Origin of the sequence: Streptomyces albidicamelliae (genome assembly GCF_025642175.1) — a bacterium.
In the GTDB taxonomy this organism is placed as follows: Bacteria; Actinomycetota; Actinomycetes; order Streptomycetales; family Streptomycetaceae; genus Streptomyces; species Streptomyces albidocamelliae.
Genome location: NZ_CP106795.1, coordinates 4171543 through 4285698, shown reverse-complemented (window position 1 = coordinate 4285698; position 114156 = coordinate 4171543). Strand labels below are relative to the sequence as shown.

Genomic DNA, 114156 nt, shown 5'->3' with positions numbered 1-114156 from the left:
GAGGCTCGCCCGCGGAGTCGTCCACGGTGATGGCGATACGGATGGGGCGGCCGCACTCGCGGCTCAGGGTCTCGCTGACGATCGGTGCGAGACGGCCCTCCAGTACGTTCTTCGCGAATTCGTTCGGTACGGCGAGCAGGGCGGTGTCCGCGACCAGCGCCAGCGGCTGGCAGCGGCGGATCCAGTGCTCGTCCTTCACCTCGACGCCCTGCCCCCGGCCCTCGCCCAGGAGCTGCTCGAGTACTCGTGGCCACACTGCGGCAAGATCGGCAGGTACGTCAGCCACAGGGCACGCTCTCTCACAGGTCCCACGAACGTGTGGTTCGCGGACGGGTCGGGATGGAATCCGGGTGGACGGGCGGGGGCAATACCGCTCGGGCGGGGATAAGGGAACGAATCGGAGTTCAGCCACGGTAGTCAGCGCGGCGGGTAGGGTTCAAGTTGTTGTCCCCAGCCTGTGGACAGTGTCTCCCGGTGACCCCTGGTTTGACCGGATGGCGTAGCCGCGCGTACCGTAACCAGGTCGAGTTGTCGATGGCTGCTGCCGCCTGCCTCCGATGGGCACAGATCGCTACCAGGTGATCGGGAAGCGGTGCACTCGGGCGTGACGCGAGCTACTCGTGGGCGCACGGTGACAGCCAGGACGGCACCCCGCCACTACCGATTCTTTTCTGGAGCCCCCGAGTGAGCAAGCGCACCTTCCAGCCGAACAACCGTCGTCGCGCGAAGACCCACGGCTTCCGGCTGCGTATGCGCACCCGTGCCGGCCGCGCGATTCTCGCGTCCCGCCGTAGCAAGGGTCGCGCCCGCCTGTCCGCCTGATTCCGATCAGGTCATGACGTCGTGCTGCCCACCGAGAACCGGCTGAGGCGGCGCGAGGACTTCGCGACCGCGGTACGACGAGGTCGCCGGGCTGGTCGCCCGACCCTCGTCGTCCACCTTCGTAGCGGTGCCACGGACCCGCACGCGCCTGGGGAGAGCGCTCCCCCGACGCGTGCGGGTTTCGTCGTGAGCAAGGCCGTGGGTGGAGCGGTCGTGCGCAACAAAGTGAAGCGCAGACTGCGCCATCTGATGCGTGACCGAGTCGCCCTGTTTGCCCCCGGTAGCCTGGTAGTCGTACGAGCGCTGCCCGGAGCGGGTGACGCAGACCACGCACAGCTGGCCCGAGACCTGGACGCCGCCGTCGAGCGGCTACTGGGAGGGGGCGCGCGATGAAGTACCCACTACTGGCCCTGATCAAGCTGTACCAGTGGACGATCAGTCCACTGCTCGGGCCGGTGTGCAAGTACTACCCGTCGTGCTCCCACTACGGCTTTACGGCCATCGACCGGCACGGTGCGATCAAGGGAACGGCACTCACCGCCTGGCGCATCCTCCGGTGCAATCCGTGGTCGCTCGGCGGTGTGGACCATGTCCCCCCGCGCAAGCGTCCCCGGTGGCACGAAATGCTGCGCAACGCTTGGCGCGCACGCACGGGCGGGCCCTCCGCCGCCGAGCCGGCCACCGAAGAGAAGCTCTCCCCCGAGCTTCCTCCGGGCCCGGCCGCAGAGACCTCGTCCCATGCCCAAGGAGCATGATTAGTGGACACGATTGCCAGCCTGTTCAGCTTCATCACGACACCTGTCTCATGGGTCATCGTCCAGTTCCACGCGGTGTACGGCGCCATCTTCGGCCCCGACACCGGGTGGGCCTGGGGCCTGTCGATCGTGTCCCTGGTGATCCTGATCCGCATCTGCCTGATCCCGCTCTTCGTGAAGCAGATCAAGGCGACCCGGGCCATGCAGACGCTCCAGCCCGAGATGAAGAAGATCCAGGAGCGCTACAAGAACGACAAGCAGCGTCAGTCCGAAGAGATGATGAAGCTGTACAAGGAGTCGGGTACCAACCCGCTCTCCTCGTGCCTTCCCATCCTGGCGCAGTCGCCGTTCTTCTTCGCCCTGTACCACGTGCTCAACGGCATCGCGTCGGGCCAGACCATCGGCGTCATCAACGAGTCGCTGCTGGAGAGTGCCCGTAAGGCGCACATCTTCGGCGCCCCGCTCGCGGCGAAGTTCAAGGACAGCGCCGATACGATCCACGCCCTCGGCGCCTCGGTCACCGACGTGCGCGTCGTGACCGTGATCATGATCGTCCTGATGTCGGCGTCGCAGTTCTACACGCAGCGCCAGCTGATGACGAAGAACGTCGACACGACGGTGAAGACGCCGTTCATGCAGCAGCAGAAGATGCTGATGTACGTCTTCCCCATCATGTTCGCCGTCTTCGGTATCAACTTCCCGGTCGGTGTCCTCGTCTACTGGCTGACCACCAACGTGTGGACCATGGGCCAGCAGATGTACGTCATCCACAACAACCCCACCCCGGGTTCCAAGGCTCAGGCCGCCTACCTGGAGCGTCTGACCAAGCACGTCACGCACCACGGCAAGGTCAGCCGCCGCAGCGAGAAGACCATCGTCAAGGCGATCGTCGCCAAGGGCCGCGACCGCAACGAGGCCGAGCGCAAGTTCATCAACTCGCTGACCAAGGCCGGGCTCGCCGCCCAGCCCGACGGCAGCGTGGAGAAGAGCTCGGCCCAGGCCGCGATGGAGACCGAGGACGGTACGGCCACCACGACGGCCACCGCCGCACGGCGCCAGCAGCCCAAGCGCCAGTCCAAGTCCCAGCGCCAGGCCGGTACGGCCAAGCAGGCCGACGACGCCCTCTCGCTGGAGAAGTCCGACGCGCCACAGGACGCCAAGCCCGCCGCTGCCCAGCAGTCGCAGAAGCCCGGCTCCGGCACCCGCAGCAAGGCCCAGTCCGGCCAGCGCAAGGGTGGCCCGCAGCGGCCCAAGTCCCCGTCCAAGAAGTAAGAAGGAGCCCATCCCGTGACGGAAGGCACCACCTCCGCCGCTGCCGAGGGTGCAGACACCCTCTCCCGCCTGGAGCAGGAGGGTGAGATCGCGGCGGACTACCTGGAGGGTCTGCTGGACATCGCCGACCTCGACGGCGACATCGACATGGACGTCGAGGCCGATCGCGCCTCCGTGTCGATCATCAGCGACAGTGGCAGCCGCGACCTGCAGAAGCTGGTCGGCCGGGACGGTGAGGTGCTGGAGGCCCTGCAGGAGCTGACACGCCTGGCCGTGCACCGGGAGACCGGCGACCGCAGCCGGCTCATGCTGGACGTCGCGGGCTACCGGGCCAAGAAGCGCACCGAGCTCTCCGAGCTCGGCGCCAAGGCCGCCGCCGATGTGAAGAACACCGGCGAGCCGGTGAAGCTCGAGCCGATGACCCCGTTCGAGCGCAAGGTCGTGCACGACGCGGTCAAGGCGGCGGGTCTGCGCAGCGAGTCGGAGGGCGAGGAGCCGCAGCGCTTCGTCGTCGTGCTTCCCGCCTGATCGGCACCCCACGTTCCACCGGCCCCGTCTGTTGAGCAGACGGGGCCGAACTTTGTCAGCCTGGTAGTTCTGGTGGCCGGTGCGTGAAGCACCGGCGCTGTACGGAAGGACGGTCCCCGTGACGGAGGCAGCGGAGCTTCCCCCCGTGCCCGAAGAGGCGCGGGAAGTGTTCGGTGAGCGCTTCGCCGACGCGGTCCGCTACGCGGAACTGCTCGCCGAGGCGGGCGTGCAGCGTGGCCTGATCGGTCCGCGGGAGGTGCCCCGCCTCTGGGAGCGACACCTGCTCAACTGCGCGGTGCTCTCCGAGGCGGTTCCGGAGGGAGTGACGGTCTGCGACGTCGGATCCGGCGCCGGGCTGCCGGGCATCCCGCTGGCCCTGGTCCGGGACGACCTGAACATCACCCTGCTGGAGCCCCTGCTGCGGCGCACCAACTTCCTCACCGAGGTCGTCGAACTGCTGGGCCTGGACCATGTCACGGTGGTCCGCGGCCGTGCCGAGGAGGTCCTCGGAAAGCTGCCGCCGGTCCATGTGGTGACCGCTCGGGCCGTCGCCCCGCTGGATCGCCTGGCCACCTGGGGCATCCCGCTGCTGCGCCCGTACGGCGAGATGCTCGCGCTGAAGGGCGACACCGCCGAGGAGGAGCTGAAGGCCGCGGCCACGGCGCTCAGCAAGCTCGGCGCGGTGGAGACCTCCATCCTGCACGTGGGCGAGGGAGTGGTGGACCCGCTGTCCACCGTCGTGCGCGTCGAGGTCGGGGAGAGCCCCGGTGGTGTGCGGTTCGCGGCGAAGCGGGCGAAGGCGGCCAGGACGGGCCGGGCGCGCAGGCGCCGCTGAGCAAGGCCGTTTGTGTCCGGTACGTGGCGACCCTCACGTACCGGGCGTACTAATGAGCCGTGTTGATGCGTCCTGGGAACGAGACGTACTCCACACAAGCTGCCGAACCTACGCAGGACGGAGTGTCGCGAGGGTCCGGTCGCGGGGGCTGTGCATCGTGTTTCACGTGAAACGTCGCTCACTGTTGCACGGCATCATCAGCCGCGGTCGGGCTGCGGCCGAACCGCGTGACCGCAAGCCTCTCGGTTCTTTGGGAGAAGACACCCCCGCCGCAGGCGATCCTTCCCCCTCACGGGGGGCGGAGCTGTCCACAGAGGTGGATTTCTCCACAGAAGACCAGGCCTCACTGGTTCACGACCCCGAAGACATGGGAGGCTCTGTTCATTGCGAGCCTGAAGTCGAGGAGAGTGAATCCTTGCGGTCCGACGCCAACATCGCGGGACCGATGACCGATCCGGTCCCCGGTCCCCGTACCGAGTCGATGGGAGCGGATGTTTCACGTGAAACACCGCCCCCGATGGACGACACTCCCATCGGTCGTGCTGCCCAACTGGCGGTAGAGGCTCTTGGCCGCGCGGGCGAAGGCCTGCCGCGACCGGAGCAGACCCGAGTCATCGTGGTCGCCAACCAGAAGGGCGGCGTGGGCAAGACGACGACGACCGTCAACCTTGCCGCTTCGCTGGCTCTGCATGGCGGCCGTGTCCTGGTGATCGACCTCGATCCGCAGGGCAACGCCTCCACGGCCCTCGGGATCGACCACCACGCCGAAGTTCCCTCGATCTACGACGTCTTGGTGGACAGCAGGCCGCTCGCCGAGGTCGTCCAGCCGGTCCCGGACGTGGAAGGCCTCTTCTGCGCCCCCGCCACCATCGATCTCGCGGGTGCGGAGATCGAGTTGGTGTCGCTGGTGGCCCGGGAAAGCCGGCTGGAGCGCGCGATCCAGGCGTACGAGCAGCCGTTGGACTACATCCTGATCGACTGCCCGCCCTCGCTGGGTCTGCTGACGGTCAACGCGTTGGTCGCCGGGCAGGAAGTCCTCATCCCGATCCAGTGCGAGTACTACGCGCTGGAGGGTCTCGGCCAGCTGCTGCGCAATGTCGACCTGGTGCGAGGTCACCTCAACCCCACCTTGCATGTGTCGACCATCCTGCTCACCATGTACGACGGCCGGACGCGACTCGCCTCACAGGTCGCGGACGAGGTGCGTACCCACTTCGGTGACGAGGTGTTGCGGACGAGCATCCCCCGCTCGGTCCGGATCTCCGAGGCGCCGAGCTACGGGCAGACGGTGCTGACCTACGATCCTGGATCGAGTGGTGCGCTGTCCTATCTTGAGGCGGCCCGAGAAATTGCGCTGAAGGGCGTCGGTGTCAGCTATGACGCTGGCCAGGCCCACATCGGCGCTCAGAACGACCCGAGCATGGTGGAGGGGATCCAGTGAGCGATCGACGGAGGGGGCTGGGCCGTGGACTCGGCGCACTGATCCCCGCTGCCCCGACTGAGAAGACGCCGCCCCCGGCCGCCATGGGGGGTGGAGCATCCTCTTCTCCCGCATCCGTGCCGGTACTGACGACCGACCGCGGTGTGGCCGCGGCGAAGGTGGCCACGCTGCCGCCGGTCGTCCAGGAGGCCGAGGAGTTCCCGGCGAGCCCGGTGGCGGAGACACCCGAGCCGCCGGTCGGTGCGCACTTCGCGGAGATCCCGCTCGACGCCATCACGCCGAACCCGCGTCAGCCGCGTGAGGTCTTCGACGAGGACGCTCTGCACGAGCTGGTGACCTCCATCCAGGAGGTCGGTCTCCTGCAGCCCGTCGTCGTACGGCAGCTCGGTCCCGCCCGCTATGAGCTGATCATGGGCGAGCGGCGCTGGAGGGCCTGCCGTGAGGCCGGCCTGGAGGCCATCCCGGCCATCGTCCGGGCCACGGACGACGAGAAGCTCCTCCTGGACGCGCTGCTGGAGAACCTGCACCGCGCGCAGCTGAACCCGATCGAAGAGGCGGCTGCCTACGATCAGCTGCTGAAGGACTTCAACTGCACGCACGACCAGCTGGCCGACCGGATCGGACGGTCCCGTCCTCAGGTCTCCAACACCCTGCGTCTGCTCAAGCTCTCTCCGACCGTCCAGCGGAGGGTGGCCGCGGGCGTCCTCTCGGCCGGCCACGCCCGGGCACTGCTGTCCGTCGAGGACTCGGAGGAGCAGGACCGCCTGGCGAACCGCATCGTGGCCGAGGGGCTGTCCGTGCGGTCCGTGGAAGAGATCGTGACGCTGATGGGCTCGCGGCCCCAGCGAGCCACGCGTGCCAAGGGCCCCCGGGCCGGCTCCGTCCCTTCCCCGGCGCTGAACGAGCTGGCCACCCGCCTCTCCGACCGGTTCGAGACGCGGGTGAAGGTCGAGCTGGGCCAGAAGAAGGGCAAGATCACCGTGGAGTTCGCCTCCCCGGACGACCTTGAGCGGATCCTCAGCACGCTCGCCCCCGGCGAGCGGCTGGCCCTCCAGAAGAGCCTCCGGGAGGACGCGCCCGAGGAGACAGAGGACTGATTCCTCGGGCGATCCGCCTGACAGCGCACAAGGGAGCGGGCCGTGTCCGGTGTGTACCGGAACACGGCCCGCTCTTTGCTTTGAGGCGGTATCGAGCGAATCGCATCGTGGATACGATGCGAACGGGTATGGCGCATCCACCGGACAGCAACTGCACCTCGGAGTGGGGAGTCGGGGGCCATGCGATCGATGTACCGCACCGGACTGGTGAGCGCGGGTCTGAGCCTGGGAGCGGTCGGCGGGTTCGTCGGCAGCCTGCTCAGGGAACGGAGCGCTCTGACAGCCGCTCTCGATGCGGCGGGTGAGGAAAGTGAGGAACAGCCTTCATGGGGCGTCGGCTCGTGCCGCTCACGCTGGACAACCTTCAGGACCTTCCCCAGCGCTGTCGCTCGTGCGTCTTCTGGGAGCTGGACCCTGTCAGCGGCGAGGCGGCGCTGAAGGCGGGAACCTCCGCATCCGAGAAGGAAGCCTGGATCTCCGCGGTCCTGCTGGAGTGGGGCTCATGCGGTCGCGTGGCCTACGTCGATGACGTCCCGGTGGGCTTCGTGCTCTACGCTCCGCCGGCCTATGTCCCGCGCTCGTCGGCCTTCCCCACGAGCCCGGTCTCGCCGGACGCCGTCCAACTGATGACGGCCTTCATCATGCCCGGCTATCAGGGCCAGGGGCTCGGCCGTGTGCTCGTGCAGACGGTCGCCAAAGATCTGCTGCGCCGGGGCTTCAAGGCCATCGAGGCTTTCGGGGACTCGCGCTGGAAGGAGCCGGCCTGCATGCTGCCGGCCGACCATCTTCTGGCCGTGGGCTTCAAGACCGTCCGCCAGCATCCGACGCATCCTCGGCTGAGGCTGGAGCTGCGGTCGACCCTCTCCTGGAAGGAAGACGTGGAGATGGCCCTCGACCGGCTCCTGGGCGCGGTGCAGAAGGAGCCGGCGCTGCGGCCGCTGTAGCCGGGCGGCTGGAGCGGCTGACGGCTGCGCAGGGCTTCCATGCGAATGGGCCAACCCTTCAGGGGTTGGCCCATTCGTGTTTCACGTGAAACATCTGCCGCCGGCCGGCGACGGCAGCGCTCCCGTCATCGACCTACTTGGTGATGAACTCTTCCAGGTCGCGGACGATCGCGGCCTTGGGCTTGGCGCCGACGATGGTCTTGGCGACCTCGCCACCCTGGTAGACGTTCAGAGTCGGGATGGACATGACGCCGTACTTGGCGGCCGTACCCGGGTTCTCGTCGATGTTGAGCTTGACGATCTCGATCTTGTCGCCGTACTCGGCCGCGATCGCCTCGAGGGACGGGGCGATCTGGCGGCACGGACCGCACCAGGCAGCCCAGAAGTCCACCAGGACGGGCTTCTCGTTCTTGAGGACGTCCTGCTCGAAGGAATCGTCGGTCACGTTCTTCAGAGTGCCGGCCACGGCGGGCTCCTTAGCTTGTTCGTGCGGTGAAGCGGGGGAAGAGGAAGGTCAGACTGCGGCGGTCTTCTCGGGCTCCGCCTTGTCCTCGTCCGCGAGGGCGGCGAGGAAGCGCTCGGCGTCCAGAGCGGCGGAGCAGCCGGTGCCGGCCGCGGTGATCGCCTGGCGGTACGTGTGGTCGACCACGTCACCGGCGCCGAAGACGCCGGCCAGGTTGGTGCGGGTGGAGGGGGAGGCGACCTTCAGGTAGCCCTCCTCATCCAGGTCCAGCTGCCCCTTGAAGAGCTCCGTGCGCGGGTCGTGGCCGATCGCGATGAACAGGCCGGTCACCGGCAGGTCGGACAGCTCGCCGGTCTTGACGTTGCGCAGCTTCAGGCCGGAGAGCTTCTGGTCGCCCTGGACCTCGGCGATCTCGCTGTCCCACACAAACTTGATCTTCGGGTCGGCGAAGGCGCGCTCCTGCATCGCCTTGGAGGCGCGCAGCGTGTCCCGGCGGTGGACGATCGTCACGGACTTGGCGAACCGCGAGAGGAAGGTGGCCTCCTCCATCGCGGTGTCGCCACCGCCGATCACGGCGATGTCCTGGTCCTTGAAGAAGAAGCCGTCGCAGGTGGCACACCAGGAGACACCGCGACCGGAGAGGGCGTCCTCGTTGGGGAGGCCGAGCTTGCGGTGCTGCGAGCCGGTGGTGACGATGACGGCCTTCGCCCGGTGGACCGTCCCAGCGGTGTCGGTCACGGTCTTGATCTCGCCCGTCAGGTCGACGGAGACGATGTCGTCCGGAATCAGCTCGGCGCCGAACCGCTCGGCCTGGGCGCGCATGTTGTCCATGAGGTCGGGGCCCATGATCCCCTCGCGGAAGCCCGGGAAGTTCTCGACCTCGGTGGTGTTCATCAGCGCGCCACCGGCGGTGACGGCACCCTCGAACACCAGGGGCTTCAGCGACGCGCGCGCGGTGTAGAGCGCCGCCGTGTAGCCGGCGGGCCCGGAGCCGATGATGATCACGTTACGGACGTCGCTCACGGCTTGATTCCTCGTCTCTGGTCTGCGTCAGTCGACCGGTGGGAGCCCCTTTCGGGACTCTCACACCACCCAACGGATCCTACGGGGCCCGCATTCCCGGTGTGTCCGGGCACACGCACCTCCCAGAGACTGACGAAACGCTCCGCCAGTTCACGACCCGGGGAAGGACTGCTTGAGGAGAACCTTGCCGACGGAGGCGGGCTGTTGACCGGCGCAGGCCGCGTCGACGACATAGGCCATGACACGCGCGCTGTCCTCGGCGTCACGGACCACGACCAGGTACGCGGCCTTCCCGTCGTACGTTCCCGTCTTGGCGCCCAGAACGGTGTCGCTCCGCCGGAGCGCCTGCCGTACGCAGTCGGGGACGGGGGCGTTGCTCTGGATCAGGGTGTTGGCGCTCTCGGTCGACCCCGGCGTGTTCTGCTTGGTGCCGAGGCTGCCGTCCGGGCTCTGGGTGCCGGTCCCCTGCCGCGTCTTCTTCCCGGCGAGGAGATCGGCGACCTGGCTCTGGACGCTGTTGCCGGAGAACGGCTCGGCGGAAGCGGTTGGGTGCCCGTGGGCCGTGTTGTCGGAGGAGTGGTCCTGGAAGGACTGCAGGACCAGTGAGCCGGCCCCCAGCACTGCCGCGGTGAGGACGGCACCCAGGGCTACGCGCCGGCGCCGCCGTCCGCGCTCACGGCCCTTGCGGCCCGGACCGGTCGCCGCCTGGGGGTGCCCTGCCGGGCGACCCGACGGGGCCGTTGTTTCACGTGAAACATGTCCCTCGTCCTCCGTGTGAGCCTCCGGGGCGGCACCGAAGAGCTCGGCGTCGCCCGTATCCGGGGTGGTGGCGCTGAGCAGTGCCTCGGCAGCGAGGGCGGCATCGATGCGCCCGGCGACATCGTCCGGCATGCGCTCGGCCCCGGCCGCGGAGCCCAGGAGCCCCCTGATCTCTTCCAACGACGCGTGGACGTCCGCACAGAGCTCGCACGAATCCAGGTGCCGTCGTATGTCCGAGCTGCGGTCCGGTGGAAGAAGACCTTCGGTGAGGTCGGAGATCTCCGCGACGTCCGGGTGCCCGGCCGTGTCTGTCGAGGAATTCACGCTCGCCCACCTCCGCCCTTCACTACGGCTGAATCGCTCGTGCCCTTATCCCCGGGGCCTCCGTTCGGATCCCCTGCTGCCGGTGGGACGGATGCCCCCGTCGCACGGTTCCGCCCCGGGCCGGATTCTTTTGCGCCCCCGGTGCCCTCGGGCCGTAGGTGGGTGAGCAGGGGGAGCAGCTTGGCCCTGCCTCGGGCGCAGCGGCTCTTCACGGTGCCCGTCGGCACATCGAGGATCCGGGCAGCCTCCGCCACGGGGTAGCCCTGCATGTCCACGAGCACCAGGGCGGCCCGCTGCTCATAGGGCAGGGTGCCGAGCGCTTCCACCAGCTGCCGCTGGACGTCGTTCCGCTCCGCCGGCGCCGAGGCCGACTCGTGCGGCTCCAGCAACTGTTCCAGCCGCTCGGTGTCGTCGACGGGAGCGGTCTTCCGGGTGGCGGCCTTACGGGCCCGGTCCAGGCAGGCGTTCACCGTGATCCGGTGCAGCCACGTCGTGACGGCCGACTGCCCCCGGAAGGTGTGAGCGGCCCGGTAGGCGGACACGAGGGCGTCCTGGACCGCGTCAGCGGCCTCCTCGCGGTCTCCCAGCGTCCTCAGGGCAACGGCCCAGAGCCGATCCCGATGCCGCCGCACGATCTCCCCGAAGGCATCGTGATCGCCCTCGACATGACGAGCGAGCAACTCCTCGTCCCGCACGCCGCCGTACCCGACACCTTCAGCCATGGGCCCCTCCCTGGGGGGAACCTAGCTGGTCACCTTGATATCGGCCACTCTGCCGCGCCAATTCCCGTCGTCCGCCTGCAGGGGCAGCTTGGTCAGCCACACCAGCAGGTAGCGGGACTTGAGGGACTTGCCGGGCTTGAGTTGCACGGTCGATCCCGACCCCTCGGCGACCTTGGAGTATTGGTTGAACGACGTCGGTTCGGATCCGGCGTCCGCACTCGCGCTGCGGAGTTCGACCGAGGTGTCGCCCACGAAGCTGACGGTCACCTTTCCGACCTCCTGGACCTTGCCGAGGTCGAGGATGACGCCCACGCCCGACTTCAGATTGCCGAACGCCGGGCTCAGGTAGAAGTCCGTCTGCCAGTACGTGGCCGTGCTGCCGTCGTAGACCTTCCCTATGTCACCCGGCTTCTCGGACTGGTCCTTGCCGAACGGGTCGAAGTCACGAGCGCTCTCGATGGCGATCGGCTTGCCGGACGTCGGCTTCTTCGCGCCCTTGTCGCCGCCGTCCTCGGTCTGGGTGTTGTTCGTGTCGGTCGGCTTGTCGCCGTGGTCCATCAGGGCGTCCGCCAGCTGCCAGCTGCCCAGGCCGAGGGCGGCGATGAGGAGGGCGGAGACCGCCCACTTCAGTGCCTTGCCGGTGCGGCTCTGCAGGGGAGGCGGCGGGGTCGTGAGGGGCTGGGTGGCCCCGGGGTGCGGCGCGGGGCGGCCGTAGGTGCCCTGCTGGTAGGTCGTGCGCTGGTACTCCGGCGGTGCGCTGAACGTCGGCTCCGGCGGGCGGATGCGGGGCATCTCGCCGATCGCCTTGACCAGCTCCTCCGGCGTGGTGCACGCGGCCTCGTGACGCGAGGCGGTGGCACCGTCGTTCACCAGAGCACGCATGGCCAGCTCGGACAGACCGCGGTGGACGCCGGCGCGCACCTGGTCGGGTGCGATGAGCCCGATGTCCTTGGGGAGGCCGGACATGCCGTAGGCGTCGTTCTCGTACGGCCAGCGCTGGGTGAGCGCCGCGTACAGCAGGGCGCCGATCGCCTCGGTGTCGGCCCGCTGCGGGGTTTCGGAGCTGATGCCGCGCAGCGCGGCGTTCACCGCGAGGCCGCGGATGCGCCACTGGCCGCTGGAGGTGCGCAGCACGGCGTTCGGGTTGAGCCGCAGATGGGCCAGGCCCTCACGGTGGGCGGCAGCCATCGCCGAGGCGATCTGACTGACCATCTGGTAGGCGTCGTGCGGCTCCAGCGGGCCGGCCGCCAGGAGCGGGGTCAGCTCGGTGGCGTCGGGCAGCCACTCGTGCACGACGTAGACGAGGTCGTTCTCCTCGACCGCGTCGAGGACCTGGACGAAGCGGGGATCACCCAGCAGCGCCGAGGAACGGGCCGCGGCGAGGACCGAGCGGGCCCGCACATGATCCGCCGGAAGGATGTGGACGCCGACGGCACGACGGAGCTTCTCGTCGACCGCGCGCCAACTGCTGAATCCGTCCAGTCGGGTGACGCACTCCTCCAGCCGGTACCGTCTGGCGAGTTTGTGACCGCTGTGCAGTTCGGGCGGGGACGTCTTCTGCCCGGGACCCTCGATACCGCCGCTCCCCTGCGCCTCGTCGCCGTCCTTGTCCCGCTCCGGGTTCTTGGCCACCCCGTCGGCCGTGGACTGCTCCGCCTTGGCGGTCAGCGGCTGATCACCGCTGTTGTCTGCCACGTCGACGGCAGCCGTGCTCCGTTCCGCCACCGTCGTCCCTGCCTCCCCATCCGTTGCACGCTGTCCGACGCCGAACCCAATTGTGCCCACAGTCCGCCGCTATGCACGACACACGGCGGCGGACGATGGTTGTGCGCCTACCCCCGCCTCAGCGCCCCAGACGCCCGCGAACCATACCCACGAGCGAGTTGAGCTCCTCGATGCGCATACGCCGGGCGGCGACGAAGAAGACGCCGAGCAGCACGGCGCCGCCCACGACCAGGGCGGCGAAGGAACCCACCACGCCGTGACCCAGTGTGTTCCCGATGCCGTAGCAGGTCGCGCCGCTGAGCAGGGCCGCGGGCACCGAGGCGATGCCCAGCCGCGCGTACGTGCGCAGCACCCGGGCCCCGTCCAGGTCGCCGCCCAGCCGCTTGCGCAGCCGCCGCCAGGCGATGCCCACACCGATCGCGTAGGCCAGGCCGTACGCGGCGGCCATTCCGGCGACCGCCCAGCGGGCCGGCAGCAGGAAGTAGCAGAGCGCGGAGGCGCCCGCGTTGACCGCCGCCACGATCACGGTGTTGTAGAACGGCGTGCGGGTGTCTTCGTAGGCGTAGAAGGCGCGCAGGACGACGTACTGGACCGAATAGGGGATCAGGCCGAGGGCGAAGGCCATCAGCATGTACCCCATGTTGACGGCCGAGCTCGTACCCGCCGAGCCGAAGATCAGCGTGCACATCGGGATGCCGAGCGCGAGGAAGCCGAAGGCGATGGGCACGATGGCGACCGCGGTGGTGCGCAGGCCCTGGGAGATGTCGTCGCGGACCGCACCGGCGTCGTCCTCGGCGGCCGAACGGGAGATCCGCGGCAGGAGGGCGGCCATCAGGGACACCGTGATGATGGCCTGCGGCAGGCCCCAGATCAGCTGGGCGTTGGCGTAGGCGGCGAAGCCGGTGCCCTTGACGCCCGAGTCCTTGCCGGCGGCCGTGGACAGCTGGGTGACGACCATGGCGCCCGCCTGGTTGGCGAGGACGAACAGGATGGTCCACTTGGCGAGCATCGCGGCCTTGCCGAGGCCGTGGCCCTTCCAGTCGAACCGCAGCCGGATCCGGAAGCCGGTCTCGCGCAGGTAGGGGATCATCGCCAGGGCCTGCACGACCAGACCGAGCAGCACGCCGACACCGAGCAGTCGCTGCCCCTCCGGCGGGATGCTGGTGACGTCCATGTGGGAGTTGGCGGCACTGCCGTAGACCCAGATGAACGCGCCCAGCGAGATGATGATGACGATGTTGTTGAGGACCGGAGTCCACATCATCGCGCCGAACTTCCCGCGCGCGTTGAGGATCTGACCCATCACCACATGGATGCCCATGAAGAAGATCGAGGGCAGGAAGTAGCGGGTGAAGGTGACCGCCACGTCGTTGGCGGCCGTGTTGTTCGCGATGGGTTGCGACAGCAGTCGCACGAGGAGCGGTGCGGCAAACATCGCGAGGCCGGTGAGCGCGGCCAGGGCCACCATGACGAGGGTCAGCAGACGGTTGGCGAACGCCTCGCCGCCGTCCTCGTCCTCCTTCATGGACCGCACGAGCTGCGGCACGAAGACGGAGTTCAGACCGCCGCCCACGGTGAGGATGTAGATCATCGTGGGCAGCTGGTAGGCCACCTGGAAGGAGTCGGCGAGGAAGCCGAGTCCCAGGGCCGCGGCGATCAGCGCGGAGCGGATGAAGCCGGTGAGGCGGGAGACCATCGTGCCCGCCGCCATCACGGCACTGGACTTCAGCAGCCCGGCGGCCTTGCCGCCCTTCTTGGCGGGAGCGGCCGGGGCCGCGGGAGCCGCCGGCGCCTCGGCCACGACCGCGCCGGCCGGATCCGGGGCCGCGCTGGGCGCGGGCACCGGCGGCTGCGGCGCATTCCCGGCGAACGGCGCCGCCGGGTACGAGGCCCCGGTGTACGAGCCGCCCGGCTGCTGGCCCTGCCCGTACGGAGAGGGGTACGGTCCCGCGCCCCCCTGGGCGTAGCCCGGCGCCGGGGCAGGCCCCGGGACGCCCGGCTGGTCCATGGGCGGGTGTCCGCCGCCCTGCTGCTGGTCCTTGAAGAGATGCGCGAAGGCGTCCGGCTCGTGGTACTCCTCGCCGGAGTGCGACACCAGGTCGTCCACGCCCACGAACTGCGTCGTGCGCGGGTCGTCACCGAAGGGCATGGTGTTCGCGCCCTCCGGCTCGGGTGCCGGTGTCTGAGCCCACACACGGGGGTCGGGGGCGTACGGCGTCTGGGCGGGCGGGGCGTACAGCGGCTGCTGCTGCTCGTAGCTGCCCGGGGGCGGCGGCGGGTGCGCGGCGCGGTCGTAGAGCGCCTCGGCGACCGGGTCCTGCGCGGTCAGGTCGTGCGCCCGGTAGGGATCCTGGTCGTAGGTGTCCTGGAGATACATGTCCCCCGCGTGCTGCGGCGGCACCTGGCCGGGCTCTGGCGGCGTCTCGGGGTAGCCCGAGCCGGCCGCGCCCTGGCCGCGTTCACCGTCGTACGGCGCGTTCATGCTTACCCCACCTCATCGTCCCGGGCCCACCGGCCACGACATCGCTCAACGGTCCACTCTCTCACCCGTCCCGGACGGGTCGGTGCTTTCCGGTGCGGTGTCCGGCGCAGGGTCACTCGGCTGCTCCGGGTCGCCTGCCCCGGTGGCGGAGTCGGACTCCTCGGGGAGACGGTCGCCGGGTGCTCCGGGGTTCCCGGGCTCGTCGGTGGCCTCGGCCGTCCCGTCGGGGCCGTCCTCCTCGGCCTGGCGGGCGGCCGCGCGCTTGCGCTGGGTGTACATCCGGAAACCGGCGAGGACGAGCAGCAGCACGCCGCCGCCGATGACCAGCATCACCGTGGGGGTGACCTCGGTGACCTTCACGTCGAAGCTGACCGCGTCGCCGTACTCCTGGCCGTCCTCCGTGTACAGCTGGGCGGTCACCGTGACACGGCCGTTGGCGCCCGCCGCCGTGGCGAACTTCACGGACTGGCTGTGCCCGCCGGAGACCTCCACGGGCTCCTCGTAGTAGGCCTTGCCGTGGATCTTCAGACGGGTCGGCATGGTCGAGGTCAGGCGCAGGACCAGATGCCCGACGGGCTGGACCAGGTTGTTCTGGACGGTGACGGGGATGGTGGCGCTGCGGCCGGAGAGCTTGGTCTCCGACTTGTCGATCAGCTTCACCTGGTCGGCGAGCTCGTCGAGCCATGCCTCCACGCCGCCCCGGTAGCTGTCCGCCTCCTCGCTCCGGCCGCGCCACGACGTGGACATCTCACGGTTTATGGCCCGCCCGAAGGGGGTGACCACCCGGGACCGGTCGGTGAGGATCACCTGGAAGTTGTCGAGCTTGTCCTGGGTGAGCGCGATCTGCTGGAAGGCCGTCCGCGGCAGCTCCTGCCGGCGCAGCGAGGACGGGTAGGCGGAGGTCGACGGGATGCGCGTGGTGGCTTGGGCGTCGGGCTTGTCCTTGGCGGCCGCGGTGAGGTCCTGGGACTCGGACCAGGTGCTGTCCTGGAGAGCCTTCAGGGCGGTGGCCATCGCCTGGGCCTGGCTCGCGGTGGGGGTGCGCTGGGGCGCGACGACGATGCTGCGCTGCTCGCCGGTCTGGGCGTTCAGTTCGAGGGTCTGGGCCAGGAACCGCTGTACAGCGAGCGTGGACGAGCCGGCGTCCGTCAGATCGCGCTCGAAGGCGGTGGACAGCCGGCCGTCGGCCACCACGGCCGTGGTGCCTCCGCCGACCGGGCGGGCGGCGGAGGGGGTGTACGACAACCCGGCCGTCTCCTGAAGGCTGTCGCTGCGGGCGATCACCCGGTCGGCTCCGGCGGACGTCGCGACCTTCATGATCGACGGGTCCACGGCCCCGTTCACGGGCCAGGCGAAGTCGGTGCTCGGTGTGACGTGAAGCACGGTCTTGACCGTGGTGGCGGCGACGTCGGTGGCGCCCTTGAGGTAGCTCAGGGAGCCGGTGACGCTGGTGCCGTTGTGCGCGAGGGACGCCAGGTCGGGGTCGCCGAAGGGGAGCGCGACGACCTCCTTGCCCGCCACCGCCTTCTGCAGGTTCGCCAGCCACTGCTTGGCGAGCGCCTGGTGCTCGCGGGAACCGGGCGTGGTGTTGTCGCCGTCGCCCTGGATCCGGTAGTTGCCCAGCGCCATCGCGTCCACCGAGGCCAGCAGGTCCGGGTCGATCACCCAGGTGACGTCCAGGTCCTTGCCCAGCTCCACCATCTGCGCCAGCCGCCCGCCCGGCGCGAGCTCCTCGGCCAGGTCGTCGTCGCGGAACACCGGTGTCTGCTGCTCGCCCGCGCCCGTCTTGGCCGTCATGTGGACCGTGGACAGCAGCGGCCACAGGAAGGTGGTCTTCGTCCTGGTGTCGGCCTCGGAGGGCTGCCACGGCAGGAACGTCCGCTGGATGCCGAGAATCTGGTCCCAGGGCTGGGCGGAGGTCTGGCCGGACAGGGCGACGCCGAACTCGTAGACGCCGTCCTGGCCGAGGTTCAGCTTGTCGACGGGCACGGAGATGCTGAAGTGCTCGGAGACGCCCGGGGCCAGCTTGGCGAACTTCTCCTCGTACTTGCCGTCGACCTCGGTGCCGGTACCGCCCTGCAGGTCGTCGGCGTGCCGGGCGACCCCGTCGACGGCCGAGCGGGTGTTGAGCATCGGGCCCACCCGCAGGCCTACGTGGGCGCCGGTGACGGTCTGCTTGCCCTTGTTGGTCACCGTGCCGGAGACGGTCAGCGTGTCCCCGTCACCGGGGGCATTGGGGCTCAGCGAATCCAGGGAGACGGCGACCGTGTCCGAGGCGGCGGCCTGGGCGGGCGCCGCGGCGGGCAGCTGGAGCAGCCCGGCGAGCAAGGGCGCACCCGCGAGCAGCGCGCCGGTGCGCCTCAGCCACCGGCGGGCAGGTGAGGCACTGGTCCCCTGGAAGTGAGCCGCCTCGGCCACGCGCTCGTCCGTCCCTCGTCGTCGTCAGTGGTCGTCGGAATGTGCGTCCACGCATGGTAACGAGGCCCGCTGAGGGGAAGTGCCGCGGTCTGCCACACAAGATCGCATGGCTGAGGGCACCCCGTCCTCTCTGTCCAGTATTGAGGGGACCACATGCGTACGCGGTAAGAGCTGCGTTTGCGCGGGTATGGCGGGAGCTGCTACCGCCGCCTTATGAGGGAGCCTGCGGAGGCGCGAGGCACGTACCCTCTTCTGTTGTGCCGAACGCCAACGAAGACACTCCCTCCGCCCTGAGCAAGGCGCAGCAGCGCGCGGTCGCCGAGCTGCTGCGGGTGGCCCCTGTCGCTGATGATCTCGCCCGCCGATTCCACGAGGCCGGGTTCTCCCTCGCCCTGGTGGGTGGATCGGTACGCGACGCATTGCTGGGCCGGCTGGGGAACGACCTGGACTTCACCACCGACGCCCGCCCCGAGGACGTACTGAAGATTGTCCGGCCCTGGGCCGACGCCGTCTGGGACGTGGGAATCGCTTTCGGCACCGTCGGCGCGCACAAGGGCGGCTACCAGATCGAGATCACGACCTACCGCTCGGAGGCCTACGACCGCACCTCCCGCAAGCCCGAGGTGTCGTACGGCGACTCCATCGAGGAGGACCTGGTTCGCCGCGACTTCACGGTCAACGCGATGGCCGTGGCGCTGCCGGAGAAGGAGTTCGTCGATCCCCACGGCGGCCTGGAGGACCTCGCGGCGCGCGTGCTGCGTACGCCGGGCACGCCCGAGGCGTCGTTCTCGGACGACCCCCTGCGGATGATGCGGGCTGCCCGCTTTGCCGCCCAGCTGGACTTCGAGGTGGCCCCCGAGGTCGTCACCGCCATGACGGAGATGTCCGGACGAATCGAGATCGTCTCGGCGGAGCGGGTCCGGGACGAGCTCAACAAGCTGATCCTCTCCGACCACCCGCGCAAGGGCCTGTCCCTGCTGGTCGACACCGGGCTAGCCGACCATGTGCTGCCCGAGCTTCCGGCACTGCGCCTGGAAAGTGACGAGCACCACCGGCACAAGGACGTCTACGACCACACACTCATCGTCCTGGAGCAGGCGATGGCGCTGGAGACCGACGGCCCCGACCTCACGCTCCGGCTGGCCGCCCTGCTGCACGACATCGGCAAGCCGCGCACCCGCCGCTTCGAGAAGGACGGCCGGGTCTCGTTCCATCACCACGAGGTGGTCGGCGCCAAGATGACCAAGAAGCGCATGACCGCCTTGAAATACTCCAACGAGCTGGTGAAGGACGTCTCACGGCTGGTGGAACTGCATCTGCGCTTCCACGGCTACGGCACGGGCGAGTGGACGGACTCGGCGGTCCGTCGATACGTCCGCGACGGGGGCCCGCTGCTGGACCGCCTGCACAAGCTGACCCGATCCGACTGCACCACCCGCAACAAGCGGAAGGCCGCGACCCTGTCCCGGGCGTACGACGGCCTGGAAGAGCGGATCGCTCAGTTGCAGGAGCGGGAGGAGCTGGATTCGATCCGTCCGGACCTCGACGGCAACCAGATCATGGAGATTCTGGGCGTGGGTCCCGGGCCGGTCATTGGCAAGGCGTACAAGCACATGCTGGAGCTGCGCCTGGAGAACGGGCCCATGGAGCACGATGCCGCGGTGGCCGCACTCAAGGAGTGGTGGGCCGCGCAGAGCTGAGCCGGGGGCGGTGCGGTGTTTCACGTGAAACATCCACCGGCTCTGGCGAAGACGAGGGGCGATGTTTCACGTGAAACATCGCCCCTGTTTGTCTTCTCACTCTCTGCCCCACCGTCGCTCGAAGCGACCCAGCGTCACGGCGACCGTCCCGTAGACCAGGGCGACGAGTACGACCAGGACGGCCGAGCGGCCGCTCGGTGGCAGCATCAGAGCCGCCACGCCCGCCGCGCCGACGAACGCCACATTGAACAGGACGTCGTACACGGAGAAGACCCGGCCGCGGAAGCCGTCATCGACGGACGACTGGACGATCGTGTCCGTGGCGATCTTGGCGCCCTGGGTGGTCAGACCCAGCAGGAAGGCGGCGACCAGCAGCGGACCGGTGGCGAACGACAGGCCCAGGGCCGGTACGAGCACCGCGGCCGTACCGGAGCACACCACGATCCACCGGCCGGGGCCGAGACGCGCGGCCGTCCACGGGGTCACCGCGGCCGCGGCGAAGAAGCCGGCGCCGGACAGGGCCAACATCAGTCCCAGCAGACGGAGGCCGTCGTCCATGCTGGCGGAGAGGGAATAGCGGCACAGCATGAGGAGCAGGACCAGGAGCGCGCCGTAGCAGAAGCGCATCGATGTCATCGCGGCCAGAGACCAGGCCGCCTCCCTGCGCCGGGGCTGTCCCAGGTGGCGCACGGCCGCCATCAGATCGCGTGCGTCGTCGGCGAGCGCGGTGCCCAGACGTGACCGTGCCGGCTGCCGGTCCGGGCCGAGGAGGGTGGGGGCCATGCTCAGGGACGCGAGGCCCGCGCAGAGGTAGAGGAAGGCGCCGAGGAGCACCACCGCGGCGTCCGAGCCCGATGCCCCCAGCCGCACGGCGAACGCCAGACCGCCGCCGGCGGTCGCCGCAAGGGTCCCGGCCGTCGGGGACAGGGAGTTGGCCAGCACCAGACGCTCGGTGTCGGCCACACGGGGCAGCGCGGCGGACAGCCCGGCGAGGACGAAGCGGTTGACGGCCGTCACGCAGAGCGCGGACACGTAGAAGAGCCAGTCCGGGACGTCGCTGATCATCAGGACGGCGGTGACACCGGCCAGCCCTGCACGCAGCACATTGCCGTACAGGAAGACCTGCCGACGGCGCCAGCGGTCCAGCAGAACGCCCGCGAACGGGCCGACCAGTGAATAGGGGAGCAGCAGGACCGCCATCGCCGAGGCGATCGCGGCGGCCGAGGTCTGCTTCTCCGGGGAGAAGACGACATAGGCGGCGAGCGCGACCTGGTAGACCCCGTCGGCGCCCTGGGACAGCAGACGGACGTACAGCAGGCGCCGGAAGTTCCGTAGACGCAACAGGACGCGCAGGTCACGGACGACGGGCATGGATCACACCCTCACACATGCGGAGGGTCCCCGGGTCGACAACCCGGGGACCCTCCGCAGCCCTGGCAGGAGCGTTCGCGTGCGAGCGGCCGTTCTTAGCGCTCGACCTCGCCGCTGATGAACTTCTCGACGTTGGTGCGGGCCTCGTCGTCGAAGTACTGGACCGGCGGGGACTTCATGAAGTACGAGGACGCGGAGAGGATCGGACCGCCGATGCCGCGGTCCTTGGCGATCTTCGCGGCACGCAGCGCGTCGATGATGACACCCGCGGAATTCGGGGAGTCCCAGACCTCGAGCTTGTACTCCAGGTTCAGCGGGACGTCACCGAAGGCGCGGCCCTCGAGGCGGACGTAGGCCCACTTGCGGTCGTCCAGCCAGGCCACGTAGTCGGACGGGCCGATGTGCACGTTCTTCTCGCCGAGGTCCCGGTCGGGGATCTGCGAGGTCACGGCCTGCGTCTTGGAGATCTTCTTGGACTCCAGGCGCTCGCGCTCGAGCATGTTCTTGAAGTCCATGTTGCCGCCGACGTTCAGCTGCATCGTGCGGTCGAGGATGACACCGCGGTCCTCGAACAGCTTCGCCATGACGCGGTGCGTGATGGTGGCGCCGACCTGCGACTTGATGTCGTCACCGACGATCGGGACACCGGCCTCGGTGAACTTGTCCGCCCACTCCTTGGTGCCGGCGATGAAGACCGGGAGGGCGTTGACGAAGGCGACCTTGGCGTCGATGGCGCACTGGGCGTAGAACTTCGCCGCGTCCTCGGAACCGACGGGGAGGTAGCAGACCAGGACGTCGACCTGCTTGTCCTTCAGGATCTGGACGACGTCGACCGGCTCGGCGTCGGACTCCTCGATGGTGGCCCGGTAGTACTTGCCGAGACCGTCGAGGGTGTGACCGCGCTGGACCGTGACACCGGTGTTGGGCACGTCGCAGATCTTGATGGTGTTGTTCTCCGAGGCACCGATCGCGTCCGCGAGGTCGAGACCGACCTTCTTGGCGTCGACGTCGAAGGCGGCGACGAACTCGACGTCGCGCACGTGGTAGTCGCCGAACTGCACGTGCATCAGGCCGGGGACCTTCGACGCCGGGTCGGCGTCCTTGTAGTACTCGACGCCCTGCACCAGCGACGCGGCGCAGTTGCCCACGCCGACGATGGCTACGCGAACCGAACCCATTCCGGTTGCTCCCTGTGTGTACGAGTGAGGCCCTGAGTGGGTCTCACGTGGCGGTGTCGTCGGGCGTATCCGTCCGGGGGGTTTCCCCGGCACGGGGCAGGCCGCCCGTCGATCCAGTGGTGGTGTCCTGCTGAGCGGGCCCCCCGGACGCGGAACCCTTGAGGTCCCGTCCGGCCCGCTCGCTCTCGATGAGCTCGTTCAGCCAGCGCACTTCGCGCTCCACGGACTCCATTCCGTGGCGCTGGAGCTCAAGTGTGTAGTCGTCGAGGCGCTCCCGCGTGCGCGTCAGGGAGGTGCGCATCTTTTCCAGGCGCTCCTCCAGGCGGCTGCGCCGGCCTTCCAGCACACGCATGCGCACATCGCGCGAGGTCTGTCCGAAGAAGGCGAACCGGGCCGCGAAGTGCTCGTCCTCGTAGGCGTCGGGGCCGGTCTGCGAGAGCAGCTCCTCGAAGTGCTCCTTGCCCTCGGCCGTCAACCGGTAGACGATCTTGGCGCGTCGTCCGGTGAGGGGGGCGGTGAGGGCGTCCTCGTGGGTGCTGCCGGGTTCCTCGATCAACCAGCCGTTGGTGACCAGTGTCTTGAGGCAGGGGTACAGGGTTCCGTAGCTGAAGGCACGGAACACACCCAGTGAAGTATTGAGTCGCTTGCGCAGCTCGTAGCCGTGCATGGGGGACTCGCGGAGCAGGCCGAGCACGGCGAACTCGAGGATGCCGGAGCGCCGGCTCATCGTCGCCTCCTCTCGTCCCGCAGGTGGTCCCGCAGGTCTCGCAGTGCCTCTCAGCATCTTTATCTCGCGCTGATGTATCGACTCGATACATCCAGACGATAGAACGGCCTTGCCTGTGCGACAAGGGGGAGGGCGGTGAACGGGATCACATCACCGATTCGTAGGAGGTGAGTTGCCTGATTTGGGGTGAACTTCCAGCCTCGGCCGGTTTTGGCGGTGCGTAGTCTGTGCGGCATGCATACCGCCGGGAACCAAGTGACGTTTGGGGAGCGTCCTTGTCCCCGGTGCAGTACGGGTGAATGCAGAACCGACCACATCCGTACTTCGGGGGGACCGGAAATCAGCCGCCTTTCCAGGCGCGCAGGGGTGCGCCTGCCCGAGGAGTAATCGTTCGATGAGCGAGCACCGTCGCAAACCGCCGCAGCCGCAGGGAGGCGGACGTGCCGCGGCCCGACGCGGCCAGCCCGATGCGTCCTCCGGCCGCCGTGCGGCACCGCGAGGCGCCACCGGGTCTCCTGCCGACTTCTATGGCTCGGGAGGTGAGGAGCACTCCTACGGCGGACGCGCAGAGGCCCGCCGGGCGGCACAGAAGGGCGGCAGGCGCCGAGCGCCCGAGACCACGGGCCCGGGCGGCCGCCGTGGCGGTCCAGGAGGTCCGGCCGGCCCCGGGCGCGGCAGAGGCCGCGCGACCCCGCCTCCCGGCAAGAAGCGTTTCATCGACTACCCCAGGTCCGACAAGTTCGGCTGGCAGCGCTGGATGCCGTCCTGGAAGCTCGTGACCGGCCTGTTCATCGGCTTCATGGGAAGCCTGGTGGCGGTGGCGGGTATCGGTTACGCGATGGTGGACATTCCCATCGTGGCGAAGACCGCCAAGGCGCAGAACAACGTCTACTACTGGTCCGACGGATCGGTGATGGTCGCCACCGGCGGTGAGATCAACCGCCAGATCATCAACTACGCGGACATCCCCAAGGAGATGCGCTACGCCGTCATCTCGCAGGAGAACAAGACCTTCGAGACCGACAGCGGCATCGACCCCAAGGGCATCGCGCGCGCGGTCTTCAACATGGCCAAGGGCGGTCAGACGCAGGGTGGATCGACGATCACCCAGCAGTACGTGAAGAACGCCATGCTGGACGACCAGTCGCAGACGCTCTCCCGCAAGTTCAAGGAGATCTTCGTCTCGATCAAGGTGGGCGCCGAGGTTCCGAAGACGCAGATCATGGCCGGCTACCTGAACTCGGCCTACTTCGGCCGTGGCGCCTACGGCCTCGAGGCGGCTTCCCGTGCCTACTTCAACAAGGACGCCGATCAACTGAACCCGGGTGAGTGCGCCTTCCTGTCGGCCATGCTCAAGGGCGCCACCTATTACGACCCGGCCGGCGCCACCTCGCTGGACCCGACCGGCGCCACCCCCGAGGCGAACAAGAAGCGTGCCCTCTCGCAGATGCAGGACACCCTCGACAAGATGGTCGAGTACGGCCACCTGAGCCCCACCGAGCGGGCCAAGTACCGGACTCTCCCGAAGTGGCAGAACCCGCGGTCGAACAGCCGGCTCGGCGGTCAGATCGGCTATCTGGTCGACCTCGCCAAGTCCTACCTGATCAACAACAGCGAGAAGACCAAGGTCACCGAGGAAAAGCTGCAGAAGGGCGGGTACCGGATCTACACGACCTTCGACAAGACGAAGGTCAAGGAGCTGGAGTCCGCGGTCAAGAAGGTCCAGAAGGGCAACATCAAGCCGAAGCAGCGGCCGGAGACCGACACCCACGTCCAGTTCGGTGGAGCCTCGGTGGACCCGGCGACGGGTGCCATCAAGGCGATCTACGGCGGTGAGGACGCGACCAAGCACTTCACCAACAACGCCGACTCCACCGGCGCCCAGGTCGGCTCGACGTTCAAGCCGTTCGTGCTGGCGGCGGCGATGAAGTGGGGCGTGAAGAACCCGGACCTCGGGGACGACCAGGCGCAGGACGAACGCACGCAGGTCTCCCCCAAGAGCCTGTACAGCGGCAAGAACAAGCTCAAGATCAAGAACTACGACGGGTCGGTCTGGACGGACAAGGACGGCAAGGAGTGGCTCCAGACCAACGACGGCAACGAGTCCGTCAATCCGCCCACGTACAAGATCGACCTGCGTGAGGCGATGCGGCTCTCGGTGAACTCCGCCTATGTTCAGCTCGGCATGGACGTCGGTCTGGACAAGGTCAAGGAGACGGCACTGGACGCGGGCGTGCTGAAGGGCAGTCTCGCCAGCGCGAACTATCCGTCGTTCTCGATCGGTACGTCCGACCCCAGTGCGATCCGCATGGCGGGCGCCTATGCCACGTTCGCCGCGAGCGGCGAGCAGAACCCCCCGTACTCGGTCTCCAAGGTCGAGGACAAGGACGGACAGGTCTACAAGCACCGGGCGGAGACCCACGAGGCCTTCACCTCGGCGGTGGCGGACAACGTCACCGACGTCCTGAAGACGGTGGTCGACAAGGGCACCGGTACCAGCGCCCAGCTCCCCGGCCGTCCGGTTGCCGGCAAGACCGGTACCACGGACGGCAACAAGTCCGCCTGGTTCGTGGGCTACACCCCCCAGCTGTCCACCGCGATCAGCATGTTCCGCCTGGACGACAACGCGAACAACAAAAAGCGCACGTTCCTGGAGATGTACGGAACCGGTGGCCAGGAGAAGATCCACGGTGCCTCGTTCCCGGCCGAGATCTGGCACGACTACATGGCGCAGGCGCTGAAGAACGCGCCGGTGAAGCCGTTCCCGACGCCCGTGCCCATCGGCAAGGTGATCAACGCCGAGCCGAGCCCCACCCCGACTCCATCGGTCACCGAGACCGAGGAGACGAGTCCGACACCGACTCCGACGCCGACCCAGAGCTCGCCCTCGCCGACCCCCTCGGCCAGCGACACCTGCGGCTTCTTCGGCTGCAACAACAACGGTGGCAACGGCAACGGTGGCAACGGCAACGGTGGTGCGGACGGTGGCACCGACGGTGGCACGACGCCGACACCGACCATCACCGAGTCCACCGGAACCGGCAATACCCGGGGCAACAGCAACGGCGGCTTCTTCGGAGGCCAGAACGGTTAGCGCCGCTTTCTGCCCGGTTGGCGGCCATACCGTCCGCCATGGGTGTTTCACGTGAAACATGGGCCGCCGCACCGAAGAGGTGCGGCGGCCCACGGCGTTTTCATGGACAGGTACGGCAGGATGTGCCCCATGCCCAGTGCAGAGATGACGCCCGCGAGCACGCACGAGCCCGAGCCCGTGCGGCGCACCACGGCAGAACCGGTGCAGCCGACCCGGGAGGACGAGGTCGCCGCGGCCGGCAGTGAGCTGATCGGCGGTCCCCTCGGGCGGCGTGCCCTGCTCGGGACCTCCTGGTGGACCCCGGTGCGGGTCGTCGCGCTCGTGGCGATCGGCATGTTCGCCCTCGGCCTGGTCCAGAAAGCGCCCTGCTACGACGGTGCCTGGTTCTTCGGCGCGAGCAGCCAGTACACCCATGCCTGCTACTCGGACATCCCGCACCTCTACCAGGGCCGCGGGTTCGCCGACCACCTCGTGCCCTACTTCGACAGGCTCTCGGGGGACATGGACTACCTCGAATACCCGGTGCTGACCGGAGTGTTCATGGAGGTGGCCTCCTGGCTGACCCCCCACAGCGGCAGCATCCAGCACCAGGAGCAGTGGTACTGGTTCGTCAACGCCGGCCTGCTCATGGTGTGTGCTGCCGTGATCGCGGTGTGCGTGGCGCGTACCCAGCGTCGCCGCCCCTGGGACGGCCTGCTGGTGGCTCTGGCGCCCGCCTTCGCTCTCACCGCGACCATCAACTGGGACCTGCTGGCCGTGGCGCTGACGGCCGCGGCGATGCTCATGTGGTCCCGGAGCCGGCCCGCCGCCTTCGGCGTCCTCCTGGGGCTCGCCACGGCCGCCAAGCTGTACCCCCTGTTCCTGCTCGCGCCGCTGCTGGTGCTGTGCTGGCGGGCGGGCAAGTGGCGGGAGTTCTTCCAGGCCGTGGGCGGCGCACTGGGCGCCTGGCTCGTGGTGAACCTGCCGGTGATGCTGTTCGCGTTCGACGGCTGGTCGAAGTTCTACCGGTTCAGCCACGACCGAGGCGTCGACTTCGGTTCCTTCTGGCTGATCTGGGCGCAGAACTCCAGCCACCCGCCCACCACCGACTTCGTGAACACCGTGGCCTCGGTGCTGGTGGTGCTCTGCTTCCTCGGGATCGGCGCTCTGACGTTCACCGCCCCGCGGCGGCCGCGCTTCGCCCAGCTGGCCTTCCTGATGATCGCGGCCTTCGTGCTCACCAACAAGGTCTACTCACCGCAGTACGTGCTGTGGCTGGTGCCGCTGGCGGTCCTCGCCCGGCCGAAGTGGCGGGACTTCCTGATCTGGCAGGCGTGCGAGGTGGCCTACTTCCTGGGCATCTGGCTCTACCTCGCCTACACGACCAGCGGAGACGCCCACAAGGGTCTGCCGACGCACGGCTACCACTGGGCGATCGTGCTGCACCTGCTGGGCACGCTCTACCTGTGCGCCGTCGTCGTACGGGACATCCTCATGCCGGAGCGGGACGTGGTTCGCAGGTCGGGCGACGACGACCCCTCGGGCGGGGTGCTCGACGGCGCGGAGGACGTCTTCGTGCTGGGCGCGGCGGCCCACCCGCCTCGTCACGCGGCGCACCCCGACGGTCCCCCCGTGGACTGGGGGCGGCCCGAGCACGTGACCCCCGAGGGGCGTTCGCTCTGAGCGAAATTCCTTCAGCGAAGTCATGAAGAAGGCCGTACACGCGAGACGTGTACGGCCTTCCTGCTGGTCCGGGAGGGGGTCTTTTCCCCGAGCGGACCGGGTCTAGCGGTCCACGATCCGGTCGAACTGCGTGGTGGTGTGCCGCAGATGGGCCACGAGTTCGTCGCCGACCTTCGGCTCCGGGGCGTCCGACGGGACGAAGAGGATGGAGACCTGCATGTGCGGCGGCTCGGCGAACCAGCGCTGCTTGCCGCCCCAGACGAACGGAGAAAGGTTCCGGTTGACCGTGGCGAGGCCGGCCCGGGCGACGCCCTTGGCGCGCGGCATGACGCCGTGCAGGGCCTTCGGGGCCTCCAGGCCCACCCCGTGCGACGTACCGCCCGCCACGACGACCAGGAAGCCGTCCGAGGCCGCCTTCTGCTGCCGGTAGCCGAAACGGTCACCCTTGGCGACACGCGTGACGTCCAGGACGGCACCGTGGTACTCGGTGGCGTCGTGGTCGCCCAGCCACAGGCGGGTGCCGATGCGGGCGCGGAATCGCGTCTGCGGGAACTGCTGCTGGAGCCGGGCGAGTTCGTCGGCCTTGAGGTGGCTGACGAACATCGTGTGCAGCGGCAGCCGGGCCGCGCGCAGCCGGTCCATCCAGCCGATGACCTCCTCGACGGCGTCCGAGCCGTCGGTGCGGTCCAGCGGCAGGTGGATGGCGAAGCCCTCCAGCCGGACGTTCTCAATGGCCTGGTGCAGCTGTGGCAGGTCCTGCTCGCTGATGCCGTGGCGCTTCATCGAGGACATCACCTCGATGACGACGCGCGCGCCCACGAGGCCGTACACGCCGTCGATCGACGACACCGAGCGCACCACCCGGTCCGGCAGCGGCACGGGCTCCTCGCCGCGCCGGTACGGCGTCAGCACCAGCAGGTCCCCGCCGAAGTAGTCCTTGATGCGCGCGGCCTCGTACGTCGTGCCGACGGCGAGCAGGTCCGCGCCGAGACGCGTGGCCTCCTCCGCCAGGCGCTCGTGCCCGAAGCCGTAGCCGTTGCCCTTGCAGACCGGGACGAGCCCCGGGAACTGCTCCTGCACGTGCTTGTGGTGCGCCCGCCAGCGCGCGGTGTCGACGTAGAGCGTGAGCGCCATGGCCGGACCCGGGACCTTTCTAGTGGCTGCGGTGTGTCAGAGGTGTGGAAGCTGTGGTGCCTATGGAACCAAACGACCGCGGCTCAGCGGCGCGACATGTAGATGTCGAGCGCCTTGTGGAGCAGCTTGTTCAGCGGGAAGTCCCACTCGCCGAGGTACTCGGCGGCCTGTCCGCCCGTGCCGACCTTGAACTGGATCAGGCCGAACAGGTGGTCCGTCTCGTCCAGCGAGTCGGAGATGCCGCGCAGGTCGTAGACGGTGCCGCCGAGCGCGTAGGCGTCGCGCAGCATCCGCCACTGCATCGCGTTCGAGGGCCGGACCTCGCGGCCGATGTTGTCGGAGGCGCCGTAGGAGTACCAGACGTGCCCGCCGACGATCAGCATCGTCGCCGCGGAGAGGTTCACCCCGTTGTGGCGGGCGAAGTACAGCCGCATGCGGTTGGGGTCCTCGGAGTTGAGGGCCGTCCACATGCGCTGGAAGTACGACAGCGGGCGCGGCCGGAAGTGGTCGCGCACGGCCGTGATCTCGTACAGCCGCTGCCACTCGGCGAGGTCCTGGTAGCCGCCCTGGACGACCTCGACGCCGGCCTTCTCCGCCTTCTTGATGTTGCGGCGCCACAGCTGGTTGAAGTTCTTGTGGACCTCTTCCAGCGAACGGTTGGCCAGCGGCACCTGGAAGACGTAGCGGGGCTGCACGTCACCGAAGCCGGCGCCGCCGTCCTCACCCTGCTGCCAGCCCATGCGCCGCAGCTTGTCGGCCACCTCGAAGGCGCGCGGCTCGATGAAGTCGGCCTCCAGGTCGCGCAGGCGCTTGACGTCCGGGTCCTGGATGCCCTTCTTGATGGTCTCGGCGTTCCAGCGCCGGATGATCACCGGGGGGCCCATCTTCACGGAGAAGGCGCCCTGCTGCTTCAGGTGCGCCAGCATCGGCTGGATCCAGTCGTCCAGGTTCGGCGCGTACCAGTTGATGACCGGGCCCTCGGGGAGGTAGGCGAGGTAGCGCTTGATCTTGGGCAGCTGGCGGTAGAGGACCATGCCCGCGCCGACCATCTCACCGGTGCGGTCGTCGAACCAGCCGAGGCTCTCCGAGCGCCACTCAGCCTTCACATCGGCCCATGCCGGGACCTGCATGTGGCTTGCCGCCGGCAGGCTCTGGATGTAGGCCAGATGCTGCTCGCGACTGATGGTCCTCAGGGTCAGGCTCATTCGGGGCGCTCCTCGGGCTGGGGTGTCCCCATGGGGTCAGGGGCTCCGGCTCTCGCGCCGAAGCCTACTGCGCCTTTCGAGCACCCCGACTGGGGTGCACGGGCTTCCGGTGCGCGGACATGACTCGTCGGGGCACCTCCACAGGGCTCGGAGGTGCCCCACGGGCGGTCGCCCGATCAGCCGATGAGGCCGCCGAACAGTCCGCCGTTCGCCATGCCGAGCATGAAACCGACGCCGGAGGCGCCGAGGCCAAGGATCAGACCGAAGCGTTCACGGGTGGTCACCGAGATCCACTGCCCGTACGCCCCGACGACGAGACCCACCAGGCCGGCCCAGGAGGCGAGCAGGTGGAGGCCGGCGAAGAAGCCTGTGATGAACGCCAGCACGCCCAGGACCAGAGTCACGGCCATCAGGGTGTCCTGGAGCGGATGGGGCTTGCCGTCCGTGGCGAAGAGGGATCCGGCGGTGTTGGGTTGCAATGCCTGCTGTGCCATGAGGCACCTCCTGCGGATCGCGGCGCACTGTAGCGCCATACACACCCGATGTGTACAGACTGACGGCCCCCGCCGCCTGATTTCAACCGGAAGCAGGTGTGCGGGTAGTCTGTACCGTCTGCACCGGTGTCTGCCCAGAGCTGGCCAGGTCACACTGGGGCCACGCTGCGGGATCCCCTTCGGGACCCCGCATTGTCAGTGGCGGCCGATACCGTTGCGTACGCATCACGACCCTCCTGCCACGGAACGACCGTGGCCGCTGAGTCCAAAGGAGGTGGGTTCCACATGCGTCACTACGAGGTGATGGTCATCCTCGACCCCGATCTCGAGGAGCGTTCGGTCTCCCCGCTGATCGAGAACTTCCTGTCTGTCGTCCGTGACGGCGGCGGCAAGGTTGAGAAGGTCGACACCTGGGGCCGTCGTCGTCTCGCCTACGAGATCAAGAAGAAGCCCGAGGGCATCTACTCGGTCATCGACCTGCAGGCCGAGCCTGCGGTCGTCAAGGAGCTCGACCGCCAGATGAACCTGAACGAGTCGGTCCTCCGGACCAAGGTCCTCCGTCCCGAGACCCACTGAGCTCTCCAGCTCAGCTGATCCCGGGATTCGAGTAGCAACCAAGCAGCCAGAGCAAACCCGCCGAGAGGTTCCCCCATGGCAGGCGAGACCGTCATCACGGTCATCGGCAATCTTGTCGACGACCCCGAGCTGCGCTTCACCCCGTCCGGTGCGGCGGTCGCGAAGTTCCGCGTCGCGTCCACTCCCCGCACCTTCGACCGCCAGACGAACGAGTGGAAGGACGGCGAGAGCCTGTTCCTGACCTGCTCGGTCTGGCGTCAGGCGGCGGAGAACGTCGCCGAGTCGCTGCAGCGAGGCATGCGCGTCATCGTGCAGGGCCGGCTGAAGCAGCGGTCCTACGAGGACCGCGAGGGCGTCAAGCGCACGGTCTACGAGCTGGACGTCGACGAGGTCGGCCCCAGCCTGCGCAACGCCACCGCCAAGGTCACCAAGACCGCCGGTGGCGGTGGCCGCGGTGGCCAGGGTGGTTACGGCGGCGGTGGCGGCGGCGGCCAGCAGGGCGGCGGCTGGGGCGGTGGCTCCGGCGGCGGCCAGCAGGGCGGCGGCGGTGCTCCGGCCGACGACCCCTGGGCGACCGGCGCTCCCGCCGGTGGCAACCAGGGCGGCGGCGGCTGGGGCGGCGGCTCCGGCGGCGGTGGCGGCTACTCGGACGAGCCCCCCTTCTAGGTCTTCGGACCGAGGGCGGGTCGTACCCAAACTTCTTGATCACACAGGAGAAACACCATGGCGAAGCCGCCTGTGCGCAAGCCTAAGAAGAAGGTCTGCGCTTTCTGCAAGGACAAGGTCACGTACGTGGACTACAAGGACACGAACATGCTGCGGAAGTTCATTTCCGACCGCGGCAAGATCCGTGCCCGCCGCGTGACCGGCAACTGCACGCAGCACCAGCGTGACGTCGCCACGGCCGTCAAGAACAGCCGTGAGATGGCGCTGCTGCCCTACACGTCCACCGCGCGCTAAGGGAAGGGTGACCGAAACATGAAGATCATCCTCACCCACGAGGTGTCCGGTCTCGGTGCCGCCGGCGACGTCGTCGACGTCAAGGACGGTTACGCTCGCAACTACCTGATCCCGCGGAACTTCGCTATCCGCTGGACCAAGGGTGGCGAGAAGGACGTGGAGCAGATCCGCCGCGCCCGCAAGATCCACGAGATCCAGACCATCGAGCAGGCCAACCAGATCAAGGGCCAGCTCGAGGGCGTCAAGGTCCGTCTGGCCGTCCGCTCCGGCGACTCCGGCCGTCTCTTCGGTTCCGTCACCCCGGCCGACATCGCTTCCGCGATCAAGGCTTCCGGTGGCCCCGAGGTGGACAAGCGCCGCATCGAGCTGACCGCTCCGATCAAGACCCTGGGCGCCCACGAGACGTCCGTGCGTCTGCACCCCGAGGTTGCCGCCAAGGTCAACATCGAGGTCGTCGCGGGCTGATCGCGAGCTTTCTCGAGCAGTCCTGAAAGGGGCCGCACCCTTCGCGGGTGCGGCCCCTTTTCGGTGGCTCGGTGTCCGACCCACCCGGGAGATACAGAGCCGGCTGCTGCGGGGTGGGGGTGTTTCACGTGAAACACCCCAGCCCTCCGCGCCATGTGGAACGGTCAGCGGGTCGCGCCCGTCACGATCCAGCGGCCGGAACGCATGCGCAGCCAGAGCGTCAGCATGCGGACCGTCATCATCAGCGTCATCGCAGCCCAGAGGGCGGTGAGACCGCCACCGATGGTGGGGACGAGCAGCGCCACGGGAGCGAACACCGCCAGCGTGACGACCATGGCCCAGGCCAGGTACGGGCCGTCGCCCGCACCCATCAGGACGCCGTCCAGGACGAAGACGATCCCGCAGATCGGCTGCGAGAGCGCCACCATCAGAAGTGCGGGCAGCGCCGCGTTCCTGACCAGCGAGTCATCGGTGAAGAGCGGCAAAAAGAGTGGCCGGGCGGCGACCACGAGCAGGCCGAGGACGAGGCCGGTCGCGATGCCCCACTGGACCATCCGGCGGCAGGCCTCGCGTGCGCCCTGGGCGTCGTCCGCGCCGAGGTAGCGGCCGATGATCGCCTGCCCGGCGATCGCGATCGCGTCGAGAGCGAAGGCCAGCAGGCTCCACAGGGACAGGATGATCTGATGGGCGGCTATGTCCGCGTCACCGAGGTGGGCCGCGACCACCGTGGCGATCATCAGGACCGCCCGCAGGGACAGCGTGCGGACCAGGAGAGGGACGCCTGCCTGTGCCGAGGCTCGGATACCGGCCGCGTTGGGGCGAAGGGAGGCTCCGTGACGGCGGGCTCCGCGCACGACGACGGCAAGGTAGACGGCGGCCATGCCGCACTGCGCGATGACCGTGCCCCAGGCCGAACCGGCGATACCGAGTCCGGCGCCGTAGACGAGGGCCGCGTTGAGCGCACCGTTGGCGATGAAGCCGGCGATGGCGACGTAGAGAGGGGTGCGGGTGTTCTGCAGTCCACGCAGAACTCCTGTCGCGGCCAGGACGATGAGCATCGCCGGGATGCCCAGTGCGGAGATGCGCAGATACGTCGTGGCGTAGGGGGCCGCCGTCGAGGAGGCTCCGAAGAGCCCCACGATGCCGGGGGCCAGCGGGAGGACGAGGGCGATGACGGCACTGCCCAACAGCAGAGCCAGCCAGATGCCGTCCATGCCCTGCCGGATGGCGGCCGGCAGGTCTCCGGCGCCAACGCGGCGGGCGACGGCGGCCGTGGTGGCGTAGGCGAGGAAGACGAAGACGCTCACGGCGGTGGTTAGGAGCGCCGAGGCGACCCCCAGGCCGGCGAGTTGTGCGGTCCCGAGATGGCCGACGATCGCGCTGTCCGCCATGACGAAGAGGGGCTCCGCGACCAGAGCGCCGAAGGCCGGGACGGCCAGCGCGACGATCTCTCGGTCGTGCCGCCGACGGGTGACCTCGGGTCTAGCGGGAGCCTGTGTCATGAGCACTAATCTAATCGTCCACAGGTAAGAGATGCAAATGGGTAGTGACCCTTACTCCACTCTGCGGGCCACACCCTTTCGGGCGCCGTTCGAGGCGATCTTGGTCCGACTGGGAAAGTTTTTCTTCTGCACAGGCGGTGGACGGCAAAGCTGCAGGTCAAGCGGATGACCAAGAAAGCAGCGAGGGCTTGTTCACAGGGCTGTCCACCGGGTCGTGCACAGGTTTCGCCGAGTTCTCCACAGCATCGGAGCGGTCGTCCACATGGCCTGTGGATAACCAGATTGGCTGACGGTGCCGACAGGCCTACCGTGGTCCGGCGCCTGCTCCTTTCCCCGGCCCGGGAGGTGCGTCCTTCGCGGCCCTGGAACCGTCATAAATCCGACGCGCCAGAACCGGAGTTGGGTCTCTTAGTTGTCAGTGTCGTGCCGTACAAAAGAGGTCACGGCGAGGTCCGCCGCGCGGACGGGAGGAGGTGGCTCGGTGAGCATTTCCGAGCCCTTGGACGATCCGTGGGCCGACGCCGGACCCAGTGATCGTCTGCCCGCCTCCCGTCGGCGGAGCGACAGCGGCCGGGGCCGCGACGAACAGCACGACCGCGGCAGGGAGAACGGCGGCTGGGACGGCGGAGGTTCGTCCTTCGAGCGGGTCCCCCCGCAGGACCTGGATGCCGAGCAGTCGGTGCTGGGCGGCATGCTGCTGTCCAAGGACGCCATCGCCGACGTCGTCGAGATCCTCAAGGGCCACGACTTCTACAAGCCCGCGCACGAGACGATCTACCAGGCGATCCTCGACGTCTACGCCAAGGGCGAGCCGGCCGACCCGATCACCATCGCGGCCGAACTCACCAAGCGCGGTGAGATCAACAAGGTCGGCGGCGCCGCGTATCTGCACACGCTCGTCCAGACGGTGCCGACGGCCGCCAACGCCGAGTACTACGCGGAGATCGTCCACGAGCGGGCCGTGCTGCGCCGCCTGGTGGAAGCCGGAACGCGCATCACCCAGATGGGATACGCGGCCGACGGCGACGTGGACGAGATCGTCAACAGCGCCCAGGCCGAGATCTACGCCGTCACCGAGCAGCGCACCAGCGAGGACTACCTGCCGCTGGGCGACATCATGGAGGGCGCCCTCGACGAGATCGAGGCGATCGGCTCGCGCAGTGGTGAGATGACCGGTGTGCCGACCGGCTTCACCGACTTCGACTCGCTGACGAACGGTCTGCACCCCGGTCAGATGATCGTCATCGCCGCCCGTCCCGCCATGGGTAAGTCGACCCTCGCGCTGGACTTCGCGCGGGCCGCCTCGATCAAGAACAACCTGCCGAGTGTGATCTTCTCGCTCGAGATGGGCCGCAACGAGATCGCCATGCGTCTGCTGTCCGCCGAGGCCAGGGTCGCTCTGCACCACATGCGCTCCGGCACGATGACCGACGAGGACTGGACGCGGCTCGCCCGCCGCATGCCCGACGTCTCGGCCGCGCCGCTCTACATCGACGACTCCCCGAACCTGTCGATGATGGAGATCCGCGCCAAGTGCCGGCGGCTCAAGCAGCGCAACGACCTGAAGCTGGTCGTCATCGACTACCTCCAGCTGATGCAGTCCGGCGGCTCCAAGCGCGCCGAGAGCCGGCAGCAGGAGGTCTCGGACATGTCCCGTAACCTCAAGCTGCTCGCCAAGGAGCTGGAGGTCCCGGTCATCGCGCTCTCCCAGCTCAACCGTGGTCCGGAGCAGCGCACCGACAAGAAGCCGATGGTCTCCGACCTGCGTGAGTCCGGCTCCATCGAGCAGGACGCCGACATGGTCATCCTGCTGCACCGCGAGGACGCCTACGAGAAGGAGTCCCCGCGCGCGGGTGAGGCCGACCTGATCGTGGCCAAGCACCGAAACGGCCCGACCGCGACGATCACGGTCGCGTTCCAGGGTCACTACTCCCGCTTCGTGGACATGGCCCAGACCTGATCCCGTCCGCACCGCTCAGCCGGCGCGCCCGCTGAGCGGTGAAATGGATTCGACGTCCGGCGCGGCAGCCGGTGGACTGGGCCCATGACGACACCTCACGAAGCACTGCTGCCCGCGACCCGGCGCGCCCTGCTGCACCGGATCGCCGTCGCGCAGACCGAAGGGCGGGCGCCGTCGTTGGTGGCCGCCGTCGTACGGGGCGGACAGGCGGTGTGGCACGGGGCGCGGACCTCGGTGGACGGGCACGGGCCCGACGAGAACGTGCAGTACCGGATCGGGTCCATCACGAAGACCTTCACCGCCGTGCTGGTGATGCGGCTGCGGGACGAAGGACTCCTCGACCTCGGGGACCCACTGGAGAAGCATCTGCCGGGTACCGGCGCGGGGGAGGCGACGATCGCCCAACTGCTCGCGCACACCGCCGGTCTGGCCGCCGAGTCACCCGCGCCCTGGTGGGAGAGGACCCCCGGGTCGCTGCGGCCCGAGCTGGGCGACGTGCTCGGTGAACAGCCCCTCCTGCATCCCGTCGGCCGGCGGCACCACTACTCCAACCCCGGTTACACGGTGCTGGGTGCGCTGGTGGAGGAACTTCGCGGGGCTCCCTGGGAGGAGGTGCTGCGCGCCGAGATCCTGGAGCCGCTCGGTCTGCGGCGCACGAGCGCGCAGCCCGAGCCGCCGAGCGCGGGAGGATGGGCCGTGCACCCCTGGGCCGACGCCCTCCTGCCCGAGCCGCTGGAGGACCTGGGCCGGATGGCGCCGGCCGGGCAGCTGTGGTCGACCACCGGAGACCTCGCCCGGTTCGCCGCTTTCCTGGCCCGCGGTGACGACCGGGTGCTGAGCGCGGAGTCGGTGCTGGAGATCCGGACTCCGGCGGCGCCCGCCGAGGCCGCCGATGTGCTGGAGGGGACCGGTTACGGCCTGGGCATGCAGATCCAGCGCCGCGACGGCAGGCTGCTCGTCGGGCACTCCGGTTCGCTGCCCGGCTTCCTGGCGAACCTCACCATCGGTGTGGAGGACGACGTCGCCGCCGTGGTGCTCGCCAACTGCACCAGTGGACCGCTGCTGGGTGCGGTGGGCGCCGACCTGGTACGGATCGTCGCCGAGGCGGAGCCCCGGATCCCCGAGCCCTGGCGGCCGCTGCGGGAGGTCGAGCCGGCGGCCTTGGAGCTGGCGGGGCAGTGGTACTGGGGGACGCACGCGTTCGGTCTGCGAGTGACCGCAGACGGCCTGATCGCCCTGGGGCCACTGACCGGTGGCGGCCGCCGTGCCCGCTTCCGTTCGCTCGGGGACGGCACCTGGATGGGCCTGGAGGGCTATTACGCCGGAGAGTTGCTGCGGCCCGTGCGGAGGCCGGACGGGTCGCTGAGTCACCTCGACCTCGGCTCGTTCGTCTTCACCCGGCAGCCCTACGACACCGAGGCGCCGGTACCGGGCGGTGTGGACCCCGAAGGCTGGCGGGGCCTTTAGTAGCGGTCAGCGCGAGGGGGGCGTTTCACGTGAAACGCCCCCCTCCGCGCAGCTGTTGCGGTTCGGTCAGAGCCGCATCTTGAAACCCTCGTGCGAGGCCGTGAAGCCCAGCCGCTCGTAGAAGCGGTGAGCGTCGGTACGCGACTTGTCGGAGGTCAGCTGCACCATGACGGAGTCGAGCTGCCGGGACCGGTCCACCGCCCATTCGATGAGGCGGCTGCCCAGTCCGCTGCCCCGCTCGTCCGAGTGGATCCGTACGGCCTCGATGAGCGCGCGGGTCGCCCCTTGGTGGGAGAGCCCGGGAATGATCGTGAGCTGGAGGGTGCCGATCACCCGCCCCGCGCGCTCGGCGACGACGAGATGCTGGTTCGGATCGGCATCCAGGCGCTTCAGCGCGGCCAGGTACGGGCTCAGGTCGTGAGGTGACTCGCGCTGGGCGCCGAGAGGGTCGTCGGCGAGCATGGCGACGATCGCCGGCAGGTCACCGGGCGTCGCGTCCCGTATTTCAAGATCTTCCATGTCCGCACCCTATGCGGGCACGTTCAGGGACTCCACGACCCTTACGAGCGGCGCCAGTTCAGGGTTGCGGGAGGCGTCGTCCAGAGCCTCGCGCAGAGCGGCGTCATTGGTCGGCCGCGCCTCCTCCAGCAGTCGCAACCCCGCCTCGGTGACGTTGGTGTAGATGCCGCGCCGGTCCGTGGGGCACAGGTAGCGCTCCAGCAGGCCGCGGTCCTCCAGCCGGGTCACCAGGCGCGTGGTGGCGCTCTGGCTGAGCACGACCGCGTCGGCGACCTGCTTCATCTGCAGATGTCCGCCGTCGCCGTCGTGCTGTCGGCTGAGTACATCGAGCAGGGAGTACTCGCGCACGCTGAGGTCGTGCTTCGCCTGCAGGGCGCGCTCGATGTGCGCCTCGATCCTCCCGTGCAGCGCAGAGAGGGCGCACCAGCCCTGCGCGAGAGCGGTGAGCGCGGGGTCCGTCGCTGTCATGGGGTTCTCCTCCGTCCCGGAGCGGCTGCGTCAAGGGTAGAACACGTCCGCAATATCCTGCGGTTGCATGTAGCCCGCGTCTGCAACTATTGTGAACGCACGCAACGCGCTCCTGCAATCTTCCCGGAAGGTGTACCCCCACATGCCTCTCGCGCTTCTCGCCCTCGCGATCGGGGCCTTCGGCATCGGAACGACCGAGTTCGTCATCATGGGCTTGCTTCCCGAGGTCGCGGGCGATTTCGGGGTCTCCATCCCCACGGCGGGCCTGCTCGTGACCGGCTACGCCTTGGGCGTGGTCATCGGAGCCCCGCTGATGACCGTGCTCGGCACCAAGGTCCCGCGCAAGCGGATGCTGATGCTGCTGATGGGCCTCTTCATCGCCGGGAACCTGCTCTCCGCGGTGGCCCCCGCATTCGGCGTCATGCTGATCGGACGGGTGGTCGCCTCACTCGCCCACGGAGCCTTCTTCGGCATCGGCTCGGTCGTCGCGGCCGAACTCGTGGCACCCGACAAAAAGGCCGGCGCCATCGCCATGATGTTCACCGGTCTGACCGTCGCCAATGTCGTCGGCGTCCCGCTGGGCACGCTCGTCGGGCAGACCGTCGGCTGGCGGGTCACCTTCGCGGTCGTCGCCGCCCTCGGAGTCCTCGGTCTCGTCGGCATCGCCAAGCTGGTGCCCGAGCTGCCGCGGCCCAAGGGCGTGCAGCTACGACACGAACTGGCCGCCTTCAAGAACGCCCAGGTCCTGCTCGCCATGGCGATGACCGTCCTCGGCTTCGGCGGTGTCTTCGCGGCCATCACCTACATCGCACCGATGATGACCCACATCGCCGGCTTCGCCGACGGCTCGGTCACCTGGCTGCTGGTCCTCTTCGGCCTCGGCATGGTCGGCGGCAACCTGGTCGGCGGCAAGTTCGCCGACCGCGCCCTGATGCCCATGCTCTACGTCTCCCTCGGCGCCCTCGCGGTCGTCCTGGCGCTCTTCACGCTGACCGCCCACAACAAGATCGCGGCCGCCGTGACCATCGCCCTGATCGGCGCGCTGGGCTTCGCGACCGTTCCGCCGCTGCAGAAGCGCGTCCTCGACCAGGCGCACGGCGCGCCGACACTGGCCTCGGCCGTGAACATCGGCGCCTTCAACCTGGGCAACGCCCTCTCCGCCTGGCTCGGCGGCATCGTGATCGCGGCGGGCTTCGGATACACCGCGCCCAACTGGGTCGGCGCTGCCCTCGCCGCGGCCGCCCTGGTCCTCGCCGTCCTCTCCGCGGCCCTGGAGCGCAGGGACGCAGGCCACGGCACCGTGACCGCGTCCGGTGCCCACGCCGAACAGCGGACGCCCATCCACCACTGAGCCGCCTCGGCTTCCCCGTACGCCCGTACCGGGTGCGTCCCGGTTCGGCAGACATCCACCCCCGGCACCACCAAGGAGAAAGCTCCATGAGCACCACCGTCGTCGCCCCGCTCACCATCGAGGACGCCGAGCTGCTCGTCGCCACGGCCCGTCGCGCGGCAGAGGACGCCGGAGTCACCGTCAGCGTCACCGTCCTGGACGCCGGCGGCCACCTGCTGGCCTTCCGCCGGGACGACCGGGCGGTGCTGATCTCCGGCGAGACCAGCACCCGCAAGGCCTACACGGCGCTGCAGCTGAACGCTCCCACCGCAGACCTGGTCGACGCCGTGCAGCCCGGCGGTCTCTTCCATACCCTGCCCACGGCCCTCGACCGCCCCCTGCTCTTCATCGCGGGCGGCCTGCCCGTGCACCGGGACGGCCGGCTGATCGGCGCGATCGGCGTCGGCGGTGGCGCACCGGACCAGGATCACGGCTTCGCCACCGCGGCCGTGCAGGCGCTCGTCTGATCACCGGGTCCGGACGGACGACGCCGGCCCTCCACCGCATCGGGCGGTGGAGGGCCGGCGTTCGCCGTACTCCGCTCAGCCCGCGGCCACCGTCAGCGGGGCGAACCGCCGTGTCCAGTCCCCCGGGAGGTCCGTGATCCCGTAGGTCATCACGGCGTTGAACGCCACCGAGGCCAGCCCACGGGCCTTCGCCCACGCCAGCAGCTCCTCATGGCGTACGTCGATGTCGGTGCGCAGCGGGCGGTCCGTGAGAGCGGCCAGGGACGCGATGAGGGCCTTGGCGGTCTCGGTGTCCCGGGCGATCAGCGGGCCGACCACATGGGTGTCCATGTTGGGCCATGCGCCCGCGTAGCCGATGACCCGGCCGTCCTCCTCCGCGACCCGCAGCTGGTCGGCGAAGGCAGGCAGCCGGGCGATGAGGGGCGTGCGATCGGCACCGAACACCTCCTCGTCGAGACGCAGGATCGCGGGAAGGTCCTCGGCGGTGGCGGCCCGTGTCGACACCCCCGGCTCCGCGCCACCGGGAGTGAAGTGACCCTTCAGCATCTCCGCCCGGCCCGTCGTCTTGAAGCCCAGCTCCTCGTACAGGGGCCGTCCGTAGGGTGTGGCGTGCAGAGTCAGCGGGGTGGTCCCCATGGCCGCCACGACGTGCCGCATCAGGCGGCGCCCGACGCCCTTCCGCGCATGACGGTCGGCCACCAGCACCATGCCGATGGCGCCCAGTTCCGGCCGGTCCCAGGCCCCGTACTCGGTGACGACGCACGCGGCGAGAAGACCGCCTTCGGGATCGTCGATGCCGAAGCCCTTTCCGGCCGTCAGGAGGAAGCCCCACTTGTGTTCTTCACGTGGCCACCCCCGGTCCTCGGACAAGTCCGCGCAGGAAGCCAGATCGCGGAGGGTCAGACGGCGGATGGGCAGAGAAGCGAGGGAAGGAGTCGGCACGCAGGTCAGGCTGTCCGACCGGCACCCCCGGCGTCCACCCGTTTCGACGGACACGCACGTGCTTTTGGCCATGCCGTAGCCCTCTGCATAGCTCCCGGACAGCTGCCGGTGTTTCACGTGAAACAACGGCAGCCCGGTTAGCCTTCTGGGCCATGGCGAGACTTCATCTCTTCGATCTCGACGGCACACTGCTGCACGGCACCACGGCCCCGGTGGAGATCTCCCGCCAGCTCGGGCTGGAGGCGGAGACGGTCGCACTGGACCGCGCGATAGGGGCAGGGCTGATCGGGCCGCCGGAATATGCGGCTCAGGTGTACGACCTCTGGGCGGGCCTGACCGAGGCGCATGTGACCGCCGCATTCGAGGCGGCTCCCTGGCTCACCCGGATCCGCGAGGTGTGGGCGGAGATCCGCAGCGCGGGCGAGTACTGCGCCGTGGTGTCGCTGTCCCCTTCCTTCTTCGTGGAGCGTCTGCTGGAGTGGGGCGCTCACGCGACCCACGGCTCCCGATTCCCGGCCGTGCCGTTCACCGAGCCCGTCGACCCCGCCGGGGCGCTCAGTGCCGCGGCCAAGGTGACCATCGCGGACCGGCTCTGTGCCGAGTTCGGCGTGGCGCGGGCGGACTGCGTGGCGTACGGGGACTCCTCGTCGGACAAGGAGCTGTTTGCGGTTGTACCGGTTTCCGTTGCGGTCAACGCGGACGGTCACCTGGCCGGCCTCGCGACCCATTCCTACACCGGGCGCGACCTGTGGGATGCCTATGAACTCGTAGCCGGACTCAGCTAGTTGAGGTAGGCCGAGGGCGCTCTGCCTCTGCTCGGCAGGCGCCGCGGACCGGGGGACTTGTGTGCGCGCCGATGGCCGGTAGGGTCGACTCCGGTTCACGTCCGGGATCGAGTGCACGTTCTGTGTGGGCCGAGAGCAGGGCAGCAGCGTAACGGGACGGAGAGATCGAAGGCCCGCGTTTACGCGTACACAACCGCGGCATCCGATCCGGGTGGGAGGCTGCGGAGCGAGTGCTACGGGCCGGCCGCCCGCCGGGGGAAGCAGGCACCTTCCGAGGCGGAGGTGCGCAGACCGACCGAGAGATGTTCGAGGCGAGGGCACCATGGACGCTCCGACCACCACGTCGGGGGAGTACGACACGTCGGACGGAGGCGGCTGGTTCGCGTCGCACCCGTCGTCATCCCCTCCGCCGCGCGGTGGTGATCAGGAGACGCATGCCGGCGCCCCGGCCCCGCCACATGTGCCGGAGCGGCGGACGATGCCGGCCCCGGGGGCGGCGTCCGCGGACGCGGCGCGCATCCGCCGGACGATGGCCGAGATCGGACCCGTCGCCGACAAGGTCACCTCGTACTTCTACGCCCTGCTCTTCGTCCGTCACCCCGAGCTGCGGCCGCTGTTCCCCGCCGCGATGGACGTGCAGCGGGACCGCTTGCTGAAGGCCCTCCTCATAGCGGCCGAGCATCTGGACAACACCGCCGTCCTCGTCGACTACCTGAAGAACCTGGGCCGCGGACACCGCAAGTACGGGACGCACGCCGCGCACTATCCGGCGGTCGGCGAGTGCCTGATCGGTGCGCTGAGCCAGTACGCCGCCGACTGGAACCGGGAGACCGAGGCCGCCTGGGTCCGGGCGTACACGACGATCTCCCAGGTCATGATCGACGCGGCGGCGGCCGACGAACTGCGGGCGCCCGCCTGGTGGCAGGCCGAGGTCGTCACCCACGACCTCAGGACCCCTGATGTCGCGGTCGTCACCGTCCGCCCGGACCAGCCCTATCCGTTCCTCGCCGGTCAGTACACGAGTGTCGAGACGCCGTGGTGGCCACGGGTGTGGCGGCACTACTCCTTCGCCTCCGCACCCCGCGCGGACGGCCTGCTGACCTTTCATGTGAAGGCCGTGACGGCAGGATGGGTCTCGCGTGCGCTGGTGCACCGAGCCCGACCCGGAGACGTCATACGCCTCGGCCCGCCGACCGGGTCGATGACCGTCGACCACACCACCGACAGCGGGATGCTGTGCCTCGGCGGCGGGACGGGCATAGCGCCCATCAAGGCACTGGTCGAGGATGTCGCCGAGCGCGGTGCCCGCCGGCAGGTCGAGGTGTTCTACGGCGCGCGTACCGACCATGACCTCTACGACATCGACACCCTGCTCGGTCTCCAGCAGGGCAACCCCTGGCTCTCGGTCCGGGCCGTGACCGACCAGCAGGCCCGCCTGCGGCTTCCCGACGCCATCCGTGTCTACGGCCCCTGGAAGGAGTTCGACGCCTATCTGTCGGGCCCGCCCGGGATGATCCGCAGCGGTGTCCACGCGCTCCGGGACATCGGCATCCCGCCGGGCCGCATACGGCACGACTCGGTGGAGGAGCTTCTCCTCGCGGGGGACTGACCGCGCTAACCGAGGTCGGGAGCGTGCATGGCACGCACCCCTTCGATGTTGCCGTCGAGGTAATGGCGCAGCGACAGCGGGACGAGGTGCACGGAGGCGATGCCGACGCGGGTGAACGGGATCCGGACGATCTCGTACTCCCCGGCCGGCTCGTCCACTTCGGGGCCATGACGCAGGGACGGGTCCATGGACTCGAGCCGGCAGACGAAGAAGTGCTGCACCTTTACGCCGGTGGCGCCGCCGTCCTCGCCGATGTGCTCGACGGTGTCCACGAAACAGGGGACCACATCGGTGATCTTGGCGCCGAGTTCTTCGTACACCTCACGGTGCAGGGCGTCCACAACGGTCGGGTCGCCGGGCTCGACCCCCCCACCGGGGGTCACCCAGTACGGATCGACACCAGGCTTGGTGCGCTTGATCAGGATCAGGTCGCCACCGTCCAGCAGAACGGCACGGGCGGTGCGCTTGACCACGGGTCGGACGGTCATGGGAGAAATGTGGCCCGGCTGGTTCCACGTGAAACATCGCGAAGCGTCGGCGGACGACCGCAGCGCGTGCACTCCCCTGTCCGGGCCCTCACAACCAGGTCGTGGCCGCCCGTCGCAGCCACTCGTGGGCCCGGGCGATATGCGGCAGGGCCAGGGTGCCGGTGCGCACGACCAGGAAGTAGGTGCGCAGCGGCGGCACGGCCGGCTCGTGCAGGGTCACGATCGTGCCCTGATCGAAAGCGGGTGCGCACAGGTAGCGGGGCAGCACGGCCAGCCCCGCGCCCGCGATCGCGCAGGAGAGCACGGCCCGTAGGTCGGGGACGACGACCGCGCCCGAAGCGGCGGGCCGGGAGTCGAAGACGGAGGCCCAGTAGCGCGCGACGAGCGGCAGCGACTCGTGCACCTCGACGACGGGCAGGTTCTCCAGAGCGGGCGCGCCCTTCAGGCGCAGCGTGTCCGGGCCGATCCGTTCCGCCCAGCGGGGCGCGGCGACCAGCACGTGCTCCTCGTCGCAGAGCGGAGTCGCGGTGAGCAGGGCCCCGCGCGGCCGGGCCGTGCTGATGGCCAGATCATGGTGCCCGGCCGCGAGCCCGTCCAGCGCCTCCTCGGCGGTCCCGAAGGAGGCGCGCAGCGTGAATCCCTGGCCGTCGTCGCCGGTCAGCTCCGTGAGGGCGGGCAGAGCGCGCTCGGCGGTGAACTCCGGCGGACCGGCGAGGTGCAGCGTCCGCAGCGACGAGTCGTCGTCCAGACCGCTCTCCGCTATCTCCACCAGGGCGTCGAGATGGGGTGCGGCTTTGTGGGCGAGTTCGTCGCCGGTGGTCGTCGGGGTCACGCCCCTGGCCCGGCGGAGGAAGAGGGGCCTGCCCAGTTGCCGCTCCAGCGTGCGGATCTGCGAGGTGACCGCCGGCTGGGAGAGCCCGAGCAGAGCTGCGGCGCGGGTGAAGGAACCGGCCCGGTGCACGGTGACGAAGGTCCGCAGCAAGGCCAGATCCATGGCGTGCCCTCCCTTGTCCCTGCTTCCGCCGGCCCCCGGGCAGACACCAACTATAAATATGTCGATAGGTCTCTGTCTCTAGCGTGATTGGACACTGACACAGAGTCAACTAGCCTTGAGCGCGCGGTTCTTCGCGCGCGGAACCGGGACGGTCCGAGCCACGAGGGGGGAGGCTCGGACCGTCCGCAGACATCAGCGGACGGAGCCGTTCCCGGTCACTCGGCGGACGCGTCCAGGGCGCGGAGCAGGTCGGCCACCAGGTCCTCGGGGTCCTCGGCGCCGACGGACAGACGGATGAAGCCCTCCGGGACCGCGTCCCCGCCCCAGCGGCGCCGGCGCTCGGCCGTCGAGCGCACCCCGCCGAAGCTCGTCGCGTCCTCCACCAACCGCAGGGCCTCCAGGAAACGCTCCGCACGCGCGCGCGTGGGCAGCGTGAACGAGACGACGCAGCCGTAGCGTCGCATCTGCTGCGAGGCGATCTTGTGCGAGGGGTCGTCGGGCAGTCCGGGGTAGCGCAGGTCGGCCACCTCGGGCCGCTGCCGCAGGGCCTCGGCGACGGTGAGGGCCGTCGCGTTCTGCCGGTCCACGCGCAGCTGGAGCGTGGCGATGGAGCGGTGCGCGAGCCAGGCCTCCATGGGCCCGGAAATCGCGCCGACGATCTTCCGCCAGCGCCGTACGGCGGCCATCGCCTCGGCGTCGCGGCCGGCCACATAGCCCAGCAGGACGTCTCCGTGCCCGGTCAGCTGCTTGGTACCGCTGGCCACGGAGAAGTCGGCGCCCAGCTCCAGCGGGCGCTGACCGAGCGGCGTGGCGAGCGTGTTGTCGACGGCCACCAGGGCGCCGCGCGCGTGTGCCGCCTCCACCAGCCGCCGGATGTCGCAGACGTCGAGCCCGGGGTTCGACGGGGTCTCGATCCACAGCAGCTTGGCGCCGTCGAGGACCTCCAGCTGGGCGTCGCCGCCGGTGGGCGCGGTGCGCACCTCCACGCCGTACGCCTCCAGCTGGGCGCGGACCATCGGCAGCACCTGATAGCCGTCGGAGGGCAGTACGACGGCGTCCCCGGCACGCAGCTGGGAGAAGAGCGCCGCGGAGATCGCCGCCATGCCGGAGGCGAACACCAGCGTCTCGACGTCCTCCCGGCCGGGCGCCTCCAGCTCACCGATGGCGCGCTCCAGCAGCGTCCAGGTCGGGTTGTCGTCACGGCCGTACGAGTACGGTCCCGTCACCTCGCCGGGCAGGTGGAAGTGGGCCGCGAACACCGGGCCCGGCAGGGTCGGCTCGTGCTTGACCGGCTCGGGCAGCCCCGCCCGTACCGCGCGCGTGCCGTCGCCGGTGCGCCCCTCGTTGCTGGTCGCGTCGCTCATGCGGCCCGTCCTTCCAGTCGTTCCCTCACCTCGGCGAGCAGACCGGTGCTCGCAGCTTCAACCATCTCAAGACACTCCTCGAAGCCGTCCGGCCCCCCGTAGTACGGGTCGGGCACGTCGAGGTCGTCGGCGGCGGAAGGGTCGTACGAGCGCAGCAGACGAACCTTGCGGGCGTCCTCCTCGGTGGGCGCGAGCCGGCGCAGGGCCGTGAGGTGGCTGAGGTCGAGGGCGATCACCAGGTCCAGCCGGGCGAACCACGACGGCTGGAACCGGCGGGCGACGTGCTCGGCGTCGTACCCGTGCTCCTCCAGGATCCGGACGGTGCGCGGGTCGGCGGCCTCACCCTCGTGCCAGCCGCCGGTGCCCGCGCTGTCGGCCTCCACCCGGTCCCCGAGGCCGGCCTCCGCCAGGCGCGCGCGGAACACGGATTCGGCCATCGGGGAGCGGCAGATGTTCCCGGTGCACACGAAGCAGACGCGGTAGGTCATGGCGCGCTCAGTCCTCGTCGGGCAGGACGACGTGCAGGGCCCAGGAGACGATGGAGATGATCAGACCGCCGAGTACGGCCGTCCAGAAGCCCTCCACATGGAAGCTCAGGTCGAGCTTGCCGCACACCCAGGACGTCAACAGCAGCATCAGCGCGTTGACGACCAGGGTGATCAACCCCAGGGTCAGGATGAACAGGGGGAACGTGAGCACCTTGAGTATCGGCTTTACCAGCCAGTTCACCAAGCCGAAGATCAGCGCCACGACGATCAGCGTGCCGGCCTTCTTGGCCGTGCTGTCACCGGTCAGGGTGATCTTGTCGAGCAGCCACACAGCGACCGCCAGGGCGCCCGCGTTGGCGATCGTCTTGACTACGAAATTCTTCATGTGTCTGATCGTGGCAGACCTGATCGGCAGTGGGCAGTGAGACGAGGGCGGCAACGGCGATGAAGGCATTCCGGCTGGACGAACTGGAGGCGGAGCGTGCCGCCAACGAGGGTGCCTACCTGCAATTCCTGCGCGAGCGGAACATGTCGGTCGGCCTCTACGCCCTCGACGCGGGCGAGCACGACCCGCAGCAGCCGCACCACCAGGACGAGGTGTACTTCGTCGTCAGCGGTCGCGCGTCGATCACGGTCGGTCTGGAGACGACCGAGGTGGCCCGGGGCAGCGTCGTGTACGTGCCCGCTGGTGTCGCTCACAAGTTCCACCACATCAGCGAGGACCTGAGGGTTCTGGTCGTCTTCTCTCCGCCCGAGGCGTGAGCCCGGACCTCGGGGTTCCCTAGGGGACGGGTCAGGGGACGACAAGGGGTGCGGATGCTCCGTCGGGCCCCTGCCCGGCCCTAGCATCGAGTGCAGAACAACGACAACGCACGAGACGCAAAGGACGAGGGCGATGCGAGAGATCTTCGCGGGACTGCCGTGGTGGGTGAAGTGGGTCGCGGTGCCGGTCATCGCGCTGGTCGTGTTCGGCGGTCTGATAGCGACCGTCGTCGGGTTCGTGATCGGCCTGCTCTTCAAGGCGCTGGTCTTCGTCGCCCTGGTCGGCGGGCTGATCTACATCGTGCGCAAGTTCATGTCGAACTCCTCCTCGCGCAGCGACTGGTGAGGCACCCGGGGACCGGTGACCCATGACGGGAACCGGTTCCCTCGGGCGGGGGAAGTTTCCCGATGAGGCCGACTGCGCGCGGTGGCGGGCCGTTAGAGTCCAAAACTCCCCGCGGGGCCCGGCCCCGTGGGCGGCGCAGACCCCACCCGTGCACCTCCTGCGCACGGGCTGACCCCCCTCGCGCTTCGGGAGAGACCCTTGGCCACGGTTGACACCGCACCGGCGGAAGCCCACGCACCCCCCACCCCACCGCGCTCCTGCGCACCCCCTGCTCCACCCCGTACGTGCCCACCCCCCGTCCACCGCCCGGCCCCCGTGACCGTCCCGGGCCAGCACGTGACCGTTCCCGGGCAGCCGCACGCCACCGACCACCCGGAGCAACTCCCGACGACTGGGCCGGCCGACAGGCGGGTCTCCGCGGGTGTCTCGGAGCCCCAGGGCGCCGTCACCCTCATCGGCTCCGTCCAGCGCGCCATGCGCCTGCTGGAGGCCGTCGCCACCCATGGCTACGGCGCCCCCGCCAAGCAACTCGCCCGCGAGACCGGTCTCGCCCTGCCCACGACGTACCACCTGCTGCGCACGCTGGTGCACGAGGGCTATCTGCACCGGGAGAAGGGGCTGTTCTTCCTCGGCGACGCGGCGGAACGGCTGAGCAGCAGCGGGGCGCAGCAGAAACGTCGCAGCACGGTGGCGGACACGCTGGCGCACTGGCGCGATTCCATCGGTGTCCCGGTGTACTACGCCATGTACCGCAACGGCGAGATCGACGTCATGTGCGTCTCCGACTCCCCCGAAGCGCCCGCGGTCGAGGAGTGGGCCGACTTCCGCGAGACCGGTCACGCGCACGCCATCGGACAGTGCCTGCTCTCCCAGCTCGACGAGGACACCCGGCGCGACCATCTCGCCCGGTACCCCGCGCAGGCCATCACGCCGTACACCGTGCGGGACAACGACGCCCTGCTCCGACGGCTCGGCCGGACACGGCGCATGGAGGCCGTGGTGGAGCGGCAGGAGTACGCGCTCGGCACCGTCTGTGCGGCCGTCCCGATCACGGTGGGCACCACCGCGGCCACCATGGCCATCTCCCTGCCCGCCCGTCATGCCGACCGGCTGCTGCCCGCGGCCGAGCGCCTGCAGGCGGAGATCGGGCGGCATCTGGGGTCTCTCACGCTCTCTATCAGTATCTGAAAACTTACTCCTTGTGATCTGCTGTGTACTTTCAGCAAGATTTGACCACGGTCAGAGGGATCAATCCCGGCCAGTCGATGTCATATGACGGGATAGGCGATGCGCGAGTCCGTACAGGCAGAGGTCATGATGAGCTTTCTCGTGTCCGAGGAGCTCTCCTTCCGCATTCCGGTGGAGTTGCGCTACGAGACCGGTGATCCCTATGCGGTGCGCCTCACCTTTCATCTGCCGGGTGACGCACCGGTGACCTGGGCCTTCGGTCGCGAGCTGCTGATCGACGGCGTGGGCCGGCCGTGCGGGGAAGGGGATGTGCACATCGCCCCGGCGGACGCCGAGGTGCTCGGTGAGGTCCTGATCCGGCTTCAGGTCGGTTGCGACCAGGCTCTGTTCCGGTCGTCGGCCCCGCCGCTCGTGGCCTTCCTCGACCGGACGGACAAGCTCGTGCCGTTGGGGCAGGAGGGTGCGCTGGCCGACTTCGACGCTCATCTCGACGAGGCGCTGGACCGCATCCTCGCCGAGGAGCAGAGCGCCGGCTGAGGTGTAGCGACCGCGGCACCGGACGCCCCGCCCTCCTTCGCGGAACTGTGCAGGAACGCTTCTGCACAGGGCGGGGCGGTCTCACCGGGCCGATCGGCTACCGCTTCCGGCGGCGCCCACGCCCGGCGCGGGCCGGAGCGGGCTGGGCCGCACCGGCCGGAGCGTGCGGGCCGGAGCGGTCGGCCGACACCACCAGCGCGGCGAGCGCGGTCGTGACGGGCACCGAGGCGACCAGGCCGATCGACCCCACCAGGGTGCGCACGATCTCCTCGGCCACCAGTTCGCTGTTGGCCACGGCACCGACGCTGCTCTGCGCGATGGAGAACAGCAGCAGCAGTGGCAGCGCGGCACCGGCGTAGGCGAGGACCAGGGTGTTGACGACGGAGGCGATGTGGTCGCGGCCGATGCGGATGCCGGCCCGGTACAGCCCGCGCCAGCCCATCGCCGGATTGGCCTCGTGCAGCTCCCAGACGGCCGACGTCTGCGTCACGGTGACGTCGTCCAGCACGCCTAGCGAGCCGATGATGACACCGGCCAGCAGCAGACCGCTCATGTCGATCGACGGGTAGAGCCCGTGGATCAGACCGGTGTTGTCGTCCGTGTTGCCGGTCAGGGCGGCCCAGTCGATGAACTCCGAGCCCAGGACGCCGATCAGCAGGAGGGAGACCAGGGTGCCGAGCACCGCGACCGACGTACGGGCCGACAGCCCGTGGCACATGTAGAGCGCGATGAGCATGATCGCGCTCGACCCGACGACGGCCACCAGCAGGGGATTGGAGCCCTGCAGGATCGCGGGCAGGATGAAGAAGGTGAGCACCATGAAGCTCACGGCCAGCGCGACCAGCGCCATGACCCCGCGCAGCCGGCCCACCACGACGACCGCGATGGCGAAGATCCCGGCGAGCAGCGCCATCGGGAACTTCCGGTTGACGTCCGCCACGGAGTACTGCAAATTCTTGGGCGCGGCGGGCTCGTAGGCGACCACGACCTTCTCGCCCTGGTGCAACTGCCGCGACTGGTCGGGCTGCACGATCTCGGTGAACGTACGGCCCTCGTCCTTCCCGGTGTCGACATGGATGGTCGCCTTCTTGCAGGTGCCGCCCGTCGCCGCCCCGGCGCCGCCCTCGCCGGCCGAGGGGTCGCCGGCCGGGGTGCCACCGGAGGCGTTCACCGACTGGCAGCTCACCTCGACGACCCGGGTCACCGTGGCCTGCTGGGTCTGCCGGTCGAAGCCGACGCCGGTGCGCTTGTGCGACGGCGCTCCCCCGGGCCACAGCACCACCAGGCCGACCAGGACCGCCGCGGTGAACGGGATCAGGATCGCCGCGATGACCTTGCGCAGATGCCGGGAGACGGGTGCGGCGGGCCCATGGCTGTGGCTGTGACCGTGACCGTGCGTCTGAGGGCGGGTGTGCGCCTCGCCGTGCCCGGGGTGAGGGTGCCCGTGCCCGTCACCCTCACCCTGCCCGCGGGCGCGCTCGTCCCCCTGTCGGCTGCCCGCTGCCGGGCTGTCCGGGCTGTCCGGGCGGCGCGGTTCGGGCGGCTGGTAGGGGTACTGCTCCATGCTGGTCACCGCCAGATCATCGCAAGAACGGCCGGGGCCCACTGTTCACCGCGCCACAGATGACGCTAGCGTGGAGGCACCTTTGCACACGCGGGAGCTCGGAGCACCGGGCTGAGAGGGCGCTGACCTCCGTATTCGCGATGTTTCACGTGGAACGACGTCTCACGGGAAACATCGGCCGACGGAAGCCGCTGCGTCGACCGCCGAACCTGTTACCGGGTAATGCCGGCGTAGGGAGTAGGTCTCATGACCAACAAGGACGCACGCACGCCTGCCTCCGTTCAGGGTGAGAAGACCCAGGAGGCCGGGAAGTCCATCGGCTGGCACAAGGGGTACGTCGAGGGTTCGCGCCCCGACATGCGTGTGCCGGTCCGTCAGGTGCACCTCACCAACGGGCAGTCGGTCACGCTGTACGACACATCCGGCCCGTACACGGATCCGCTCGTCGAGACCGACGTCCGCAGGGGGCTGGCGCCGCTGCGGGAGAACTGGATCATCGGCCGCGGCGACACCGAGGAGTACGCGGGCCGTCCCGTCCGTCCCGAGGACGACGGCATCAAGCACACCTCGCCGCGCGGCGGGCTGCGGAACCTGGACGCGGTCTTCCCCGGCCGCCCGCGTCAGCCGCGCCGCGGCCGTGGCGGTGAGGCGGTGACCCAGCTCGCGTACGCGCGCCGGGGGGAGATCACGCCGGAGATGGAGTACGTGGCCATCCGGGAGAACGTGTCCCCGGAGGTCGTCCGCGAGGAGATCGCGGCCGGCCGCGCCGTGCTGCCCGCCAACGTCAACCACCCGGAGATCGAGCCGATGATCATCGGCAAGCGGTTCCTGGTGAAGGTGAACGCCAACATCGGCAACTCGGCCGTGACGTCCTCCATCGAGGAGGAGGTCGAGAAGATGACCTGGGCGACCCGCTGGGGCGCCGACACGGTCATGGACCTCTCCACCGGGCGCAACATCCACACCACCCGCGAGTGGGTGCTGCGCAACTCCCCCGTGCCCATCGGCACCGTGCCGCTGTACCAGGCGCTCGAGAAGGTCGACGGCAGGGCCGAGGAACTGACCTGGGAGATCTACAAGGACACCGTCATCGAGCAGGCCGAGCAGGGCGTGGACTACATGACCGTCCACGCCGGGGTGCGGCTGGCGCACGTACCGCTGACGGCGAACCGCAAGACCGGCATCGTCTCCCGCGGCGGTTCGATCATGGCCGCGTGGTGCCTGGCGCACCACAAGGAGTCGTTCCTGTACGAGAACTTCGAGGAACTGTGCGAGATCCTCGCCGCCTACGACGTCACGTACTCGCTGGGCGACGGCCTGCGGCCCGGCTCCATCGCGGACGCCAACGACGAGGCACAGTTCGCGGAGCTGCGCACGCTCGGGGAACTCAACCGCATCGCCAGGCGTTTCGACGTACAGACGATGATCGAGGGCCCGGGACACGTCCCGATGCACAAGATCAAGGAGAACATCGACCTTCAGCAGGAGATCTGCGATGAAGCTCCGTTCTATACGCTCGGCCCGCTGACGACGGACGTGGCGCCGGCGTACGACCACATCACCTCCGGCATCGGCGCCGCGATGATCGCCTGGTGGGGCACGGCGATGCTCTGCTACGTCACGCCCAAGGAGCACCTGGGCCTGCCCAACCGGGACGACGTCAAGACCGGCGTCATCACCTACAAGATCGCCGCCCATGCGGCCGACCTCGCCAAGGGACACCCAGGCGCGCAGGAGTGGGACGACGCGCTGTCCGACGCACGCTTCGAGTTCCGGTGGGAGGACCAGTTCAACCTCGCCCTGGACCCCGATACGGCACGGGAGTTCCACGACGAGACCCTCCCGGCGGAGCCCGCCAAGACGGCCCACTTCTGCTCCATGTGCGGCCCCAAGTTCTGCAGCATGAAGATCTCGCAGGACATCCGCCGCGAACACGGCGGCAGCAAGTCCGAGATCGAGGAGGGCATGGCGCAGAAGTCGAAGGAGTTCGCGGCCTCGGGCAACCGGGTGTACCTGCCGATCGCCGACTGAGCGGTGCGGGGAGCGACGGCCCGGGTATGGCCGGGCCGTCGCTGCCCGCGGTGCCGGTGAGGTACCCCTGGGCCCGCGCGCACCGCAGACTGGCGGCATGACAGCGAGATCAATGAGCAAGGGCGCGAACCTTCCCATCGATTCCGCGGCGGTGCGCGCCGAGTTCGCCTGGTCCGAAGGGCCGGGCGTGCCCGACGCCGATGCCTCGGCGCTGTTGCTCACGGGGGCGGGGCGCGTGCGCGACGACGGTGATTTCGTGTTCTACAACCAGCCGCGGCACGGGTCCGGAGCCGTCAGGCACCTCGGAAAGCAGCCGGGAGGGCCGGGGCGGGGCGTCACGACGGACACGGTCGAGGTGGATCTGCGGGCGCTGGAGCCGGCCGTCGAACGCGTGGTGCTGTGCGCGTCGGCGGACGGGGGGACGTTCGGTCAGATGCGCCAACTGACTCTGGGGATCCTCGACTCGGGGACGGGGGAAGAGCTGGCCCGCTTCGACATGGAGGCCACGACGGAGACGGCGTTCATCGGAGGCGAGCTGTATCGGCGCGAGGGGCGGTGGAAGTTCCGTGCGGTCGGTCAGGGATACGACTCCGGGCTCGCCGGTCTGGCCACCGATTTCGGCATCACCGTGGACGACGCCCCGACGGCCCCGACGGCCCCGGTGGCCGTGACCGCCCCCGCCGCGCCGCCGCCGGTGACAGGACCGCCCGCCCCGTCCGTGCCGCCGGGGGGCCCGAGCCTCGGCAAGCCGGAGGACCGGCTGCCCGTGGACATGCGCAAGCGGCTGTCGCTGCGCAAGGAACAGGTGGCGGTCAGCCTGACCAAGCACGGTGCCGCCGGGGTCACCGCGCGGGTCGTTCTGGTGCTCGACGCCTCCGGCTCCATGGCGCCCCTGTACACGAAGGGTGTGGTGGCCGACGTGGTGGAGCGCATGGCCGCGGTCGCCGCACAGCTCGACGACGACGGGCAGATGCAGGCCTGGACCTTCGCCTCGCATCCGGCCCGGCTGCCCGACCTGCACATCGGTGAGCTTCCCGACTGGCTGCGGCTCCATGTCCGCGTCGGTGAGCTGAGCGTCTTCCGCCGGAGCAGGAAACCCAAGAAGGGCCTGGAACCGGGGCAGGTGGACATGCGGGCGGTCGGTATCCAGAACGAGGAACAGAAGGTGATCGCCCAGGTTCGGCAGTACGTCCGGGAGAACCCGGCCGCCGTCCCCACCCTCGTGCTGTTCTTCTCCGACGGCGGTGTCTACCGCAACGCCGAGATCGAGCGGGAGCTGCGGGAAGCGGTGGAGGAACCGGTCTTCTGGCAGTTCGTGGGCCTGGGACGGTCCCACTACGGCGTGCTGGAGCGGTTCGACACCATGCCGGGCCGCCGGGTCGACAACGTCGGGTTCTTCGCCGTGGACGACATCGCGAAGGTCCCCGACCCGGAACTGTACGACCGGCTGCTGTCCGAGTTCCCCTCCTGGATCAAGGCCGCCCGGCAGGCCGGCATCCTCTGAGCCGCCGCCGGCGGACCGGCCGGTGTCGCCGGAGTCAGGAGCGGGCTCGGCCGCGCCGTGCACGGCCGGGTCCCGGTGGGCTCCCGGCCGGGGGCGGGCGTCGTCACTCCGGCTGGTGCTCGGGTCCGCCGAAGTCCGGGCTCGTGTAGTCGGGGCTGGTGAAGCTCGGGCGGCCGGAGGCGGTGCCGTCGTCGGGGCTGGTGAAGCCGGGACGGTCGTAGCCCAGGCGCGGCATGCGTCCGGTCGGGGTGGGCGGGGTCGTGCGGTGCAGCGCCGCCGCGCCGGGCTCGGCGAGCGCCTCGCGCAGGAACGGCAGGATGCCCCGCTCCAGCAGGGCGTCCCGCCAGGCCTCTCTGGCCCTGGCCAGTTCCTCGTGCGCGGCGTCCCGTGCCTGTGCCTCCGCGGAGGTGCCGTTGCGCAGGGCGGTGAGCAGCAGGCCGACGGCGGCGACGAGGATCGCGGCCGCGGTGACGGCGCCGAACACCCAGCCCGCGGTGAGCATGGTCCGGGCGAAGGACTGCCGGGGGTCCAGCATCTTCAGGATGTAGCCGACGAGCAGGAAGATCACCGCGGCGGTCCCGGACAGGACCGGAGCCAGTACGGCGATGACCGCGACGGCGCCCGCGCCGGTGGTCTCGGCCGCCTCCCCGAGGGCCGCGGCGAGACTCGCCGTGTCCGGTGCGGGGTCCGTGGCGGTGGAGTCGTCGCCGGCCGCCGGGGAGGCGGGGGCGGACAGCGCCGGGTGGCGCAGTTCCTCGCGGGTCCTCACGTAGTGCTGGTACTCGGCCGCCGCGGCTTCGGTGATCAGGGCGGTGGCGTTGAGGGCCATGGTGCGCAGTTGTTCGGGGTTGAGCCGCTGTCCGACAGCGGCCAGTTCCGGTCGGGACGGTGCGGAGCGCAGCGCCTCGTCGAGGAGCCGCTCGAATTCCTGGCGGTCCTCGCTCTGCAGGTGCTGCGGAACGCTGTTCATGTGCATCCCCCGATGCTCCGTAGGGCTTGGGGCTCGCACGCCAGCGAGCCGTCGGGCAGAAACGGAGGGGAGCCTGCTACGGGTAAGCCGATGGTAGAGCCGTGGCGGTACACGGTGACAGGGGGTTGACGGAAATTCGGTCGCCTGCTCCGCGCGGACCCTACCGGCGTCCGCGCGCGAGGGGAACGGTCAGGCGTCCAGGGGCAGTTGCCGGACCAGCAGCTTCCCGGCCATGGTGACGCCGCCGTCCATGGCGATGGCGAGCCCGTCGGCGTAGATGTGCGGTCCCTCGACGACGGGGTCGGAGCTCTCCTCGCCGTCCTCCTCGGAGCCGACCTCGCCGAGGAGGTACGGGATGGGGCTGTGGCCGTGAACGACCCGGGTGCCACCGTACGTACCGAGGAGGGAGCGGACGGCGTCGGCGCCGCCCTCGTCGCGGAAGGAGAAGCGCTTGGTGAACTTGCGGAACAGGTCCCAGACCTCGTCGGCGTCGTTGCGGGTCAGGGCCTCGCGGACGGTGTCGTTGACCGCCTCGATGGAGTCGCCGTAGTCGAGGTAGGCGGTCGTGTCGGAGTGGATGAGCAGATAGCCGTCCACCTCCTCGACGGCGTCGAGGCGGGCCATCCACTGCAGGTGGTGGTCCTGGAGGCGGTCCATGTCGGTCTTCTGGCCGCCGTTGAGCAGCCAGGCCGCCTGGAAAGTGGCCGTGCCGGCGCCGGAGTTGACGGGGGTGTCGCCGAACCGCTTGGCGCCGAGCAGCAGCAGCTCGTGATTGCCCATGAGGGCCTTGCAGTAGCCGCCGGCCGCCGCGGCCTCGGCGGACAGCCGCATCACGAGGTCGATGACGCCGATGCCGTCCGGGCCGCGGTCGGTGAAGTCTCCGAGGAACCAGAGCCGGGCGGTGCCGGCGCACCACTGGCCCGCGTCGTCCACCAGCCCCTGCTCCCGCAGGGCGGCCATCAGTTCGTCGAGGTATCCGTGGACGTCACCGACGACGAACAGCGGTCCGGGCCCGGTCGTCGGCTGCGGTGCCGCGGCGGGCGCCGGTTCGACGGCCACCTGGACGGTGTCGCCGCGGTTGATGACCGGCAGGTCGCGCTGGGTGGGCGTGTAGCCCTCGGGGTACGCCTCGTCGAGGGGCGGGGCGGTGTCGCCCGGGTGGACGTCGTGGACGTCGTGGACGAACGGACCGGTCTCATGGACGTACGCCGGTACCCGGAAGTCGCGCAGCGTTGCCGTCCGCTCCACCTCGGGTCCCTGACCGGCCCCCTGAGTCATCAGACCCCTCCACCATCGCGCCGCATCTGCACCGCTTCGGACTGCCTGGTCGCAGCGGTCCACGGTGTCGTGCGCCCATCATAGGAATGCGCGGCGCAACGTGTGATGACCCAGGGGTGGTGAATCGGAACAAGACTCCGGTTCACTGCGGCATTCGCCCCGTTTGGGCAGGTGTTCGGACGGTCACCAGTCGTCTGCCGACGGTCCCGCCCGCCCGCGGGCGCACGGGACGGGAGCACGCCGACGGCCGCGCGCCCCGACCGTGCACCACGACACGCCCCCGGCCGCGGACCCGTTGCGGCTCCGGGCGCGCCCGGACTACTTGTCGTCCGGCGTGCGTGGCGGGCTGACCGTCGTGCGCGGGGGACGCCGCTGGGAGGACGTGCGCACGATCAGCTCCGTCGGTATCACCTGCTCGACCGGCTGGTCCGACTCCACGCCCTCGATGGCGTCGATGAGCAGCTGGACGACGGCGGTGCCGATACGGCGTGGCTTCAGGGACAGGGTTGTGATCGGCGGCTCGGTGCTGGCGTACACCGTGGACTCGCTGCAGCACACCAGCAGCAGGTCGTCGGGAACGCGGAGCCCGTAGCGGCGGGCGGCGGCGAGCAGGTCCGTGCCGTTGGGGTCGAACAGCCCGTAGACGGCGTCCGGCCGGTCGGGGCGGGCGAGCAGCCGGTCGGCGGCGACCGCCCCGGCGCACGGGTCGTGGGCCGGGTAGGCCTCGTAGACGGGGTCCTGGCCGACCCGCTCGCACCAGTGCAGGTAGGCGGTGGTCGACAGATGGGTGTACGTGTCCGTCGACGTGCCTGTGAGCAGGCCGATGCGGCGGGCGCCGGCGGCGGCGAGGTGGTCGAGGATGCCGAGGACGGCGGCCTCGTGGTCGTTGTCGACCCAGGCGGTGACCGGGAGGGAGCCGGCCGGACGGCCGTCCGAGACGACCGGCAGTCCCTGGCGGACGAGCTCGCTGACGACCGGGTCCTGGTCGGAGGGGTCGATGACGACCGTGCCGTCCAGGGCGACGTTGGACCACACGTCGTGGCGGGAGGTGGCGGGCAGGATGACGAGCGCGTAGCCGCGGGCCAGCGCGGCCGAGGTGGCGGCGCGCGCCATCTCGGCGAAGTACGCGAACTCCGTGAAGGTGAAAGGTTCATCCCCGTACGTGGTCACGGTCAGGCCGATCAGCCCCGACTTGCCGGTACGGAGGGTGCGGGCGGCGGCCGAGGGTCGGTACCCCAGCCGGTCGGCGACCTCGCGGACATGGCGCCGGGTGGCATCCGGGAGCCGGCCCTTGCCGTTGAGGGCGTCGGAGACGGTCGTGATGGAGACCCCCGCGGCGGCGGCCACGTCTCTGATGCCGGCCCGACCGGGCCGGCTGCCTCGACGTGAGGTTTCCGCGCGGCTCACCTGGTGCTTCCCTGCTGCTGTCATGGCGAGCCGATAGTAGGGCTCATGCGGTGGGGTAGTGCGGACGCATATGCACGCGTTGACAGGCACGTTTCTGCATGGTCATTAGGCGTCAACTCCCATGGAAAACAAGGAAGTTACCCGCTCCCATGCTGAGACGTGACTTGTGGACGCGCATGAGCCTGCCAAGTGCCCGATGTCTCGAAGAGGTCTCAACTCACCTTCACGGGTGATGCGCGCCACGGCGCAAGCCACCGGCGCATAGATATATGTGCGGCGCGCCCCCGAAACATGCGCCTTCGTACGGTGATGCCCCTGATGCCGGTGGGACGGACGAGCCTCACCCCGTACCCTCCCGCCCCGGAGCGCGTCGCCGTCCCGCAGCCGTACGCATTGCCGTCCCGCACCTGTTCGCAGCGGCGCCGAATCCTCATAAGGTGAGGAGTATTGGAAGCCGGCGGTGTCGACGGGCCGCCGGTGATCGCGAGGAGGACTGCGGTGAGCGAGATGAGCCCCAAGCTGCGCGCCGAGCTGGAGGGTGTCCCCACCTACAAGCCGGGCAAGCCCGCGGCGGCCGGAGGGCCGGTCGCCTACAAGCTGTCCTCCAACGAGAACCCGTATCCGCCGCTGCCCGGTGTGCTGGAGAGCGTGACCACGGCCGCGTGCGACTTCAACCGGTACCCCGACATGGCGTGCACCGGGCTGATGAACGAGTTGTCGGAGCGCTTCGGTGTGCCGCTCTCCCACCTGGCCACCGGCACCGGCTCGGTGGGCGTCGCCCAGCAGCTGATCCAGGCCACCAGCGGACCCGGCGACGAGGTCATCTACGCCTGGCGGTCCTTCGAGGCCTACCCGATCATCACGCAGATCAGCGGCGCGCGGTCGGTGCAGGTCCCGCTCACGGCGGGCGATGTGCACGACCTGGACGCGATGGCGGACGCGATCACCGACCGGACGCGTCTGATCTTCGTCTGCAACCCCAACAACCCGACCGGCACGGTGGTGCGGCGGGCGGAGCTGGAGCGGTTCCTCGACCGGGTGCCCTCCGATGTGCTGGTGGTGCTGGACGAGGCCTACCGGGAGTTCATCCGTGACGCCGAGGTGCCCGACGGTGTCGAGCTGTACCGGACGCGGCCCAACGTCTGCGTCCTGCGGACGTTCTCCAAGGCGTACGGGCTGGCGGGGCTGCGCGTCGGTTTCGCGATCGCCCACGAGCCGGTGGCGGCGGCGCTGCGCAAGACGGCGGTGCCGTTCGGTGTGAGCCAGCTCGCGCAGGAGGCCGCCATCGCCTCGCTGCGGGCCGAGGACGAGCTGCTGGGCCGAGTCGGCTCACTGGTGTGCGAGCGTACGCGCGTAGTCGACGCGCTGCGCGCTCAGGGCTGGACGGTGCCGGAGACGCATGCCAACTTCGTCTGGCTGCGGCTGGGGGAGCGCACGGTCCCGTTCGCTCAGGCCTGCGAGAACCACGGAGTGGTGGTCCGGCCGTTCCCCGGTGAGGGTGTGCGGGTGACGATCGGCGAGGCCGAGGCGAACGACATCTTCATGAAGGTGGCGGAGGCGTTCCGCAAGGAGCTGTAGGCGGCGCCTGCTCTACTCGTCGATCAGTTCCACCCGGATGGGGTCGCCGTCGCGCACGGTCGCCAGGACGCCGGCGTCCCCGTCCACGCTTCCCAGGACATTGCACGGGCTCGCGAGGCGGCACTCGGTCCCTCGCGAGATCGGCGTGGGCCCGTAGGGGAGAGCGAGCGCGTCGCCGTCCGTCCAGAAGGCCACCGTGCCTGGGTCCACCACCTCCCGGGCGTCCGTTTCACGTGAAACGGAAACTCCTGTGTCGAAATACACCTCCTTGCCCCATGTGTGCGCGGTCGAGGTGAGCGGCAGTGCCTTGGTGAGGGCCCGAGCGGTCGGGGTGTCTTCGGCGACGGTCGCGGTGAGGTTCCCCGCGGGCCAGGAGATCCGTAGCTGCATGGCGCGCAATTCAACAAGATGTTGAAGTCCCTGCCAAGGCCTTGACACGAAGGCGAAGGTCCGACCCCCCTTCTCTTGTCGAAAATCAGTGCGTCATAATAGCTTGTGAATGTGAACGCGTTCACAAGCGCGTCCCGTTTGCTCCGTATGCGTGAAGCAAAAGGGGCATACCGCCGCTGTACCACGGCGTAGTTAGGAGAGTGACGACGTGGACCTGGCTCTGGCGCCGGAGACACTGGCGCGCTGGCAGTTCGGCATCACCACCGTCTACCACTTCCTGTTCGTCCCGCTGACCATCTCCCTGGCCGCTCTCACGGCCGGGCTGCAGACGGCCTGGGTGCGCACGGAGAAGGAGAAGTACCTCAGGGCGACCAAGTTCTGGGGCAAGCTCTTCCTGATCAACATCGCGATGGGCGTCGTCACCGGCATCGTGCAGGAGTTCCAGTTCGGCATGAACTGGTCCGACTACTCGCGCTTCGTCGGTGACATCTTCGGTGCCCCGCTCGCCTTCGAGGCCCTGATCGCGTTCTTCTTCGAGTCCACCTTCATCGGTCTGTGGATCTTCGGCTGGGACAAGCTGCCCAAGAAGATCCACCTGGCCTGCATCTGGATGGTCTCGATCGGCACCATCCTCTCCGCGTACTTCATCCTCGCGGCGAACTCGTGGATGCAGCACCCCGTCGGCTACCGGATCAACAAGGCGAAGGGGCGGGCCGAGCTGACCGACTTCTGGGCCGTGCTGACCCAGAACACCGCCCTCAGCCAGGCGTTCCACACCCTGTCCGCGGCCTTCCTCACCGGCGGCGCCTTCATGGTCGGCATCGCCGCCTACCACCTGGCCCGCAGGAAGCACGTCCGCGAGATGAAGACCTCGCTGCGGCTCGGACTGATCACGGTGGTCATCGCCGGTCTGCTCACCGCGGTCAGCGGCGACACCCTCGGCAAGGTCATGTTCAAGCAGCAGCCGATGAAGATGGCCGCCGCCGAGGCACTGTGGGACGGGCAGAAGCCGGCACCGTTCTCGATCTTCGCCTACGGCGATGTCGAGAAGGGCCACAACAGCGTGGCCGTCGAGATCCCGGGCCTGCTGTCCTTCCTCGCCGACGACAACTTCACCTCGTACGTCCCCGGCATCAACGACGTCAACAAGGCCGAGCAGCAGAAGTTCGGTCCGGGCGACTACCGGCCCAACATCCCGGTCGCCTTCTGGGGCTTCCGCTGGATGATCGGCTTCGGCATGGCCTCCTTCGCCATCGGCCTGGCAGGCCTCTGGCTGACCCGCAAGAAGTTCCTGCTGCCGCAGGCCCTCAGGGTCGGCGACGACGAGGTGCCGCACCTCGTGCTGTTCAGGAACAAGGCGCTCAGCCCGCAGCTCAGCCCCTGGTTCTGGCGCATCGCGACCTGGACCATGGCCTTCCCGCTGATCGCCAACTCCTGGGGCTGGATCTTCACCGAGATGGGCCGCCAGCCATGGGTCGTCTACGGCGTCCTGCAGACCCGGGACGCGGTCTCCCCCGGCGTCTCCCAGGGCGAGGTCCTCACCTCGATGCTCGTCTTCACCGCGCTCTACGCGATCCTCGCCGTCGTCGAGGTCAAGCTGCTCACCAAGTACGTCAAGGCCGGCCCGCCCGAGCTGACCGAGGCCGACCTCAACCCGCCCACGAAGATCGGCGGCGACACCCGTGACGCCGACAAGCCGATGGCCTTTTCGTACTAGGCCGAGGGAACAGTCATGGAACTTCACGACGTCTGGTTCGTCCTCATCGCCGTCCTGTGGACCGGCTACTTCTTCCTGGAGGGCTTCGACTTCGGGGTCGGCATCCTCACCAAGCTGCTGGCGCGTGACCGGCCCGAGCGCCGGGTGCTGATCAACACCATCGGACCCGTCTGGGACGGCAACGAGGTGTGGCTGCTCACGGCGGGCGGCGCGACCTTCGCCGCCTTCCCGGAGTGGTACGCCACGCTCTTCTCGGGCTTCTACCTCCCGTTGCTGCTCATCCTGGTCTGCCTGATCGTCCGCGGTGTCGCCTTCGAGTACCGGGCGAAGCGACCCGAGGAGAACTGGCAGCGCAACTGGGAGACGGCGATCTTCTGGACCTCGCTGCTCCCGGCGTTCCTATGGGGTGTGGCGTTCGCGAACATCGTGCGAGGCGTGAAGATCGACCGGCACTTCGAGTACGTCGGCGGTGTCGGGGACCTGCTCAATCCCTACGCTCTGCTCGGCGGTCTGGTGACGCTCACCCTGTTCACCTTCCACGGAACGGTGTTCACCGCCCTCAAGACCGTCGGGGACATCCGGGTACGGGCACGGAAGCTGGCGCTGTGGACCGGTCTCGTCACGGCCGTCGTGGCGCTCGCCTTCCTGCTGTGGACGCAGGCCCACAGCGGTGACGCCAAGAGCCTGGTCGCGCTGGTCGTCGCGGTCGCCGCTCTGGCGGCGGCACTCGTGGCCAACCAACTCGGGCGCGAGGGATGGGCGTTCGCCCTGTCGGGCGTCACCATCGTGGCGTCCGTGGCGATGCTCTTCCTCTCGCTCTTCCCGAACGTCATGCCGTCCACGCTCAACGGTGACTGGAGCCTGACGGTCACCAACGCCTCGTCGAGCCCGTACACCCTGAAGATCATGACCTGGCTGGCGGTGATCGCCACACCGATCGTCCTGCTCTACCAGGGCTGGACCTACTGGGTGTTCCGCAAGCGGATCGGCACGCAGCACCTCGCCGAACCCGCACACTGAGTCCGCCGAGGGTGTGTTTCACGTGAAACACACCCTCTGGGCCGAAGGGGCATGTTTCACGTGAAACCCATCGATCCACGCCTTCTGCGCTATGCGCGTGCCACCCGCCTCTTCCTCGCGGCGGTCGTCGCTCTGGGTGCCGTCGGCGCGGGGCTGGTCATCGCGCAGGCGATGCTCATCGCCGACATCGTCGTCGGGGCGTTCCAGCACACGCAGTCCGTCGTCGAACTGCGCACTCCCCTGCTGCTGTTGGCGGCCGTGGCCGTGGGGCGATCGGTCGTCGCATGGCTCACCGAACTCGCGGCCCACCGGGCCGCCGCGGCGGTGAAGTCGGAACTGCGGGGCCGCCTTCTCGACCGTGCGGCCGTGCTGGGCCCCGGATGGCTGAGCGGACAGCGGACCGGTTCTCTGGTCACCCTTGCCACGCGGGGCGTGGACGCCCTGGACGACTACTTCTCCCGCTATCTCCCGCAGCTGGGGCTCGCGGTGGTCGTGCCGGTGGCGGTGCTGGCGCGGATCGTCACCGAGGACTGGGTGTCGGCGGCGATCATCATCGGCACGCTGCCGTTGATCCCGCTCTTCATGATGCTGATCGGCTGGGCGACCCAGTCCCGAATGGACCGGCAGTGGCGGCTGCTCTCCCGGTTGTCCGGGCACTTCCTGGACGTCGTCGCCGGCCTGCCCACGCTGAAGGTGTTCGGCCGGGCCAAGGCGCAGGCCGAGTCCATCCGCCGGATCACCGGCGAGTACCGCCAGGCCACCCTGCGCACCCTGCGGATCGCCTTCCTGTCCTCCTTCGCGCTGGAACTGCTCGCCACGCTGTCCGTCGCCCTGGTCGCCGTGACGATCGGTATGCGTCTCGTCCACGGCGACATGGACCTCTACGTCGGCCTGGTCATCCTGGTGCTGGCGCCCGAGGCCTATCTGCCGCTGCGGCAGGTGGGCGCGCAGTACCACGCGGCGGCCGAGGGTCTCGCGGCCGCGGAGGAGATCTTCACCGTGCTGGAGACTCCGCTGCCGGTGTCCGGCTCCGGCGCGGTGCCGTCAGCGGGCGAGGTGACGTTCGACGGGGTCACCGTGCGCTACCCCGGCCGGTCGGGTGACGCGGTGAACGGAGTGTCCTTCCATGTCGCGCCCGGCGAGACCGTCGCCCTGGTCGGGCCGAGCGGCGTGGGCAAGTCGACGCTGCTGGACGTCCTGCTCGGATTCGTACGGCCCACCGACGGCCGGGTGCGCATCGGGGGAGCCGAGCTCGACGCCCTCGACCTGGAGCAGTGGCGGTCGCGGATCGCCTGGGTGCCGCAGCGCCCGCACCTGTACGCGGGGACGATCGCGGAGAACGTGCGGCTGGCCCGGCCGGACGCGGACGATGCGGCCGTACGGCAGGCCCTGCGGGACGCGGGCGCGCTGGAGTTCGTGGACGCGCTGCCCGAGGGTGCCGGCACGGTGCTCGGGGAGGACGGCTCCGGCCTGTCGGCGGGGCAGCGGCAGCGACTCGCCCTCGCCCGGGCCTTCCTCGCGGACCGACCCGTGCTGCTGCTGGACGAGCCGACGGCCGCGCTGGACGGGGCGACGGAGGCGGAGGTCGTGGCGGCGGTGCGCAGGCTCGCGGTGGGCCGCACGGTACTGCTCGTCGTGCACCGGCCCGCGCTGCTGGAGGTGGCCGACCGGGTGGTGCGGCTGCGGGAGGCTCCGGAGGGCCGTGGGGAGGCCGGGCCCGCCGAAGGGCACCGCTCCCCGGACCCCGTATCCCGTCCGCTCGCCGATCGGCTCGGCGTGCTGGCGGCCCAGGCGCCGGGGGAACCGTCCGGTCCGATCGCCGGTGGGTCCGGGCAGGGGGCGCTCGCCAGGGTGCGGGGGCTCGCCGGGGCCCGGCGCGGCCGGCTGGCGCTCGCCCTTCTGCTCGGCAGCCTCGCGCTCGGCAGTGCCGTGGGGCTGATGGCGACCTCCGGCTGGCTCATCTCGCGGGCCTCACAGCAACCGCCGGTGCTCTATCTGATGGTGGCGGTGACCGCGACCCGGGCCTTCGGGATCGGGCGGGCCGTGTTCCGGTACGCCGAGCGGCTGGTGTCGCACGACGCCGTCCTGCGCATGCTGGCCGACACCCGGGTCGCGGTCTACCGCCGCCTGGAGCGCCTGGCCCCCGCCGGACTGCGGACCGCCCGCCGCGGCGATCTGCTCACCCGGCTCGTCACCGATGTGGACGCGCTGCAGGACTACTGGCTGCGCTGGCTGCTGCCCGCAGGTGTGGCCGTGGCCGTCTCCGCGGTCTCCGTCGGCTTCACGGCGTGGCTGCTGCCCGAGGCCGGGGCCGCCCTCGCGGTGGGGCTGCTGGCGGCCGGTGCCGGTGTCCCGCTGGTGACCGCCGGGGCGGCCCGGCGGACGGAGCGGCGTCTCGCACCTGCCCGGGGCGTGCTCGCGACCCGGGTGACCGATCTCCTCACCGGCACGGCCGAGCTGACCGTCGCCGGCGCGCTGCCCGCCCGTGTGGCCGCCGCTCGCGGGGCCGACGGCGTCCTCACCCGGATCGCCTCGCGCGCCGCCGCCGTCACCGGGCTCGGCGACGGACTCACCGCGCTGGTCTCCGGTCTGACCGTCACGGCCACGGCGCTGCTCGGCGCCCAGGCGGTGGCGGCGGGCCGGCTCGACGGGGTGACGATGGCGGTCGTCGTCCTCACCCCGCTGGCCGCCTTCGAGGCCGTCCTCGGACTGCCGCTCGCCGTGCGGTACCGGCAACGGGTGCGGCGGAGCGCGGAACGGGTCCACGAGGTTCTGGACGCGCCGGAGCCCGTGCGCGAGCCCGAGCGGCCCCGGCAGGCGCCCGCCTCGCCGTTCCCGCTGGTGATCAAGGACCTGGCGGCAGGGCATCCGGGGCAGCGCGGCGACGCGCTGGCCGGCCTCGGCCTGCGGCTGGAGCAGGGGCGGCGGATCGCCGTGGTCGGGGCGTCCGGCGCCGGCAAGACGACCCTCGCCCAGGTGCTGCTGCGCTTCCTCGACCCGCGGGCGGGCTCGTACACGCTCGCCGGGGTGGACGCGACCGCGCTGGCCGGTGACGACGTACGCCGGCTCGTCGGGCTGTGCGCGCAGGACGCGCACCTCTTCGACAGCTCGGTGCGCGAGAACCTGCTGCTGGCCCGGAAGGACGCCACGGAGGCCGAGCTGCGCGGGGTGCTCGCCCGGGCCCGGCTGCTGGACTGGGTGGACGGGCTGCCCGACGGCCTGGACACCTTCGTCGGTGAGCACGGCGCCCTGCTGTCCGGCGGCCAGCGGCAGCGGCTGGCGCTGGCCCGCGCGCTGCTGGCCGACTTCCCCGTCCTGATCCTCGACGAGCCCGCCGAGCATCTGGACCTGGCGACGGCCGACGCGCTGACGGCGGATCTGCTGGCCGCCACCGAGGGCCGTACGACGCTGCTCATCACGCACCGGCTGGCGGGACTGGAGGCGGTCGACGAGGTCGTCGTGCTCGACGGCGGCCGGGTGGCGCAGCGGGGCTCGTACGCGGAGCTGGCCGGGGCGGACGGTCCGTTGCGCGCAATGGCGCGGCGGGAGGCGGCGGCGGAGGTGCTCGCGGACGCGCGGTGAGGCTGCGCGCGGTGAGTCGGTGCGCGGCACCGGAAGGCGACGGCCTGCCGGTGCCGCGGGCGCACCGAGGATCAGGGAGCCGTGCGGCCCGCGAGGAGCCGCTCGATCACGACCGCCACGCCGTCGTCGTTGTTGGCGACCGTGCGGCCCGACGCGGCGGCGATGACGTCCGGATGGGCGTTGCCCATCGCGTACGACCGGCCGGCCCAGGTCAGCATCTCCACGTCGTTGGGCATGTCCCCGAAGGCGACGACCTCCTCGTGCGAGATGCCCCGCTCGGCGCAGCACAGGGCGAGGGTGCTGGCCTTGGAGACGCCCGGTCCGCTGAGCTCCAGCAGGGCGCTGGGGCTGGAGCGGGTGACGTTGGCCTGGTCGCCGACGGCCAGGCGGGCGAGGGTGAGGAAGGCGTCGGGGTCGAGGGTGGCGTGGTAGGCGAGGATCTTCAGCACGGGCTGGTCGGCGTCGGGGCCGTCCGGGGCGAGCAGTTCCTCGGCGGGCAGGAGGTTGTCCGGTATCTCCATGTGCAGCTTGGGATAGTCCGGCTCCTGGTGGAAGCCGTAGGTCTGCTCGATCGCGAAAACCGTGCCGGGTGCCGCCTCGCGCAGCAGCAGCGCGGAGTTCAGGGCGTTCTCCCGGGCCAGCTCGCGCACCTTCACGAAGCGGTGGGCGCCGGGGCCGCCGTGCAGGTCGACGACGGCGGCGCCGTTTCCGCAGATGGCCAGGCCGTGGCCGTGGACGTGATCGCTGACGACGTCCATCCAGCGGGCCGGGCGGCCGGTCACGAAGAAGACCTCGATGCCCGCCTCCTCGGCCGCGGCCAGCGCGGCGACCGTGCGGGGGGAGACCGACTTGTCGTCGCGCAGCAGGGTGCCGTCGAGGTCGGTGGCGATCAGCCGCGGGGGTACGGCGGCGGCGGGGGTCCCGTGCTGTCTGGTCGCTGAGGTCACCGGATCATTCTCGCGCATATGCCCGCACGCCCGTGCGGGGCTCCGCACGGGCGTGGAGGGCGGGTCTTCGGGGGCGTCAGCGCAGCTGGGCGAGGGCTTCCATGGCGATCCGCTCGAAGACCTTCTGGTCCGCGGCGAAGTCGGAGTCCGGGATCGGCCAGTGGATCACGATCTCGGTGAAGCCGAGCTCCCGGTGCCGGCCGGCGAAGTCCACGAAGGCGTCCAGCGACTCGAGGGGCCGGCCGCGGTCCGGGGTGAAGCCGGTCAGCAGGATCTTGTCGAGGTCCGCCACGTCCCGCCCGGTGGCGTCGCAGGCCTCGGTCAGCTTGGCGATCTGGCCGCGCAGCGCCTCCACGGACTGCTCGGGCGTACCGGTCTCGTACAGCTTCGGGTCGCCGGTGGTCACCCATGCCTGGCCGTGGCGCGCGGCGAGCTTGAGTCCGCGCGGGCCGGTGGCCGCGATCGCGAACGGCAGCCGGGGCCGCTGCACACAGCCGGGGATGTTCCGCGCCTCGTCGGCCGAGTAGAACCGGCCCTCGTGCGACACGGCGTCCTCGATGAGCAGCCGGTCGAGCAGCGGCACGAACTCGGCGAGCCGGTCGGCGCGCTCGCGCGGGCTCCAGGGCTCCTGGCCGAGGGCGGTGGCGTCGAAGCCGGTGCCGCCGGCGCCGATGCCCAGGGTGATCCGGCCGCCGGAGATGTCGTCGAGGGAGATCAGTTCCTTGGCGAGCGTCACCGGGTGCCGGAAGTTCGGGGAGGTGACCAGCGTGCCCAGGCGCAGCCGCTCGGTGGCGGCCGCGGCGGCGGTCAGGGTCGGGATCGCACCGAACCAGGGGCCGTCCCGGAAGCTGCGCCAGGACAGGTGGTCGTAGGTGTACGCCGTGTGGAAACCGAGTTGCTCGGCCCGCGTCCAGGCCGAACGACCGCCTTCGTTCCAGCGGCGGTAGGGCAGGATCACGGTGCTCAGACGCAGACTCATGGATCCGAGGGTAAGCGGGCCCCCGGGCAACCCGGGAAACGGTCACCGTATGCGTCGGCTCAGCCACGGACCGAGCAGGAACGCCGGTATGTGCTCGTGGTGGGCGCGGTCGCCGGGCAGCGGGACGACCAGGCGGTGGCCGGGCGGGAAGCGGCGGGCCCGGACGTGCGCGAGGCCGCCGAAGACGGAGCGGAGGAACGCAGGGACGTCGTCGCGGGCGATGTCGGGGCATTCGACGCCCTCGACGGTGATCAGCGCGTCGTCCTCCGGGTAGAGGCGCACGCTCACCCGGGGCAGACCGCCGAACTCGACCTGCGCCTCGTGCGGCAGTGAGCCGTCGGGGTCCGTGGTGACGCCGACGCCCGCGGCGCTGCGACGGGAGGTCCTGTCCGCGCCGATGTCGTGGATCACCTCGATCTCGCGTCCGTGACGGGCCGCGAGGGCGCGCAGTGCGGTGACGGCGGCCTCGGTGGTGGGGAGGTGTTCGGGCGAGTGCTCCATGGCGCCGATCCTCCGCCACCGGTCGGCGCGGTGACGTCAGCGGGGTCCGGGCAGCCGCAGATAGGCCGGTGGCACGGCCTTCGTCAGCCAGACGCCGTTGGCGCTGACGTGGAACACATGGCCGTCGCGGTGCATGGCGCCGGCGTCCACGGTGAGCACCACCGGGCGGCCTCGGCGGGCGCCCACGCGGGTGGCGGTCTCCCGGTCGGCGGAGAGGTGCACGTCGTGCCGGTTCATCGGCCGCAGGCCCTCGGCCCGGATGGCGTCCAGGTTGCGGGCGACGGTGCCGTGGTAGAGGTACGGCGGCGGGGTCGCCGGGGGGAGTCCGAGGTCGACCTCCACGCTGTGGCCCTGGCTGGCCCGGATCCTGCCGCCCTCGATCACGAAGCGCCGCTTGTCGTTGGTGGCCACCACGTGGTCCAGTTCCTCACGGGTGAACCGGAACCCGTGGGCGGCGGCCGCGGTGATCAGCGTGTCGATCTCCACCCAGCCGCCCGAGTCCAGTACGAGTCCGATGCGCTCGGGCTGATGGCGCAGGTGCTTGGAGAGGTACTTCGACACCTTGACGGTGCGTCTTTCGTCCATGGGTCCAGCGTGCGGGAGAGACGCGGATCACGCAGTCGGTTTTTCGCCCGTAGGTTTGGTCCACAACCAAGTCGGTTTATCCACAGGTGAATTGACGAAACTGTGGACAACTGGCGTCGATGTCATGCCGGTTCGTCAAGTCCGCGGCTCGCTCCTGTGGTTGTCGCAAGATCATCCAATGCTCTGGCGCCCACTTCCCGTTCGGCCGCCAGGGCGATGAACGCGGCGACGCTCTCGGCGCCAACCAGCCTTTCCACGGCCTCGATCGTCCCGGCCGGCAGCACGACCGTCCGCGTATCCGCCCGGGGTTCCGCAGGGCCGCCGGTACCGAGGTGCGAGCGGAGGTGGCGGGTGGCGAAGGCCCGCATGGCTCGCGCGAGTTCGGCGTCCACGGTCTGCTGTGCCAGGGGGCGTAGCCGGCGGACGAGCGAGGCCGCTTCCGTCGCGTGTGCGTCGGTGCGGTGCTCCGGATCGTCCAGGTAGCGCGCGAAGACGTACTCGGTGGTGAACTCCAGGAAGCGGGCGGCGATGTGCTCCACCTGGACCCTCAACTCCCGCAGGTGGCCGGCGATCGCGGACAGCGGCACACCCGCCCCATGCAACTCGGCTGCGGCTGCCAGCTCTTGGGGGCTCGGTACCAGGAACGTGTCCGTGTCGCCGTCGATCCGCTCCAGCACGCCGAGCTCGACCGCCTCGGCCACGGCGTCGTCGTCGGGCTCCCCGAAGCGGGCGTCCAGCTCGGCACGGGTGATGCGGTCGGGTTGCTCGTCCGTCCAGGGGCCCTCGACCTCCGCGACCAGGCCGAGGACACCGCCCAGGCCGCGTCCGGTGTCCCAGGCCTCCAGGAGTTCCCTGATCGAGGCGAGGGTGTAGCCGCGGTCCAGGAGGTGGGCGATCTGGTGGAGCCGGGTGACGTGGGCGTCGGAGTAGAGGTTGGCCCGGCCGTGGCGCTCCGCGCGGGGCAGGAGACCGCGGTCCTGGTAGGCGCGGATGGTCCGCACGCTGGTGCCGGTCCGGTGGGCCAAGTCCTCGATGCGGTAGGTGTGCTGGGACGGGGGTCCGGTCATGCTCCGCCTCCTCGGCCGGTGCCGTGCGCCGCGGCCGGCCGGGGCCGGACCGCCCGCCGCCGGCTCACAGCTTGGGTTCGACCCGGGCGATCCGCCGCAACACCCCCGGCAGGAAACGGGACATGAGATAGGCACCGCGGGCCTCGGGCGTGACCGGGACCACCGCCCTGTTGCCCGCCACCGCGTCCAGGATCGCCTCGGCGACCTTCTCCGGCGGGTAGTTGCGCAGCCCGTACAGCCGGGCCGATTTCTTCTGGCGGCGTCGCTCCTCCGCCTCGTCGACACCGGCGAAGCGGGCCGTGGAGGTGATGTTGGTGTTGACGATGCCGGGGCATATCGCGCTCACCCCGATGCCCTGGCCCGCGAGTTCGGCGCGCAGGCACTCCGAGAGCATCAGCACGGCCGCCTTCGAGGTGCTGTAGGCGGGCAGGGCGCGTGAGGGCTGGAACGCCGCCGCGGACACGACGTTGACGATGTGGCCGCCCTGCCCGCGCCCGGCCATGCGCGCCCCGAAGAGCCGGCAGCCGTGGATCACGCCCCAGAGATTGACGTCCAGCACCTTGCGCCAGTCCTCCGTCGTCGTGGCGAAGAAGGAGCCCGACAGCCCGATGCCGGCGTTGTTGACCAGCACGTCCAGTACGCCGTACTCCCGGTGCACCTTCTCCGCGACCTTCTCCATGGCCTGCTCGTCGGAGACGTCGGCGGTCTCGGCCCAGGCCTCGGGCGCGCCGACCAGCCGGGACAGCTCGGCGGTGCGGGCCGCGGACTCCGTGTCACGGTCGACGGCCACCACGCGGGCGCCGGCCTCCGCGAACGCGAACGCCGTCGCCCGGCCGATGCCGCTGCCCGCGCCGGTGACGAGGACCAGCTGCCCGCCGAAGCGCTGGGCATGGCGCCCGGTGGCCTTCGGTGCGGGACGCCCGCCCTCCACGGAGGTGACGAACTCCTCGATCCACGCGGTCACCTGGTCGGGGCGGGTGCGCGGGATCCAGTGCTTGGCCGGCAGGGTGCGCCGGGTCAGCCGGGGCGCCCACTGCTCCAGGTCGTCGTACAGCCGCTCCGAGAGGAACGCGTCCCCCTGGGGCGTGATGAGCTGCACGGGGGCGTGCGCGTACGCGTCGGGGCGCGGCCTGCGCAGCCGGGCGCGGACGTTGTCCCGGTAGAGCCAGGCGCCGTTCGCCGCGTCGGACGGCAGGGACGCGGTCGGGTAGTCCCCGCCGGGGACCCGCTCGACGCGCTCCAGGATCTTCGGCCAGCGTCTGCCGAGCGGGCCGCGCCAGGCCAGCTCCGGCAGGACGGGGGTATGCAGCAGGTACACGTACCAGGACTTGGCGCCCTGGCCGAGGAGCTGCCCCACCCGGCGGGGCGTCGGACGCTTCACGCGCGCGTTGATCCAGTGTCCGAAGTGGTCCAGGGACGGCCCGGACATCGAGGTGAAGGAGGCGATGCGGCCCTCCGTGCGGCCCACCGTGACGAACTCCCACGCCTGCACCGAGCCCCAGTCGTGTCCGACCAGGTGCACCGGCCGGTCCGGGCTGACCTCGTCCACGACGGCCAGGAAGTCGTCCGTGAGCTTGGCGAGGGTGTAGCCGCCGCGCAGGGGCTTCGGCGCGGTGGAGCGGCCGTGGCCCCGGACGTCGTAGAGGACCACGTGGAAGCGGTCCGCCAGCCGCGCGGCGACCTCCGACCACACCTCCTTGCTGTCCGGGTAGCCGTGCACCAGCACCACGGTCGGCTGCTCCGGGTCGCCCAGCTCGGCGACGCACAGCTCGACCCCGCCGGTCCGCACCCAGCGCTCCCGCGCACCTGTCAGCGTCACTTCTCCTCCGCCCAGCGCCGCACGTGCGGCAGATCGTCGTCCAGCCAGAACGCGCTCTCCTCCGGGTCCCAGGAATCCGTCACCACCAGGATCTCCTCGAACTTCGCGCCCGTACCCCGGAAACCGAGGTGTGGTTCGACCGCCCACAGGCCCGGCCGCGGCGGGTGGTCGGAGAAGCGGTACGGCGACCACAACGGCGACCAGCCCTCGCGGTGGCCGTGCAGCGCGTCCGCGGCCAGGCCCTTCAGGGACTGCGTGCCGAACCCGAAGAGGCGGGGCGACCAGCGGCGCTGTGTCACCCGGTCCACCTTGTGGGCGATCACCCCGAACGGGTAGGCCCGGTGCCGGTTGGCGTAGCCCTGGCGGACCATGAGCCGGTCCACGTCCTCGTAGATCTCCCGCAGCGGGCGCTTCTCGCGCACCTCGCGCAGGATCAGCTCCCGGTGCGCCTCCAGGTCGGCCATCAGCCGGTCCTGCACCGGGTTCACCCCGAGCGAGCCCGAGTAGCCGATGTCCGCCGTGTATCCCTCGTACACCGGCGCCATGTCCAGGATGAACGGCATCCCGGGCTCCAGCGCGCGGTCGGTCGGGAAGAACTGCAGCGGGATGCGGAAGTTCGCGAACGCCGTGCGGTCGCCGAACCAGGCGAACGGGAGGTGGAACCAGTCCCGCACCCCCCGCTCGCGCAGCCAGGCACGCTGCATCCGCGCCGCCTCGCGCTCGGTCACGCCGGGCTCCAGCCGCGCCGCGACCGCCTCCGCGCACTCGTAGGCGAGGCGCTGCACCCGCCTGAACCCCCGCAACTCCGCGGAGAGTCCGCTGCTCACTGCCGTCGTCATGCCGCCCCGTCCCGTCGACTGCGGTACGCGTCCGTAACTTGACACTGGTGAATGTGACAGTTGTTAGAGGTGGCGTCAATAGGCGGGGCGCGGCTGTGGACGACCGCGGGGCCGGCCGTGGCCGCGCCCTCCCGCAGGGGGACCCCTAGGGCCCCGTACTACCTGGGTCTGACGCCGAGACGGCTCTGAGGTCTGACGACCGCGGTGGTCCGGGTCACTACCTTCGAGGGGTGACTGTGATCGCGACCGAAAGCCTGAGCAAGCGGTTCCCCCGGGTGACCGCGCTCGACCGGCTGTCCGTGGACATCGGAGCCGGTGTGACCGGACTCGTCGGGGCCAACGGCGCCGGCAAGTCCACCCTGATCAAGATCCTGCTGGGTCTGTCCCCCGCCACGGAGGGCCGCGCCGAGGTGCTCGGCCTCGACGTCGCCACCAAGGGCGCCGCTATTCGCGAGCGGGTCGGCTACATGCCGGAGCACGACTGCCTGCCGCCCGACGTCTCGGCCACCGAGTTCGTCGTCCACATGGCCCGCATGTCCGGTCTGCCGCCCACCGCCGCGCGCGAGCGCACCGCGGACACCCTGCGCCACGTCGGCCTGTACGAGGAGCGCTACCGCCCCATCGGCGGCTACTCGACCGGCATGAAGCAGCGGGTGAAGCTGGCCCAGGCGCTGGTGCACGACCCGCAGCTGGTCTTCCTGGACGAGCCGACCAACGGCCTCGACCCCGTCGGCCGCGACGAGATGCTGGGCCTGATCCGGCGCGTCCACACCGACTTCGGCATCTCGGTCCTGGTCACCTCCCACCTGCTCGGCGAGCTGGAACGCACCTGCGACCACGTCGTCGTCATCGACGGCGGCAAGCTGCTGCGCTCCAGCTCCACCACCGACTTCACCCAGACCACGACCACCCTCGCGATCGAGGTCACCGACAGCGACGGCCACCCCGACGGCACCCGCGCGGTCCGCGAGGAGCTCCACGCGCGCGGGGTCGACACGCACGCCGAGGCGGGCGGACTGCCCGGCGCCGGGCACATCCTGCTGCTGACCGCCGAGGGCGACGCGACGTACGACCTCGTCCGGGACGTGGTGGCCGACCTCGGCCTCGGCCTGGTGCGCATGGAGCAGCGCCGGCACCACATCTCCGAGGTGTTCAGCAGTGACGAGCAGCGGAAGGAGGCCGTCGGCCATGGCGGTTGAGCATCCCCTGGCGACGCCTTCCGGCGACCAGACCCGTATCCACGACATCGGCTACCGCGGCTACGACGGCCCGCGCCTCGGCCGCTCCTACGCCCGCCGGTCCCTGTACTCGCAGTCCCTGCGCGGCGCCTACGGCCTCGGCCGCTCGGCCAAGTCCAAGGTGCTGCCGATGCTGCTGTTCGCGGTGATGTGCGTGCCCGCGGCCATCATGGTGGCCGTCGCGGTGGCCACCAAGGCGCACGAACTGCCGCTGGCCCACGCCTACACCCGCTACGCCCTCGTCATGCAGGCGGTGATCAGCCTGTACGTCGCCGCGCAGGCCCCCCAGTCGGTCTCGCGCGACCTGCGCTTCAAGACCGTCCCGCTGTACTTCTCCCGGCCCATCGAGACCGCCGACTACGTCGTGGCGAAGTTCGCGGCGCTCGCCTCGGCGCTGTTCGTCCTCACCGGTGCCCCGCTGCTGGTGCTGTACGTGGGCTCGCTGCTCGCCAAGATGGGATTCGCCCACCAGTCCGGGGAATTCGCCCAGGGACTGGTCTCCGTGGCCCTGCTCTCGCTGCTCTTCGCCGGCATCGGCCTGGTCATCGCCGCCGTCACCCCGCGCCGCGGCTTCGGCATCGCCGCCGTGATCGCCGTGATGACCATCTCCTACGGCGCGGTCTCCACCCTCCAGGCCATCGCCGACGTCCAGGGCAGCAGCGGTGCCGTCCCCTGGCTCGGCCTGTTCTCACCGGTCACGCTGATCGACGGCGTGCAGTCCGCCTTCCTCGGCGGCAGCTCCGGCTTCCCCGGCGGCACCGGCCCGTCCGGCGGCCAGGGCATCGCGTACGCCCTGGTCCTCCTCGGCCTGATCGCCGCGAGCTACGGCCTCCTGCTGCGCCGCTACAAGAAGGTGGGACTGTGACCACGCCCGTCCCGTCGCCCGCCACCACCCTCCCGAGGAACGGGCTGCGCCCATGACCACTCTCACCATCGACCACGTGTCCCGCTGGTTCGGCAACGTGGTGGCCGTCAACGACGTCACCATGACCATCGGACCCGGCGTCACCGGCCTGCTCGGCCCGAACGGCGCCGGCAAGTCCACCCTGATCAACATGATGGGCGGCTTCCTCGCCCCGTCCACCGGTTCGGTGACCCTGGACGGGCAGCCGGTCTGGCGCAACGAGTCCGTCTACCGGCAGATCGGCATCGTCCCCGAGCGGGAGGCGATGTACGACTTCCTCACCGGACGGGAGTTCGTCGTCGCCAACGCCGAGCTGCACGGACTCGGCGCCAAGGCCGCCGGGCGGGCGCTCGCCACCGTCGAGATGGAGTACGCCCAGGACCGGAAGATCTCCACGTACTCCAAGGGCATGCGCCAGCGCGTGAAGATGGCTTCCGCGCTGGTCCACGACCCCTCGCTGCTCCTGCTGGACGAGCCGTTCAACGGCATGGACCCGCGCCAGCGCATGCAACTGATGGACCTGCTGCGGAAGATGGGCGACGAGGGCCGCACGGTGCTGTTCTCCTCGCACATCCTCGAGGAGGTCGAGCAGCTCGCCCGGCACATCGAGGTGGTCGTCGCCGGACGGCACGCGGCCAGCGGCGACTTCCGCCGGATCCGCCGCCTGATGACCGACCGCCCGCACCGCTACCTGGTGCGCTCCAGTGACGACCGCGCCCTCGCGGCCGCGCTGATCGCCGACCCGTCGACGGCCGGCATCGAGGTCGACACCGCCGAGGGCGCGCTGCGCATCCAGGCCGTCGACTTCGGCCGCTTCACCGCCCTGCTGCCGAAGGTCGCCAGGGACCACGGCATCCGGCTGCTCACGGTCTCGCCGTCCGACGAGTCCCTCGAGTCCGTGTTCTCGTACCTGGTCGCGGCGTAGGAGGCCGAAGATGTACGACCCCACCGTCGCCCGGCTCACCTACCGGGCCCTGCTGGGCCGCCGCCGGGCCCTCATCCTCGGCGCGCTGCCCCTGCTGCTCATCGTGATCGCGGTCGCCGTACGGGCGTTGACCGGCGCCGACGACCAGACGGCCTCCGACGTGCTCGGCGGCTTCGCCCTCGCCACCATGGTGCCGATCATCGGCGTCATCGCGGGCACGGGCGCGATCGGCCCGGAGATCGACGACGGCTCCGTCGTCTACCTGCTGTCCAAACCGCTCAAGCGGCCCACGATCATCTTCACCAAGCTCATCGTGGCCATCGCCGTGACCATGGTGTTCTCGGCCGTGCCGACCCTGATCGCGGGGCTGATCCTGAACGGCAACGGCCAGCAGATCGCCGTCGCCTACACGGTCGCCGCGCTGGTCTCCTCCATCGCCTACTCGGCGCTGTTCCTGCTGCTCGGCACGGTCTCCCGGCACGCCGTGGTGTTCGGGCTGGTCTACGCCCTCGTCTGGGAGGCGCTGTTCGGCTCCCTGGTGCCGGGCGCGCGCACGCTGAGCGTCCAGCAGTGGTCGCTGGCCGTCGCCCACAAGGTGGCCGGCGGGGACATGGTGACCTCCGAGGTCGGACTGACGACGGCCACCGTGCTGCTGGTGGCGGTCACCGTCCTCGCGACCTGGTACGCCGGCCAGAAGCTGCGGTCGCTGAAGCTCGCGGGCGAGGAGTAGGCCGCGGCGGCCTGACGGGGACTTCACGCCGGCCCGGGCACACTGGGCACATCGGACACATGGCTGGGAGGCCGCAGATGGGTGAGGAGATACCGCAGCCCGAAGGGCGGGAGCGGGCCGGGGAGGCCGCCTGGGACGACATCGTCCTGGACGAGGCCTTCGTTCGCGCCGCGGAGTCCTCCGAGCCGTCCGCCCGGGCCCGGATGCTCGCCGCACGCTGGCGGGCCGAGGGACCGCAGCCGCAGCCCTGGCGCTCCGACGAGCCGCCGGCCGGCTGGTTCTTCAGCAAGGCGCGCCGGCGCGGACGGCGCCGTCGCTGACGCCGCTCCGGCGGCCCCCGGCTAATTCGGTGGCGCCCGACTCGGCGGCGGGGCAGAGTGGTTGTGCCCCGTCCGCCGGGATCGTCCCGGCGCCACGCACTGGGAGAGGAGGTGGGCGATGTCCATGCACGGCAGTACGCCCAGCTCCCCGCAGGGCAGCCCGAGGCCGGCTCCGGAGTGATCGCCACTCCTCCGTGACGCCCGTGGGAGCTGCCCGGGGCGGCCGCTTCGAGCACGCGATGTCCACATTCGCGTGGGCCGCCCACCCGGAGGATTGGCCGAGTGGTAAGGCACTGGCTTGCTAAGCCATGGTCGGGTCCGAGAGGCCCGCGCACGTTCGATCCGTGCATCCTCCGCAAGACGCTGTCACCGTGCCCCGGCCGGCACGCCGGCCGGGGCCCTCAGGCCAGCAACCGCTCCAGCACCACCGCGATACCGTCGTCCTCGTTGGAGGACGTCACCTCGTCCGACACCGCCTTGAGCTCCGCGTGGGCGTTGGCCATGGCCACGCCACGGGCCGCCCAGGCGAACATCGGGATGTCGTTGGGCATGTCGCCGAAGGCGATCGTGTCGGCGGCCTTCAGACCGAGGCGGCGGGCGGCGAGCGACAGACCGGTGGCCTTGGACAGGCCGAGCGGCAGCAGCTCCACGATCCCCTCGCCGGCCAGGGCCACCGTGACGAACCCGCCGGCCGTCTGCCGGGCGACGGCCGCCAGCTCGTCGTCACCCAGCGTCGGATGCTGGATGTAGATCTTGTTCAGGGGCGCGGTCCAGAGATCGGACGCGTCCGTGAACGGCGTCGCCGGGAGCCGCCCGGTGACCGCGTACCCCGGTCCCACCAGCACCTCGCCGTCGAGGCCGTCACGGCTGGCCGCCAGATACAGCGGGCCCACCTCGGCCTCGATCTTGGCGAGGGCCACCCCCGCCAGCTGCCGGTCCAGGGTGACCGAGGTCAGCAGGCGGTGCGCCCCGGCGTCGTAGACCTGCGCGCCCTGGCCGCAGACGGCGAGGCCGTCGTAGCCGAGGTCGTCCAGGATGTGCCGGGTCCAGGGGACGGCCCGGCCGGTGACGACGATGTGCGCCGCGCCCGCCGCGGTGGCCGCGGCGAGCGCGTCACGGGTGCGCTGAGAGATCGACTCGTCGGAGCGCAGGAGCGTTCCGTCGAGGTCGGTGGCGACGAGCCCGTAGGGGAAGCTCACCGGGTCACCGGCGCCAGGACCTCCCGGCCGCCCAGGTACGGGCGCAGGACCTCGGGAACCCGGACCGAGCCGTCGGCCTGCTGGTGGTTCTCCAGGATGGCCACGATGGTGCGCGGTACGGCGCACAGGGTGCCGTTGAGCGTGGCGAGCGGCTTGACCTGCTTGCCGTCGCGGACCCGGATGGACAGGCGGCGGGACTGGAACTCGGTGCAGTCCGAGGTCGAGGTCAGCTCGCGGTACTTGCCCTGGGTCGGGATCCAGGCCTCGCAGTCGAACTTGCGGGCGGCCGAGGCGCCGAGGTCGCCGGTCGCGACGTCGATGACGCGGAACGGCAGCTCCAGCGAGGTCAGCCACTGCTTCTCCCACTCCAGCAGGCGCTGGTGCTCCGCCTGGGAGTCCTCGGGAGCGACGTACGAGAACATCTCGACCTTGTCGAACTGGTGCACGCGGAAGATGCCCCGCGTGTCCTTGCCGTGCGAGCCGGCCTCGCGGCGGAAGCAGGGCGAGAAGCCCGCGTACCGCAGCGGCAGCCGGTCGGCGTCGATGATCTCGTCCATGTGGTAGGCCGCCAGCGGCACCTCGGACGTGCCGACCAGGTAGAGGTCGTCCTTGTCGAGGTGGTAGACGTCCTGGGACGCCTGGCCGAGGAAGCCGGTTCCCGCCATGGACTGCGGGCGGACCAGCGCCGGGGTGAGCATCGGTGTGAAGCCGGCCGCGGTGGCCTGTGCGATGGCCGCGTTCACCAGGGCCAGCTCCAGCAGGGCGCCGACGCCGGTGAGGAAGTAGAAGCGGGAGCCGGAGACCTTGGCGCCGCGCTCGACGTCGATCGCGCCGAGGATCTGGCCGAGCTCCAGGTGGTCCCGGGGCTCGAAGCCCTCGGCGGAGAAGTCACGGATGGTGCCGTGCGTCTCCAGCGTGGCGAAGTCCTCCTCGCCGCCGACGGGCACGTCGGGGTGGACGAGGTTGCCGAGCCGGAGCAGCAGCTCCTGGGTCTCGGCGTCGGCCGCGTCACGCTCGGCGTCGGCGGCCTTGACGTCGGCCTTCAGCTGCTCGGCGCGCTTGAGCAGCTCGGCCTTCTCGTCGGCGGAGGCCTTGGGGATCAGCTTGCCGAGCTGCTTCTGCTCGGCGCGCAGTTCGTCGAAGCGGACGCCGGAGGACCTGCGCCGCTCGTCGGCAGACAGGAGGGAGTCGACGAGCGCGACGTCCTCTCCACGGGCGCGCTGGGACGCGCGCACACGGTCGGGGTCCTCACGGAGCAGGCGAAGGTCAATCACGGGGCCCAGGCTACCGGTGCGGGGTTGCCGCTCACGAATCCCTATTCCGGAGAGTTCAGATACGCGGCTTACGTTCCGTTATGCGCTAATTGCCGAGGGTGTCAAGGAAAAGTGTCTCACTTCCTGGGACGGGGCACGCCTCGGGCGCCCGGTTGACCGGATTTCCTTGTGGGGAACGGGACTTGGGATATGCGTTGTCCACAGGAATCCACACACCGGGAAGAGTTATCCACAGGCTGTGTGGAAGGTCTGTGGACGCCGGAATTGATCACTCCGGAAGCGTCGAACGGACGGAAGAATTCCCGGGTCAAACCCCGCCCACACCCACTTTCGGGTGGAAAACGGTCGCCCCAAAAGATGAACCATGGGAAACGGGTGGACGAAGGGTGACTCATGCGCTGGTGACCCCTCCTGGGGGCCGTAGGGCGATTTGTCGACCGAACGGCACTTCCTTGTCGACTTGTCCCCAGGTCGAGAAGGGCACCTGTGGATAACTCCTGTGGATAACGATGATCCGCAGGTACGACTGGCTAGAAGCGGCCGTCCTGGCAGCGCGCCACCCAGTCTGCCGCCGCCGTGAACTCCTCGTCCGAGGTCCCCGGAAGCGTCGGCCGGGCCTCGGCCGGGGTGATGTCGGCTCGCGGATAGGAACCGAGGAAACGCACCTGGAGACAGATCCGCTTCAGACCTCTGAGCGCCTCCGCCATCCGCCGGTCGGAGATGTGGCCCTCGGCGTCGATGCAGAAGCAGTAATTGCCGATACCGGCACCGGTGGGCCGGGACTGCAGCAGCATGAGGTTGATGCCGCGCGAGGCGAATTCACCGAGCAGGTCGCGCAGGGCTCCGGGATGGTCGTCGCGCTGCCACAGCACCACGGAGGTCTTGTCGGCGCCGGTCGGCGCGGCGGGCCGGGAGGGGCGGCCGACCAGCACGAACCGGGTCTGGGCGTTCTCCGCGTCGTGGATCCCCGTCTCCAGGGCGCGCAGCCCGTACCGGGCGGCGGCGAACTCGCCCGCGAAGGCGGCGTCGTAGCGGCCCTCCTGGACCAGGCGGGCGGCGTCCGCGTTGGAGGCGGCCGACTCCCAGGTCGCGTCCGGCAGATGGGTGCGCAGCCAGTTGCGCACCTGCGGCTGGGCCGCCGGGTGGGCGGAGACGGTCTTGATGTCCGTGAGCTCGGTGCCCGGCCGTACCAGCAGCGCGAAGGTGATCGACAGCAGCACCTCGCGGTAGATCGTCAGCGGTGCGCCGGCGACGAGTTCGTCCAGGGTGGTGGTGATGCCGCCCTCGACGGAGTTCTCGATCGGCACGAACGCCGCCTCGGCCTCACCGGCGCGGACGGCGTCCAGCGCGGACTGCACCGACACGTACGGGATCAGCTCCCGGGTGGCCGCCTCCGGGAGCGTCCGCAGGGCGACTTCGGTGAAGGTGCCCTCGGGGCCCAGATACGCATAGCTCGCTGGCATGTCCTCACCCTAACGGCGGCACGGCGGCCCGTCGCCTCCGTCTCACGACGGCCACCCGACCGGGTGGTTTGAACGCGGAACGGCCCCGGACGCGCCGCTGTCTCGCGTATCGGCACGCACGCCGGCCCGTCGCGGACGCGGGTGCCGGCTCACCCTTCCAGCAGCCGCTGCCCCACGTACTCGCCCTCCGCCGCCCCGCCCGGCACGGCGAACAGCCCGCTCGCCTCGTGCCGGATGTACTGCGAGAGCGCGTCGCCCCGGTCGAGCTTGCGCTGCACCGGGACGAAGCCGCGCAGCGGGTCGGCCTGCCAGCAGACGAACAGCAGACCGGCGTCGGGCGTGCCGTCCGCGTCGATGCCGTCGTGGTAGGAGAACGGGCGCCGCAGCATGGCCGCGCCCCCGTTCCGGTCGGGCCGGGTGATCCGTGCGTGCGCGTTGACGGGGACGAGGTACTCGCCCTTGGCGTCCGTCTTCTCCAGGTCCATCTCGGTCGTCTCGTCGCCCCCGGACAGCGGTGCCCCGTCGGCCTTGCGGCGCCCGATGACCTGCTCCTGGGCGGTGCGCGACAGCGCCTCCCAGTCGTCCAGCAGCATGCGGATGCGGCGTACCACGGCGTAGGAGCCGTTCGCCATCCACGCGGGCCCGGTGGCGGACGACACGAAGATCCGCCGGTCGAAGTCGGCGTCGGCCGGCCGGGGGTTGCGGGTGCCGTCGAGCTGGCCCATGAGGTTGCGGGCCGTCATGGGGTGGGCGGTGGCGCCCGGGGAGCGGTTGAAGCCGTTCATCTGCCAGCGCACCCGTGCGGCCGACCCGGCGTCCTTCTGGATCGCCCGCAGGGCGTGGAAGGCGACCAGGGCGTCGTCCGCGCCGATCTGCACCCACAGGTCGCCGTCGCTGCGGGTTCTGTCGAGGTGGTCGGAGGAGAAGGCCGGCAGCGGGTCCAGCGCGGCAGGCCGCTGCTTCTCCAGGCCCGTCCTGCCGAAGAAGCCGTATCCGAATCCGAAGGTGACCGTCAGCGAGGAGGGTCCCGCGTCACGGGCCACGTCGGTGTCGTCGTGCGGAGCGGCCTCGCCCGCCATCAGCCGCTCGGCCGTCGCCGACCAGCGGCGCAGCAGGGCCGCCGCCTCCTTGCGGCCCGCACCCGGTGCCAGGTCGAAGGCGACGAGATGGCCGCGCGCCTGGAGCCCCTCGGTGATACCGGGCTGATGTTTCCCGTGAAACACCGCCCGGCCGGTGCCCACCGAGGTCAGCGGAGTGGCCCGGGCGGGCGCGGCGGCGTAGCCCACCGCGCCGCCGGTCGCGCCGAGCACGAGCCCAGTGGCACCGGCGGTGCCGAGCAGGGCACGCCGGGAGACGCCCCGGCCGGTGCCGGGGTCGACTGCGGGCTCGCGCACGGCGGACTCGGGCGTCCGGGCCTCGGGGAGGGACTGGTCGGGCATGGTGCGTTCAGCCGATCTGCGCGTTCTTGGAGACGGTCGCCTGGTCGATGTCGGAGGTCCGCACGGTCACCGCGATCTTCCAGTCGCCGGCCATGGGGATCTGCACTCCGCTCGCCGACCAGTGGCCGGTGGTGATGTGGTCGGGGTTCACGGGGAGCGGGCCGATCTTCTTCGCCTCCAGGGTGAAGGAGACCTTCACCTCGGGGACGTCGAAGGCCCGGCCGTTGGGACGCTGGACGTAAACGTGCATCTCGTTGCCGCCCACGCGCGCGGGATCGAGGTCGATGCGCGCGACGCCCTTGCCGTCCGTGCCGCCGGTGTCGAAGGGCATGTCCAGGGTGAGCGCACCGGACGCGGGGGAGGACGGCGACGACGAGCGGGCCGACGCGGCCGTGGCGGCCTCGGCCTGCTGCTCGGTGCGGCCCGGTTCGGTCTGCGTCAGCACGGTGGTGACGGCGAGCAGGACGACCGCGACGCCGGCCTCCGCGAGCACCGAGCGGCGCAGCCCGAACCGGTTCGGGTCGGCGTCCCGCAGGCGCTTGCGCCGGGCGGCGTCGGCCGCGGCCCGCTGCCGGGCCAGCTGTGCGGCGCGCCGGGAGTCACCGGTGTCGTCGCCCTTGCCGGTCTCGGCGCCCTTGGTTCCCGCGGCCTCGCCGGCTTTCACGGACGCCCTGGCCGAGGCCTTGGCGGTCGGTCCGGCCGCCGCGGAGGCGACCCGTTCCTGCCGCGGCCGGTCGGCCGGCGCGCCCGCGCCCGTGTCGGCGAGCCGCGCGGTCCACCGCCGCGAGACCGCCGCGACGCCGACGAGCAGCGCCACCAGACCGATCTTGACCAGCAGCAGCTGCCCGTACCGGGTCTCGGTGAACGCCGACCAGGAGCCGAGCTGCCGCCAGGACTGGTAGACGCCGGTGACGACCAGGGCGAGGACCGAGCCGAAGGCCAGCCGGGAGAAGCGGTGCACGGCGGCGGACTCGACCGGCGTCTCGGCGGGCGCGCGGTACAGGGCGACCAGGAGCGCGGTGAGACCGCCCAGCCAGGTGGCGACGGCGAGCAGGTGGACGACGTCGACCGGCATGGCGATGCCCGGCTGGAGCCCGACCGAGGCGTGCTCGGCCATGGCCCAGCTGGAGGCGAGGCCGGCCGCGACCACCGTGCCGCCGACCGCGAGCCCGAAGGTCAGGTCGCGCTTCTCCTCGCCCTCCTCCCGCCGGGTGTACGCGCCGAAGAGGACGGCGACGAACAGCGCGGCGGCGGCGAGCAGCAGCAGCCGGGAGACCAGCGCGGCACCGGTCTTGGTCTGGAGCACCTGGCCGAGCAGATCGAGGTCGAGGACGTCGGCGAGCTTCCCCGAGGTGGTGTACGCGCCGCGCAGGAGCAGCAGCCACAGGGTGGCCGAGGTCAGTGCCAGCCAGCCGCCGACGACCAGCCGCTGCAGGGCCCGTACGCCCGCGCCGCGCCGCCAGCAGGCGAGCACGAAGGCCGCGCCGCCCGCGAGCACGACGAAGCCGGCGTAGGACACGTACCGTCCGAAGCCGTAGAGCACCCCGACGGTCCCGCCGCCCGCGGCCGGTCCCGTACCGGAGACCACGGTCGGCGAGGGCGCCCCGACGGAGAAGGTGTAAGCACCGGCGACGGGGTGGCTGTCGGCCGAGACGACCTGGTAGGCGACCGTGTAGGTGCCCTCGGCCAGGCCGCTCTTGAGCCGCACGGCGTAGGTCGTCCCGCTCACGTTGGCGGGTGTGCCCGTCTGGACCGGCCGGCCCTTGGGGTCGAGGACCCGCACGGAGTCCCCGGTCATCGCGACCGTCTCGGAGAAGGTGAGCGACACCTGGCTGGGCGCCTTCTTGACCACCACCCCCTGCGCGGGGTCACTGCCGGTCAGCGCCGCGTGCGCGGAGGCAGGTCCGGCGCCCGCCAGCAGCGCCCCGGTGACGGCGAGCAGCAGCAGTACCAGGGTCCGCAGGCGGGGGGTGATGGTCCGCGTCAAGGTGGTCCCTCCCTCAGTGGCCGGTCGACGGGTTGTACGTGGCGGACTTCACCGGCATCTCGACGGAGAGGGGCCCGGACTCCGCGAAAGTGAGCTTCACGGTGACGGTCTGGCCCTGCCGGGGCTTGCGCCGCAGCTCCTCGAACATCAGATGGTTGCCGCCGCTCCTGAACACGAGCCGTCCGTGGGCCGGTATGGCGAAGGAGGACTTCTCGGCCATCGCCCCGCCGACGGTGCTGTGCATGGTGACCCGGCCGGCGACGTCGCTGCTGACCGAGGTCAGCTCGTCCTCGGCCGTGCCCTCGTTGGTGATCGTCAGGAACCCGGCGGCCATGTCGGCGGAGACCGGCTGGGGCATGTAGGGGGAGCTGACCGACAGGCCGGCCTTCCCGGAGTCCGCTCCGGAGCCGGAGCAGCCGGTGAGGGCGAGGGCCCCGGCGAGGGCGGCCGCGGCCGGGACGGCATGCCTCACGGCTTGGCTCCCTCGACGAGCTTGGGCAGGTCCTTGGTGTAGTCGTCGACCGTGGCGCCCTCGCCGTAGAGGACGTAGCCGCCGTCGGTCTTCGGCGAGAACGCGATGACCTGGGTGCCGTGCACGGAGACGACCTTGCCGTTCTTGTCCTTCGTCGTCGGCTCGATGGAGATGCCGACGGACCGGGCCCCGGCCTGCACGGTGGAGAAGTCCCCGGTCAGACCGACGAACGCCGGGTCGATGCCCTTGAGCCACTTGCCCAGCTCGGCAGGGGTGTCCCGGTCGGGGTCGGTGGTGACGAAGACGACCCGGAGATCGTTCTGCTCGGCCTTGGGCAGCGCCTTCTTGGCGACGGCGATGTTGCTCATCGTCGTGGGGCAGATGTCCGGGCAGTGCGTGTAGCCGAAGTAGAGCAGGGTCGGGTGGCCCTTGGTCTCGGCCCGCAGGTCGTACTTCTCGCCGTGCGTGTCGGTGAGGACCAGGTCGGGCTTGTCGAAGGGCTGGTCGAGCACGGTGGCGGCCTTGCCCGAGTCGGACTCCTCGGAGACCACGGAGACCGATGACCCGCCGTCGTTCCCGCTGCCGCAGGCGGAGAGGGTCAGGGTGGCGGCGGCGAGCAGCGCGGCCGCGGCGAACGTCTTGTTGCGCATAGAAAAATGTCCCAGATGTGAGAACTCCGGCGCGCACCGGGGTCGTACGACAGCGTCGCACGGCCCCGGCGCGCGGACGGAACCTTGGCTCAGGCTGCGGTCCGGCGGCGGCCGGCGAGGACGCCGTAGGCGACGCCCGCGATGCCGACGACGATGCCGACCACGCCGAGCACGCGTGCGGTGGTGTCACTGCCGCCGTCGGAGCCGGAGTCCGCGGCGGCGGCCGTCTTCCCCGTCTCGGCGGCGGTGTCCTCGGCGGCCGCCGTGCCGTGGTGGTCGCCGGTCGCGGCGGACAGCTCCAGCACGGGGGCCGGGTTCTCCGGCTCGTCCTCACCCTCCTTGGGCACCTCGATCCAGCGCACGACCTCCTTGTTGGAGTACGTCTGGACGGCCTTGAAGACGAGCTGGTCGGCGTCCTCCGGCAGGGCGCCGACGGAGAGCGGGAACTTCTGGAAGTAACCGGCCTCGATCCCCTTGCCGTCGGCGGTCCAGGTGACCTTGGAGACGGCCTCGTCGATCTTCTCGCCGTGCATGGTCAGCGGCTTGTCGAGCTTGGACTTGGTGACCTGGATCTTCCAGCCCGGGATCGGCTGCGGCATCACCGAGGCGATCGGGTGGTCGCCCGGGAGGTTGACCTCGACCTTGGTGGTCGAGGCGTCGTCGCGCTCGTTGGGGACCTTGAAGTCGACGACCGCGTAGCCGCCCTTGGCCGCGGTGCCCTCGGGCTGGACGGTGACGTGCGCGAAGGCCGGGGCCGACAGGGTCAGCACGGCCGTGCCGGCGACGGCAGCGGCGGCGGCGAGACGGGAGACGGTACGGCGAGAGGCGACACGAGAAGCCTGCATGGCAGGGGCACTCCACTCTGAGTGAGGTCCGGTGGTGGTCACGGGTGCTGAGAGATACGCGTGCGTGCGCAGTGCCACTCGCTGGGGTCGCGGTGGCCGGGCTTGCGCACGGGCGCGGCCGCGCGGACGCGGCCCTCTCCCACCGGCGGTGTGGAGTGGTGCGGTCGCGTCAGGCGGCGAGGGCGTACCCGGTGGCGGGCGGGCCGCGCCGGATCACCGTGTGCTGGAGCGCGGTGGTGCGCGGGGCGGGTTCCTCGTCCCGGGCGGCGCGGCGAGCGCACGGGGGCGGCTCGACGGCGGGCAGCAGCCCGGCGCACAGGGCGTGCACCAGCGCCAGTGCCCCGCGCAGGGATCGTACGAGCGCCGCTTCGGCGACTCCGTGCGCCGACAGCTCGATCAGCCGCAGCACGGCCAGGTCGCCCCGGCGCAGCAGCCAGCCCGCGGCCACGGCCGCGAGGACGTGGGCGAGCAGCATCGGCGTCGAGGGCAGCAGCGAGGCGGTGGAGGCGGCGGGATCGGCCATGTGGTGCATGGCCGGCATGGTGCCCACGGCCCGGCGCGAGGGGTCGATCAGATGCGCGTCGAGCAGCAGGCGGTAGGCGTGTCCGGGGGTGAGTACCGACGGCCCGGACCCGCACACGAGCCGCGCCGCCCGCTCGACGAGCTCGGTGTTGCTCAGCGAACCGTCCGGCGCCGCCATCGGCATGGCGCCCGGGGCCATCGCGGTGCCCCCGTGCCGGCCCAGCCCGAACAGCGTGTGCAGGGCGGTCTGGCCGAGTGCGAGGAGCGTGGCGATGGCCGGCATCGAGCGGGCCCGCCCGGCGAGCGGGGCCACGAGCAGCAGGGAGCCGGCGAAGCCCGCGCCGAGCGTCCACAGCGGAACGGTCGCGCAGGCCGCCAGACTGTGCCCGGCCGCGGCCAGCACGACGCAGACCGCGGCGAACACCGCGGCCCGCAGGATCCGGAGCCCGGCTCCGGGACGCGCCGTGCGCGGGTGGGGGGCAGTCATGGCGGGCTCATCATCGCACTGCCCGCCCCGCCGGCGTCCGCCAGGTGGCCGGACGCGTCCCTCATACACCGATTCCTCCCCCGGCACATCGACCGTATGGGCGGAGTCACGTCGACGCAGTGCTTACGGCCGCCTACGCGCGGCAATACGTAACGGTATGTCGAGCCGCGGCCTGGAGGCTGGAGCATGAGCATCTGGTGGTCACTCCATCTGCGCCGCGAGGCCGCGAGCGTGCCCCTGGCCCGGCGGCTGCTGATCGGCACGATGGAGACGGCGGGCGTCGACCCGGAGATCTCCTTCGACCTGTCCGTCGCGCTCAGCGAGGCCTGCGCCAACGCCGTGGAGCACGGCGGGGCCGGGATGCCGGGCGGCGCCTCGGAGGCGTACCGGGTGACCGCCTACCTCGACGGCGAGAAGTGCCGCATCGAAGTGGCGGACTCCGGACCGGGGTTCACGCGCACCACCGACATCCGGCCCGTCCGGGCGGACTCGGAGCACGGCCGCGGACTCTGCCTCATCCGGGAACTCGCCGACCACGTCCACATCGGTGCCGGTCACGGCCGGGGCGGGACGGTGGTCAGCTTCGACAAGATGCTCAAGTGGCGCGGTGGCGCGCCGTCCGTGGCGGTGTGAGACCTCCTGCTCCGTCTCCGCCGGGGCGGTCCGCCCGTGGCCCGGCGCCCCCTAGGGTGCGCGCATGCGTATCGAGACCGAGGAGCTGGCCGGCGGCGTGACGCTGCGGCTGCTCGCGCGCGGTGACGTGGACGCGATGTGCGCGGCCTACGTCGCGAACCGCCGGCACCTCCAGCCGTGGGAGCCGGTCAGGCCCGAGTCGTTCTTCACCGCGGCCGGTCAGTCCCAGCGGGTGCACGGACTGCTGCGGCAGTTCGCCGAGGGCACCGCGCTGCCCCTGGTGCTCGTCGCGGAGGACGGCCGGATCGCCGGGGCCGCCACCCTGTCGGGGATCTCCCGGGGCCCCTTCCTGAGCGCCCACCTCGGGTACTGGATCGCCGCCGACCGGCAGAACCGCGGACTGGCCAGTGCCGCCGTCGAGCGGATGTGCCGGCTCGCACGGGACACGGTGGGACTGCACAGGATCGAGGCGTCCACGCTCGTGCACAACACCGGATCGCAGCGGGTGCTGGCGAAGTGCGGGTTCGAGCCGATCGGCCTGGCCCCGAGCTACCTGCACATCGACGGCGCCTGGCGGGACTGCCGGCTCTTCCAGCGGATCCTGCACGATCGCGCCCCCGCGCTCTGACGCACCGCTGGTCCACCGGCCGCCGCGGGTCAGCCCACGAGCGCCGGTTCCCCGGCCGCGCGGGGTGCCCGGCGCCGCGCCGCCCGGCGCGCGGCCGGGCCCATCGCGCACGACGCCACCGGCATCAGCGAGCCCAGGAGCAGCCAGCCGGGCGTGCCCCAGCCCAGCAGCAGCCAGGTCACCACCAGCGGGCCGAGCGTGCGGGCGACGGTCACGCCGGTGCCGAAGAGGCCCTGGTACTCGCCGATCCGGTCGGCCGGGGCCAGGTCGAAGGACAGCTGCCAGGAGCCCGCCGACTGCTGCATCTCCGCCACCACCTGGAGCACCGCACCGGCGATCAGGGCCGCCGCGGCGGGCCAGGCGGACCGTCCCGCCGACAGGGCGAACACCGCGCAGGAGGCGAGCATGACCAGCCCGGACCGGCGCAGCACCCGCACCGCGCTGCCGATCCCGGTGACGGCCCTCGCCGCCCGCACCTGGAACAGCGTCACCGCCAGGGTGTTGAGCACGAACAGCCCGGATGCCAGCCAGGCCGGGGCCCCGGTCCGCTCGGTGATCCACAGCGGCAGCGCGAGGCTCAGCAGCGGCAGGCGCAGCAGCAGTACGGCGTTGAGCAGCGCCACCACGGCGTACGGCCGGTCCCGCAGCACCGCGAGCCGCCCGGTGCCGGCGCCGGGGCCCACCGGCCGTACGGCGGGCAGCCGCAGCAGGATCAGCGCGCACACCAGGAAGCACACCGCGTCCAGCGCGAGCACGCCCCGGTACGCGGTCGCCGCCCGGGCGCCCAGCGCGAGCCCGCCGAGTGCCGCCCCGACCGCGAGCCCGCCGTTCAGCGTCGACTGCAGCCGGGCCAGCAGGCCGGTCCGCTCGCCGGCCGGGACCAGCCCGGCGAGCAGCGCCTGCCGGGCCGCGGCCAGACCCGACTGCGCGGAGGCGTACACGCAGGCGGCGACGACGAACGGCAGGAAGCCCCGCACCAGCAGGAACGAGGCGACCGCGGCCGAGGTCCCGAGGGCGAGCAGCACCGACGTGCCGCGTGGGCCGCGCCGGTCGGCGAGCCGCCCGAGCGGCACCCCGACCAGCGAACCGACCGCCCAGCCGAGGGTCAGCCCGAGCCCCACGCGCGCCGGGGCGATCCCGGCGACCTGGGTGAAGTACAGCGCCGAGGTCGTGTAGTAGGCGCCGTCGCCCACGGAGTTGGCGAGCTGGGCCAGGGCGAGGAGCCGTTGCGGTCGGTTCGTCATACCGATCACGCTAGGAGCCCGGTGGACCCCCGGGCAGACCCAATCGACTGCCTTCGCAGTGGTCCACTTCTCGTGGCGGGGTCAGCCGTCCAGCACCTTCGCGAGCACTTCCAGGGCCTCCGGATAGGCACGCTCCCGGGGGGTGCCGTACCCGACGACCAGGCCCTGCGGCCGCCCGGGGCCCGGGGAGTGCCAGTGGTCGCCGAGGGCGCCGAGCGCGAGGCCCTCGGCCTCCGCGCGGGCCAGCGCGTCGGCCTCGTCGGGCACGTCGATCAGCGCGTGCAGGCCGCCGCGATCCCGCGCACGCTCCGGCTCGGGCCCAGCCGGTCCAGGAGCTGGTCGCGGCGGCGCCGGTAGCGCAGCCGGCACGCGCGCACATGCCGGTCGTAGGCGTGGCTGTCGATGAGTTCGGCGAGCGCCAGCTGGCCGATGGTCTCGGTGTGGTGGTCGCTGTGCAGCTTGGCGTCGGCGACCGCGTCGACCAGGTGCGGCGGCAGCACCATCCAGCCCAGGCGGAGCGCGGGGCCGAGCGTCTTGGAGGCGGTGCCCAGGTAGACGACCTGGCCGGGTGCCATGCCCTGCAGCGCGCCCACGGGCTGCCGGTCGTAGCGGAACTCGCCGTCGTAGTCGTCCTCGACGATCAGCCCGCCCCGGGAGCGGGCCCAGTCGGTGAGCGCGCGCCGCCGCTCGGGGTGCAGGGTGACCCCGGTCGGGTACTGGTGGGCGGGAGTCACCACCACGGCGGCCGCCTCGCCGAGTTCGTCCGGGCGTATCCCGCGCGCGTCGACGGACACCGGCCGCACGGTGCCGCCGTTGTGCCGCACCACCTCGCGGTGGAAGGGCAGTCCGGGGTCCTCCATGGCGACGGCCGAGCCGTCGAGCACCCGGGTCAGGAGCGCGAGGCCCTGGACGTACCCGGAGGTGATGACGATCCGCTCCGGGGGCGCGAGCACCCCGCGCGCCCGCCCCAGATAGCCGGAGAGCGCGGTGCGCAGTTCGATCCGGCCGCGCGGGTCGCCGTAGTCGTACGCCAGTGAGGGCGCGGTCGCTATGGCGCGGCGCAGCGCCCGCAGCCAGGCCGCCGCGGGGAACGCGCCCACGTCGGGGCTGCCCGGGCGCAGGTCGAGACGCGGGGCACGCGCGTGCGCGTGCGGCCGCGGCGCCTCGGAGTCGACGGAGGGCAGGGAGGCGACCCGGGTGCCCGAGCCCTGCCGTGCCGTCAGATAGCCCTCGGCGACGAGCTGGTCGTAGGCCGCCTTGGCGGTGCCCCGGGAGATGCCGAGCTCGGCCGCGAGGCGCCGGGTCGCGGGCAGCCGGGTGCCGGGTCCGAGCCGTCCGTCGCGCACGGCGTCCCGCAGGGCCCGCTCCAGCCCGACCCGGCGTCCGTCCGCCGCGTCGGGTTCGAGATGCAGGTCCACCCCCACACCGGACCAGAAGTCGTCCACGAACACCCTCCCCCTAGGCACGTGTGACCTTCGCACGTGTACGGACACGCCGATGGCCGGGCACCGCACGGGTGCCCGGCCATGCAGTGTCTTATCAGCCCTTGAGGGCCGACATCCACGCCTCGACCTCGTCGGAGCGGCGCGGCAGGCCCGCGGAGAGGTTCCGGTTGCCGTCCCGCGTGACGAGGATGTCGTCCTCGATCCGCACGCCGATGCCCCGGTACTCCTGCGGCACCGTCAGGTCGTCGGCCTGGAAGTACAGGCCCGGCTCGACGGTGAGCACCATGCCCGGCTCCAGCGTGCCCTCGACGTAGGTCTCGGTGCGCGCGGCCGCGCAGTCGTGGACGTCCATGCCGAGCATGTGGCCGGTGCCGTGCAGGGTCCAGCGGCGCTGCAGGCCCAGCTCCAGGACGCGCTCGACGGGGCCCTCGACCAGGCCCCACTCGACGAGCCGCTCGGCGAGCACGCGCTGGGCGGCGTCGTGGAAGTCCCGGTACTTGGCGCCCGGCTGCACGGCCGCGATACCGGCCTCCTGGGCGTCGTACACGGCGTCGTAGATCTTCTTCTGGAGCTCGCTGTACGTGCCGTTGATCGGCAGCGTGCGCGTGACGTCGGCCGTGTACAGCGTGTGCGTCTCCACGCCCGCGTCCAGCAGGAGCAGGTCGCCGGAGCGGACCGGGCCGTCGTTGCGGACCCAGTGCAGGGTGCAGGCGTGCGGGCCGGCCGCGCAGATGGAGCCGTAGCCGACGTCGTTGCCCTCGACGCGCGCGCGGAGGAAGAACGTGCCCTCGATGTAGCGCTCGCTGGTCGCCTCGGCCTTGTCCAGGACCTTCACGACGTCCTCGAAGCCGCGGACCGTGGAGTCGACGGCCTTCTGCAGCTCGCCGATCTCGAACTCGTCCTTGACCAGGCGGGCCTCGGAGAGGAAGACGCGCAGCTCCTCGTCGCGCTCGGCGGTGACCTTGTCGGTCAGGGCCGCCTCGATGCCGGCGTCGTGGCCGCGCACGACCCGCACCGGGCCGGTGGCCTCGCGCAGCGCGTCGGCCAGCTCGCGCACGTCGGCGGCGGGGATGCCGTACAGCGCCTCGGACTCGGCGAGGGAGTGGCGGCGGCCGACCCACAGCTCGCCCTGGCCGGAGAGCCAGAACTCGCCGTTCTCGCGGTCGGAGCGCGGCAGCAGGTAGATCGTCGCCTCGTGGCCCTCGCCGGCGGGCTCCAGCACCAGGACGCCGTCCTCGGTCTGGTTGCCGGTGAGGTAGGCGTACTCGACGGAGGCGCGGAAGGCGTACTCGGTGTCGTTCGAGCGGGTCTTCAGGTTGCCCGCCGGGATCACCAGGCGCTCGCCCGGGAAGCGGGCGGAGAGCGCGGCACGGCGGCGCGCGGTGTGCGCGGCCTGCTCGATCGGCTCCAGGTCACGCAGCTCCGTGTCGGCCCAGCCGGACTGCATGCTCTCGGCCAGCTCGTCGGAGACGCCCGGGTACAGGCCGTTCTTCCGCTGCTTGACGGTCTCCTCGGACTCGGTCTCGGGGCCCTCCGCGGTAACGGAATCGGGCACAGCCGGGTTGAGCTCGTCGGACACGTGATCCTCCTCGATACGCCATTGATCTCCCCCGGAAGCCCGCGGCGCTCCTGCTTGTGGCCGAGCGGGGGCCTCCATCATCGTACGGTCGTACCGGGAGCGGGCGGGGGCCGGATGACCTGTTATGCCCGGTCATGCCAGCCACGGCCGGCCGTCAGTCGAAGCGCGCCGCCAGCAGGACCACGTCCTCCTCGCTGTCGGCCGTGTCCAGGCCGTCCGGCAGGACCGTGCGCAGGACGTGGTCGGCGACCGCGCCGGGGTCGTGGCGCAGTGCCCGCGGGATGCCGGCCGCGGCCGCGTGCAGCCGGGTGAAGGCGCGGTCCATCGGGTCGCCGGTGCGGTGCAGCAGCCCGTCGGTGTAGAGCAGGACCGTGTCGCCCGCCTCCGCCTGCACCTCGACGCTGGGGGCCTCCCAGCAGGCCAGCATGCCGAGCGGCGCGGAGACGGAGGTCTCGGCGAACTCGGTGCGCCGTTCGCCGATCAGCAGCGGCGGGCTGTGCCCGGCACCGGCCAGGGTGACCTTGCGCAGCGCCGGCTCGCAGTAGGCGAACAGGGCGGTGGCCGAGCGGGCCGGCTCGGTCAGCCGCAGCAGCAGCTCCAGGTCGGACAGGACGGCGACGGGGTCCTCGCCCTCCATCACCGCGTAGGCCCGCAGGGAGGCGCGCAGCCGGCCCATGGCGGCCACGGCGCTGGGTCCGGAGCCGGTGACCGAGCCGACGGACAGGCCGAGCGCGGCGTCCGGCAGCGGCAGCGCGTCGTACCAGTCGCCGCCGCCGCGCGGTCCGCTGCGGTGCCGGGCGGCGAGCTGGACACCGGCCACCCGGGGCAGCCGGGACGGCAGCAGTTCCTCGGTGAGGGTCGCCATGCGCGCGCGGGTGCGGTCCACCTCCAGCAGCCGGGCGAGGTGCTCGGTGGCGTGCCGGAGGTAGAGGCCGGCGAGGTGGCGCTGCCGCTCGTGGGGTTCGGCCGGCTCGTCGTAGAGCCAGACGGCGGCGCCGAGGCGCCCGGCGCAGTCGGAGGCGAGGGGCAGGGCGTAGCTGGCGGCGTAGCCGAGACGGGCGGCGACCTCGCGGTGGCGGGGGTCGAGGCCGTCCTCGGCGAGCAGATCGGGATGGACGACCTCGGCGCCCTGGCCGGTGTCGTACGGCAGTGAGCCCTGCGGGACGGTCTCGATGTGCCCGAGGTCCGCCCGGCCGAGACCGAGGCCGAGGGTGGTGCGGGGGCCGAGCCCGTCGCCGGGCTCCAGGACGACGAGGCCGCGGCGGGCGCCGACGAGGGCGGCTCCGGCGCGCAGCAGTTCCTGGAGGGCGGGCTCCAGCGCGTTCGTGCGGGAGAGCCGCTCGGTCAGTTCGTGGAGCGTGGTGAGGTCGGAGACCCAGCCGGCCAGCCGGTCCTGGAGGACGGTGCCGGGGGCGGGGGCGTGCGGGGCGGGGGCGTTGCGGACGGCCGGATGGGGGTCCGGGGAGGGCTCCGTGCCCGGCGCGGGGGGAGTGGGCGCGGCAGTGTGTGGGGCCGTGGGAACCGCTGAATCGATTCCGGCCACTTTCGGAGGATGCGGGGCGCTCATGGCGTCCGGCTTTCAGACCGGTGCGTTTTGCTCAAAAGCATCGCAAACCCCCATGTGATTCTGCGCCGCTAGCGGTGTCTCCACATGTACACGCACTCGTGAGGGGATGTCCAGCATTGTCCTGCCGGGATTCCTGGTGTCCATGGGGTGGACCCGGGTTTCCCGCTAACCCCTTGCCTTACTGCCAAGTTGGCTGAAAACTGCCTCAGGTATCGGTCCATTGCGGTCGACTGGCCCTGCTCCACGGAGCGTCACAGCGGTCGTGATGGGTACGTACTCGGAGAAGGCCAGGGGTGGCTGGGGGCCACCCGGAACCTGGCGACGGACCCGGGCGTCATAGCCACCGACGGCCGAGCCCCATCCTCCCGTGGCGGAGGCGGAGAGAAATACGCGCGACGGCAAACGCCATGCTTCGCCACCCCCACGCCGCAGCCGTGCTCGTACCGGACGCACCAGGAACGCGGGCGCGGCCGATGCTCGACCCCACGGGGTTCCCCCTGTCGTGCGCAGGGGTGTGATGCGCCAACAGGTACGCACAGTGAAGTGATCGACTCATGTTGTGATGTGGACCACGGTGTTGCCAGCGGTGCAACGGAAAGGAACGAGCGCTCATGCGCGAGATCCTCGGAAGGCGACGCAGGCTCCTGTCCAGGCGGAACGGCGGGAGGCCCGAGCTGCTCAGCGCGGCCCTGAACTACGCGGAATGGCAGTGGCCCGTGCTCCCGGGCGTGGCCCCGGATCCGCGGGCGCGGTCGCGCTGCGCCTGCCCCGACCCGGACTGCACGGTGCCGGGGGCGCACCCCTTCGACCCGGGTCTGCTCGCGGCCACCACCGACCCGCGCATGGTGCGCTGGTGGTGGACCAACCGGCCGGCCGCGCCGATCGTCCTGGCCACCGGCGGCAAGGCGCCCTGCGCGGTCAGCCTGCCGGCGCTCGCCGCCTCCCGCGCCCTCGCCCTGCTCGACCGGCGGGGCATGCGCCTCGGCCCGGTCGTCGCCTCGCCCACCCGCTGGGCGCTGCTGGTGAAGCCGTACTCCATGGAACAGCTGGGCGAGCTGCTGTACGCCAAGGACTTCGTGCCCGGCTCCCTGCGTTTCCACGGCGAGGGCGGCTACCTGGCCCTGCCCCCGTCCGAGACCGGACAGGGCGGCGTCCGCTGGGAGCGTGCCCCGCTGCCCGGGTCGGCCTCGCCCTGGGTGCCCGACGTGGAGGCCGTCGTGGACGCGGTCGTCGACGCCCTCACTCGTACGGGTGTGAGCGCGCCCGAGTTGTAGGGGGTGTCCGGCGCGGACGGGGCGGACGGGGCCCGGCGCTCGTTATCTTCCGCACATGCAGCGTCATTCCGGGGGCCACCGCGTCCCAGAGCCGCTTCCGGGCGGGCCGGACTCCCGAAGGCTTCGTCTGCTCGCCCTCCTGGCCGTCGTGGCGGCCGTGGCCGCGCTGCCGCTGACCGTGGCCTCCGGCGGGCAGGTGGGCGACGCGGGACCGGCGGCCGTCCGGACCCCGCCGCGCGGCACCGGCGAGCGGGCCGGTGACACCGCGGCGGGCGGCGGGGGCGCCGCGGCACACGACAGGGACGGCGGCGGCCGTGACGCGGACGCCGCGGCGCACGGTGGGGACGCGAAGATTCCCTCCGCCGCCCCGAGCCGCTCTCCCCTGCTCCTCGGGATCGGTCTCGCGACCGCCGCCCGCTGCGGGCCGGAACTCTCCTCGCCCGAGGGCATCGAGGCGCAGACCTGTGTGCTGATCCAGGGCGCGGACACCTGGGCGCGCACCTACTACCGCAACGCCACCGGCGAGTCGCTGGACTCCGTGCTGAGCCTGCTGGGGCCGGGCGGCCGGACCGTGCAGATGCACTGCGTGACCGGTACCGACGACGAGCCCGCCACCTGCGAGACGCCCCGTGAGCACAGCCGGGGCGGACCGGACGCCTACACGGCCGTCACCGAGTTCGCCGGACGCGGGCCGGACGGCGGGCTGCTGCTGCGCTCGGGCAGCAACTCCTGAGCCCTGAAAGGGAGTTGACGTCCGGCTGCCCGGCGTACACCGGATGCAGACATGGAAAGGCCCGGTTGCTGGCGACGGGGGATGCACCAGCAACCGGGCTACTCGAACGGTAACAAGAGATCTGCGGTTCGCAAATTCCGTCCGGGGCATTCGGCCATCGATTTCCCTGTCGGGGCAGGGAGTTGTGACAGGAGTCACCTGTTGCCCCGACGGTCGTCACGGCTGACCGGCCGTTCAGCCGTGACGCACCCGTGCGGGGCCTCAGCTGAGCGTGACCTGCCGGTTGGTCAGCCCGCCGCGGGCCCGGCGCTCGTCCGCCGTGAGCGGCTCCCCGGCCGCGAGCGCGGCGGCGAGGCGCTCGGCGAACTCGGCGGCCGGCTTCTCCACGTCCTCGGCCGTGACCCCGCTCGGCAGGTCCCAGACCGGCACGATGAGGCCGTGAGCACGGAAGGAGCCCACGAGCCGGGTGCCCTCGCCGAGGCTGGAGCGGCCCGCCGCGTGCAGCCGCGCCAGAGCGTCCAGAAGCTGCTCCTCCGGATGCGGCATGACCCAGCGCAGGTGGTTCTTCTCCGGGGTCTCACACCAGTACGCGGCGTCCACGCCGGCCAGCTTCACCGTCGGGATGGCGGCGGCGTTGGCCCGCTCCAGGGAGGCGGTCACCTCGGGGGTGGCGTTCTCCGCGTCCGGCACCCAGAACTCGAAGCCGTCGTGCACGACCGGCTCGAAGGGGGCCTGGGCGTCGAGCAGGTCCTGCAGGCGCGGACCGTCGGAGGGGGCGCGGCGGCCCTGCACCGGGGTGCCGGGCTCCGCCACCAGCGCGCGCTGGAGCGTGTCGGCGAGGTCGCGGCTGATGTCGCCGGACGACGTGTCGTTCTGCAGGCCGATCATGACCGAGCCGTCGTCGCGGCGCAGCGCGGGCCAGGCCATCGGCAGCACGGTGGCGAGGGTGACCGACGGGACGCCCTCGGGCAGGCCGCCCGCGAGGGTCAGCTCGGCCGTCGCGGCCGGGACCAGCTCGCGCAGGGCCACCAGATCGCACTCGCCGGACAGTCCCTCGAAGGGGCGCTGCACCAGCTCGGTCACGGCGTGCGAGGCCGCCCGGCCGTGACACGCCTTGTAGCGCCGGCCGCTGCCGCAGGGGCAGGGTTCGCGGGCGCCGACGACCGGAATCTCGCCATCAGCGCCTACGGCGGGGGCCCCGTCGCTGAGCTGGGGCCGCTTGGCCTTCGTCTGGGGTCGCTTCTTGGCCATCGTGGGGTCTCCCGGTTACGGCTCTTCTGGTACGGCGGGAGCCTAGCCGTTCAGGCCCTGAGCGACGGGAACCTGTGGACAACGCACGCGCGCTCGACTCCACTGGTGTGAACCGGTGGGCGGCCGCGGCGTCCCCACGCGCCGGAACGGGGCCGTGCGCGGCCCGGGCGGACCGGCGCTCCCCGGCGTGTCAGGCGTGCGGCCGGTCCAGGTCCTCGAAGGCGTCCGCGAAGTCCAGGCCGGCCATGCCGGGGATCGAGGGCGCGGTGACGCGCGTAGCGAATCCGTTCACCCGGCATCCGGCGTCGGGATCGAGGACGTCCTCGTGGACCACCACCCAGACCGTCACCTCGCCCCGGACGTCGTCCCGGACCCCCCAGTCGTCGGCCAGGGCCGTGATGATGTTCAGCCCCCGGCCGCCGTGCGCCGTGACCGACGGGGTGGCCGGTGCCGGGCGGGTCGGGCCGCCGCCGTCCGTGACCTCGACGATGAGCCGCCCGTGCGGGTCGACCCGCCACGCGGCCAGGACGTCGCCGTCACCGGCCGGGGCGTCGCCCAGGGGCCGCCCGTGTTTGCAGGCGTTGCTCAAAAGTTCGGAAAGGATCAGTACGGCATCGTCGATGACCGATTCCGCCACGCCCCCGCTGCGCAGTTGCGCGCGCATCCGGTGCCGCGCCTTCCCCACGCCCGCAGGGCCATGGGGTACGGCCATGCTCGACGACGTGGGCACCTCCTGTGCCACCACCAACGCCACCCCCGAGACCTCCTTCGCCCCACGCCACGGTGTGGATGCCCCATTGGCCTGTACCGGAAACCGGCCAGTCCCCTTCCGCTGACGCATTCGAAACGGTCGTACCCGAAGCGAACGCGCCGGAGCACTCCCCGTGACGATCCGGCCCCCCACGGTGACCGCGAGGTCGTCGTGTGGCTGGATTTCAGTGGTGTGGCCGAGACGGGAGGATCCAGCAGTCCCACGGCCGGGTCAAGGGCCGTGCACCGTTCCTTAACCGCCTCTTGGCACAACCGCCTCCCGGACCGCCGCCCCGGCCCCCGGGGATCAGCGGCCGAGCCGGTGCAGCACCGCGCCCGGGCGGTTGGTGATGATCGCGTCGACGCCGAGCCGGACGCACAGGTCGACGTCCTCGGGCTCGTTCACGGTCCACACGTGGACCTGATGACCGGCTTCCTTCAGCCGCTCCACGAGGACCGGGTGGTTGCGCACGATGCGGATCGAGGGCCCGGCGATCCGGACACCGGCGGGCAGCCGCCCGTCGCGCAGCCTGGGGGAGACGAACTGCATCAGGCAGACCGTCGGCAGGGTCGGCGCGGCCGCGCGCACGCGGTGCAGCGAGCGCGCCGAGAAGCTCATGATCCGCACCGGGGACTCGGCGGCGGTGGCCGGCGCGTCCAGGCCGAACCGCTTGAGCAGCATCAGCAGCCGCTCCTCGACCTGGCCGGCCCAGCGGGTGGGGTGCTTGGTCTCGATGGCCAGCTCCACCCGCCGCCCCGCGTCCGAGACCAGTTCCAGCAGTCGCTCCAGCGTGAGGACGGAGGTGTCCGCCGGGTCCTCCGGCCGGTGCTCCCAGTCGGGTTCCTCGTCGCGGCCGCGCCAGGCCTCGCGGGTCTTCCAGGAGCCGAAGTCGAGGGCGGCGAGATCGGCCAGCTCCAGCGCGGAGACGGCGCCCCGGCCGTTGGAGGTACGGTTCACCCGCCGGTCGTGGACGCAGACGAGGTGGCCGTCCGCGGTCAGCCGTACGTCGCACTCGAGGGCGTCCGCGCCGTCCTCGATCGCCTTCCGGTAGGCGGCGAGGGTGTGCTCGGGCGCGTCCTCGGAGGCGCCCCGGTGGGCGACGACCTGGATGGAGTGCTGTGGTGCGTGGGTCACCGCGTCATGGTGCCACCGTCGCCGGGTGGACGGGGCGGCGCGGAGGAATCCGTGTGACGAACGGGGGCGGAGGCCCTCGAACTTTATGTAACTTTTGCGTTGAAGATCCTATATAAAGAAGAGTCCCGGACCCACAGCCACCGCTTATGGTGCTCTGACGGCCCGTGGGAAAAGCTGACTGCAGACAAGTGCGACCGACGAACACAGGCGTGGATCGAGGAGAAGAGCTGTGAGCACCGAGAACGAGGGCAACGCGGTACCCCCGGCCCCGTCCGCACCTCCCGTGCCGGTGGCCTCTCCCGCCGCTTCCCCGCAGGGCCCCGCGCCCGACGGGAACGCGCCGACGGCCCCGCTGCCGCCGGTGCCCCAGGACACCCGGGCGGCCGCCCACGAGCAGGATCCGGCCTTCGCCGGCCAGGCCGCCGCGCACCAGGCGGGCCCGGCCCCCGACGGCTCCTGGCCGCCCCCGCCGCCGTCCACCCCGACCTACGGCGACGGCGGTGCCGGAGGCTACGGCGGCGCTGGTGGCGGCGGCGTCGGCTGGGGTGCCTCGTACCAGCAGCCCGCCCCGAAGCCCCGCAGCGGGCGCGGCGGTCTGGTCGCCGCGGTCCTGGTGGCCGCGCTGGTCGCGGGCGGTCTGGGCGGCGGCCTCGGCTACACCCTGGCCCGGGACAACGACAGCGGCGGCTCCACCACCGTCTCGGCCTCCGACAGCGGCGCCGCGCAGGTCAAGCGCGCCCCCGGCACGATCGCCAACGTGGCCGCCAGGGCCCTGCCCAGCACGGTCACCATCGAGGCCGAGAGCAGCAACGGCGAGGGCGGCACGGGCACCGGCTTCGTCTTCGACAAGCAGGGCCATATCGTCACCAACAACCACGTGGTCGCCGACGCGGTGGACGGCGGCAAGCTCACGGCCACCTTCCCCGACGGCAAGAAGTACGACGCCGAGATCGTCGGCCACGCGCAGGGCTACGACGTCGCCGTCATCAAGCTCAAGAACGCGCCGTCCGACCTGAACCCGCTCGCCCTCGGCAACTCCGACAAGGTGGCCGTCGGCGACGAGACGATCGCCATCGGCGCCCCCTTCGGTCTGTCCAACACCGTGACGACCGGCATCATCAGCGCCAAGGACCGCCCCGTCGCCTCCAGCGACGGCAGCTCCAGCAGCAAGGCGTCGTACATGAGCGCCCTGCAGACCGACGCGTCCATCAACCCGGGCAACTCGGGCGGCCCGCTGCTGGACGCCTCCGGCGCGGTCATCGGCATCAACTCCGCGATCCAGTCCAGCAGCAGCGGCGGCTTCGGCTCCGGCCAGTCCGGCTCGATCGGCCTGGGCTTCGCGATCCCGATCAACCAGGCGAAGTACGTCGCCCAGCAGCTGATCAAGACCGGCAAGCCGGTGTACGCGAAGATCGGCGCGTCCGTCTCCCTGGAGGACTCCACCGACGGCGCGAAGATCACCGACCAGGGCGCGGCGGGCGCCGCGGCGGTCGAGACGGGCGGACCGGCCGACAAGGCCGGCCTCAAGCCCGGTGACGTCATCACCAAGCTCGACGACCACGTCATCGACAGCGGCCCGACCCTGATCGGCGAGATCTGGACGCACAAGCCGGGCGACAAGGTCAAGATCACCTACAAGCGGGGCGGCCAGGAGCACACGGTGGACCTGGCGCTGGGCTCGCGCGACGGCGACAGCTGACACCGGCGGGCGGTACGCGCGCACAGGGGTGCCTCTCCACGGGGGCACCCCTTTCGCGTGCCCACGGCGCCCACCACCAACTCACGGCCCGTTTGGGCGCCTTGGCCACGCCCCGTCCGTCACCACGGAAAACGACTTGTCCGGGCGGCCGTGCCGCCCGCACGATCTCCCCATGACCTCCCTCACCGCACTCCTGTCGCTGCCCGCCGCCGTCCGATCGGCGCGCGCCCAGCAGCAGACCGGCCGACCGTGGAGACCGACGCCCGTCTCCGCATGAGCGCGGCCCTCGTCGCGGGGCTCCTCGCCGGCTATGGCATCGCCATGCCCGTGGGAGCGGTCGCGGCGTACCTCGTGGCGCTGACCGCCCGGACCTCCTTGCGGATCGGCGCCTGTGCCGCCCTCGGTGTGGCGACGGCCGACGGCCTGTACGCGGCGATCGCCGTGATCGGCGGCTCCGCGCTGACGCGCGTCGTCGAACCGGTCGCGCCCCAGTTGCGCTGGGGCGCGGCCCTGGTCCTCCTCGCGCTGGCGGCGCACAGCGCGGCGACGGCGATCGCCCGTCACCGCGCCCCGGGGACGGCGGCCCGCACCGACGACGCGCCCCCGGGGCCCGCGCGGGCCTATCTGGGGCTGTGGGGCATCACGATGGCGAACCCGCTCACCGTGATCTACTTCGCGGCCCTCGTGCTCGGCAGCCAGACCGGTGCGGTGGCCGACGCCCCGGAGCGGACCGTGTTCGTGCTCGCCGCCTTCGCGGCCTCCACCAGCTGGCAGCTGCTGCTCGCCGGCGGGGGAGCACTGCTCGGCCGGCTGCTGACCGGCAGCCGTGGGCGGCTCCTCACCGCCCTGGCCTCCAGCGTCGTGATCACGTCACTCGCCGTCCGCATGCTCCTCGTACCGCCGTGACGGGCGCGGGCGGACGGAGCGGGCGGCCGCATGTGGACCACGCCGCCCGCCGGGCGCCCGCTCCCGGTACGCTGTACCCGCTCCGTCCCAGGTGGCGCGGGGACGAGGTGGGTTGCCCGAGCGGCCTAAGGGAACGGTCTTGAAAACCGTCGTGGCGCGAGTCACCGTGGGTTCAAATCCCACACCCACCGCCAGGTGAATGGGCCCCCGACCAGGTAACGGATACCGGGTCGGGGGCCCTTTCGCGTGCCGGGGCCGTGCGGTCGCCGACGCGGTCCCGAGGGCAGAGGATGGAACCGACGGAGCCGGCAGGCGGACCCGGCCGTGCCGAACGCCGGGACGCGGCGGCCGGAAGGAGGTGCTCCTCATGCCCCAGTTCATGGATGTCCACCACGGGATGCAGGGCATCACGGCGGACCAGCTGATGGAGGCCCACCGGGCCGACCTCGCCATCGAGCACGACGAGGGCGTCCACTTCGAACGGGCCTGGGCGGACCCGGAGTCCGGCACGGTCTACTGCCTGTCCGCGGCACCCTCGGCGGACGCCGTCCAGCGCATCCACGAACGGACCGGGCACCCGGCCGACGAGATCCACCCGGTCCCCGTGAGCATCTGACCACCGGCCGGGGGCGCGCGCACCGGCGCCGGCCGCCGGCCGCCGAGCGGCTTCCGGCGCCGGGCGGGCGAGGCGGCGGTGGGAGCGGTGTGCCGCGCCCGTCACAGGATCCGCGCGTGGTGACGGCGGTGTCCCGAGTCCGTCACACGGGCCGACGGGGTGCTGCGGTCGCGAACGGGCCGGGAGTACGGTCCGGTTCGGAGCGGCCGGCCGGGCTGCCCGTGACCAGGGGGGAAGTTCCACATGCAGGCCCATCGCCGCAGACCCGTCGCCGTCGCCCTCGCCGCCGTCGCGCTGGCCGCCGTACTCACCGGATGCCAGGGGGACGACAAGGCGGCGGCCCGGACGGCACCCCGGGCGCGGGTGCCACGGCCGCCTCGGCGCCCGGCAAGGCGGGCACCGGCAAGGGGGTACCGGCAAGGGGGGCACCGGCAAGGGGGCGAGGGCGCGGGCAAGGGCGGCGGCACGGCGGGCACGGGCGGCGGGACGGCCGCCACGCCGGCCGGCAAGGGCACCGAAACGGCGGGGCCCGGCAAGAGCGCGGCGCCGTCGACCGGCTGTGTCACCAAGGCGCCGGACCCGGACCACGTCGACCCCGACGAGTTCGCGCTCTACCGCGTCGAGGAACTCCCCGCCTCCACCGGCAAGGTGAACCTCGTCATCCAGCACGGCGCCTGGGGGTGCGCGGGCGGTGACGGCGACGGCGCGCCGTTCGTCGTCACCGGCGAGGACAGCCGCTGGGCCCTGGACCAGGCCGCGTACGTCACCGCCACCAACCCCGTCACCGACGGCAGCGCGAACCGGCGCATCGGCGTGCAGGAGCTGATCGACTGGGTCGAGGCGCACCCGGACTCCGGGCTGGTGTTCAAGTACGAGACCGGCGAGGACGGTTCCATCGACCGCCTGGAGCAGGTCTACGCCCCGTAGCGGCCGAGGTCCCGCGCGCGGGAAGGGGTGCCCCTCGACGGGGCACCCCTTCCGTGCGTGCGGTGGTCAGCCGCCGCTCCCCCGGCTTCTCAGGGCTGGTGCCCGGTCATCCGGGCCGCCGAGGCGATCGTCGCGCGGGCCTCGCGTTCGGACAGGCCGGTGTGGCGGGCCGCCTCGGTCAGCGGGTCGGCCAGGGCGGGGCCGATGCCGTTCTCGTAGGCGCGGCAGGCGGCCCAGAACAGACGGGTGTTGCGCTGGCCCTCGTGGGCGCAGAGGACGAAGTGCACCAGCCCGCGGCCATGGTCGCCGGGTGCGGGCGGGGCCGGGTGGCTCGCCCGGGGCGGTGGCAGGAGCAGACGGAGCAGGGACGGCGGGCAGGCGGCGGGGGCCAGGTGCGAGGTGCCGGGGGCGGTGGCGTAGACGCCGTGGTCGGTGCGGGAGCCGGGGCCCACGAGGTAGCCGCCGGCGCCCCGGATGTCGATGCCGGGGGCGAGGCGCCCGGCGGAGTTCGGCACGACGGCGTCCGGCGGGCCGGTCAGCCACAGGTGCCGGCCGCCGCTCGGGGTGAGGACGACGACCGTCTCCGGGATCGTGAACAGATGGCGCAGGGCCAGCTCACGCAGGGCGACCGAGGAGTCCGTGTCGGACTTGGTGTCCAGGTCGACACCGATCAGGTGGTACGGCGGCAGGCCGCAGGCGATGCCGTAACCGGTGGCCCAGGGGGCCGCGGCGAACAGCTCCCGGATGCGGACGGGGTCGGTGGAGGCGTCGTACACGCCGTGCCCGAAGCGGCCGCACTCGCCGTGGCAGCGCGGCCCCGCCGGGTCGGGTCCGGCCCGGTGCGGCGAGCGCAGCGCGGGGAGCTTCGTCCGGGACAGGGGAATGACGGCGAGACCGCGCTCGGCGGCCGACAGGGCGTGTGCGAGGGCCAGCGTCGTGGTCTGCCGGTCGATGGTGGCCATGCCTCTATGTTCGTACGCATGTTCGAAAAAGGGAAGAGGGGGCGGTCGCGGCGCGCCGGAGTGATGACGGATTGGAGCGAAATGTGCCGTAACGATTCCCCTCCTGTGTCGCTTCACTGCTGAACATCCGTTCTCGCCCCGGATCGGGACGGGAGGTGCGGAAAAGTGGTGATGGGGGTTTATCGACTTGTCATCACGCTTGCGTGCGAATCGGGGCTTAGGGAGTGGTTCGCCGGGGATTCGGTGGGCAACTCTGGTTGCGCGACGTCGTCCACGACAGTCGGGGCGGTCGGCCAACTGCCCTGACGTAAGCCGTAGTTCACGTACTTCCGGCCCTAGGGCCGCTCAGTGCTTGGTTCTGGAGGAACAACATGGCAAGCATCCGTACCGCCCGCGTTCTCGCCGCCGTCGCCGCGCTCCCCCTCGCAGCCGCCCTTTTCACCGGCGTCGCGACCGCGGACAACGGCGGCTTCGCGGACGACGGATCGAACGCGGGAGTGGCCTCCGTCGTCGGCAGCGGGGTCGGCCACGACAACAACGGCAACTCGTCCACCGCACAGCAGAGCGCGGTCGGCTCCGGAGCCTCGAACCAGAGCAACACCGCGCAGGTGAACGGCTCCGCGTTCACGGCCATCCAGCAGGGCAACGAGAACGTCGCCGTCCGCTTCACCCGCCTCTGGTGAGCGCGGTGCGAGGTTCCTCCACGGGAGGGCCTCGCGGGGTGCTTCGGGGTCGTCACACGTCCGCGCGGCGGTACTTCGGTACCGCCGCGCAGGCGTTCGCCGGGCGGGCCGGCCGCGGAGCCGACCTTGACACCACCCTCGATCTGACGGACAGTCAGAAACTGTTCCCGTCAGCCGAGTGTGGCCGGGAGGTCCGCCGTGCACCTCGCCCCCACCGAGCGGCAGCAGCGCCTGCGCGCCGAACTCCGCGCCTACTTCCGCGACCTCATGCCGGAGGGCGGCGAGCCCGCCGATCCGCGCGCCCTGCTGCGCCGCATCGGCGCCGACGGCTGGCTGGGCCTCGGCTGGCCCGCCGCGTACGGGGGCCGCGGCCGGGGCGCGGACGAGCAGTTCGTGTTCTTCGACGAGGCGTACCGGGCCGGCGCGCCCGTCTCCATGGTCACGCTGAACACGGTCGGCCCCACCCTCATGAAGTACGGCAGCGAGGCCCAGAAGGCCCGCTTCCTGCCCGGGATCCTCAGCGGTGAGCTGGTCTTCGCCATCGGCTACACCGAACCCTCCGCCGGCACCGACCTCGCCTCCCTGCGCACCCGGGCCGTGCGCGACGGCGACGGCTGGCGGATCGACGGCCAGAAGGTCTTCACCTCCGGCGCCCAGCACGCCGACTGGATCTGGCTCGCCTGCCGCACCGACCCGGACGCCCCCGGCCACCGGGGCATCTCCGTCCTCCTCGTCCCGACCGACGCACCGGGGTTCTCCTGGACGCCGATCGAGACCGTGGGCGGGCAGACGACGACGGCCACCTACTACGACGGCGTCCGGGTGCCCGCAGGGAACCTCGTCGGCACCGAGAACCAGGGCTGGTCGCTGATCACCGGCCAGCTCAACCACGAACGCGTCGCGCTGGCGGCGGTCGGGATGCAGGCCGAGGACTTCCTCGCGGCGGTGCTGGACGCCGTCCGTACCCCGGATCCGGTGACCGGGCGGCGCCGGGTGGACGAGCCGTGGGTGCGGGCGCAGCTGGCCGAGGCGCACGCCCGGCTGGCCGCGACCCGCCTGCTCAACTGGCGTCTCGTCGCCGACCTGGCGAGCGGCGGGCCCGCCCCCGGCGACGCGAGCGGCGTGAAGTTCGCGGGGACCGAATCGGCGGTCGCGGTGTACCGGATGTGCCAGCACGTACTGGGGGCCGGCGAGTCGGCGGGGCTGGTCCGTTCCGGATCGCCCGGCGCGTTCGGCGACGGCGAGCTGGAGCGGCTGAACAGGGCGGCACAGATCAACACGTTCGGGGGCGGGGTGAGCGAGGTGCAGCGGGAGATCGTCGCGACGATGCGGCTCGGGATGACGAGGGGGCGGAGGTGAGCGGAGCGGGCGGGGAGCGAGGCGGCGAGCCCGGAAGCGGCGGGGCGTACGGCGGCGGGGCGGCGGACGCGGGCCCGGTGGGCCGGGTGCCGGCGGCCGGGCCGCCGCGGGACGGGGACCGGGCGCCGTCGGTGGCGCGGCTCAAGGCGTACGAGGGCCGCCCGGCAGCCGTCGGGGGCGTGGGCAAGGACCCGGTGAACGCGCCGATGATCCGGCACTGGTGCGAGGCGATGGGCGACACCCACCCGGCCTACTCCGGCCCCGACGCCGTCGCCCCGCCCACCATGCTCCAGGCCTGGACGATGGGCGGCCTCTCCAGGCACGAGGGCCGCACGGGCGCCTACGACGAACTGCTCGCCCTGCTCGACGCGGCGGGCTGCACGGCGGTGGTGGCCACCGACTGCGAGCAGGAGTACCTGCGGCCCCTGCGCCCCGGCGACGAGGTCGCGTTCGACTCGGTGATCGAGTCGGTCTCCGACCGCAAGACGACGAGACTGGGCACGGGACACTTCGTCACGACCCGCACGGACGTCCGTGTCGGCGGCGACCTGGTCGGCACCCACCGCTTCCGCATCCTCAAGTACGCGCCCGCGCGCACCCGGCCCCGGGCGCGGCGCCCCCACCCGGTGGTCAACCGGGACAACGAGGGCTTCTGGCGGGGCGTGGCCGAGCACCGGCTGCTCATCCAGCGCTGCACCGGCTGCGGCACCCTGCGCCACCCCTGGCTGCCGGGCTGCAACACCTGCGGCGGCCCGGACTGGGACACGGTCGAGGCGGGCGGCGCGGGCACGGTCCACTCCTACGTGGTGATGCACCACCCGCCCTTCCCGGCCTTCACGGACACCGACGAGGGCTCCGGCGCGGCGGGGCCGTACGCCGTCGGCCTGATCGAACTCGCCGAGGGCGTGCGGATGGTGAGCAACGTGGTGGGGGTGCCGTACGACAAGGTGCGCATCGGGCTGCCGGTGCGGCTGGAGTTCCGGCGGTACGCGGTGGAGGGCGCCGCCGACGGCACGCTGGACCTGCCCGTCTTCCGGGTCGTCGAAGGCGAGGGCTGAGGTGGACTTCACCCCCACCGAGGCCCAGGCCGGGGCCCGGGACCTCGCCGCGCGGATCTTCGGCGACCTGGCCGGCCACGAGCGCCTGACGGCCGTGGGCACCGGCAGCGACCCGGAGCTGTGGAAGGCCCTGAGCACGGCCGGCCTGATCGGCGCGGTCGGGGAGCTGGGGCTGCTCGGGCTGGTGCTGCTGCTGGAGGAACAGGGCCGCACCACGGCCCAGGTGCCGTACGCGGCGGCGTGCGTCTACGGCCGGCTGGCGGTCCTGGCGCACGGCGGCCCCGAGCAGCGCGAGCGGCTGCTGCCCGGCATCGACGACGGCTCCCTGGTGGTCACCGGGGCCTTCCCGGCGCAGCAGGGCGTACGGGCCTCGGCGGCGGGTGAGCTGACCGGCACCGTCCCCGTCGTGCCCTGGCTGCGGGACGCCACCCACGTCCTGATCGCCGACGCCGGCCGGCGGCTGTGGCTGGCCCCGCTCGGCGAGGGCACGGCGACCGCGCCCGTGGAGCTGACGGCCCCCTGGTCGGCGGCCCGGCTCACCCTGGACCGGGCGCCGGCCGAACCCCTGGGCGGCCCCGGCGCCTACGCCGACGTCCTCGCCACCGCCCGTACGGCCTTCGCCGGACTCCAGGCCGGGGTGTGCGCGGGATCGTTGGCACGGGCGGTGGCGCACACGAACACCCGGGAGCAGTTCGGGCGACCGCTCGCCACCCGGCAGGCCGTCCAGCTGCGTGCCGCCGACGCCCACCTGGACACCGAGGCGATACGGGTCACGGCCTACGAGGCGGCCTGGCGCCGGGACGCGGGACTGCCGTACGCCACGCACGCGCTGACCGCCGCCTGGTGGGCGTCCGAGGCGGGAGCGCGGGTCGTGCACACCGGTCAGCATCTGCACGGCGGGGCCGGGGCCGACGTCGGCCATCCGGTGCACCGGCACTTCCTGTGGGGCCGGCAGCTGGACGCCCACCTGGGCTGCGGCCCCGAACTGCTCCAGGAACTGGGGGAGTCGATCGCACATGGGGAGTGAGGGATGACGACGGCACCGACAGCACCGACGGTGGGCGCCGAGCTGCCCGCGCTGGAGATCCCGGTCACGCGCACCCTGATCGTGGCGGGCGCGATCGCGTCCCGGGACTACCAGGACGTGCACCACGACGCCGAACTGGCCCGGCGGAAGGGCTCGCCGGACGTCTTCATGAACATCCTGACGACCAACGGCCTGGTCGGCCGGTACATCACGGACCACTTCGGTCCCTCCGCGGTGCTCCGCGGGGTCGCCATCAGGCTCGGCGCGCCCAACCATCCGGGCGACACGATGGTGCTGACGGGCCGGGTCGAGGCGGTCGACGGGGACACCGTCACGGTGCGGGTCGTCGGCGCCAACGGCATCGGCACCCACGTCACCGGCACGGTGACGGTCACCGTCCCCGCCGCCGGCGGACCGGGCCCCTCGGTGCCGGGGGCCGGCTCATGAGCCTCCACCGGCGGGACGGCCTCGGCGGCCGGGCCGCGATCGCCGGCATCGGGGCCACCGAGTTCTCCAAGGACTCCGGGCGCAGCGAGCTGCGGCTCGCGGTGGAGGCGGTGCGCGCGGCGCTCGACGACGCGGGTCTCACGGCGGCCGACGTGGACGGCCTGGTGACCTTCACGATGGACACCAGCCCGGAGATCACGGTGGCCCAGGCCTGCGGGATGGGCGAGCTGTCCTTCTTCTCCCGCGTCCACTACGGCGGCGGGGCGGCCTGCGCGACCGTCCAGCAGGCCGCGCTCGCGGTGGCGACGGGACTGGCGGAGGTGGTGGTCTGCTACCGGGCCTTCAACGAGCGCTCGGGCCGCAGGTTCGGCGCGGGCGTGCGGCACCGGGAGCCGTCGGCGGAGGGTGCGGCGCTGGGCTGGACCCTGCCGTTCGGTCTGCTCACCCCGGCCTCCTGGGTGGCGATGGCGGCACAGCGGTATCTGCACGCCCATGCGCTGACGCCGGAGGCGTTCGGGCACGTGGCGGTGGTGGACCGCAAGTACGCGGCGACCAATCCCGCGGCCTGGTTCCACGGCCGCCCGATCACGCTCGCGGAGCATGCCGCGTCCCGCTGGATCGTGGAGCCGCTGCGGCTGCTGGACTGCTGCCAGGAGACCGACGGCGGGCAGGCGGTCGTCGTCACCTCGCTGGAGCGGGCCCGCGACCTGCCGCGCCCGCCCGCCGTGATCGTGGCGGCCGCCCAGGGCGCCGGCCGGGCGCAGGAGCAGATGACCGGCTTCTACCGCGACGACCTGACCGGTCTGCCGGAGATGGGCGTGGTGGCCCGCCAGTTGTGGCGGACGTCCGGGTTCGGTCCGTCCGACATCGACGTGGGGATCCTCTACGACCACTTCACCCCGTTCGTGCTGATGCAGCTGGAGGAGTTCGGGTTCTGCGGCCGGGGCGAGGCGGCGGACTTCGTGGCCGCGGAACGGCTCCCGCTCAACACCCACGGGGGGCAGCTCGGGGAGGCGTATCTGCATGGGATGAACGGCATCGCCGAAGCGGTGCGCCAGGTGCGCGGCACGGCGGTGAACCAGATACCGGGAGCGGCCCGGACCCTGGTGACGGCCGGTACCGGCGTGCCGACGTCGGGGCTGGTCCTCGCGGCCGACGGCTGAGCCGGTGGCCTCCCGCCCGGGACCGGAGTCAGGGTCGGACCCGCAGACGGGGTGGATCCGCCGTCCACCTTCAGGAGGTGGGGACGGCCCCACCCCTACAACCTGAGGGGGACGCCGCTTCGGGACCTGCGGCCGATCCGCCGGACCGGGCACGCTCCTAGCGTGGGAGCCATGACCACACCCGTCTGCACCAGCGCCTCGGCCGCCGCCGCACCAGGGCGGCAGACCGCGTACCCGTCCTTCGCGTCGTACGTGAGGGCCCGCCAGCCGGTCCTGCTGCGCACCGCGCGTTCGCTGACCGCCAACCCCAGCGACGCCGAGGACCTGCTGCAGACCGCGCTCGCCAAGACCTACGTGGCGTGGGAGCGGATCGAGGACCACCGGGCGCTGGACGGCTACGTGCGCCGTGCGCTGCTGAACACGCGGACCTCGCAGTGGCGCAAGCGCAGGGTGGACGAGTTCTCCTGCGAGGAACTCCCCGAGCCGGAGCCGCTGCCCGGCGGCGACGACCCGGCCGAACGGCAGGCACTCCACGACGCCATGTGGCGGGCGATCCTGAGACTGCCGGCCCGGCAGCGGGCGATGGTCGTCCTGCGCTACTACGAGGACCTCAGCGAGGCCCAGACCGCCGAGGTGCTCGGCGTGTCGGTCGGCACGGTGAAGTCGGCGGTCTCCCGGGCCCTGGGCAAACTGCGCGAGGACCCCGAGCTGGTACTGGCCCGCTGAGGGACGCCGAGGGACACCCCGCGGACACAATTTTCCTTCCGCTAGTGACATACCGCGCGGTATGTGCGCAGAATCAGCGCAGCCCTCTACCACCGCGTAGGCAATGTCGCCCGGGAGGACGCCGTGCTGAGCACCATGCAGGACGTACCGCTGACCGTCACCCGCATCCTCACGCACGGGGTGCTGGTGCACGGACGGTCCCAGATCACCACCTGGACCGGGGAGGACGAGCCGCAGCGGCGCAGCTTCGCCGAGGCCGGGGCGCGTGCGGTGCAGCTGGCCAACGCCCTGCGGGACGAGCTCGGCGTCAGCGGGGACGACCGGGTCGCCACGCTGATGTGGAACAACGCCGAGCACGTCGAGGCCTACTTCGCGATCCCCTCCATGGGCGCGGTCCTGCACACCCTGAACCTGCGGCTGCCGGCCGAGCAGCTGGTGTGGATCGTCAACCACGCCGCGGACCGGGTCGTCATCGTCAACGGCTCGCTGATCCCGCTGCTCGCCCCGCTGCTGTCGAAGCTCCCGACCGTCGAGCACGTCGTCGTCTCGGGGCCCGGTGACCGCGCCCCGCTGGACGGCACGCACGTCCGGGTCCACGAGTACGAGGAACTGATCGCCGGCCGGCCCACCAGCTACGACTGGCCGGAGCTGGACGAACGCCAGGCCGCCGCCATGTGCTACACCTCCGGCACCACCGGCGATCCCAAGGGCGTGGTCTACAGCCACCGTTCGATCTACCTGCACTCCATGCAGGTCAACATGACCCAGTCGATGGGGCTGACCGACCAGGACACCTCGCTGGTCGTGGTGCCGCAGTTCCACGTCAACGCCTGGGGCCTGCCGCACGCCACGTTCATGACCGGTGTCAACATGCTGATGCCCGACCGTTTCCTGCAGCCCGCGCCGCTCGCCGAGATGATCGAGCGGGAGAGGCCGACCCACGCGGCGGCCGTCCCGACCATCTGGCAGGGCCTGCTCGCCGAGCTGCACGCGAAGCCGCGCGACGTCTCCTCCCTCACCCAGGTCACCATCGGCGGCTCGGCCTGCCCGCCCTCCCTCATGGAGGCCTTCGACGCGCTCGGCATGCGGGTCTGTCACGCCTGGGGCATGACGGAGACCTCCCCGCTCGGCACGGTGGCCCGGCCCCCGGCCCACGCGGTCGGCACGGACGAGGAGCTCTCCTACCGCCTCACCCAGGGCCGCTTCCCGGCCGGTGTCGAGGCCCGCCTCACCGGTCCCGGCGGCGAGCGCCTGCCCTGGGACGGCGAGTCGGCCGGCGAACTCGAGGTCCGCGGGCCGTGGATCGCGGGCGCCTACTACAACGGCCCCGACGCCGAACCGCTGCGCCCCGCCGACAAGTTCAGTGAGGACGGCTGGCTGAAGACCGGTGACGTCGGCACCATCTCCGCCGACGGCTTCCTCACCCTCACCGACCGCGCCAAGGACGTCATCAAGTCCGGCGGCGAGTGGATCTCCTCGGTCGAGCTGGAGAACGCGCTGATGTCCCACCCGGACGTGGCCGAGGCCGCCGTGGTCGCCGTGCCCGACGACAAGTGGGGCGAGCGTCCGCTGGCCACGGTCGTCCTCAGGGAGGGCGCCACGGCCGACTTCCGGAGCCTGCGCGTCTTCCTCGCCGAGGAGGCCCGCATCGCCAAGTGGCAGCTGCCCGAGCGCTGGACGCTGGTCCAGGCGGTGCCGAAGACGAGCGTCGGGAAGTTCGACAAGAAGGTGCTCCGCCGCCAGTACGCGGACGGCCAGCTGGACGTCACCAACCTCTGATCACACCCCGAGCCACCGGGCGGCACCCGCTGCCCGGTGGCTCGCGGCGATCTGCACACGGCCACCCGCCAGGACGCTCCCGGGGCGGCGGCCCGCTGCCCCGCGCCGCCCCCGAGGGCATCCGCGGCATCCGCACGGCTCCCGCCGCTGCCCCGAAAGCCCTGCGACTGCGGGAGGCGCCCGCCCCGCCCGACCGTCGTGCCGGATGCCCGGCACGCGGTCCGGCCCGGAGCCCGCACGGCTCACTCACCGCTTGATCGGCCAGCGCGCGGCCGATCGCCCGTCCCGGCCCGCCGTCTTGGCGGGCGCCCCGGACGATGCGGCGGTCCAGCCGACGGCCCGAACGCCGCATCCCGCCGACCGATCGCCGGGACTGCCCCCGCCGGCTCAGATCGCGCCGACGGCTCATCACGAGGCCGGACGTCCGCCCCCGGTCACCGCGGGGCCGGGTGTTCGCCCCCGGTCAGCGCGAAGCCGGGCGGCGGCCGCTCCCCAGGGCCGTGCTCGCCCAGTCCAGGGTCAGTCATGCTCCTGCCACGGCGCAGACTCCTGTCCAGCCCCAGTGGCCGAAGGCCGGGGCGCCGCCGGCGAAACCGGCGACAACGTAGGCGAACAGGGCCACCAGGACGTGTCCGCCGAGCCGGAACAGCGGTACGGCGACGGCCGCGCCGACCCGGCCGCCGGCCCGCACCGGCGCCCGGGAGGCGGCTAGTTGGTCCCGATCCGTGCGAGCAGGTCGACGATCCGGTCCTGCACCTCGGCGCTGGTGGACCGCTCCGCGAGGAACAGCACCGTCTCGCCCGAGGCCAGCCGGGGCAGGTCGGCCTGGTCGACGGCGGCGGTGTAGACGACCAGCGGCGTGCGGTTGAGTTGGCCGTTC

The 114156-nt window shown here is 71.1% G+C and carries 105 protein-coding genes, 2 tRNA genes and 2 pseudogenes (2 of these 109 cut by a window edge); 55 read left to right on the top strand and 54 right to left on the bottom strand.

Annotated features, from left to right (window positions below):
• Positions 1-286, bottom strand: partial view of a chromosomal replication initiator protein DnaA gene (gene dnaA / locus N8I86_RS19780; RefSeq protein WP_263278345.1) — the 5' portion only. It extends 1736 nt beyond the left edge of the window; only the first 286 of its 2022 coding nucleotides appear in the window; the start codon lies at positions 284-286; its stop codon lies off the left edge, out of view.
• A gap of 398 nt (positions 287-684) precedes the next feature.
• On the opposite strand from dnaA, the gene rpmH reads away from it, so the two are divergent.
• From rpmH to N8I86_RS19735, 9 genes are all read left to right on the top strand, one after another.
• Positions 685-822 (top strand): 50S ribosomal protein L34, encoded by a 138-nt coding sequence (gene rpmH, locus N8I86_RS19775; protein WP_003956500.1) that lies wholly within the window; start codon positions 685-687, stop codon positions 820-822.
• Positions 823-843: 21 nt separating this feature from the next.
• Positions 844-1215, top strand: a complete 372-nt coding sequence (rnpA, locus tag N8I86_RS19770) for a ribonuclease P protein component (RefSeq protein ID WP_073887343.1) — start codon at positions 844-846, stop codon at positions 1213-1215.
• A complete protein-coding gene (gene yidD / locus N8I86_RS19765) occupies positions 1212-1577 on the top strand; it encodes a membrane protein insertion efficiency factor YidD (protein WP_073887342.1) in 366 nt (121 codons plus the stop codon). The genes rnpA and yidD overlap by 4 nt, the downstream gene beginning before the upstream one ends.
• Before the next feature lie 3 nt (positions 1578-1580).
• Entirely contained in the window at positions 1581-2849 is a 1269-nt protein-coding gene (gene yidC, locus N8I86_RS19760; RefSeq protein ID WP_263278344.1) for a membrane protein insertase YidC, read from the top strand.
• Between the two features lie 15 nt (positions 2850-2864).
• On the top strand, positions 2865-3377 hold the full coding sequence (locus N8I86_RS19755; protein WP_073887339.1) for a Jag family protein: 513 nt from the start codon (positions 2865-2867) through the stop codon (positions 3375-3377).
• A 118-nt stretch (positions 3378-3495) separates the two neighbouring features.
• Entirely contained in the window at positions 3496-4212 is a 717-nt protein-coding gene (gene rsmG, locus N8I86_RS19750; RefSeq protein WP_073887337.1) for a 16S rRNA (guanine(527)-N(7))-methyltransferase RsmG, read from the top strand.
• Between the two features lie 367 nt (positions 4213-4579).
• The gene (locus tag N8I86_RS19745) at positions 4580-5653 is read left to right on the top strand and encodes a ParA family protein (RefSeq protein ID WP_073890251.1); all 1074 of its coding nucleotides are present in this window, start codon (positions 4580-4582) and stop codon (positions 5651-5653) included.
• Positions 5650-6750 carry a ParB/RepB/Spo0J family partition protein gene (locus tag N8I86_RS19740; RefSeq protein WP_263278343.1) on the top strand — a complete coding sequence of 367 codons (1101 nt, stop codon included), beginning with the start codon at positions 5650-5652 and terminating at the stop codon, positions 6748-6750. The genes N8I86_RS19745 and N8I86_RS19740 overlap by 4 nt, the downstream gene beginning before the upstream one ends.
• A gap of 326 nt (positions 6751-7076) precedes the next feature.
• On the top strand, positions 7077-7694 hold the full coding sequence (locus N8I86_RS19735) for a GNAT family N-acetyltransferase (RefSeq protein WP_123437343.1): 618 nt from the start codon (positions 7077-7079) through the stop codon (positions 7692-7694).
• Between the two features lie 133 nt (positions 7695-7827).
• Here N8I86_RS19735 and trxA read toward each other — a convergent pair whose 3' ends face one another.
• The 7 genes from trxA to N8I86_RS19700 form a co-directional block, all read right to left on the bottom strand.
• Positions 7828-8160 carry a thioredoxin gene (trxA, locus tag N8I86_RS19730; RefSeq protein ID WP_073887332.1) on the bottom strand — a complete coding sequence of 111 codons (333 nt, stop codon included), beginning with the start codon at positions 8158-8160 and terminating at the stop codon, positions 7828-7830.
• Positions 8161-8208: 48 nt separating this feature from the next.
• The gene (trxB, locus tag N8I86_RS19725) at positions 8209-9180 is read right to left on the bottom strand and encodes a thioredoxin-disulfide reductase (RefSeq protein ID WP_073887330.1); all 972 of its coding nucleotides are present in this window, start codon (positions 9178-9180) and stop codon (positions 8209-8211) included.
• Between the two features lie 150 nt (positions 9181-9330).
• Positions 9331-10263 (bottom strand): hypothetical protein, encoded by a 933-nt coding sequence (locus N8I86_RS19720; protein ID WP_263278342.1) that lies wholly within the window; start codon positions 10261-10263, stop codon positions 9331-9333.
• Positions 10260-10985 carry an RNA polymerase sigma factor SigM gene (gene sigM, locus N8I86_RS19715; protein WP_263278341.1) on the bottom strand — a complete coding sequence of 242 codons (726 nt, stop codon included), beginning with the start codon at positions 10983-10985 and terminating at the stop codon, positions 10260-10262. Before sigM ends, N8I86_RS19720 begins: the two co-directional genes overlap by 4 nt.
• A 21-nt stretch (positions 10986-11006) precedes the next feature.
• Positions 11007-12710, bottom strand: coding sequence for a protein kinase family protein (locus N8I86_RS19710; RefSeq protein ID WP_263278340.1), 1704 nt, complete (start codon positions 12708-12710; stop codon positions 11007-11009).
• A 118-nt stretch (positions 12711-12828) separates the two neighbouring features.
• The gene (murJ, locus tag N8I86_RS19705) at positions 12829-15192 is read right to left on the bottom strand and encodes a murein biosynthesis integral membrane protein MurJ (RefSeq protein WP_263278339.1); all 2364 of its coding nucleotides are present in this window, start codon (positions 15190-15192) and stop codon (positions 12829-12831) included.
• Between the two features lie 45 nt (positions 15193-15237).
• Positions 15238-17610, bottom strand: coding sequence for a DUF6049 family protein (locus tag N8I86_RS19700; protein WP_073887322.1), 2373 nt, complete (start codon positions 17608-17610; stop codon positions 15238-15240).
• A gap of 257 nt (positions 17611-17867) precedes the next feature.
• On the opposite strand from N8I86_RS19700, the gene N8I86_RS19695 reads away from it, so the two are divergent.
• Positions 17868-19310: a CCA tRNA nucleotidyltransferase gene (locus N8I86_RS19695; protein ID WP_263278338.1), complete on the top strand. Its 1443-nt coding sequence runs from the start codon at positions 17868-17870 to the stop codon at positions 19308-19310.
• Between the two features lie 96 nt (positions 19311-19406).
• Here the strand turns inward: N8I86_RS19695 and N8I86_RS19690 are convergent, their stop codons facing one another.
• The 3 genes from N8I86_RS19690 to N8I86_RS19680 all read right to left on the bottom strand — a co-directional run bounded on the left by N8I86_RS19690 (position 19407) and on the right by N8I86_RS19680 (position 22586).
• On the bottom strand, positions 19407-20681 hold the full coding sequence (locus N8I86_RS19690; RefSeq protein WP_263278337.1) for an MFS transporter: 1275 nt from the start codon (positions 20679-20681) through the stop codon (positions 19407-19409).
• A gap of 95 nt (positions 20682-20776) precedes the next feature.
• Complete coding sequence (locus tag N8I86_RS19685; RefSeq protein ID WP_073887317.1) at positions 20777-21859, bottom strand: inositol-3-phosphate synthase; 1083 nt, start codon at positions 21857-21859, stop codon at positions 20777-20779.
• Positions 21860-21902: 43 nt separating this feature from the next.
• Positions 21903-22586 (bottom strand): PadR family transcriptional regulator, encoded by a 684-nt coding sequence (locus N8I86_RS19680; RefSeq protein ID WP_073887315.1) that lies wholly within the window; start codon positions 22584-22586, stop codon positions 21903-21905.
• 394 nt (positions 22587-22980) lie between these two features.
• Between N8I86_RS19680 and N8I86_RS19675 the strand changes: the two genes are divergently transcribed.
• Complete coding sequence (locus tag N8I86_RS19675; RefSeq protein ID WP_263278336.1) at positions 22981-25680, top strand: transglycosylase domain-containing protein; 2700 nt, start codon at positions 22981-22983, stop codon at positions 25678-25680.
• Between the two features lie 129 nt (positions 25681-25809).
• Positions 25810-27342 carry a glycosyltransferase family 87 protein gene (locus N8I86_RS19670; RefSeq protein ID WP_263278335.1) on the top strand — a complete coding sequence of 511 codons (1533 nt, stop codon included), beginning with the start codon at positions 25810-25812 and terminating at the stop codon, positions 27340-27342.
• A gap of 102 nt (positions 27343-27444) precedes the next feature.
• On the opposite strand, the gene N8I86_RS19665 is transcribed toward N8I86_RS19670, so the two are convergent.
• From N8I86_RS19665 to N8I86_RS19655, 3 genes are all read right to left on the bottom strand, one after another.
• Positions 27445-28476: an alanine racemase gene (locus N8I86_RS19665; protein WP_073887309.1), complete on the bottom strand. Its 1032-nt coding sequence runs from the start codon at positions 28474-28476 to the stop codon at positions 27445-27447.
• 83 nt (positions 28477-28559) lie between these two features.
• Entirely contained in the window at positions 28560-29681 is a 1122-nt protein-coding gene (femX, locus tag N8I86_RS19660; protein ID WP_073887307.1) for a peptidoglycan bridge formation glycyltransferase FemX, read from the bottom strand.
• 176 nt (positions 29682-29857) lie between these two features.
• Positions 29858-30175: a hypothetical protein gene (locus N8I86_RS19655; protein WP_073887305.1), complete on the bottom strand. Its 318-nt coding sequence runs from the start codon at positions 30173-30175 to the stop codon at positions 29858-29860.
• Between the two features lie 285 nt (positions 30176-30460).
• On the opposite strand from N8I86_RS19655, the gene rpsF reads away from it, so the two are divergent.
• From rpsF to rplI, 4 genes are all read left to right on the top strand, one after another.
• The gene (gene rpsF, locus N8I86_RS19650) at positions 30461-30751 is read left to right on the top strand and encodes a 30S ribosomal protein S6 (protein WP_009189556.1); all 291 of its coding nucleotides are present in this window, start codon (positions 30461-30463) and stop codon (positions 30749-30751) included.
• Positions 30752-30826: 75 nt separating this feature from the next.
• Positions 30827-31417, top strand: a complete 591-nt coding sequence (locus tag N8I86_RS19645; protein WP_073887303.1) for a single-stranded DNA-binding protein — start codon at positions 30827-30829, stop codon at positions 31415-31417.
• Between the two features lie 57 nt (positions 31418-31474).
• Positions 31475-31711 (top strand): 30S ribosomal protein S18, encoded by a 237-nt coding sequence (gene rpsR, locus N8I86_RS19640; protein WP_003949403.1) that lies wholly within the window; start codon positions 31475-31477, stop codon positions 31709-31711.
• Positions 31712-31729: 18 nt separating this feature from the next.
• Positions 31730-32176 (top strand): 50S ribosomal protein L9, encoded by a 447-nt coding sequence (gene rplI, locus N8I86_RS19635; protein ID WP_073887301.1) that lies wholly within the window; start codon positions 31730-31732, stop codon positions 32174-32176.
• A 164-nt stretch (positions 32177-32340) separates the two neighbouring features.
• On the opposite strand, the gene N8I86_RS19630 is transcribed toward rplI, so the two are convergent.
• Complete coding sequence (locus tag N8I86_RS19630; protein WP_263278334.1) at positions 32341-33678, bottom strand: MATE family efflux transporter; 1338 nt, start codon at positions 33676-33678, stop codon at positions 32341-32343.
• 481 nt (positions 33679-34159) lie between these two features.
• On the opposite strand from N8I86_RS19630, the gene dnaB reads away from it, so the two are divergent.
• Both dnaB and N8I86_RS19620 read left to right on the top strand, forming a co-directional pair.
• Positions 34160-35638 carry a replicative DNA helicase gene (gene dnaB, locus N8I86_RS19625; protein ID WP_263278333.1) on the top strand — a complete coding sequence of 493 codons (1479 nt, stop codon included), beginning with the start codon at positions 34160-34162 and terminating at the stop codon, positions 35636-35638.
• Positions 35639-35722: 84 nt separating this feature from the next.
• Positions 35723-37105, top strand: a complete 1383-nt coding sequence (locus tag N8I86_RS19620; protein ID WP_263278332.1) for a serine hydrolase domain-containing protein — start codon at positions 35723-35725, stop codon at positions 37103-37105.
• A gap of 66 nt (positions 37106-37171) precedes the next feature.
• On the opposite strand, the gene N8I86_RS19615 is transcribed toward N8I86_RS19620, so the two are convergent.
• Together N8I86_RS19615 and N8I86_RS19610 are read right to left on the bottom strand one after the other, a co-directional pair.
• On the bottom strand, positions 37172-37624 hold the full coding sequence (locus N8I86_RS19615; RefSeq protein ID WP_263278331.1) for a GNAT family N-acetyltransferase: 453 nt from the start codon (positions 37622-37624) through the stop codon (positions 37172-37174).
• A gap of 9 nt (positions 37625-37633) precedes the next feature.
• Complete coding sequence (locus N8I86_RS19610) at positions 37634-38092, bottom strand: MarR family winged helix-turn-helix transcriptional regulator (RefSeq protein ID WP_073887250.1); 459 nt, start codon at positions 38090-38092, stop codon at positions 37634-37636.
• Between the two features lie 142 nt (positions 38093-38234).
• On the opposite strand from N8I86_RS19610, the gene N8I86_RS19605 reads away from it, so the two are divergent.
• Both N8I86_RS19605 and N8I86_RS19600 read left to right on the top strand, forming a co-directional pair.
• Positions 38235-39443, top strand: a complete 1209-nt coding sequence (locus tag N8I86_RS19605; protein WP_263278330.1) for an MFS transporter — start codon at positions 38235-38237, stop codon at positions 39441-39443.
• A gap of 86 nt (positions 39444-39529) precedes the next feature.
• Complete coding sequence (locus N8I86_RS19600; protein ID WP_073887245.1) at positions 39530-39949, top strand: GlcG/HbpS family heme-binding protein; 420 nt, start codon at positions 39530-39532, stop codon at positions 39947-39949.
• 75 nt (positions 39950-40024) lie between these two features.
• On the opposite strand, the gene N8I86_RS19595 is transcribed toward N8I86_RS19600, so the two are convergent.
• The gene (locus tag N8I86_RS19595) at positions 40025-40891 is read right to left on the bottom strand and encodes a GNAT family N-acetyltransferase (protein ID WP_263278329.1); all 867 of its coding nucleotides are present in this window, start codon (positions 40889-40891) and stop codon (positions 40025-40027) included.
• A 152-nt stretch (positions 40892-41043) separates the two neighbouring features.
• On the opposite strand from N8I86_RS19595, the gene N8I86_RS19590 reads away from it, so the two are divergent.
• Both N8I86_RS19590 and N8I86_RS19585 read left to right on the top strand, forming a co-directional pair.
• Positions 41044-41676, top strand: coding sequence for an HAD family hydrolase (locus N8I86_RS19590; RefSeq protein ID WP_263278328.1), 633 nt, complete (start codon positions 41044-41046; stop codon positions 41674-41676).
• 322 nt (positions 41677-41998) lie between these two features.
• Positions 41999-43285, top strand: coding sequence for a globin domain-containing protein (locus N8I86_RS19585; RefSeq protein WP_317633612.1), 1287 nt, complete (start codon positions 41999-42001; stop codon positions 43283-43285).
• 5 nt (positions 43286-43290) lie between these two features.
• Here the strand turns inward: N8I86_RS19585 and N8I86_RS19580 are convergent, their stop codons facing one another.
• The 5 genes from N8I86_RS19580 to N8I86_RS19560 all read right to left on the bottom strand — a co-directional run bounded on the left by N8I86_RS19580 (position 43291) and on the right by N8I86_RS19560 (position 47004).
• Positions 43291-43773 (bottom strand): NUDIX domain-containing protein, encoded by a 483-nt coding sequence (locus N8I86_RS19580; protein WP_073887237.1) that lies wholly within the window; start codon positions 43771-43773, stop codon positions 43291-43293.
• A gap of 88 nt (positions 43774-43861) precedes the next feature.
• Positions 43862-44767 (bottom strand): LysR family transcriptional regulator, encoded by a 906-nt coding sequence (locus N8I86_RS19575; protein ID WP_263278327.1) that lies wholly within the window; start codon positions 44765-44767, stop codon positions 43862-43864.
• Positions 44768-44982: 215 nt separating this feature from the next.
• A complete protein-coding gene (locus N8I86_RS19570; protein WP_073887233.1) occupies positions 44983-46131 on the bottom strand; it encodes a cystathionine gamma-lyase in 1149 nt (382 codons plus the stop codon).
• On the bottom strand, positions 46128-46619 hold the full coding sequence (locus N8I86_RS19565) for a low molecular weight protein-tyrosine-phosphatase (RefSeq protein ID WP_073887232.1): 492 nt from the start codon (positions 46617-46619) through the stop codon (positions 46128-46130). The genes N8I86_RS19570 and N8I86_RS19565 overlap by 4 nt, the downstream gene beginning before the upstream one ends.
• 7 nt (positions 46620-46626) lie before the next feature.
• Positions 46627-47004, bottom strand: coding sequence for a phage holin family protein (locus tag N8I86_RS19560; protein WP_073887230.1), 378 nt, complete (start codon positions 47002-47004; stop codon positions 46627-46629).
• A gap of 59 nt (positions 47005-47063) precedes the next feature.
• Here N8I86_RS19560 and N8I86_RS19555 point away from each other — a divergent pair, with 59 nt between their 5' ends.
• The 4 genes from N8I86_RS19555 to N8I86_RS19540 all read left to right on the top strand — a co-directional run bounded on the left by N8I86_RS19555 (position 47064) and on the right by N8I86_RS19540 (position 49452).
• Positions 47064-47381 carry a cupin domain-containing protein gene (locus N8I86_RS19555; protein WP_073887228.1) on the top strand — a complete coding sequence of 106 codons (318 nt, stop codon included), beginning with the start codon at positions 47064-47066 and terminating at the stop codon, positions 47379-47381.
• Between the two features lie 133 nt (positions 47382-47514).
• On the top strand, positions 47515-47727 hold the full coding sequence (locus N8I86_RS19550; protein WP_073887226.1) for a DUF5326 family protein: 213 nt from the start codon (positions 47515-47517) through the stop codon (positions 47725-47727).
• Between the two features lie 198 nt (positions 47728-47925).
• On the top strand, positions 47926-48915 hold the full coding sequence (locus N8I86_RS19545; RefSeq protein WP_385325220.1) for an IclR family transcriptional regulator: 990 nt from the start codon (positions 47926-47928) through the stop codon (positions 48913-48915).
• Positions 48916-49014: 99 nt separating this feature from the next.
• Positions 49015-49452 (top strand): SsgA family sporulation/cell division regulator, encoded by a 438-nt coding sequence (locus tag N8I86_RS19540; RefSeq protein WP_073887224.1) that lies wholly within the window; start codon positions 49015-49017, stop codon positions 49450-49452.
• A 97-nt stretch (positions 49453-49549) separates the two neighbouring features.
• Here N8I86_RS19540 and N8I86_RS19535 read toward each other — a convergent pair whose 3' ends face one another.
• Positions 49550-51016, bottom strand: a complete 1467-nt coding sequence (locus tag N8I86_RS19535; RefSeq protein ID WP_263280126.1) for a YibE/F family protein — start codon at positions 51014-51016, stop codon at positions 49550-49552.
• A 246-nt stretch (positions 51017-51262) separates the two neighbouring features.
• On the opposite strand from N8I86_RS19535, the gene thiC reads away from it, so the two are divergent.
• The gene (gene thiC, locus N8I86_RS19530; RefSeq protein WP_263278326.1) at positions 51263-53047 is read left to right on the top strand and encodes a phosphomethylpyrimidine synthase ThiC; all 1785 of its coding nucleotides are present in this window, start codon (positions 51263-51265) and stop codon (positions 53045-53047) included.
• A 97-nt stretch (positions 53048-53144) separates the two neighbouring features.
• Positions 53145-54551 (top strand): VWA domain-containing protein, encoded by a 1407-nt coding sequence (locus tag N8I86_RS19525; RefSeq protein ID WP_263278325.1) that lies wholly within the window; start codon positions 53145-53147, stop codon positions 54549-54551.
• A 103-nt stretch (positions 54552-54654) separates the two neighbouring features.
• Here the strand turns inward: N8I86_RS19525 and N8I86_RS19520 are convergent, their stop codons facing one another.
• The 3 genes from N8I86_RS19520 to N8I86_RS19510 form a co-directional block, all read right to left on the bottom strand.
• Positions 54655-55527 (bottom strand): hypothetical protein, encoded by an 873-nt coding sequence (locus N8I86_RS19520; RefSeq protein ID WP_073887218.1) that lies wholly within the window; start codon positions 55525-55527, stop codon positions 54655-54657.
• A gap of 183 nt (positions 55528-55710) precedes the next feature.
• Complete coding sequence (locus N8I86_RS19515; protein WP_073887216.1) at positions 55711-56799, bottom strand: metallophosphoesterase; 1089 nt, start codon at positions 56797-56799, stop codon at positions 55711-55713.
• Positions 56800-57117: 318 nt separating this feature from the next.
• Positions 57118-58230 carry a LacI family DNA-binding transcriptional regulator gene (locus N8I86_RS19510; protein ID WP_073887214.1) on the bottom strand — a complete coding sequence of 371 codons (1113 nt, stop codon included), beginning with the start codon at positions 58228-58230 and terminating at the stop codon, positions 57118-57120.
• Positions 58231-58704: 474 nt separating this feature from the next.
• Here N8I86_RS19510 and hisC point away from each other — a divergent pair, with 474 nt between their 5' ends.
• Positions 58705-59784, top strand: a complete 1080-nt coding sequence (hisC, locus tag N8I86_RS19505) for a histidinol-phosphate transaminase (protein WP_073887212.1) — start codon at positions 58705-58707, stop codon at positions 59782-59784.
• A 12-nt stretch (positions 59785-59796) separates the two neighbouring features.
• On the opposite strand, the gene N8I86_RS19500 is transcribed toward hisC, so the two are convergent.
• Positions 59797-60174 carry a cyclophilin-like fold protein gene (locus N8I86_RS19500; protein WP_263278324.1) on the bottom strand — a complete coding sequence of 126 codons (378 nt, stop codon included), beginning with the start codon at positions 60172-60174 and terminating at the stop codon, positions 59797-59799.
• A 208-nt stretch (positions 60175-60382) separates the two neighbouring features.
• Here N8I86_RS19500 and N8I86_RS19495 point away from each other — a divergent pair, with 208 nt between their 5' ends.
• From N8I86_RS19495 to cydD, 3 genes are read left to right on the top strand one after another with little or no spacing between them, the layout of a single operon-like run.
• Positions 60383-61891, top strand: coding sequence for a cytochrome ubiquinol oxidase subunit I (locus N8I86_RS19495; RefSeq protein WP_073887208.1), 1509 nt, complete (start codon positions 60383-60385; stop codon positions 61889-61891).
• A gap of 15 nt (positions 61892-61906) precedes the next feature.
• Positions 61907-62911, top strand: a complete 1005-nt coding sequence (gene cydB / locus N8I86_RS19490) for a cytochrome d ubiquinol oxidase subunit II (protein ID WP_073887206.1) — start codon at positions 61907-61909, stop codon at positions 62909-62911.
• A 60-nt stretch (positions 62912-62971) separates the two neighbouring features.
• Positions 62972-66493 (top strand): thiol reductant ABC exporter subunit CydD, encoded by a 3522-nt coding sequence (gene cydD / locus N8I86_RS19485; RefSeq protein ID WP_263278323.1) that lies wholly within the window; start codon positions 62972-62974, stop codon positions 66491-66493.
• A 71-nt stretch (positions 66494-66564) separates the two neighbouring features.
• Here the strand turns inward: cydD and N8I86_RS19480 are convergent, their stop codons facing one another.
• The 7 genes from N8I86_RS19480 to N8I86_RS19450 form a co-directional block, all read right to left on the bottom strand.
• Positions 66565-67458, bottom strand: coding sequence for an HAD-IIB family hydrolase (locus N8I86_RS19480; RefSeq protein WP_263278322.1), 894 nt, complete (start codon positions 67456-67458; stop codon positions 66565-66567).
• Between the two features lie 58 nt (positions 67459-67516).
• Positions 67517-68419: an LLM class flavin-dependent oxidoreductase gene (locus N8I86_RS19475; RefSeq protein WP_263278321.1), complete on the bottom strand. Its 903-nt coding sequence runs from the start codon at positions 68417-68419 to the stop codon at positions 67517-67519.
• 42 nt (positions 68420-68461) lie between these two features.
• On the bottom strand, positions 68462-68920 hold the full coding sequence (locus N8I86_RS19470) for a hypothetical protein (protein WP_073887205.1): 459 nt from the start codon (positions 68918-68920) through the stop codon (positions 68462-68464).
• Between the two features lie 36 nt (positions 68921-68956).
• Positions 68957-69505, bottom strand: coding sequence for an RNA 2'-phosphotransferase (locus tag N8I86_RS19465; RefSeq protein WP_263278320.1), 549 nt, complete (start codon positions 69503-69505; stop codon positions 68957-68959).
• Between the two features lie 122 nt (positions 69506-69627).
• The gene (locus N8I86_RS19460) at positions 69628-70572 is read right to left on the bottom strand and encodes a MerR family transcriptional regulator (protein ID WP_263278319.1); all 945 of its coding nucleotides are present in this window, start codon (positions 70570-70572) and stop codon (positions 69628-69630) included.
• A gap of 64 nt (positions 70573-70636) precedes the next feature.
• Complete coding sequence (locus N8I86_RS19455) at positions 70637-72391, bottom strand: SDR family oxidoreductase (protein WP_263278318.1); 1755 nt, start codon at positions 72389-72391, stop codon at positions 70637-70639.
• On the bottom strand, positions 72388-73230 hold the full coding sequence (locus N8I86_RS19450; RefSeq protein ID WP_263278317.1) for a M24 family metallopeptidase: 843 nt from the start codon (positions 73228-73230) through the stop codon (positions 72388-72390). The genes N8I86_RS19455 and N8I86_RS19450 overlap by 4 nt, the downstream gene beginning before the upstream one ends.
• A 236-nt stretch (positions 73231-73466) precedes the next feature.
• On the opposite strand from N8I86_RS19450, the gene N8I86_RS19445 reads away from it, so the two are divergent.
• The 6 genes from N8I86_RS19445 to N8I86_RS19420 all read left to right on the top strand — a co-directional run bounded on the left by N8I86_RS19445 (position 73467) and on the right by N8I86_RS19420 (position 77703).
• Positions 73467-74429, top strand: a complete 963-nt coding sequence (locus tag N8I86_RS19445) for an ABC transporter ATP-binding protein (RefSeq protein ID WP_073887197.1) — start codon at positions 73467-73469, stop codon at positions 74427-74429.
• Positions 74419-75333 (top strand): ABC transporter permease subunit, encoded by a 915-nt coding sequence (locus N8I86_RS19440; protein ID WP_073887195.1) that lies wholly within the window; start codon positions 74419-74421, stop codon positions 75331-75333. Before N8I86_RS19445 ends, N8I86_RS19440 begins: the two co-directional genes overlap by 11 nt.
• Positions 75334-75385: 52 nt before the next feature.
• Positions 75386-76297: an ABC transporter ATP-binding protein gene (locus tag N8I86_RS19435; protein ID WP_073887193.1), complete on the top strand. Its 912-nt coding sequence runs from the start codon at positions 75386-75388 to the stop codon at positions 76295-76297.
• Positions 76298-76307: 10 nt separating this feature from the next.
• Complete coding sequence (locus tag N8I86_RS19430) at positions 76308-77027, top strand: ABC transporter permease (RefSeq protein WP_073887191.1); 720 nt, start codon at positions 76308-76310, stop codon at positions 77025-77027.
• 77 nt (positions 77028-77104) lie between these two features.
• The gene (locus tag N8I86_RS19425) at positions 77105-77347 is read left to right on the top strand and encodes an SGM_3592 family protein (RefSeq protein ID WP_073887189.1); all 243 of its coding nucleotides are present in this window, start codon (positions 77105-77107) and stop codon (positions 77345-77347) included.
• Between the two features lie 268 nt (positions 77348-77615).
• Positions 77616-77703 (top strand) — tRNA-Ser (locus N8I86_RS19420).
• Positions 77704-77748: 45 nt separating this feature from the next.
• Here the strand turns inward: N8I86_RS19420 and N8I86_RS19415 are convergent.
• The 9 genes from N8I86_RS19415 to N8I86_RS19375 all read right to left on the bottom strand — a co-directional run bounded on the left by N8I86_RS19415 (position 77749) and on the right by N8I86_RS19375 (position 87685).
• Positions 77749-78546, bottom strand: coding sequence for an HAD family hydrolase (locus N8I86_RS19415; RefSeq protein ID WP_123437375.1), 798 nt, complete (start codon positions 78544-78546; stop codon positions 77749-77751).
• The gene (gene serS, locus N8I86_RS19410; RefSeq protein WP_073887185.1) at positions 78543-79820 is read right to left on the bottom strand and encodes a serine--tRNA ligase; all 1278 of its coding nucleotides are present in this window, start codon (positions 79818-79820) and stop codon (positions 78543-78545) included. The genes N8I86_RS19415 and serS overlap by 4 nt, the downstream gene beginning before the upstream one ends.
• Before the next feature lie 530 nt (positions 79821-80350).
• Positions 80351-81283, bottom strand: coding sequence for a prephenate dehydratase (gene pheA, locus N8I86_RS19405; RefSeq protein ID WP_073887183.1), 933 nt, complete (start codon positions 81281-81283; stop codon positions 80351-80353).
• A 149-nt stretch (positions 81284-81432) separates the two neighbouring features.
• Positions 81433-82722 (bottom strand): iron uptake transporter deferrochelatase/peroxidase subunit, encoded by a 1290-nt coding sequence (efeB, locus tag N8I86_RS19400; protein ID WP_073887181.1) that lies wholly within the window; start codon positions 82720-82722, stop codon positions 81433-81435.
• Between the two features lie 7 nt (positions 82723-82729).
• Positions 82730-84709: a copper resistance CopC/CopD family protein gene (locus N8I86_RS19395; protein ID WP_263278316.1), complete on the bottom strand. Its 1980-nt coding sequence runs from the start codon at positions 84707-84709 to the stop codon at positions 82730-82732.
• A gap of 13 nt (positions 84710-84722) precedes the next feature.
• Positions 84723-85181 (bottom strand): copper chaperone PCu(A)C, encoded by a 459-nt coding sequence (locus tag N8I86_RS19390; RefSeq protein ID WP_123437379.1) that lies wholly within the window; start codon positions 85179-85181, stop codon positions 84723-84725.
• Entirely contained in the window at positions 85178-85831 is a 654-nt protein-coding gene (locus tag N8I86_RS19385) for an SCO family protein (RefSeq protein WP_263278315.1), read from the bottom strand. Before N8I86_RS19385 ends, N8I86_RS19390 begins: the two co-directional genes overlap by 4 nt.
• Before the next feature lie 89 nt (positions 85832-85920).
• Positions 85921-86676, bottom strand: a complete 756-nt coding sequence (locus tag N8I86_RS19380; protein ID WP_263278314.1) for a YcnI family copper-binding membrane protein — start codon at positions 86674-86676, stop codon at positions 85921-85923.
• A gap of 169 nt (positions 86677-86845) precedes the next feature.
• On the bottom strand, positions 86846-87685 hold the full coding sequence (locus tag N8I86_RS19375) for a hypothetical protein (RefSeq protein ID WP_073887136.1): 840 nt from the start codon (positions 87683-87685) through the stop codon (positions 86846-86848).
• Positions 87686-87871: 186 nt separating this feature from the next.
• Between N8I86_RS19375 and N8I86_RS19370 the strand changes: the two genes are divergently transcribed.
• Complete coding sequence (locus N8I86_RS19370) at positions 87872-88318, top strand: ATP-binding protein (RefSeq protein WP_263278313.1); 447 nt, start codon at positions 87872-87874, stop codon at positions 88316-88318.
• A 64-nt stretch (positions 88319-88382) separates the two neighbouring features.
• Positions 88383-88946, top strand: coding sequence for a GNAT family N-acetyltransferase (locus tag N8I86_RS19365; RefSeq protein WP_123437383.1), 564 nt, complete (start codon positions 88383-88385; stop codon positions 88944-88946).
• A gap of 29 nt (positions 88947-88975) precedes the next feature.
• Here the strand turns inward: N8I86_RS19365 and N8I86_RS19360 are convergent, their stop codons facing one another.
• The 4 genes and pseudogenes from N8I86_RS19360 to N8I86_RS19345 all read right to left on the bottom strand — a co-directional run bounded on the left by N8I86_RS19360 (position 88976) and on the right by N8I86_RS19345 (position 94781).
• Complete coding sequence (locus tag N8I86_RS19360) at positions 88976-90190, bottom strand: MFS transporter (protein ID WP_263278312.1); 1215 nt, start codon at positions 90188-90190, stop codon at positions 88976-88978.
• A gap of 81 nt (positions 90191-90271) precedes the next feature.
• A pseudogene (gene pdxR, locus N8I86_RS19355) lies at positions 90272-91635 on the bottom strand (MocR-like pyridoxine biosynthesis transcription factor PdxR).
• A gap of 94 nt (positions 91636-91729) precedes the next feature.
• The gene (locus tag N8I86_RS19350) at positions 91730-93214 is read right to left on the bottom strand and encodes an aminopeptidase P family protein (RefSeq protein ID WP_073887128.1); all 1485 of its coding nucleotides are present in this window, start codon (positions 93212-93214) and stop codon (positions 91730-91732) included.
• 154 nt (positions 93215-93368) lie between these two features.
• The gene (locus N8I86_RS19345) at positions 93369-94781 is read right to left on the bottom strand and encodes a PP2C family protein-serine/threonine phosphatase (RefSeq protein ID WP_073887125.1); all 1413 of its coding nucleotides are present in this window, start codon (positions 94779-94781) and stop codon (positions 93369-93371) included.
• A 611-nt stretch (positions 94782-95392) separates the two neighbouring features.
• Between N8I86_RS19345 and N8I86_RS19340 the strand changes: the two genes are divergently transcribed.
• Both N8I86_RS19340 and N8I86_RS19335 read left to right on the top strand, forming a co-directional pair.
• The gene (locus N8I86_RS19340) at positions 95393-96055 is read left to right on the top strand and encodes a bifunctional DNA primase/polymerase (protein ID WP_073887123.1); all 663 of its coding nucleotides are present in this window, start codon (positions 95393-95395) and stop codon (positions 96053-96055) included.
• A 127-nt stretch (positions 96056-96182) separates the two neighbouring features.
• Positions 96183-96788: a hypothetical protein gene (locus N8I86_RS19335; RefSeq protein WP_404830878.1), complete on the top strand. Its 606-nt coding sequence runs from the start codon at positions 96183-96185 to the stop codon at positions 96786-96788.
• Positions 96789-97049: 261 nt separating this feature from the next.
• Here N8I86_RS19335 and N8I86_RS19330 read toward each other — a convergent pair whose 3' ends face one another.
• From N8I86_RS19330 to N8I86_RS19320, 3 genes are all read right to left on the bottom strand, one after another.
• A complete protein-coding gene (locus N8I86_RS19330) occupies positions 97050-98039 on the bottom strand; it encodes a DUF5926 family protein (protein WP_123437387.1) in 990 nt (329 codons plus the stop codon).
• A gap of 190 nt (positions 98040-98229) precedes the next feature.
• On the bottom strand, positions 98230-98880 hold the full coding sequence (locus N8I86_RS19325; protein ID WP_073887119.1) for an ATP-binding protein: 651 nt from the start codon (positions 98878-98880) through the stop codon (positions 98230-98232).
• Positions 98881-99096: 216 nt separating this feature from the next.
• Positions 99097-99924, bottom strand: a complete 828-nt coding sequence (locus N8I86_RS19320; RefSeq protein WP_073887117.1) for a glycerophosphodiester phosphodiesterase — start codon at positions 99922-99924, stop codon at positions 99097-99099.
• 229 nt (positions 99925-100153) lie between these two features.
• On the opposite strand from N8I86_RS19320, the gene N8I86_RS19315 reads away from it, so the two are divergent.
• The 5 genes from N8I86_RS19315 to N8I86_RS19295 all read left to right on the top strand — a co-directional run bounded on the left by N8I86_RS19315 (position 100154) and on the right by N8I86_RS19295 (position 104072).
• A complete protein-coding gene (locus N8I86_RS19315) occupies positions 100154-101623 on the top strand; it encodes a S1C family serine protease (protein ID WP_263278310.1) in 1470 nt (489 codons plus the stop codon).
• A gap of 273 nt (positions 101624-101896) precedes the next feature.
• Positions 101897-102529 (top strand): LysE family transporter, encoded by a 633-nt coding sequence (locus N8I86_RS19310; protein WP_263278309.1) that lies wholly within the window; start codon positions 101897-101899, stop codon positions 102527-102529.
• A 106-nt stretch (positions 102530-102635) separates the two neighbouring features.
• Positions 102636-102723: transfer RNA gene (locus N8I86_RS19305), tRNA-Ser, on the top strand.
• Between the two features lie 173 nt (positions 102724-102896).
• The gene (locus N8I86_RS19300) at positions 102897-103145 is read left to right on the top strand and encodes an SCO4226 family nickel-binding protein (protein WP_073887114.1); all 249 of its coding nucleotides are present in this window, start codon (positions 102897-102899) and stop codon (positions 103143-103145) included.
• A 243-nt stretch (positions 103146-103388) separates the two neighbouring features.
• Positions 103389-104072 (top strand): hypothetical protein, encoded by a 684-nt coding sequence (locus tag N8I86_RS19295; protein WP_263278308.1) that lies wholly within the window; start codon positions 103389-103391, stop codon positions 104070-104072.
• Positions 104073-104161: 89 nt separating this feature from the next.
• Here the strand turns inward: N8I86_RS19295 and N8I86_RS19290 are convergent, their stop codons facing one another.
• On the bottom strand, positions 104162-105034 hold the full coding sequence (locus N8I86_RS19290) for a bifunctional DNA primase/polymerase (protein ID WP_073887110.1): 873 nt from the start codon (positions 105032-105034) through the stop codon (positions 104162-104164).
• Between the two features lie 371 nt (positions 105035-105405).
• On the opposite strand from N8I86_RS19290, the gene N8I86_RS19285 reads away from it, so the two are divergent.
• From N8I86_RS19285 to N8I86_RS19250, 8 genes are all read left to right on the top strand, one after another.
• Positions 105406-105717, top strand: coding sequence for a hypothetical protein (locus N8I86_RS19285; protein WP_073887108.1), 312 nt, complete (start codon positions 105406-105408; stop codon positions 105715-105717).
• A 198-nt stretch (positions 105718-105915) separates the two neighbouring features.
• The gene (locus N8I86_RS19280; protein WP_073887106.1) at positions 105916-107076 is read left to right on the top strand and encodes an acyl-CoA dehydrogenase family protein; all 1161 of its coding nucleotides are present in this window, start codon (positions 105916-105918) and stop codon (positions 107074-107076) included.
• A gap of 86 nt (positions 107077-107162) precedes the next feature.
• Positions 107163-108134: a bifunctional MaoC family dehydratase N-terminal/OB-fold nucleic acid binding domain-containing protein gene (locus N8I86_RS19275; protein ID WP_263280125.1), complete on the top strand. Its 972-nt coding sequence runs from the start codon at positions 107163-107165 to the stop codon at positions 108132-108134.
• A 1-nt stretch (position 108135) separates the two neighbouring features.
• A complete protein-coding gene (locus N8I86_RS19270; protein WP_263278307.1) occupies positions 108136-109161 on the top strand; it encodes an acyl-CoA dehydrogenase family protein in 1026 nt (341 codons plus the stop codon).
• Between the two features lie 3 nt (positions 109162-109164).
• Positions 109165-109608 carry a hotdog family protein gene (locus N8I86_RS19265; RefSeq protein WP_073887102.1) on the top strand — a complete coding sequence of 148 codons (444 nt, stop codon included), beginning with the start codon at positions 109165-109167 and terminating at the stop codon, positions 109606-109608.
• Positions 109605-110771 carry a lipid-transfer protein gene (locus N8I86_RS19260; protein WP_263278306.1) on the top strand — a complete coding sequence of 389 codons (1167 nt, stop codon included), beginning with the start codon at positions 109605-109607 and terminating at the stop codon, positions 110769-110771. The genes N8I86_RS19265 and N8I86_RS19260 overlap by 4 nt, the downstream gene beginning before the upstream one ends.
• Positions 110772-110942: 171 nt before the next feature.
• A complete protein-coding gene (locus N8I86_RS19255) occupies positions 110943-111497 on the top strand; it encodes a SigE family RNA polymerase sigma factor (RefSeq protein WP_073887098.1) in 555 nt (184 codons plus the stop codon).
• Positions 111498-111632: 135 nt separating this feature from the next.
• Positions 111633-113276 (top strand): long-chain fatty acid--CoA ligase, encoded by a 1644-nt coding sequence (locus N8I86_RS19250; protein WP_263280124.1) that lies wholly within the window; start codon positions 111633-111635, stop codon positions 113274-113276.
• Positions 113277-113799: 523 nt separating this feature from the next.
• Here N8I86_RS19250 and N8I86_RS19245 read toward each other — a convergent pair.
• Together N8I86_RS19245 and N8I86_RS19240 are read right to left on the bottom strand one after the other, a co-directional pair.
• The gene (locus N8I86_RS19245; RefSeq protein ID WP_263278305.1) at positions 113800-113967 is read right to left on the bottom strand and encodes a hypothetical protein; all 168 of its coding nucleotides are present in this window, start codon (positions 113965-113967) and stop codon (positions 113800-113802) included.
• A 17-nt stretch (positions 113968-113984) separates the two neighbouring features.
• Positions 113985-114156, bottom strand: a pseudogene (locus tag N8I86_RS19240) (PAS domain-containing protein); it runs 4416 nt beyond the window's last position.

Bases quoted from the DNA above. Each gene is read 5' to 3' on its own strand.
- N8I86_RS19745 (WP_073890251.1), top strand. From the start codon at position 4,580: ATGGGAGGCTCTGTTCATTGCGAGCCTGAAGTCGAGGAGAGTGAATCC.
- N8I86_RS19380 (WP_263278314.1), bottom strand. From the start codon at position 86,676: ATGCAGGCTTCTCGTGTCGCCTCTCGCCGTACCGTCTCCCGTCTCGCC.
- N8I86_RS19500 (WP_263278324.1), bottom strand. From the start codon at position 60,174: ATGCAGCTACGGATCTCCTGGCCCGCGGGGAACCTCACCGCGACCGTC.
- N8I86_RS19290 (WP_073887110.1), bottom strand. From the start codon at position 105,034: ATGGCCACCATCGACCGGCAGACCACGACGCTGGCCCTCGCACACGCC.
- N8I86_RS19585 (WP_317633612.1), top strand. From the start codon at position 41,999: ATGGACGCTCCGACCACCACGTCGGGGGAGTACGACACGTCGGACGGA.
- N8I86_RS19575 (WP_263278327.1), bottom strand. From the start codon at position 44,767: ATGGATCTGGCCTTGCTGCGGACCTTCGTCACCGTGCACCGGGCCGGT.
- thiC (WP_263278326.1), top strand. From the start codon at position 51,263: ATGACCAACAAGGACGCACGCACGCCTGCCTCCGTTCAGGGTGAGAAG.
- N8I86_RS19285 (WP_073887108.1), top strand. From the start codon at position 105,406: ATGGCAAGCATCCGTACCGCCCGCGTTCTCGCCGCCGTCGCCGCGCTC.
- N8I86_RS19630 (WP_263278334.1), bottom strand. From the start codon at position 33,678: ATGACACAGGCTCCCGCTAGACCCGAGGTCACCCGTCGGCGGCACGAC.
- N8I86_RS19685 (WP_073887317.1), bottom strand. From the start codon at position 21,859: ATGGGTTCGGTTCGCGTAGCCATCGTCGGCGTGGGCAACTGCGCCGCG.
- N8I86_RS19340 (WP_073887123.1), top strand. From the start codon at position 95,393: ATGCGCGAGATCCTCGGAAGGCGACGCAGGCTCCTGTCCAGGCGGAAC.
- N8I86_RS19255 (WP_073887098.1), top strand. From the start codon at position 110,943: ATGACCACACCCGTCTGCACCAGCGCCTCGGCCGCCGCCGCACCAGGG.
- N8I86_RS19430 (WP_073887191.1), top strand. From the start codon at position 76,308: ATGTACGACCCCACCGTCGCCCGGCTCACCTACCGGGCCCTGCTGGGC.
- N8I86_RS19690 (WP_263278337.1), bottom strand. From the start codon at position 20,681: ATGCCCGTCGTCCGTGACCTGCGCGTCCTGTTGCGTCTACGGAACTTC.
- N8I86_RS19590 (WP_263278328.1), top strand. From the start codon at position 41,044: ATGGCGAGACTTCATCTCTTCGATCTCGACGGCACACTGCTGCACGGC.
- N8I86_RS19525 (WP_263278325.1), top strand. From the start codon at position 53,145: ATGACAGCGAGATCAATGAGCAAGGGCGCGAACCTTCCCATCGATTCC.
- N8I86_RS19600 (WP_073887245.1), top strand. From the start codon at position 39,530: ATGAGCACCACCGTCGTCGCCCCGCTCACCATCGAGGACGCCGAGCTG.
- N8I86_RS19265 (WP_073887102.1), top strand. From the start codon at position 109,165: ATGACGACGGCACCGACAGCACCGACGGTGGGCGCCGAGCTGCCCGCG.
- N8I86_RS19450 (WP_263278317.1), bottom strand. From the start codon at position 73,230: ATGACGACGGCAGTGAGCAGCGGACTCTCCGCGGAGTTGCGGGGGTTC.
- murJ (WP_263278339.1), bottom strand. From the start codon at position 15,192: ATGAACGCGCCGTACGACGGTGAACGCGGCCAGGGCGCGGCCGGCTCG.
- N8I86_RS19540 (WP_073887224.1), top strand. From the start codon at position 49,015: ATGCGCGAGTCCGTACAGGCAGAGGTCATGATGAGCTTTCTCGTGTCC.
- N8I86_RS19560 (WP_073887230.1), bottom strand. From the start codon at position 47,004: ATGAAGAATTTCGTAGTCAAGACGATCGCCAACGCGGGCGCCCTGGCG.
- N8I86_RS19570 (WP_073887233.1), bottom strand. From the start codon at position 46,131: ATGAGCGACGCGACCAGCAACGAGGGGCGCACCGGCGACGGCACGCGC.
- rpsR (WP_003949403.1), top strand. From the start codon at position 31,475: ATGGCGAAGCCGCCTGTGCGCAAGCCTAAGAAGAAGGTCTGCGCTTTC.
- N8I86_RS19470 (WP_073887205.1), bottom strand. From the start codon at position 68,920: ATGGAGCACTCGCCCGAACACCTCCCCACCACCGAGGCCGCCGTCACC.
- sigM (WP_263278341.1), bottom strand. From the start codon at position 10,985: ATGGCTGAAGGTGTCGGGTACGGCGGCGTGCGGGACGAGGAGTTGCTC.
- N8I86_RS19510 (WP_073887214.1), bottom strand. From the start codon at position 58,230: ATGACAGCAGCAGGGAAGCACCAGGTGAGCCGCGCGGAAACCTCACGT.
- N8I86_RS19260 (WP_263278306.1), top strand. From the start codon at position 109,605: ATGAGCCTCCACCGGCGGGACGGCCTCGGCGGCCGGGCCGCGATCGCC.
- N8I86_RS19535 (WP_263280126.1), bottom strand. From the start codon at position 51,016: ATGGAGCAGTACCCCTACCAGCCGCCCGAACCGCGCCGCCCGGACAGC.
- N8I86_RS19300 (WP_073887114.1), top strand. From the start codon at position 102,897: ATGCCCCAGTTCATGGATGTCCACCACGGGATGCAGGGCATCACGGCG.
- N8I86_RS19680 (WP_073887315.1), bottom strand. From the start codon at position 22,586: ATGAGCCGGCGCTCCGGCATCCTCGAGTTCGCCGTGCTCGGCCTGCTC.
- efeB (WP_073887181.1), bottom strand. From the start codon at position 82,722: ATGCCCGACCAGTCCCTCCCCGAGGCCCGGACGCCCGAGTCCGCCGTG.
- N8I86_RS19610 (WP_073887250.1), bottom strand. From the start codon at position 38,092: ATGACAGCGACGGACCCCGCGCTCACCGCTCTCGCGCAGGGCTGGTGC.
- N8I86_RS19735 (WP_123437343.1), top strand. From the start codon at position 7,077: ATGGGGCGTCGGCTCGTGCCGCTCACGCTGGACAACCTTCAGGACCTT.
- N8I86_RS19325 (WP_073887119.1), bottom strand. From the start codon at position 98,880: ATGCGTCAGCGGAAGGGGACTGGCCGGTTTCCGGTACAGGCCAATGGG.
- N8I86_RS19520 (WP_073887218.1), bottom strand. From the start codon at position 55,527: ATGCACATGAACAGCGTTCCGCAGCACCTGCAGAGCGAGGACCGCCAG.
- N8I86_RS19515 (WP_073887216.1), bottom strand. From the start codon at position 56,799: ATGACTCAGGGGGCCGGTCAGGGACCCGAGGTGGAGCGGACGGCAACG.
- pheA (WP_073887183.1), bottom strand. From the start codon at position 81,283: ATGCCAGCGAGCTATGCGTATCTGGGCCCCGAGGGCACCTTCACCGAA.
- femX (WP_073887307.1), bottom strand. From the start codon at position 29,681: ATGAGCCTGACCCTGAGGACCATCAGTCGCGAGCAGCATCTGGCCTAC.
- N8I86_RS19645 (WP_073887303.1), top strand. From the start codon at position 30,827: ATGGCAGGCGAGACCGTCATCACGGTCATCGGCAATCTTGTCGACGAC.
- rpsF (WP_009189556.1), top strand. From the start codon at position 30,461: ATGCGTCACTACGAGGTGATGGTCATCCTCGACCCCGATCTCGAGGAG.
- rplI (WP_073887301.1), top strand. From the start codon at position 31,730: ATGAAGATCATCCTCACCCACGAGGTGTCCGGTCTCGGTGCCGCCGGC.
- N8I86_RS19465 (WP_263278320.1), bottom strand. From the start codon at position 69,505: ATGGACGAAAGACGCACCGTCAAGGTGTCGAAGTACCTCTCCAAGCAC.
- N8I86_RS19425 (WP_073887189.1), top strand. From the start codon at position 77,105: ATGGGTGAGGAGATACCGCAGCCCGAAGGGCGGGAGCGGGCCGGGGAG.
- N8I86_RS19360 (WP_263278312.1), bottom strand. From the start codon at position 90,190: ATGACGAACCGACCGCAACGGCTCCTCGCCCTGGCCCAGCTCGCCAAC.
- cydB (WP_073887206.1), top strand. From the start codon at position 61,907: ATGGAACTTCACGACGTCTGGTTCGTCCTCATCGCCGTCCTGTGGACC.
- N8I86_RS19555 (WP_073887228.1), top strand. From the start codon at position 47,064: ATGAAGGCATTCCGGCTGGACGAACTGGAGGCGGAGCGTGCCGCCAAC.
- N8I86_RS19655 (WP_073887305.1), bottom strand. From the start codon at position 30,175: ATGGCACAGCAGGCATTGCAACCCAACACCGCCGGATCCCTCTTCGCC.
- N8I86_RS19295 (WP_263278308.1), top strand. From the start codon at position 103,389: ATGCAGGCCCATCGCCGCAGACCCGTCGCCGTCGCCCTCGCCGCCGTC.
- N8I86_RS19475 (WP_263278321.1), bottom strand. From the start codon at position 68,419: ATGAGTCTGCGTCTGAGCACCGTGATCCTGCCCTACCGCCGCTGGAAC.
- N8I86_RS19615 (WP_263278331.1), bottom strand. From the start codon at position 37,624: ATGGAAGATCTTGAAATACGGGACGCGACGCCCGGTGACCTGCCGGCG.
- N8I86_RS19665 (WP_073887309.1), bottom strand. From the start codon at position 28,476: ATGGCGCTCACGCTCTACGTCGACACCGCGCGCTGGCGGGCGCACCAC.
- N8I86_RS19670 (WP_263278335.1), top strand. From the start codon at position 25,810: ATGCCCAGTGCAGAGATGACGCCCGCGAGCACGCACGAGCCCGAGCCC.
- N8I86_RS19330 (WP_123437387.1), bottom strand. From the start codon at position 98,039: ATGGCCAAGAAGCGACCCCAGACGAAGGCCAAGCGGCCCCAGCTCAGC.
- N8I86_RS19565 (WP_073887232.1), bottom strand. From the start codon at position 46,619: ATGACCTACCGCGTCTGCTTCGTGTGCACCGGGAACATCTGCCGCTCC.
- N8I86_RS19365 (WP_123437383.1), top strand. From the start codon at position 88,383: ATGCGTATCGAGACCGAGGAGCTGGCCGGCGGCGTGACGCTGCGGCTG.
- N8I86_RS19440 (WP_073887195.1), top strand. From the start codon at position 74,419: ATGGCGGTTGAGCATCCCCTGGCGACGCCTTCCGGCGACCAGACCCGT.
- N8I86_RS19375 (WP_073887136.1), bottom strand. From the start codon at position 87,685: ATGACTGCCCCCCACCCGCGCACGGCGCGTCCCGGAGCCGGGCTCCGG.
- N8I86_RS19605 (WP_263278330.1), top strand. From the start codon at position 38,235: ATGCCTCTCGCGCTTCTCGCCCTCGCGATCGGGGCCTTCGGCATCGGA.
- N8I86_RS19435 (WP_073887193.1), top strand. From the start codon at position 75,386: ATGACCACTCTCACCATCGACCACGTGTCCCGCTGGTTCGGCAACGTG.
- N8I86_RS19460 (WP_263278319.1), bottom strand. From the start codon at position 70,572: ATGACCGGACCCCCGTCCCAGCACACCTACCGCATCGAGGACTTGGCC.
- N8I86_RS19580 (WP_073887237.1), bottom strand. From the start codon at position 43,773: ATGACCGTCCGACCCGTGGTCAAGCGCACCGCCCGTGCCGTTCTGCTG.
- N8I86_RS19480 (WP_263278322.1), bottom strand. From the start codon at position 67,458: ATGCGCGAGAATGATCCGGTGACCTCAGCGACCAGACAGCACGGGACC.
- yidD (WP_073887342.1), top strand. From the start codon at position 1,212: ATGAAGTACCCACTACTGGCCCTGATCAAGCTGTACCAGTGGACGATC.
- N8I86_RS19345 (WP_073887125.1), bottom strand. From the start codon at position 94,781: ATGAGCGCCCCGCATCCTCCGAAAGTGGCCGGAATCGATTCAGCGGTT.
- N8I86_RS19620 (WP_263278332.1), top strand. From the start codon at position 35,723: ATGACGACACCTCACGAAGCACTGCTGCCCGCGACCCGGCGCGCCCTG.
- N8I86_RS19675 (WP_263278336.1), top strand. From the start codon at position 22,981: ATGAGCGAGCACCGTCGCAAACCGCCGCAGCCGCAGGGAGGCGGACGT.
- N8I86_RS19250 (WP_263280124.1), top strand. From the start codon at position 111,633: ATGCAGGACGTACCGCTGACCGTCACCCGCATCCTCACGCACGGGGTG.
- N8I86_RS19370 (WP_263278313.1), top strand. From the start codon at position 87,872: ATGAGCATCTGGTGGTCACTCCATCTGCGCCGCGAGGCCGCGAGCGTG.
- N8I86_RS19550 (WP_073887226.1), top strand. From the start codon at position 47,515: ATGCGAGAGATCTTCGCGGGACTGCCGTGGTGGGTGAAGTGGGTCGCG.
- N8I86_RS19385 (WP_263278315.1), bottom strand. From the start codon at position 85,831: ATGCGCAACAAGACGTTCGCCGCGGCCGCGCTGCTCGCCGCCGCCACC.
- N8I86_RS19310 (WP_263278309.1), top strand. From the start codon at position 101,897: ATGAGCGCGGCCCTCGTCGCGGGGCTCCTCGCCGGCTATGGCATCGCC.